The 107,802-nt window shown below is 54.9% G+C and carries 126 protein-coding genes, 1 tRNA gene and 1 pseudogene (1 of these 128 only partly in view); 54 read left to right on the top strand and 74 right to left on the bottom strand.

Going from position 1 to position 107,802, the window contains the following annotated elements; all coding sequences use genetic code 11:
• From E3E42_RS09040 to E3E42_RS08985, 13 genes are all read right to left on the bottom strand, one after another.
• Positions 1 to 297: the 5' portion of a hypothetical protein gene (locus tag E3E42_RS09040; protein ID WP_167904233.1), read on the bottom strand. The gene continues 171 nt to the left of window position 1, outside the view; 297 of the gene's 468 nt are visible here — the first part of the coding sequence; the start codon lies at positions 295 to 297; its stop codon lies off the left edge, out of view.
• Positions 281 to 652 carry a hypothetical protein gene (locus E3E42_RS09035; RefSeq protein WP_167904231.1) on the bottom strand — a complete coding sequence of 124 codons (372 nt, stop codon included), beginning with the start codon at positions 650 to 652 and terminating at the stop codon, positions 281 to 283. The genes E3E42_RS09040 and E3E42_RS09035 overlap by 17 nt, the downstream gene beginning before the upstream one ends.
• Positions 653 to 734: 82 nt before the next feature.
• Positions 735 to 1,043, bottom strand: coding sequence for a hypothetical protein (locus E3E42_RS11870; protein ID WP_206206082.1), 309 nt, complete (start codon positions 1,041 to 1,043; stop codon positions 735 to 737).
• Between the two features lie 35 nt (positions 1,044 to 1,078).
• The gene (locus E3E42_RS09030) at positions 1,079 to 1,555 is read right to left on the bottom strand and encodes a hypothetical protein (RefSeq protein ID WP_167904229.1); all 477 of its coding nucleotides are present in this window, start codon (positions 1,553 to 1,555) and stop codon (positions 1,079 to 1,081) included.
• 7 nt (positions 1,556 to 1,562) lie between these two features.
• Entirely contained in the window at positions 1,563 to 1,802 is a 240-nt protein-coding gene (locus E3E42_RS09025) for a hypothetical protein (RefSeq protein WP_167904227.1), read from the bottom strand.
• Positions 1,803 to 1,805: 3 nt separating this feature from the next.
• On the bottom strand, positions 1,806 to 2,450 hold the full coding sequence (locus E3E42_RS09020) for a hypothetical protein (RefSeq protein ID WP_167904225.1): 645 nt from the start codon (positions 2,448 to 2,450) through the stop codon (positions 1,806 to 1,808).
• 246 nt (positions 2,451 to 2,696) lie between these two features.
• Complete coding sequence (locus E3E42_RS09015) at positions 2,697 to 3,107, bottom strand: hypothetical protein (protein WP_167904223.1); 411 nt, start codon at positions 3,105 to 3,107, stop codon at positions 2,697 to 2,699.
• 166 nt (positions 3,108 to 3,273) lie between these two features.
• On the bottom strand, positions 3,274 to 3,741 hold the full coding sequence (locus E3E42_RS09010) for a hypothetical protein (RefSeq protein ID WP_167904221.1): 468 nt from the start codon (positions 3,739 to 3,741) through the stop codon (positions 3,274 to 3,276).
• Between the two features lie 21 nt (positions 3,742 to 3,762).
• Entirely contained in the window at positions 3,763 to 4,140 is a 378-nt protein-coding gene (locus E3E42_RS09005; RefSeq protein WP_167904219.1) for a hypothetical protein, read from the bottom strand.
• 5 nt (positions 4,141 to 4,145) lie between these two features.
• Positions 4,146 to 4,586, bottom strand: coding sequence for a hypothetical protein (locus E3E42_RS09000; protein WP_240913677.1), 441 nt, complete (start codon positions 4,584 to 4,586; stop codon positions 4,146 to 4,148).
• 187 nt (positions 4,587 to 4,773) lie between these two features.
• Positions 4,774 to 6,216 (bottom strand): NAD(P)H-hydrate dehydratase, encoded by a 1,443-nt coding sequence (locus tag E3E42_RS08995; protein ID WP_167904375.1) that lies wholly within the window; start codon positions 6,214 to 6,216, stop codon positions 4,774 to 4,776.
• Positions 6,217 to 6,256: 40 nt separating this feature from the next.
• Positions 6,257 to 6,802, bottom strand: coding sequence for a [protein ADP-ribosylglutamate] hydrolase (locus E3E42_RS08990; protein ID WP_167904374.1), 546 nt, complete (start codon positions 6,800 to 6,802; stop codon positions 6,257 to 6,259).
• Between the two features lie 54 nt (positions 6,803 to 6,856).
• Positions 6,857 to 7,813 carry a DUF835 domain-containing protein gene (locus E3E42_RS08985; protein ID WP_167904217.1) on the bottom strand — a complete coding sequence of 319 codons (957 nt, stop codon included), beginning with the start codon at positions 7,811 to 7,813 and terminating at the stop codon, positions 6,857 to 6,859.
• Between the two features lie 470 nt (positions 7,814 to 8,283).
• Here E3E42_RS08985 and E3E42_RS08980 point away from each other — a divergent pair, with 470 nt between their 5' ends.
• The gene (locus E3E42_RS08980) at positions 8,284 to 9,096 is read left to right on the top strand and encodes a hypothetical protein (RefSeq protein WP_167904215.1); all 813 of its coding nucleotides are present in this window, start codon (positions 8,284 to 8,286) and stop codon (positions 9,094 to 9,096) included.
• A 1-nt stretch (position 9,097) separates the two neighbouring features.
• On the opposite strand, the gene E3E42_RS08975 is transcribed toward E3E42_RS08980, so the two are convergent.
• The 6 genes from E3E42_RS08975 to E3E42_RS08950 all read right to left on the bottom strand — a co-directional run bounded on the left by E3E42_RS08975 (position 9,098) and on the right by E3E42_RS08950 (position 13,862).
• The gene (locus tag E3E42_RS08975) at positions 9,098 to 10,372 is read right to left on the bottom strand and encodes an amidohydrolase family protein (RefSeq protein ID WP_167904213.1); all 1,275 of its coding nucleotides are present in this window, start codon (positions 10,370 to 10,372) and stop codon (positions 9,098 to 9,100) included.
• A 70-nt stretch (positions 10,373 to 10,442) separates the two neighbouring features.
• Complete coding sequence (locus tag E3E42_RS08970) at positions 10,443 to 10,904, bottom strand: thermonuclease family protein (protein ID WP_240913676.1); 462 nt, start codon at positions 10,902 to 10,904, stop codon at positions 10,443 to 10,445.
• Between the two features lie 162 nt (positions 10,905 to 11,066).
• Positions 11,067 to 11,579 (bottom strand): hypothetical protein, encoded by a 513-nt coding sequence (locus tag E3E42_RS08965; RefSeq protein WP_167904211.1) that lies wholly within the window; start codon positions 11,577 to 11,579, stop codon positions 11,067 to 11,069.
• 42 nt (positions 11,580 to 11,621) lie between these two features.
• On the bottom strand, positions 11,622 to 12,137 hold the full coding sequence (locus E3E42_RS08960) for a hypothetical protein (RefSeq protein WP_167904209.1): 516 nt from the start codon (positions 12,135 to 12,137) through the stop codon (positions 11,622 to 11,624).
• Between the two features lie 10 nt (positions 12,138 to 12,147).
• Positions 12,148 to 12,921: a hypothetical protein gene (locus E3E42_RS08955; RefSeq protein WP_167904207.1), complete on the bottom strand. Its 774-nt coding sequence runs from the start codon at positions 12,919 to 12,921 to the stop codon at positions 12,148 to 12,150.
• 167 nt (positions 12,922 to 13,088) lie between these two features.
• Positions 13,089 to 13,862 carry an S-methyl-5'-thioadenosine phosphorylase gene (locus E3E42_RS08950; RefSeq protein ID WP_167904372.1) on the bottom strand — a complete coding sequence of 258 codons (774 nt, stop codon included), beginning with the start codon at positions 13,860 to 13,862 and terminating at the stop codon, positions 13,089 to 13,091.
• Between the two features lie 160 nt (positions 13,863 to 14,022).
• Between E3E42_RS08950 and E3E42_RS08945 the strand changes: the two genes are divergently transcribed.
• From E3E42_RS08945 to E3E42_RS08935, 3 genes are read left to right on the top strand one after another with little or no spacing between them, the layout of a single operon-like run.
• Positions 14,023 to 14,241: a hypothetical protein gene (locus tag E3E42_RS08945; RefSeq protein WP_167904206.1), complete on the top strand. Its 219-nt coding sequence runs from the start codon at positions 14,023 to 14,025 to the stop codon at positions 14,239 to 14,241.
• A gap of 51 nt (positions 14,242 to 14,292) precedes the next feature.
• On the top strand, positions 14,293 to 15,021 hold the full coding sequence (locus E3E42_RS08940; RefSeq protein WP_167904205.1) for a proteasome assembly chaperone family protein: 729 nt from the start codon (positions 14,293 to 14,295) through the stop codon (positions 15,019 to 15,021).
• 9 nt (positions 15,022 to 15,030) lie between these two features.
• Positions 15,031 to 15,411: a DUF473 domain-containing protein gene (locus tag E3E42_RS08935; RefSeq protein ID WP_167904204.1), complete on the top strand. Its 381-nt coding sequence runs from the start codon at positions 15,031 to 15,033 to the stop codon at positions 15,409 to 15,411.
• On the opposite strand, the gene nucS is transcribed toward E3E42_RS08935, so the two are convergent.
• From nucS to E3E42_RS08920, 3 genes are all read right to left on the bottom strand, one after another.
• Positions 15,408 to 16,160, bottom strand: a complete 753-nt coding sequence (gene nucS, locus E3E42_RS08930; RefSeq protein WP_167904203.1) for an endonuclease NucS — start codon at positions 16,158 to 16,160, stop codon at positions 15,408 to 15,410. The genes E3E42_RS08935 and nucS overlap by 4 nt on opposite strands.
• Positions 16,161 to 16,196: 36 nt before the next feature.
• Complete coding sequence (gene radA / locus E3E42_RS08925) at positions 16,197 to 18,707, bottom strand: DNA repair and recombination protein RadA (RefSeq protein ID WP_167904202.1); 2,511 nt, start codon at positions 18,705 to 18,707, stop codon at positions 16,197 to 16,199.
• A gap of 187 nt (positions 18,708 to 18,894) precedes the next feature.
• Positions 18,895 to 19,911: a TrkA family potassium uptake protein gene (locus E3E42_RS08920; RefSeq protein ID WP_167904201.1), complete on the bottom strand. Its 1,017-nt coding sequence runs from the start codon at positions 19,909 to 19,911 to the stop codon at positions 18,895 to 18,897.
• On the opposite strand from E3E42_RS08920, the gene E3E42_RS08915 reads away from it, so the two are divergent.
• From E3E42_RS08915 to E3E42_RS08905, 3 genes are all read left to right on the top strand, one after another.
• The gene (locus tag E3E42_RS08915) at positions 19,910 to 20,230 is read left to right on the top strand and encodes a hypothetical protein (RefSeq protein WP_167904200.1); all 321 of its coding nucleotides are present in this window, start codon (positions 19,910 to 19,912) and stop codon (positions 20,228 to 20,230) included. The genes E3E42_RS08920 and E3E42_RS08915 overlap by 2 nt on opposite strands.
• 389 nt (positions 20,231 to 20,619) lie before the next feature.
• Positions 20,620 to 21,243 (top strand): DNA-binding protein, encoded by a 624-nt coding sequence (locus E3E42_RS08910; protein ID WP_167904371.1) that lies wholly within the window; start codon positions 20,620 to 20,622, stop codon positions 21,241 to 21,243.
• 205 nt (positions 21,244 to 21,448) lie between these two features.
• A complete protein-coding gene (locus E3E42_RS08905) occupies positions 21,449 to 22,060 on the top strand; it encodes a DNA-binding protein (RefSeq protein WP_167904199.1) in 612 nt (203 codons plus the stop codon).
• Positions 22,061 to 22,097: 37 nt separating this feature from the next.
• Here the strand turns inward: E3E42_RS08905 and E3E42_RS12090 are convergent, their stop codons facing one another.
• Positions 22,098 to 22,220 carry a hypothetical protein gene (locus E3E42_RS12090; protein WP_255453645.1) on the bottom strand — a complete coding sequence of 41 codons (123 nt, stop codon included), beginning with the start codon at positions 22,218 to 22,220 and terminating at the stop codon, positions 22,098 to 22,100.
• 120 nt (positions 22,221 to 22,340) lie between these two features.
• On the opposite strand from E3E42_RS12090, the gene E3E42_RS08900 reads away from it, so the two are divergent.
• The 5 genes from E3E42_RS08900 to E3E42_RS08880 all read left to right on the top strand — a co-directional run bounded on the left by E3E42_RS08900 (position 22,341) and on the right by E3E42_RS08880 (position 31,616).
• The gene (locus E3E42_RS08900) at positions 22,341 to 23,588 is read left to right on the top strand and encodes an ORC1-type DNA replication protein (RefSeq protein ID WP_167904198.1); all 1,248 of its coding nucleotides are present in this window, start codon (positions 22,341 to 22,343) and stop codon (positions 23,586 to 23,588) included.
• Positions 23,588 to 25,735 carry a DNA-directed DNA polymerase II small subunit gene (locus E3E42_RS08895; protein WP_167904196.1) on the top strand — a complete coding sequence of 716 codons (2,148 nt, stop codon included), beginning with the start codon at positions 23,588 to 23,590 and terminating at the stop codon, positions 25,733 to 25,735. Before E3E42_RS08900 ends, E3E42_RS08895 begins: the two co-directional genes overlap by 1 nt.
• Positions 25,736 to 25,738: 3 nt before the next feature.
• Positions 25,739 to 26,827, top strand: a complete 1,089-nt coding sequence (locus E3E42_RS08890; RefSeq protein WP_167904194.1) for a hypothetical protein — start codon at positions 25,739 to 25,741, stop codon at positions 26,825 to 26,827.
• Positions 26,828 to 26,989: 162 nt separating this feature from the next.
• Positions 26,990 to 30,880 (top strand): DNA-directed DNA polymerase II large subunit, encoded by a 3,891-nt coding sequence (locus tag E3E42_RS08885; RefSeq protein ID WP_167904192.1) that lies wholly within the window; start codon positions 26,990 to 26,992, stop codon positions 30,878 to 30,880.
• Between the two features lie 49 nt (positions 30,881 to 30,929).
• Entirely contained in the window at positions 30,930 to 31,616 is a 687-nt protein-coding gene (locus tag E3E42_RS08880; protein ID WP_167904370.1) for a hypothetical protein, read from the top strand.
• A 302-nt stretch (positions 31,617 to 31,918) separates the two neighbouring features.
• Here the strand turns inward: E3E42_RS08880 and E3E42_RS08875 are convergent.
• From E3E42_RS08875 to coaD, 3 genes and pseudogenes are all read right to left on the bottom strand, one after another.
• Positions 31,919 to 31,994 (bottom strand) — tRNA-Gln (locus E3E42_RS08875).
• 72 nt (positions 31,995 to 32,066) lie between these two features.
• On the bottom strand, positions 32,067 to 32,747 hold the full coding sequence (gene tpiA, locus E3E42_RS08870) for a triose-phosphate isomerase (RefSeq protein ID WP_167904190.1): 681 nt from the start codon (positions 32,745 to 32,747) through the stop codon (positions 32,067 to 32,069).
• Positions 32,748 to 32,817: 70 nt separating this feature from the next.
• Positions 32,818 to 33,282, bottom strand: a pseudogene (gene coaD / locus E3E42_RS08865) (phosphopantetheine adenylyltransferase); the annotation flags it as partial.
• Positions 33,283 to 33,351: 69 nt separating this feature from the next.
• Here coaD and E3E42_RS08860 point away from each other — a divergent pair.
• From E3E42_RS08860 to E3E42_RS08850, 3 genes are all read left to right on the top strand, one after another.
• The gene (locus tag E3E42_RS08860) at positions 33,352 to 34,668 is read left to right on the top strand and encodes an acetate--CoA ligase family protein (protein WP_167904186.1); all 1,317 of its coding nucleotides are present in this window, start codon (positions 33,352 to 33,354) and stop codon (positions 34,666 to 34,668) included.
• Between the two features lie 115 nt (positions 34,669 to 34,783).
• Entirely contained in the window at positions 34,784 to 35,761 is a 978-nt protein-coding gene (locus tag E3E42_RS08855; protein WP_167904184.1) for a bifunctional N(6)-L-threonylcarbamoyladenine synthase/serine/threonine protein kinase, read from the top strand.
• Complete coding sequence (locus E3E42_RS08850) at positions 35,752 to 36,549, top strand: DUF835 domain-containing protein (RefSeq protein ID WP_167904182.1); 798 nt, start codon at positions 35,752 to 35,754, stop codon at positions 36,547 to 36,549. Before E3E42_RS08855 ends, E3E42_RS08850 begins: the two co-directional genes overlap by 10 nt.
• 54 nt (positions 36,550 to 36,603) lie before the next feature.
• On the opposite strand, the gene E3E42_RS08845 is transcribed toward E3E42_RS08850, so the two are convergent.
• The 8 genes from E3E42_RS08845 to E3E42_RS08810 are packed head-to-tail and all read right to left on the bottom strand — an operon-like array spanning position 36,604 to position 46,889.
• Entirely contained in the window at positions 36,604 to 37,440 is an 837-nt protein-coding gene (locus E3E42_RS08845; RefSeq protein WP_167904180.1) for an NAD(+) kinase, read from the bottom strand.
• Positions 37,437 to 38,522 carry a lysylphosphatidylglycerol synthase transmembrane domain-containing protein gene (locus E3E42_RS08840; protein WP_167904178.1) on the bottom strand — a complete coding sequence of 362 codons (1,086 nt, stop codon included), beginning with the start codon at positions 38,520 to 38,522 and terminating at the stop codon, positions 37,437 to 37,439. Before E3E42_RS08840 ends, E3E42_RS08845 begins: the two co-directional genes overlap by 4 nt.
• A 39-nt stretch (positions 38,523 to 38,561) precedes the next feature.
• Positions 38,562 to 39,587: a lysylphosphatidylglycerol synthase transmembrane domain-containing protein gene (locus tag E3E42_RS08835; RefSeq protein WP_167904176.1), complete on the bottom strand. Its 1,026-nt coding sequence runs from the start codon at positions 39,585 to 39,587 to the stop codon at positions 38,562 to 38,564.
• Positions 39,588 to 39,589: 2 nt separating this feature from the next.
• Positions 39,590 to 40,741, bottom strand: coding sequence for an RsmB/NOP family class I SAM-dependent RNA methyltransferase (locus E3E42_RS08830; protein ID WP_167904174.1), 1,152 nt, complete (start codon positions 40,739 to 40,741; stop codon positions 39,590 to 39,592).
• Between the two features lie 9 nt (positions 40,742 to 40,750).
• Entirely contained in the window at positions 40,751 to 41,269 is a 519-nt protein-coding gene (locus E3E42_RS08825) for a DUF3201 domain-containing protein (protein ID WP_167904369.1), read from the bottom strand.
• Positions 41,270 to 41,312: 43 nt separating this feature from the next.
• Positions 41,313 to 42,218, bottom strand: coding sequence for an LEA type 2 family protein (locus E3E42_RS08820; RefSeq protein WP_167904172.1), 906 nt, complete (start codon positions 42,216 to 42,218; stop codon positions 41,313 to 41,315).
• 49 nt (positions 42,219 to 42,267) lie between these two features.
• On the bottom strand, positions 42,268 to 44,625 hold the full coding sequence (locus E3E42_RS08815) for a COG1361 S-layer family protein (protein WP_167904170.1): 2,358 nt from the start codon (positions 44,623 to 44,625) through the stop codon (positions 42,268 to 42,270).
• Positions 44,622 to 46,889, bottom strand: a complete 2,268-nt coding sequence (locus tag E3E42_RS08810) for a hydrophobe/amphiphile efflux-3 (HAE3) family transporter (RefSeq protein WP_206206080.1) — start codon at positions 46,887 to 46,889, stop codon at positions 44,622 to 44,624. The genes E3E42_RS08815 and E3E42_RS08810 overlap by 4 nt, the downstream gene beginning before the upstream one ends.
• Positions 46,890 to 46,988: 99 nt before the next feature.
• On the opposite strand from E3E42_RS08810, the gene E3E42_RS08805 reads away from it, so the two are divergent.
• From E3E42_RS08805 to E3E42_RS08790, 4 genes are read left to right on the top strand one after another with little or no spacing between them, the layout of a single operon-like run.
• Positions 46,989 to 47,510 carry a GbsR/MarR family transcriptional regulator gene (locus E3E42_RS08805; RefSeq protein WP_167904368.1) on the top strand — a complete coding sequence of 174 codons (522 nt, stop codon included), beginning with the start codon at positions 46,989 to 46,991 and terminating at the stop codon, positions 47,508 to 47,510.
• Positions 47,511 to 47,549: 39 nt separating this feature from the next.
• A complete protein-coding gene (locus tag E3E42_RS08800; protein ID WP_167904168.1) occupies positions 47,550 to 48,065 on the top strand; it encodes a CDP-2,3-bis-(O-geranylgeranyl)-sn-glycerol synthase in 516 nt (171 codons plus the stop codon).
• 56 nt (positions 48,066 to 48,121) lie between these two features.
• Positions 48,122 to 48,388 carry a ubiquitin-like small modifier protein 1 gene (locus E3E42_RS08795; protein WP_058939049.1) on the top strand — a complete coding sequence of 89 codons (267 nt, stop codon included), beginning with the start codon at positions 48,122 to 48,124 and terminating at the stop codon, positions 48,386 to 48,388.
• Position 48,389: 1 nt separating this feature from the next.
• Positions 48,390 to 49,088: a ThiF family adenylyltransferase gene (locus E3E42_RS08790; protein ID WP_167904166.1), complete on the top strand. Its 699-nt coding sequence runs from the start codon at positions 48,390 to 48,392 to the stop codon at positions 49,086 to 49,088.
• On the opposite strand, the gene E3E42_RS08785 is transcribed toward E3E42_RS08790, so the two are convergent.
• Positions 49,081 to 49,944 carry a hypothetical protein gene (locus E3E42_RS08785; protein ID WP_167904366.1) on the bottom strand — a complete coding sequence of 288 codons (864 nt, stop codon included), beginning with the start codon at positions 49,942 to 49,944 and terminating at the stop codon, positions 49,081 to 49,083. The two genes, E3E42_RS08790 and E3E42_RS08785, sit on opposite strands and share 8 nt — an antisense overlap.
• 94 nt (positions 49,945 to 50,038) lie before the next feature.
• Between E3E42_RS08785 and E3E42_RS08780 the strand changes: the two genes are divergently transcribed.
• Together E3E42_RS08780 and E3E42_RS08775 are read left to right on the top strand one after the other, a co-directional pair.
• Positions 50,039 to 50,473 (top strand): molybdenum cofactor biosynthesis protein MoaE, encoded by a 435-nt coding sequence (locus tag E3E42_RS08780; protein ID WP_167904164.1) that lies wholly within the window; start codon positions 50,039 to 50,041, stop codon positions 50,471 to 50,473.
• Between the two features lie 97 nt (positions 50,474 to 50,570).
• Complete coding sequence (locus E3E42_RS08775; RefSeq protein WP_167904162.1) at positions 50,571 to 51,503, top strand: SPASM domain-containing protein; 933 nt, start codon at positions 50,571 to 50,573, stop codon at positions 51,501 to 51,503.
• 2 nt (positions 51,504 to 51,505) lie between these two features.
• On the opposite strand, the gene E3E42_RS08770 is transcribed toward E3E42_RS08775, so the two are convergent.
• Complete coding sequence (locus E3E42_RS08770) at positions 51,506 to 52,423, bottom strand: Lrp/AsnC family transcriptional regulator (RefSeq protein WP_167904160.1); 918 nt, start codon at positions 52,421 to 52,423, stop codon at positions 51,506 to 51,508.
• Positions 52,424 to 52,493: 70 nt separating this feature from the next.
• On the opposite strand from E3E42_RS08770, the gene E3E42_RS08765 reads away from it, so the two are divergent.
• The 4 genes from E3E42_RS08765 to E3E42_RS08750 all read left to right on the top strand — a co-directional run bounded on the left by E3E42_RS08765 (position 52,494) and on the right by E3E42_RS08750 (position 55,167).
• Positions 52,494 to 52,982, top strand: a complete 489-nt coding sequence (locus E3E42_RS08765; RefSeq protein ID WP_167904365.1) for an adenosine-specific kinase — start codon at positions 52,494 to 52,496, stop codon at positions 52,980 to 52,982.
• A 51-nt stretch (positions 52,983 to 53,033) separates the two neighbouring features.
• A complete protein-coding gene (locus E3E42_RS08760; RefSeq protein ID WP_167904158.1) occupies positions 53,034 to 53,588 on the top strand; it encodes an XTP/dITP diphosphatase in 555 nt (184 codons plus the stop codon).
• Between the two features lie 55 nt (positions 53,589 to 53,643).
• Positions 53,644 to 54,096 (top strand): Lrp/AsnC family transcriptional regulator, encoded by a 453-nt coding sequence (locus E3E42_RS08755; RefSeq protein WP_058939041.1) that lies wholly within the window; start codon positions 53,644 to 53,646, stop codon positions 54,094 to 54,096.
• A gap of 264 nt (positions 54,097 to 54,360) precedes the next feature.
• Positions 54,361 to 55,167, top strand: a complete 807-nt coding sequence (locus E3E42_RS08750; RefSeq protein WP_370519640.1) for a hypothetical protein — start codon at positions 54,361 to 54,363, stop codon at positions 55,165 to 55,167.
• Between the two features lie 155 nt (positions 55,168 to 55,322).
• Here E3E42_RS08750 and E3E42_RS08745 read toward each other — a convergent pair whose 3' ends face one another.
• The 3 genes from E3E42_RS08745 to eno all read right to left on the bottom strand — a co-directional run bounded on the left by E3E42_RS08745 (position 55,323) and on the right by eno (position 58,409).
• Positions 55,323 to 56,150, bottom strand: coding sequence for a radical SAM protein (locus E3E42_RS08745; RefSeq protein ID WP_167904155.1), 828 nt, complete (start codon positions 56,148 to 56,150; stop codon positions 55,323 to 55,325).
• A gap of 278 nt (positions 56,151 to 56,428) precedes the next feature.
• Positions 56,429 to 57,088 carry a hypothetical protein gene (locus E3E42_RS08740; RefSeq protein WP_167904153.1) on the bottom strand — a complete coding sequence of 220 codons (660 nt, stop codon included), beginning with the start codon at positions 57,086 to 57,088 and terminating at the stop codon, positions 56,429 to 56,431.
• A 28-nt stretch (positions 57,089 to 57,116) separates the two neighbouring features.
• Positions 57,117 to 58,409, bottom strand: a complete 1,293-nt coding sequence (gene eno / locus E3E42_RS08735; protein WP_167904364.1) for a phosphopyruvate hydratase — start codon at positions 58,407 to 58,409, stop codon at positions 57,117 to 57,119.
• A 166-nt stretch (positions 58,410 to 58,575) separates the two neighbouring features.
• On the opposite strand from eno, the gene E3E42_RS08730 reads away from it, so the two are divergent.
• From E3E42_RS08730 to E3E42_RS08705, 6 genes are all read left to right on the top strand, one after another.
• Positions 58,576 to 59,844, top strand: a complete 1,269-nt coding sequence (locus E3E42_RS08730; RefSeq protein WP_240913684.1) for a radical SAM/SPASM domain-containing protein — start codon at positions 58,576 to 58,578, stop codon at positions 59,842 to 59,844.
• A 373-nt stretch (positions 59,845 to 60,217) separates the two neighbouring features.
• Positions 60,218 to 61,435 carry an MFS transporter gene (locus E3E42_RS08725; RefSeq protein ID WP_167904149.1) on the top strand — a complete coding sequence of 406 codons (1,218 nt, stop codon included), beginning with the start codon at positions 60,218 to 60,220 and terminating at the stop codon, positions 61,433 to 61,435.
• A 163-nt stretch (positions 61,436 to 61,598) separates the two neighbouring features.
• Positions 61,599 to 62,816 carry a CGP-CTERM-anchored Cys-rich protein gene (locus E3E42_RS08720; RefSeq protein WP_167904363.1) on the top strand — a complete coding sequence of 406 codons (1,218 nt, stop codon included), beginning with the start codon at positions 61,599 to 61,601 and terminating at the stop codon, positions 62,814 to 62,816.
• A 31-nt stretch (positions 62,817 to 62,847) separates the two neighbouring features.
• Positions 62,848 to 63,171 carry a hypothetical protein gene (locus E3E42_RS08715; RefSeq protein ID WP_240913675.1) on the top strand — a complete coding sequence of 108 codons (324 nt, stop codon included), beginning with the start codon at positions 62,848 to 62,850 and terminating at the stop codon, positions 63,169 to 63,171.
• A 170-nt stretch (positions 63,172 to 63,341) separates the two neighbouring features.
• Entirely contained in the window at positions 63,342 to 64,016 is a 675-nt protein-coding gene (gene deoC / locus E3E42_RS08710) for a deoxyribose-phosphate aldolase (RefSeq protein ID WP_167904361.1), read from the top strand.
• Positions 64,013 to 64,297, top strand: coding sequence for a family 4B encapsulin nanocompartment shell protein (locus E3E42_RS08705; RefSeq protein ID WP_167904147.1), 285 nt, complete (start codon positions 64,013 to 64,015; stop codon positions 64,295 to 64,297). Before deoC ends, E3E42_RS08705 begins: the two co-directional genes overlap by 4 nt.
• Here E3E42_RS08705 and E3E42_RS08700 read toward each other — a convergent pair.
• The 6 genes from E3E42_RS08700 to E3E42_RS08675 all read right to left on the bottom strand — a co-directional run bounded on the left by E3E42_RS08700 (position 64,294) and on the right by E3E42_RS08675 (position 70,175).
• Complete coding sequence (locus tag E3E42_RS08700; RefSeq protein ID WP_148883791.1) at positions 64,294 to 64,893, bottom strand: ECF transporter S component; 600 nt, start codon at positions 64,891 to 64,893, stop codon at positions 64,294 to 64,296. The genes E3E42_RS08705 and E3E42_RS08700 overlap by 4 nt on opposite strands.
• 90 nt (positions 64,894 to 64,983) lie before the next feature.
• On the bottom strand, positions 64,984 to 66,321 hold the full coding sequence (locus E3E42_RS08695; protein WP_167904360.1) for an ornithine aminotransferase: 1,338 nt from the start codon (positions 66,319 to 66,321) through the stop codon (positions 64,984 to 64,986).
• 159 nt (positions 66,322 to 66,480) lie between these two features.
• Entirely contained in the window at positions 66,481 to 67,473 is a 993-nt protein-coding gene (gene trxB, locus E3E42_RS08690) for a thioredoxin-disulfide reductase (RefSeq protein ID WP_167904359.1), read from the bottom strand.
• Between the two features lie 65 nt (positions 67,474 to 67,538).
• Positions 67,539 to 68,384 (bottom strand): hypothetical protein, encoded by an 846-nt coding sequence (locus tag E3E42_RS08685; RefSeq protein ID WP_167904145.1) that lies wholly within the window; start codon positions 68,382 to 68,384, stop codon positions 67,539 to 67,541.
• A gap of 45 nt (positions 68,385 to 68,429) precedes the next feature.
• Positions 68,430 to 68,963, bottom strand: coding sequence for a metal-dependent hydrolase (locus E3E42_RS08680; RefSeq protein ID WP_167904143.1), 534 nt, complete (start codon positions 68,961 to 68,963; stop codon positions 68,430 to 68,432).
• 6 nt (positions 68,964 to 68,969) lie between these two features.
• Positions 68,970 to 70,175: an AAA family ATPase gene (locus E3E42_RS08675; protein WP_167904141.1), complete on the bottom strand. Its 1,206-nt coding sequence runs from the start codon at positions 70,173 to 70,175 to the stop codon at positions 68,970 to 68,972.
• A gap of 61 nt (positions 70,176 to 70,236) precedes the next feature.
• Between E3E42_RS08675 and E3E42_RS08670 the strand changes: the two genes are divergently transcribed.
• From E3E42_RS08670 to E3E42_RS08650, 5 genes are all read left to right on the top strand, one after another.
• The gene (locus tag E3E42_RS08670; RefSeq protein WP_167904139.1) at positions 70,237 to 70,722 is read left to right on the top strand and encodes a THUMP domain-containing protein; all 486 of its coding nucleotides are present in this window, start codon (positions 70,237 to 70,239) and stop codon (positions 70,720 to 70,722) included.
• Between the two features lie 33 nt (positions 70,723 to 70,755).
• Positions 70,756 to 71,463, top strand: a complete 708-nt coding sequence (locus tag E3E42_RS08665) for a SagB/ThcOx family dehydrogenase (protein WP_167904137.1) — start codon at positions 70,756 to 70,758, stop codon at positions 71,461 to 71,463.
• Complete coding sequence (locus E3E42_RS08660; RefSeq protein WP_088865456.1) at positions 71,456 to 71,635, top strand: hypothetical protein; 180 nt, start codon at positions 71,456 to 71,458, stop codon at positions 71,633 to 71,635. Before E3E42_RS08665 ends, E3E42_RS08660 begins: the two co-directional genes overlap by 8 nt.
• A 47-nt stretch (positions 71,636 to 71,682) precedes the next feature.
• Positions 71,683 to 72,171, top strand: a complete 489-nt coding sequence (locus E3E42_RS08655) for a ferritin family protein (protein WP_167904135.1) — start codon at positions 71,683 to 71,685, stop codon at positions 72,169 to 72,171.
• 140 nt (positions 72,172 to 72,311) lie between these two features.
• Positions 72,312 to 72,824 (top strand): ferritin family protein, encoded by a 513-nt coding sequence (locus E3E42_RS08650; protein ID WP_167904133.1) that lies wholly within the window; start codon positions 72,312 to 72,314, stop codon positions 72,822 to 72,824.
• Between the two features lies 1 nt (position 72,825).
• Here E3E42_RS08650 and E3E42_RS08645 read toward each other — a convergent pair whose 3' ends face one another.
• From E3E42_RS08645 to E3E42_RS08510, 28 genes are all read right to left on the bottom strand, one after another.
• Entirely contained in the window at positions 72,826 to 73,320 is a 495-nt protein-coding gene (locus E3E42_RS08645; RefSeq protein ID WP_167904131.1) for a 4Fe-4S dicluster domain-containing protein, read from the bottom strand.
• A gap of 3 nt (positions 73,321 to 73,323) precedes the next feature.
• Entirely contained in the window at positions 73,324 to 74,289 is a 966-nt protein-coding gene (locus tag E3E42_RS08640) for a respiratory chain complex I subunit 1 family protein (RefSeq protein WP_167904129.1), read from the bottom strand.
• Between the two features lie 235 nt (positions 74,290 to 74,524).
• The gene (locus E3E42_RS08635) at positions 74,525 to 75,763 is read right to left on the bottom strand and encodes a nickel-dependent hydrogenase large subunit (protein ID WP_167904127.1); all 1,239 of its coding nucleotides are present in this window, start codon (positions 75,761 to 75,763) and stop codon (positions 74,525 to 74,527) included.
• Complete coding sequence (locus tag E3E42_RS08630; RefSeq protein ID WP_167904125.1) at positions 75,763 to 76,317, bottom strand: NADH-quinone oxidoreductase subunit C; 555 nt, start codon at positions 76,315 to 76,317, stop codon at positions 75,763 to 75,765. Before E3E42_RS08630 ends, E3E42_RS08635 begins: the two co-directional genes overlap by 1 nt.
• On the bottom strand, positions 76,314 to 76,760 hold the full coding sequence (locus E3E42_RS08625; RefSeq protein WP_167904122.1) for an NADH-quinone oxidoreductase subunit B family protein: 447 nt from the start codon (positions 76,758 to 76,760) through the stop codon (positions 76,314 to 76,316). Before E3E42_RS08625 ends, E3E42_RS08630 begins: the two co-directional genes overlap by 4 nt.
• A complete protein-coding gene (locus E3E42_RS08620) occupies positions 76,761 to 77,114 on the bottom strand; it encodes a hydrogenase (RefSeq protein ID WP_167904120.1) in 354 nt (117 codons plus the stop codon).
• Positions 77,111 to 78,664, bottom strand: a complete 1,554-nt coding sequence (locus tag E3E42_RS08615) for a proton-conducting transporter membrane subunit (protein ID WP_167904118.1) — start codon at positions 78,662 to 78,664, stop codon at positions 77,111 to 77,113. Before E3E42_RS08615 ends, E3E42_RS08620 begins: the two co-directional genes overlap by 4 nt.
• Positions 78,661 to 79,026, bottom strand: a complete 366-nt coding sequence (locus tag E3E42_RS08610; protein WP_014013077.1) for a sodium:proton antiporter — start codon at positions 79,024 to 79,026, stop codon at positions 78,661 to 78,663. Before E3E42_RS08610 ends, E3E42_RS08615 begins: the two co-directional genes overlap by 4 nt.
• Complete coding sequence (locus E3E42_RS08605; RefSeq protein ID WP_167904117.1) at positions 79,019 to 79,486, bottom strand: MnhB domain-containing protein; 468 nt, start codon at positions 79,484 to 79,486, stop codon at positions 79,019 to 79,021. The genes E3E42_RS08610 and E3E42_RS08605 overlap by 8 nt, the downstream gene beginning before the upstream one ends.
• Positions 79,483 to 79,755, bottom strand: a complete 273-nt coding sequence (gene mbhE / locus E3E42_RS08600) for a hydrogen gas-evolving membrane-bound hydrogenase subunit E (protein WP_058939012.1) — start codon at positions 79,753 to 79,755, stop codon at positions 79,483 to 79,485. Before mbhE (E3E42_RS08600) ends, E3E42_RS08605 begins: the two co-directional genes overlap by 4 nt.
• The gene (locus E3E42_RS08595) at positions 79,752 to 80,015 is read right to left on the bottom strand and encodes a hydrogenase subunit MbhD domain-containing protein (RefSeq protein WP_014013080.1); all 264 of its coding nucleotides are present in this window, start codon (positions 80,013 to 80,015) and stop codon (positions 79,752 to 79,754) included. The genes mbhE (E3E42_RS08600) and E3E42_RS08595 overlap by 4 nt, the downstream gene beginning before the upstream one ends.
• Positions 80,012 to 80,365, bottom strand: a complete 354-nt coding sequence (gene mnhG, locus E3E42_RS08590) for a monovalent cation/H(+) antiporter subunit G (protein ID WP_167904115.1) — start codon at positions 80,363 to 80,365, stop codon at positions 80,012 to 80,014. The genes E3E42_RS08595 and mnhG (E3E42_RS08590) overlap by 4 nt, the downstream gene beginning before the upstream one ends.
• Positions 80,362 to 80,664 (bottom strand): cation:proton antiporter, encoded by a 303-nt coding sequence (locus tag E3E42_RS08585; protein ID WP_167904113.1) that lies wholly within the window; start codon positions 80,662 to 80,664, stop codon positions 80,362 to 80,364. Before E3E42_RS08585 ends, mnhG (E3E42_RS08590) begins: the two co-directional genes overlap by 4 nt.
• Complete coding sequence (locus E3E42_RS08580) at positions 80,661 to 81,164, bottom strand: Na+/H+ antiporter subunit E (RefSeq protein WP_167904111.1); 504 nt, start codon at positions 81,162 to 81,164, stop codon at positions 80,661 to 80,663. Before E3E42_RS08580 ends, E3E42_RS08585 begins: the two co-directional genes overlap by 4 nt.
• Positions 81,165 to 81,421: 257 nt before the next feature.
• Positions 81,422 to 81,856, bottom strand: a complete 435-nt coding sequence (locus E3E42_RS08575; RefSeq protein ID WP_014013084.1) for a 4Fe-4S binding protein — start codon at positions 81,854 to 81,856, stop codon at positions 81,422 to 81,424.
• On the bottom strand, positions 81,853 to 82,842 hold the full coding sequence (locus E3E42_RS08570) for a respiratory chain complex I subunit 1 family protein (protein WP_167904101.1): 990 nt from the start codon (positions 82,840 to 82,842) through the stop codon (positions 81,853 to 81,855). The genes E3E42_RS08575 and E3E42_RS08570 overlap by 4 nt, the downstream gene beginning before the upstream one ends.
• Positions 82,839 to 84,134, bottom strand: coding sequence for a nickel-dependent hydrogenase large subunit (locus E3E42_RS08565; protein ID WP_058939005.1), 1,296 nt, complete (start codon positions 84,132 to 84,134; stop codon positions 82,839 to 82,841). The genes E3E42_RS08570 and E3E42_RS08565 overlap by 4 nt, the downstream gene beginning before the upstream one ends.
• The gene (locus E3E42_RS08560) at positions 84,131 to 84,658 is read right to left on the bottom strand and encodes an NADH-quinone oxidoreductase subunit C (protein ID WP_148883084.1); all 528 of its coding nucleotides are present in this window, start codon (positions 84,656 to 84,658) and stop codon (positions 84,131 to 84,133) included. The genes E3E42_RS08565 and E3E42_RS08560 overlap by 4 nt, the downstream gene beginning before the upstream one ends.
• Positions 84,655 to 85,170: an NADH-quinone oxidoreductase subunit B family protein gene (locus E3E42_RS08555; protein ID WP_167904100.1), complete on the bottom strand. Its 516-nt coding sequence runs from the start codon at positions 85,168 to 85,170 to the stop codon at positions 84,655 to 84,657. Before E3E42_RS08555 ends, E3E42_RS08560 begins: the two co-directional genes overlap by 4 nt.
• A 13-nt stretch (positions 85,171 to 85,183) precedes the next feature.
• A complete protein-coding gene (locus tag E3E42_RS08550) occupies positions 85,184 to 85,531 on the bottom strand; it encodes a hydrogenase (RefSeq protein ID WP_167904098.1) in 348 nt (115 codons plus the stop codon).
• Between the two features lies 1 nt (position 85,532).
• Entirely contained in the window at positions 85,533 to 87,074 is a 1,542-nt protein-coding gene (locus tag E3E42_RS08545) for a proton-conducting transporter membrane subunit (RefSeq protein WP_167904096.1), read from the bottom strand.
• Positions 87,071 to 87,430 carry an NADH-quinone oxidoreductase subunit K gene (locus E3E42_RS08540; protein WP_014013091.1) on the bottom strand — a complete coding sequence of 120 codons (360 nt, stop codon included), beginning with the start codon at positions 87,428 to 87,430 and terminating at the stop codon, positions 87,071 to 87,073. Before E3E42_RS08540 ends, E3E42_RS08545 begins: the two co-directional genes overlap by 4 nt.
• Positions 87,427 to 87,873 carry a Na(+)/H(+) antiporter subunit B gene (locus E3E42_RS08535; RefSeq protein ID WP_167904358.1) on the bottom strand — a complete coding sequence of 149 codons (447 nt, stop codon included), beginning with the start codon at positions 87,871 to 87,873 and terminating at the stop codon, positions 87,427 to 87,429. Before E3E42_RS08535 ends, E3E42_RS08540 begins: the two co-directional genes overlap by 4 nt.
• Complete coding sequence (gene mbhE / locus E3E42_RS08530) at positions 87,863 to 88,165, bottom strand: hydrogen gas-evolving membrane-bound hydrogenase subunit E (protein ID WP_014013093.1); 303 nt, start codon at positions 88,163 to 88,165, stop codon at positions 87,863 to 87,865. The genes E3E42_RS08535 and mbhE (E3E42_RS08530) overlap by 11 nt, the downstream gene beginning before the upstream one ends.
• A complete protein-coding gene (locus tag E3E42_RS08525) occupies positions 88,162 to 88,428 on the bottom strand; it encodes a DUF4040 domain-containing protein (RefSeq protein WP_058938999.1) in 267 nt (88 codons plus the stop codon). The genes mbhE (E3E42_RS08530) and E3E42_RS08525 overlap by 4 nt, the downstream gene beginning before the upstream one ends.
• A complete protein-coding gene (gene mnhG, locus E3E42_RS08520) occupies positions 88,425 to 88,796 on the bottom strand; it encodes a monovalent cation/H(+) antiporter subunit G (RefSeq protein WP_167904095.1) in 372 nt (123 codons plus the stop codon). The genes E3E42_RS08525 and mnhG (E3E42_RS08520) overlap by 4 nt, the downstream gene beginning before the upstream one ends.
• Positions 88,793 to 89,056, bottom strand: a complete 264-nt coding sequence (locus E3E42_RS08515) for a cation:proton antiporter (RefSeq protein WP_048056655.1) — start codon at positions 89,054 to 89,056, stop codon at positions 88,793 to 88,795. The genes mnhG (E3E42_RS08520) and E3E42_RS08515 overlap by 4 nt, the downstream gene beginning before the upstream one ends.
• The gene (locus E3E42_RS08510) at positions 89,053 to 89,553 is read right to left on the bottom strand and encodes a monovalent cation/H+ antiporter subunit E (RefSeq protein WP_167904086.1); all 501 of its coding nucleotides are present in this window, start codon (positions 89,551 to 89,553) and stop codon (positions 89,053 to 89,055) included. Before E3E42_RS08510 ends, E3E42_RS08515 begins: the two co-directional genes overlap by 4 nt.
• 384 nt (positions 89,554 to 89,937) lie before the next feature.
• Between E3E42_RS08510 and E3E42_RS08505 the strand changes: the two genes are divergently transcribed.
• The 7 genes from E3E42_RS08505 (at position 89,938) to E3E42_RS08475 (ending at position 94,838) form a co-directional block, all read left to right on the top strand.
• Positions 89,938 to 90,150, top strand: a complete 213-nt coding sequence (locus tag E3E42_RS08505; protein WP_014013099.1) for a TRAM domain-containing protein — start codon at positions 89,938 to 89,940, stop codon at positions 90,148 to 90,150.
• A 268-nt stretch (positions 90,151 to 90,418) separates the two neighbouring features.
• On the top strand, positions 90,419 to 91,702 hold the full coding sequence (locus tag E3E42_RS08500) for a 1-deoxy-D-xylulose-5-phosphate synthase (RefSeq protein ID WP_167904085.1): 1,284 nt from the start codon (positions 90,419 to 90,421) through the stop codon (positions 91,700 to 91,702).
• A 43-nt stretch (positions 91,703 to 91,745) separates the two neighbouring features.
• A complete protein-coding gene (locus E3E42_RS08495; RefSeq protein WP_167904084.1) occupies positions 91,746 to 91,907 on the top strand; it encodes a hypothetical protein in 162 nt (53 codons plus the stop codon).
• Between the two features lie 190 nt (positions 91,908 to 92,097).
• Entirely contained in the window at positions 92,098 to 93,375 is a 1,278-nt protein-coding gene (locus E3E42_RS08490; RefSeq protein WP_167904083.1) for a tRNA (N(6)-L-threonylcarbamoyladenosine(37)-C(2))-methylthiotransferase, read from the top strand.
• A gap of 172 nt (positions 93,376 to 93,547) precedes the next feature.
• Positions 93,548 to 93,970, top strand: a complete 423-nt coding sequence (locus tag E3E42_RS08485) for a hypothetical protein (RefSeq protein ID WP_167904082.1) — start codon at positions 93,548 to 93,550, stop codon at positions 93,968 to 93,970.
• A gap of 32 nt (positions 93,971 to 94,002) precedes the next feature.
• Positions 94,003 to 94,254 (top strand): hypothetical protein, encoded by a 252-nt coding sequence (locus tag E3E42_RS08480; RefSeq protein ID WP_167904081.1) that lies wholly within the window; start codon positions 94,003 to 94,005, stop codon positions 94,252 to 94,254.
• A gap of 11 nt (positions 94,255 to 94,265) precedes the next feature.
• Complete coding sequence (locus E3E42_RS08475; protein WP_148883077.1) at positions 94,266 to 94,838, top strand: signal peptidase I; 573 nt, start codon at positions 94,266 to 94,268, stop codon at positions 94,836 to 94,838.
• Here the strand turns inward: E3E42_RS08475 and E3E42_RS08470 are convergent.
• Positions 94,835 to 95,191 carry a cupin domain-containing protein gene (locus E3E42_RS08470; protein WP_167904080.1) on the bottom strand — a complete coding sequence of 119 codons (357 nt, stop codon included), beginning with the start codon at positions 95,189 to 95,191 and terminating at the stop codon, positions 94,835 to 94,837. The two genes, E3E42_RS08475 and E3E42_RS08470, sit on opposite strands and share 4 nt — an antisense overlap.
• A gap of 108 nt (positions 95,192 to 95,299) precedes the next feature.
• On the opposite strand from E3E42_RS08470, the gene E3E42_RS08465 reads away from it, so the two are divergent.
• From E3E42_RS08465 to E3E42_RS08415, 11 genes are all read left to right on the top strand, one after another.
• Complete coding sequence (locus E3E42_RS08465) at positions 95,300 to 96,919, top strand: metallophosphoesterase (RefSeq protein ID WP_167904357.1); 1,620 nt, start codon at positions 95,300 to 95,302, stop codon at positions 96,917 to 96,919.
• A 148-nt stretch (positions 96,920 to 97,067) separates the two neighbouring features.
• The gene (locus E3E42_RS08460; RefSeq protein ID WP_206206088.1) at positions 97,068 to 98,237 is read left to right on the top strand and encodes an inorganic phosphate transporter; all 1,170 of its coding nucleotides are present in this window, start codon (positions 97,068 to 97,070) and stop codon (positions 98,235 to 98,237) included.
• A gap of 4 nt (positions 98,238 to 98,241) precedes the next feature.
• Positions 98,242 to 98,916 (top strand): TIGR00153 family protein, encoded by a 675-nt coding sequence (locus E3E42_RS08455; RefSeq protein WP_148883074.1) that lies wholly within the window; start codon positions 98,242 to 98,244, stop codon positions 98,914 to 98,916.
• Between the two features lie 44 nt (positions 98,917 to 98,960).
• Positions 98,961 to 99,758 carry an ABC transporter permease gene (locus E3E42_RS08450; protein WP_167904356.1) on the top strand — a complete coding sequence of 266 codons (798 nt, stop codon included), beginning with the start codon at positions 98,961 to 98,963 and terminating at the stop codon, positions 99,756 to 99,758.
• Between the two features lie 9 nt (positions 99,759 to 99,767).
• Positions 99,768 to 100,745 (top strand): ABC transporter ATP-binding protein, encoded by a 978-nt coding sequence (locus E3E42_RS08445; protein ID WP_167904078.1) that lies wholly within the window; start codon positions 99,768 to 99,770, stop codon positions 100,743 to 100,745.
• A 196-nt stretch (positions 100,746 to 100,941) separates the two neighbouring features.
• A complete protein-coding gene (locus E3E42_RS08440) occupies positions 100,942 to 101,979 on the top strand; it encodes a hypothetical protein (RefSeq protein ID WP_167904077.1) in 1,038 nt (345 codons plus the stop codon).
• A 3-nt stretch (positions 101,980 to 101,982) separates the two neighbouring features.
• Positions 101,983 to 103,164, top strand: coding sequence for an ABC transporter permease (locus E3E42_RS08435; protein ID WP_167904076.1), 1,182 nt, complete (start codon positions 101,983 to 101,985; stop codon positions 103,162 to 103,164).
• Between the two features lie 384 nt (positions 103,165 to 103,548).
• The gene (locus E3E42_RS08430; protein WP_167904074.1) at positions 103,549 to 104,784 is read left to right on the top strand and encodes a hypothetical protein; all 1,236 of its coding nucleotides are present in this window, start codon (positions 103,549 to 103,551) and stop codon (positions 104,782 to 104,784) included.
• The gene (locus tag E3E42_RS08425; RefSeq protein WP_167904072.1) at positions 104,781 to 106,331 is read left to right on the top strand and encodes an ABC transporter permease subunit; all 1,551 of its coding nucleotides are present in this window, start codon (positions 104,781 to 104,783) and stop codon (positions 106,329 to 106,331) included. Before E3E42_RS08430 ends, E3E42_RS08425 begins: the two co-directional genes overlap by 4 nt.
• A gap of 4 nt (positions 106,332 to 106,335) precedes the next feature.
• A complete protein-coding gene (locus tag E3E42_RS08420; RefSeq protein ID WP_167904070.1) occupies positions 106,336 to 107,256 on the top strand; it encodes an ABC transporter permease in 921 nt (306 codons plus the stop codon).
• Positions 107,257 to 107,261: 5 nt separating this feature from the next.
• On the top strand, positions 107,262 to 107,802 hold a 541-nt coding region (locus E3E42_RS08415), incomplete at its 3' end, for an ABC transporter ATP-binding protein (protein WP_167904355.1).

Here is a 107,802-nt window from a genome sequence, read left to right as displayed (position 1 = left end):
GTAGAAAAGCCTTAGTATTGATCCGGTCATGCCAGCCACTACGAGTGGTGTGGTTGATTTCAAGTAGACTTCCAAGCTTGGCAGAGCCTTCAAAATTAGTCTAAGTATCCCCAAAAGGAGTGCAGACTGAATCACAAACCTCAACCCTGCCACCAGCACAGCCACCCATATTCGTGAAAGCTCACCATTCAGAACAACAATCATCCAGTAAAACCCCACAATCTGATAAGAGTACACAACAATACCACACAAGAACAATGATACAAACCAAAGGAGCAATTTATTGGCTGTCTTCATTGGTACCCCTCCGGGTTTCTTTGTATTTTTGAAAACCCCACTTCAGTATCCCAATCACAGACGCCCCAAATAACAATGCCGGAATCCACAATCTTATGCCAATCAATATGGTGGTTAATCCCCCTGAAGAAGTCCACCAAGCCAAAAATGTATCACCCAGTAGAAAATATCCGAAAAGTGCTCCAAATACTCCTCCAAGCAAAAAGGCCACGCTTGTGCTCAAAGCTGAATAATATGAGTATTTGCTTTTATTGACATATACCACTATTCCAATCAGCAGGGCAGTCCACGGGGTTATAGCGGCCAATAGCCCCTTTAAAAAATATAAAAAGAGACGGTTCTTATTCGTCTTCACTTTCACACCTCCTCAAATATGAGTGCATCTATGTTCGCTCCTGAAAGAAGAAGTGCAATTGCGGAGCTAAGTGCATTCTTCATCAAGTTCCCTCCGAAGATTTTTTGTAATCCATAGATGTTCTCACCGCATTAACCAAGAATGCAACAAACAATGATACCGGAACCCACCACATACTATGCCATTGTTCAAAGTAGGAATTACGCCAAATGAAAAACCATAATCCCGCACCAAATAATTCCCCTACCAAGAAAGATATATTTCCACGAAATGTAGAGAACACATTGTATTTCAAATCTAAAAGTTTTACGAGGAATACTCCCACTAATGCCGTTAGCAACGTTGTTGAGACTAGAACACCGCATAAAAAAGAAAGAAAAAGTGCAATCATTTTTAAACCTCCTTACCCCCAATAAGTTCCACCCATTATGGAACTGGTGGTAACAAGTAGAACACAGCTATCGCGGTGCAGATAGCACTGAAAAACACCGGCACAGGTCTCTTTATATTGTGCAGCAACAACTTGGCGAGTAGGAGATAGGAAAACAGCCACCCTCCAAACATCACGACCTCTCTTAAAACAAAGATGTTTTTTACAAAGTACACTACTGCATTAATAATCCCCGAAATTGCAAGAGGATAAAATGCGATAACGTACTTTGTCAAAGAATCAAGTTTCGTTCTGTTTAATATATACAGAGAAATTAAAACCAAGAACATTGAAATTGAATACAAAATAGCAAATCTCAAAAATGCCCCAATAATAGCAGCACCTATAAGCACGATGCTACTTCCAACATCCTGAGAGTTAATTGCAGTTAATGTGACTATAACCAGAAGGTTCTTTAAAGACAATCCCGCTCCAATAAAGATTAAGTCAAGAACAAATTTACTCTTACTCATATCCTCCTCACCCCAGGTTCGTACTGAAATACCAGCCTATGCTTCCTAAAAGTATTATGAGTGAAATGTCAGCTATAATGTCATTTAAAACCGGTTTTTTGTTCTCCCATTTTAAAGAGAGCCAGTATATGAACAGGGGGATGACAAGATCAAATGCTACGAATCTCCCAAAAGTTATTCCCAATAGAAAATTAAACAAAAAGGAAAAAACAGCGAGGGTAACTCCCGCAAGGGTTACTTTCACCATTGTTTAGACCTCCTCATATATTAACGCATCAAGAGAAGCACCAGATGCTAGGGTCAAAATGATTCCTACTGCTTGAGAAAGCAGTGCTGTGGTTCCTGTGGCTACAAAGCCCCCAATAATACCCCCAGCACTTGCGAGGCTCATTATATAACTCTGAAGTACAGAAGTACTCATATGTCCTATGACCAATATACCATGCTTTCCGTATCCTGAGTTAAATGTTATTCCCATTCTTATGTTCGCTGTAAACCTGCTATTAGTTTCAACAGTTATGACCTTGTAGTTTCCCTTGTTTTCAACATTAATTAAGTGTGCTCCACTTAACGCAGTTGTCCATACTTTCAAGTTAGATGGAGTGTAAAAAGCAACTGCGTATTTAGTTAGGGGTACAAGACGGTATATTTTCACATGTATTCCACCAAGTTCATTGTGGCGTACCTTGTAATACCGAACCTTTGTAAATACTGATGTTGGGGGAAGCGATATGGTTTTCTCTTCCACAATTGCATCAAATCCATAAAGAGTTGTTTTTATATAAGCACCAACACCTATTGCATCATCTGGCCGTATAGGCTCCTTCTGAACTGGCATTGCCAAAGCACTCCCGGCTGTCACTCCAACCATCAGCAGTCCAATGAGGACTGCCATCAAAGGCCGCCACTTCAAGCGGTTCACTTCCTCAAGTTTTCAATCCGATATAGAATCCAAGTCCTTAAAAGTTTTTCTATTAAAGTAGTAAACTACAAACCAGGAGAAAAAAAGATTTTAACAGCCAAAACACAACCTCATTTGACGAAAACAAGTTGAGTAAAAGAGATCCACACAAAACCCCAAAGGCGTTGAACGGACCATATCAATACAGAGTGCAGTCAGATTTGACAGAAGAAATTAAGATTACAAGAATTCTGTCTTTTTCGGAGCAGCTTCCCAAGAAAAAGTCCAGATGACCAGATAGTACCACAGTATAAAGAACAGCGTTACTACCAGATAGCTCCTCGTCAGGGAGACAAAGGGGAACAGGAGCATGCCCAACACTGTCAGAATCCAGCCGTAGCGGTAGGGGGAAGTTCTACCACCAGTGCCCTTCCTCATCAAGGTCGCAACAATCACCGCAAGAAGTCCAATTAAAATTGTCTTGGGTGACAGCATTATACTGAAAAATTCCCCCGGATCCACGACCATTCCCTTTGAGATCGCCCACATTGTTGTCATATACAGCCAAAAAAGGAGAACAAAGCATGAAACAGCCTCTTTTCCTATCCTTCCAATGCCTTCCTCGTGAGGCAGGAATTTAATCCAGTCCACCTGCTGACCCCCCTACACTTGTAGGGCATATTCCGTTCCAGCACGGGGGAAGGTTTCCGCTTGGATACAAAGTCAGGGTTTTGGTTTTTGTCTTTTTCCACGACCCTTCAAATGGTATGGATATAGTCATTAACCGAGGTTCTGCCATGTGCATCACCAGACAGCACTAAATGGGGGGAGGCAAAAGGAAAAATGTTACGAAACCCACCAATAGACTGGAAATTCGAATCAAATAAACTCTTCCAGGTGAAGACCTTGAGACGATGATTCCCATGTAATAGTAAGACACAACGAGAGAAATTACAAGAAGGCTTTGTTCAAGAATAACTCTGACTGGAAGAAATTCCGGAATAAACACATTAAAAAGCCTTAAAGCGAATGCAATCACCCCATAAAACGCAGCAGGTCTGAAATATTTTACAGAATCTTCCGTTACAGTTATATTTGACCGCAGGATCATTTTCAAAAGACCCAATGGGACAATCAAAAACGCCATACCCCTAATCGTATAACCAACACTTGAAATCAAAAATAACAGCAGTGCTCCAGCCCACCCGGATCCAAAGCCCCACACTGTAAAGGACAATATTTGGGGCAGACAAAACATCCAAGAATAAAAGGAAATCCTCAGCAAGGTTCTACCTAGTTGGGACATTTAATCACTCTCCACGATTTTATCAAGCCTGTAGAGAACCGGTAACACCATGAACAGGCAAAACCATCCAAGGATTGGTTTTATCCGTCCACCAATCAAAGCCGGGAAGTACGCGAGGATAATACCAATGACCAAAAGCCCCACAAGCTTTGTAATGCTTCTGTCTGAGTTTTTTCTTTCATGGAAGCCCATTCTGGTCTTAAACCTTTCATATACAAGAGACAGAATTAATATCACTGAAACAACGACGAGGGGAATCACCACAGCGTAAATAATTCCTTCCCCGATCTCCCAGGTATCCCATTTACCCAAGGTGGCTTCAATCAGTCCGACAATAGCAATAAAAGAGTAAATATAGAAAAACCTCAAAAGTTTCATAAATCTCACCCCACGTACACAAAGGCTATGTCCGCGTTGACCCCAGTTTCAATTATCGAGACTACAAGACCTGCAAAGTTAGACTTCAACGCCAAGTTCTTTAGGGCACTTAGAGTGAACTTTGTACCGAGAGACTCGACGAGCTTTTTAATGCCATAAAAACTCGCCGCAAGCTTTGTAGTGTCTCCGAACGATGACATGGAAGTTCCCAAAGTACCAACTATCGTCCACCCCCGCTTTGTGAATTTCGCAGGGATTCTGACTCCGACCTTCCAAGTCAACCAGCCTTTCTTCTTGAAGTGGAACGTGTTCTTCTTGTCCCCAATCCACGGGCCAAGATACTCCACCTTTTTGTACTCATTGGAGAGTATCTTTTTTCCCTCCAAATCGGTTGCCTCTTTCAGATTTACATCAGCGCTTTCAGGGAACAAAGGCCGCAACTTCAAGCACTTCACCTTCCCAAGTCTTCAACAGGTATAAAATCCAAGTCCTTAAAAGTTTTTCTATTAAAGTAGTAAATTACAAACCAAGAGAAAAAAAAGATTTTAACAGTCAAAACACAATCCAATTTGACGAAAACAAGTTGAGTAAAAGAGATCCACACAAAACCCCAAAGGCGTTGAAAAACCAAACTCAGAACTCCACCACCCACCTGATCGCGTGCGGGACTTTTTCCGCAACCTCCAGTGCGGTGAAGTTCTCGCCGAGCCCTTCCTTCACCATGTCCCCGGCGAGGCCGTTGATGAAGGCTCCAGCGGAAGCCGCCCTTAAAGGTTCGTTGCCGAGGGCGAGCAGAGCGCCGACGAGGCCCGCCAAGACGTCCCCGGTCCCGCCGGTGGTCATGCCCCTGTTGCCAGTCCGGTTGTACTTCCATGCCGTTCCATCGCTGATGACGTCGTAGGCACCTTTGAGCAGGATAACGCCGCCAACCTCGCCGGCCTTCACCCTCACGAGCTCCGCCTTTTCCTGGAAGGAACCTTCGGGCTTCACGCCAAAGAGAACCCCGAACTCGCCCGCGTGGGGCGTCAGAACGAAGGTTTTACCTCCAAGAACGCTCAAGTCCCCGGCTATGGCCTTCAGGCCGTCCGCATCAATCACCATCGGCTTTTCGCAGCGCCTAACGAACCTCCTCACGAACTCCTTCGTCTCCTCCGCGAGACCGATTCCCGGGCCGATGACGACGGCGTCGGCCTTTTCGGCTATGCCCAGGAGTTCTTCAACGTGCCCCGGCGAGAAGTTCTTCCCTTCGACCAGCCTGAGGATCAGGTCGGGGTCGGTTATGCGCCTCGCCGGATACTCGGGCATAGCCAGGTAAACCAGGTCCACGAGATAAGATGCCGCCCTTGCCGCAAGGTAGGGCGCGCCGTAGTAGTCTCCGCTCCCGCCTATGATGAGTAGCTTTCCGTTCTGACCCTTGTGCTCGCCCCGCTTTTTCAGCGCGAACTTCACATCACCGGGGCCGACGATGTGGTAGAGCTCCTTCGGATAGCCTATCTTAACCACAACGCGCTCGAAGCCCTCATATTCCTCCTTGTCCCACTGGAAGGTCACCGCGAAGTCCGCTTTAATCCTGATCTCGCCCGGATAGCCGCTCGGGAGGTCAACGCTGACTATCTTGGCCCTTCCGGCGTACTCGTTTATCTTCTCGATGGCCGAGCGGATCGGCTCGCGCGGCTCGCCCCTCGTGCCGGCTCCGAGGAGAGCGTCAACGATGACGTCAAAACCGCTCAGGTCGAGGGACCTTATGTAGGTGGAATCCTTGAGAACCCGGATTTTCACGAAGTCCAGGCCCTTGAGTATCTCCCAGTTGTGCCTTGCCTCCTCGCTCCTTATCTTGGCCTCGTCCCCAACCAGGAAGAGGGTAACGTCGTTGTCGAAGCTGAGATGCCGGGCAGCAACGAAGCCATCGCCGCCGTTGTTGCCGGTTCCGGAGAAAACGGCTATCTTGAGCCCTTTACCAAACCTCTCCTCAATCACCCTTGCAACCCCTGCGCCGGCGTTCTCCATAAGCTGGTGAGGAGTTATGCCAAGCCACTTAGCGTTGATATCCCAGATGTAGACATCTTCGATGCGCATGAGTATCACCGGCATGGGTTGATGAAAGTTGATAAAAACTTCACCCCGGGGCCTTCAAGGCCCGCCTGTAGGTCTCTTCAGAATAAAGCACCAGGCAAACCCTCCTAACGTTCTTCGCTTCCTTCGAGAACTCCTCTACGGTCTCCCTGAACGTCCTCACGACCTCCTCCAGCGGGCAGCCGTAGATGCCAGCGCTTACGGCCGGGAAGGCTATGGTTTTGACACCGAGCTCGTCGGCCTTTTTCAGCGCGCCGAGTATTGCCTTTCTAAGCTTTTCCTTCCTCTCACCGTCCCAGACTCCGCCGCAGTAGGGACCAACGGTATGGATGACGTACCTGATTCCGTATTGCTCCAGCCTCAACGCAGGTGTTACAACGACCTCGCCGTGTTCTATTGAGCTTTTTCCGAGCTGCTCCCTCATCGCCTCCTTGCTTATCCTGATGTACTCGCGGGCGTCTCCAGCGGCGGCCCTGGCTATCGCGTAGGCGACACCACCGCCGTGCTCAAGGTATTTGTTGGCGGCGTTGACTATGACTTCGGCTGGAAAACGGGTTATGTCCCCGCGGACGATCTCAAAGGAGACCATTGGGCCCACCGTTTCATCTAATCCCTTAAGGACTTAAGAGCTTTGCCGGGCTGGCTAATCGAGGAGCTTGCGGAGTATCTTCCTCTCCCGCTCATCCAGAAAGGAATCGTCCCCCACTATAACGATGGTTGCATTGTGGAGCAAAGCGTAGTCCCTCATCGTTGCCAGGAATTTGATAACCGCGGGGAATCCATTCTCAAGGATTAGATACTCAAGGCCGTCGATAACGATGACCGGGCGCTTTCCGTGCTCGTTGGCCCTTTTCATGAATTTAACAGCGATGTCGAGTATCTTGGGAAGGTTGGTGGGCGAAATTCCCCCATCAGAAACCTTGGTTATCCAGAACCAGTTAGGGAACTCTCTATTCTGCCTTGAAAATACCAGAGCACCCTCAAAGATATCCTCTGAAACGGACCCGAGCATGACCACCCCTGGCTTCAGCTCGGTCTTTACATCCATCACCTCAAACTCGCCGATGAATGAACTATCGAGGAAGGTCTTTATTGAAACGTAGGAGAGGACAAAGGCCAAGAGCGCCTCAACCAGGCCAACGTAGGAATTGGAAAAGTAGTAACCCCTGAGGAATGAAGTGGCGGCAAAGAGAATTTCAAGGAGTCCCATTAGCCTCAAATCGCCGTTCCCAGTAAGGATTAAGTAAATCCCCGAGAACATTACACTCGCCGAGAGAACGGCGAAGGAAGCTATAGAATGTTCAGGAAACAGGAAGATCAACCCCGCTATAGGGATAACGGAGAAGTACCTAAGCTCCCGAGAATATCTAAGAGGGCACAGGAGCTCATCCGAGGCCCTTATGTTCCCAAGCCAAATAAGGAATGCGAAGAAGGCGAGGCCAACCGCGTATACTGATTCCCCTGGGACGAAGAAATGTATCGAAAGGCTGAACCACGCCAGTGCGTAGTAAACGAGCGCCTTCCGTCCCGTAAGGTGATAATTATAGAATAGTAAAACGTACGATACAAGGAACGCCGCGCCAAAAATCAGCTCGATCATCCCAGCTCACCGGCTATAGTTTCTATTCACGTGCCTCCAGCTCGAAGTCAGTATTTTTCCTCAAGCATTAAAATCTTTCCGTTGTGACTCTTGCCATTCAGCAACCCCCCGAAGGGGACATACTCTGATCCTCCAGCCACCTTTGGAGCGGAAACAACACGTCGGCAATTACTTTACAAAAATGTTAGTTTCTGACCTCCATCCCATACCGAAGGGCAAGTTTTCAAGGAAAAAGATAACCACGCGCAAACTCGAACGCGGTTTTTGAAAGGACTCAGGACAACACCATCCCCTCAAAGGCGAAAGAACACATGATACATCTCCAAGTGGAACTATTTTTCAATAATCTTTTCAATGCAGTATTAATCAGAAAGATATTTAAGGGTTTCGACTTTAAGGGGTCATTGGGAAGTTTGCCGCATCCTCCAGAAGAATGAGAATTTCAAAAGGGAAGATGTAAGTGATGCCCCATGAAAGCGTTTGAAGCCCTGGCGGAAGCCATTACATCCATTTCCGAGGACAAAAAGCTATGGAGGTACCCCGTTGCGGCGTCGGGGATAGCCGGTGCGCTCATGGCCATCTCCGGACTCGATTCAAATGTGGAGCTGGTAACATACAGTCCCGATTTCAGCATCGGCATCGCGGTTCTGCTCGTCCTTATAGCCCTGCTCATCAGACTCACAGTCCTCTACTACCCCACCAGGGCATTCTACCATCACAAAAAGGGCATACCCTTCGAGGAGCCAGCCCTCATAAAGGAGTCCGTGACAGGAGGGATAATGGTCCTCCTGGTGGGCATCGTTTATGGAATCGTCATCCTCATAGCCGGCGGCCTCATGCTCTTCCCCGCGATACTGGCGTACTACGCCCTCTCCGGAACAACGAAGTACGTGATAGCGGGACTGCTTGGACTGCCTCCTGCGATCTTCCTGATGGGGATAATCACCATGATGCTTCCGGCGTACATATGGACCAAGGATTTCGGGGAAGGGCTGGGAATAATCGGAACCACACTGGACAACGCCAGGGAGGTTTTCGTCTTCGGGGCCCTGATGGGGGCCGTTATCATTGGCATCGGGGCCGCGGCCGGGGGACTTGTTTTCATGACCTCCCTCGTTGCCAGAGGCTTCACTGGAGCGCTGGTGGCGGGCCTGCTTGATGGCCTCATAACTGGCCTCGCGAGCGTTCTCTCAGCCATCGCTGGGGCGGCGATGTACAGAGCGCTCAGGACATGGAGAGAAAAGAAGGTAAACCTCGACCCGGACTGGCTGGCGAGTCTCTGAGCTAAGCCAGCTTTTCTATCGTTTTTTCGGCCTCATCAATTATCTTCTCCTCATCCAGCGTGAGGACCTCGCGGTCGAGCATGAGGATTTTTCCATCGACTATCGTGGTCTCGACGTCGTTGCCGCTGGCCGAGTAAACGAGGTGGCTGATTACATTGTTGATAGGCCTCAGGTGGGGCCGGTTGAAGTGCACAATGACTATATCAGCCAGATAGCCCTCTTTTATTACCCCCGCGTTGAGGCGTAGCGCCTTTGCACCGTTGAGGGTTGCCATACTGAATACCGTCTTTGCATCGGCAACCGTCGGATCGAGGTTGTGGACCTTGTGGAGTAAAGCCGCCAGCTTCATCTCGTCGAGCATGTCGAGGTTGTTGTTGCTCGCACTCCCATCGGTGCCGAGGCCGACGTTTACGCCCGCGTTGAGGAGCCTCTGGAGGGGCATAACACCGCTCGCGAGCTTCATGTTGCTGGCTGGGTTATGGGCGACGGTGACGCCGTGCCTCGCGAGAATCTGAATGTCCCTGCTGTCGAGCCAGACGCCGTGTGCTATTATCACGTCGTTTCCGAGGAAGCCGGCATCATCGAGAAGAACAACGGGGCTCTTGCCGTATCTCTCCTGAATTTTTCCCAGCTCCGCCATCGTCTCGCTGACGTGAATCGTTATCAGCTTCCCGTGCTCGTTTGCCAGCTTCCTTACTTCCTTCAGCAGAGCAATCGAGCAGGTGTAGGGAGCGTGGGGGCCAAAGACGAAGTGAACGCGCTCCGAGTTGAGCTTCTCGATGAACTCCATCGTGCGGAGGGCCTCTTTTATCTCCTTCTCGGTCTTCTCGGGGTCGCCGAGGTCTATCATACCATAGGAGAGGTAGCCCCTCAGGCCAGACTCAAGAACCGCCTCGGCAACGGCGTCCATTTGAAAATACATGTCAAGAAAAGTCGTCGTTCCTGTCTTAATCATCTCAAGGGCACCGAGGTAGGCACCGGCCTTGATGTGCTCGCGAGTTAGCTTTGCCTCCCTCGGCCAGATGTGCTTCTCAAGCCACTCCATCAGCGGCAGATCGTCGGCCAGACCGCGGAAGAGGCCCATCGGCGAGTGAGTGTGAAGGTTCACGAAGCCGGGAGAAACGACTTTTCCCTTGGCGTCGATGACCGTGTCAGCGGCCTCGTTTATTTCCTTAGCAACCTTGACAATGCGATTTCCCTCGATGAGGACATCAGCCTTTACCACTTCAAAGTTCTCGCCGTAGATAACGTGACCGTTCTTGATGAGAATGCTCATATCCACCACCCCATTTTAAAGGGTTGTGTTTCCGGTGGAAGTTAAAAAGGTGTCGGAGAAGAGAAAAGCCTCAGATGGGAACCCAGAGGCTCCAGGAGTATGGGTCGAACTCGTTGTAGTGGTCCCAGATGCTCGCGTAGCCGCTCTCGACGAGCCACTCATTGACGTTCAGGGCGTAGCCGTAGTACCAGAAGGGGAGGTAAACCACCGCGACCACGCGGCCGTAGCGGTCGGTTCCATAGATGTCATCGACGTCGAGGTAGACGTAGCGGCCGTACGTATCGAGGAGCCACTCCAAAGCTGCCTTCGATTCCTTGCCTTCATCGGTGTATATCTCGGGCGCGTTTATGTCGGCGAAGCGGACCTTGAAGGTTTCCCCGGCTTTGTAGCCGTAGTAGGAGTGGAACCACACGGTGTCGCCATCGACCACCTTGGTAACGTAGCCGTAGGCCTGGAACTCGTAGGCGCTGGCAAAACTTAATGCTGAAACCATTAAGAGCACTATTGTTATTAAAAATACTTCCCTATCCATTAAAGGTCACCACAGACCATTAAAAAAACCAGTATAAAATCTTTACTCCCCAACTTTTCAGGAAACATAGAAAGATATCTCAGTAGAGTCCAAACGCTCTTCACCAGAAACAAACACAGTTTCATAAAAGAGAAACGGGCATGATCCAAAAATAAACGTACGCTATTTTACCACCTCAATCGTCTTGTACTCCACCACAATCGTCAGTCCGGCTTGTTTTATTGTGATTATCTCCGGCAGTTTTCCGTTGAGTTCAACCTCGTAGGTTGGCATCCCTTCAGTCTTCGGCTTGAGAAGCAAGATGTCTCCTTGCCGCTTGACGTTGAAGGAGTCAAGATTGTTCAGTATTGCAACGAAGGGGTCGAGAGCGTTGACGTCATCAAGTGTGGCGTTTAAGAAAAACGTCCCGTTCGCCGTTATGACTTTCTGAGTGTTGTTTTCAATAACAACCTTCTGAACCGGTGACCCGTTTATATAATCAGCTCGGGCGATTTTGTCAGGCTTTATAAAGGTTACATAACTCTCAAAGGTTTGATTGCCAATTTTAACCACCTCATGGGCCGTGAAAGAGTCAATAGAGTGCCAGTAGGAGAGAACATCTTCTGTTGAGTGGTAGGTAGATATGCAACCACTCGCCAAAACCATCAGAATGACAGACAACCATGCCTTTCTCATACCCCATTCCCCCACGTTTCCAAATGTACAAGGGTGTAATAACTAATTCTTAATCCCCCTGTATCCCGTTATCTCCTCTCGGCACAGGAGCAACATGAACACTCCTAACACAAATGAAATAAAAGGAAACCCGTAAAATATCAAACCGGAGAGGATTACAGAGGTTACAAGACATACAAGACTCATTCTGAGAACCCCCAGCACCCACACTAAGAAAACCGTGAGACCGGAGAGGAGGTAAAGGGGACCCCTTGGAACGAGGCGGCCGTGAAGAAGATACAAGTTCAGAAATAGGGTTGAAATGATAACAACAATCCAGTCAAGCCTGCGCTTAGGTTCCTCCGGGAGAAACATTACGAACATTAAGAACAACGCAACAATAACTACTCCAATCACATAAATGAAAGAGTCCTCCCTAACCGCTGCATAAAGCAGTCCCAAAAGAGAGGACAGGAGTATTAACTGGTCACGTCTGTGAGTATTCTTAATTTTCCACGTTGCCAATACAGGGATTATGAAAAAGAAAACGGCATAAACCAAGAGCTCTCCCAAATCCATGTCGTCCCCCTCACTCTATTACGATTATCCCGAGTTCAAGTAGTTTACGACACAACTGCTCAACCCCCCGTTCACAGATATTTTGCTCAATTTTGAGCAGATCCTTAATCGCCCAGCATAGAATCACGCAGACGCCCTTGCCAACAAATCCCGGTGCAAAAATACACGAAGCAAGGCATCCGGGCAGGCCTTCTTCACATAGATGGGACGCAACCCACTTACACGCCTTCATAAACGTATCATGAGGAATACGTAGCTTGTAACCTGCAGGAGTAATGTCTCCTGTTTTTAGTACTCTAACAGTCCTCTTAACGACAGTGCCATTCTCCAAAGAGAGGATAGTGACACTCTTTCCAGTATTTATACCCACTGCAAGACTCTCCCCAGAGGGTTCCTTAATCAGAACCAGTTCACCCTCATTACTCCCAGCAAGGGAGATTTCCACGACCTCAATCGTAACATTGTCGTGCCAAATCAGAAAAACTCGGGCATTGTGATACTTTGGTATTAGCGTAGTGTTGTTCAGCTGTGTTAGTAATCGTACTGAGTCCTTCGAATTAAATACTTCAAGTGCCTTAAAGTAAGCTACCGGACCCTTCAGTTCCTGCACCCGAAGATCCCTCGGCAGGCTCACGTTCCCTGAACAACAAGGACAGTTTAGAGTGGTGGGAACATTCGGAGTTGACTTTGGCGCAACATCAGACGCCGCCATAGCGGAGCTGATGGTCAAGCCCAGCACGAGGAAGACGACCACCACGGCAAGGAACCGCCTCACGAGTATCACCAGCATTAATGAAGACAAAATCATATTTAAATCTTACGCTTTACCATTGCATCATTGTTTTTTTTCAAGGGGTCATAAAAAAGATTACTTGAAGAGTATTTGGCTGACCACAGAGCAGACTATATAAGGAGAAAAGAAAGACAATTCAAAAGAGTAATTCCAAAAACTCAAACAAACATGCTCTTCAGCACGTCGGCGCAGCCGCACTTCCTCTCCTCGGGAATCCTAGGAATGGCCTTCTTAAGCAACTCCTGAACCTTGTAGTTGTTCTCGGCCATAACGCGGAGGACTTCCTGCGCATCAACCGGCTTGTCGGCCCAGACGTCGTAGTCGGTGACGGTCGCTATGTTGGCGTAGCACATGCCCAGCTCGCGCGCGAGGTTTATCTCCGGGACGAGGGTCATTCCTATTATGTGGGCGTACTGCCTGAACATGAAGCTCTCGGCCCTCGTTGAGAACCTCGGGCCCTCGATGCAGACGTAGGTGCCCTTCTCGTGGACCGGGAAGCCGAGCTCCTTGGCAGTTTCGTAGAAAATCCTCCTCATCTCGGGACAGAAGGGGTCGGCCATGCTCACGTGGGCAACCCTCGGGCCGTTGTAGAAGGTGTAGTCCCTCTTCTTGGTGAAGTCTATGAACTGGTCGGTTATGACGATGTCGCCCGGCCTGTACTCCTCGCGGAGCGAGCCGACGGCGGTAACTCCGATAACCCTCTCGACGCCGAGCTCCTTGAGGGCCCAGATGTTAGCGCGGTAGGGAACCTCGTGGGGCGGGAACTCGTGGTGCTTGCCGTGGCGCGGTATGAAGGCGACCTCGACGCCCTCTACCTCCCCGATTTCCACTGGAGCCGAAGGCCTGCCGTAGGGAGTGTGGACCTTCACCGTTTCCTTCGGCTCGAAGACGCCGTAGACGCCGGAACCTCCTATGATACCAATCTTTACCATAGACATCACCCTGTAAAAATAAAGCCCGAGTTATTTAAGGGTTGCTTTTCCAGTGGAAATGAAACTCGGAGTGAACTACCCCCGCCTTTCGGAAGGGGCCTTCCGCCTGAGAAGATAAAGCTTAAGGCATAGAAAAACAAAGGGACAGCAGGGGTCGGCCATGCTGGACAGCCCCGGAACTAGGTGGCTCCTCTCATGGACTCTTGCAGGAATCATCGGCTGGTTCGTAGGGACTTTCCTCATGTTCCATCTTCTCGGTTCAGGAGTCAAACCCTCAGCTGGCTGGTTTGTGGAGTTTATGACTGGCTGGATACTCGGAGGCTTCATCTGGTACGAGTGGAAGATAAAGGGGGAAATGGAGGGAAGCACCACCCGGTAGGGACGAAAATTTAATAACCTTTGGGAACTAAATCCTTCCTGGGGTGAGAGCATGGGCAACGGGAGTCCGGTCAAGATAGTGCTCCCGGAGATAAAGAATCCGATACTGATAGAGGGCTACCCCGGGATTGGATTGGTCGGCCACATAGCGGGGAACTTTCTGGCCAGAGAGCTCGGAATGGAGATGATAGGCTACGTTGAAAGCCCGTTCATACCACCGATGGCGCTCATCCTCGAAGGAAAGCCCAATCCTCCCCTCCGCTTCTACGGAAAGGACAACATCATCGTGGCGGTTGCGGACATCTATGTCCCCCCAACTCTCGTGAACGAGATAGCGAAGGAGATGGCGAACTATCTGACCGGGATGAAGGTCCAGAAGGTAATATCGATCGGGGGCATAGGCATAGGCCTCTTCAAGGAGAAGATGGACGTCTGGGGGGTCGGAGCCAGGGAGGAGCTGAACAGGGAGCTTGAAAACCTGGGAGTGAAAATCCTCCAGTACGGCTCGATAATGGGGATGAGCGGAAAGCTCCTCTGGGAGGCCAGCAGGGAAGGGCTGGACGCCTACGTTCTCCTCGGAGAGACCTTCGGGGACAGACCCGACCCGAGGGCTGCTGCAAACGTCATAGAGGTTCTGAAGAAGCTGACACCGATAGAGGTCTCAACGGAGCCCCTGCTCAAGGAGGCGGAGATGATAGAGGCCCAGCTGAGGAAGATGCATGAGCAGATGGAGCAGGCAAGGAGAAAGGCAGAGAAGCAGTATGAGAGCATATACCTGTGAGGTGAGAGCATGGAGGCGATAACCCTATCCGGAATCGCGAGACGGGTTCTTGACGAGCTTTTGAGGAGCCCGTACAAAACCCTTGAGATAAGGGGCGCGAGGAATGTTATCGCGCTCGAAAGGGCGCGCGAGCTCGGAAGGGTCTTCCTCACCTACGAGACCTTCCAGGATGTCACTGTAGGCACCGAGGGGCTCCTCGCGGAGATACTCCGCATGGAGAGCATGGAGCAGCGGATTCCCTGGGAGGAGAGCGACGAGAGGGAAGTAACCGTGTGCAGGGCGCAGGTGAGGCTCCTCGGCCTCGGCAGGATAGTTGAAGTGAAAAAGAGGAACACGGTGCTGGTCGTCAGGGTCAGGGAGATGCTGCCGCAGGAGATGGACATGGGCTAAAACAGGGTCTTCTGCCTCCCCCTGCCGAGCTTTTCCCTCTTCGGCGGCTGAACCTTCCGGAACTCAAGGCCCTCCTTTTCAAGGAGTTTTTTGGCACCAGAGGTCAGGGACGGGGCAACGAGGATTCCCCTAACGTCTCCGTGCTCCCTGGTCAAGGCTTCAACGTAGCGCTTCAGCTGGCTCACGGCGTGAAGGTCGGCCTTCCTGCGCTTCAGCTCAAGGACGACGAGGTTACCATCCCTGTCGCGGCCGAGAATGTCAACTATGCCGTGGCCGATCTGTTTCTCCCGGAAAAGGGGCTTGAAGCCGGGTTCAATCAGCTGGGGGTTATTGAATATCATCTCCGCCATCTCGGCCTCACTGCCGGTTAAAGCAAGCTCCTCGTAGTCCTCCGCCCGGAACATTGAAACGAGGTAAACCTCCTCAAGCTCAACCTCAAGTACCTCCTTCGGCTTCCTCCTCACGGAACGGAGAATTACCACCCCATCCCTTTCTTCGACGGTCACGAAGCTCCCCGGCGGCTGCCAGTTCACGGGCTCCCTCTTCCTGCTCTGGTGGATGAGAAAGGCACCGTCGGGCTTGATTATTATCACCCTGTCCCCGGAGCCGAGCTCGCTCTTCGCCCGGCCGTCGTAGTGAACTTTACAGCGGGCGAATATGGTCAGCATTGCCTCGGACGACAGGGCGGAGTCAACTATCCTCAGAAGCTCATCGCGGGAGGGGTTCTGAACGGCATCAACCTTTGACATGGAGTGAGGTAAAAGAAGAAGGGTTAAAAAACTAACTCAGTCCTCGGCGCCCTTGTCGGTTATCCTGAAGATCGCCTCTCCCTCGGGCAGGTGCGGGCTGTCTATGAGCCTGGCGACCCTCTTACCTGCCTTACCCTTCCTCAGGTAGATTCTCAGGGTCGCGCTGTGGGCCAGTATGTGGCCGCCAACCGGCCTTGTAGGGTCGCCGAAGAAGGCATCCGGCTTCGCCTGCACCTGGTTGGTGACGAAGACCGCTATGTCGTAGAGGTCGGCTATCCTGTGCAGGTCGGCGAGGTGCTTGGCCAGCTTCTGCTGCCTTTCCGCAAGCGTTCCCCTGCCGACGTACTCGCTCCTGAAGTGAGCCATGAGTGAATCAACGACCAGCAGCTTCACCGGCCTCTCTGTCTCGGCCTTCTCCTTGATTATCTCCTCGGCCCTCTCGACGAGAAGCATCTGATGGTTGCTGTTGAACGCCCTCGCAACGTAGATGTTCTTGAGCGTCTCGTCAGGGTCGAGGCCCCTGGCCTCGGCTATCTGCCTTATTCTCTCCGGCCTGAAGGTGTTCTCGGTGTCTATCCAAACGACAGAGCCGTTAAGACCGCCCTCCTCCCCAGGGAGCTGAACCATGACAGCCAGAGTGTGGGCGAGCTGGGTGTTGTGGAGAATCAGCCCATCGGGGGCTATGAAGTTGTGGGTCTCCGGCACAACCAGGTCGTAGACCCAGTCATTGTAATCGATCAGCTCGACGGACTCGACCTCGTGGAACTCAAGCTTTTTGACGGTCTCTATGAACTCTATGGCCCCGAGTGCGACCTTCCTGAGCCTGGCTATCTCCTCCAGTAGAGCGCTCACGACGCGCTCCCTAAGCTCCGGGCTCTTCGGCAGTCCGCGGGTGCGGTAGTTTGAAGCCTGCCTTTCGGTGAAGCCGTACCGCGTGAGGTTCGTCCACGGGAAGGGGAGCTCGGGCTTCTCGCCCCTGGAAAGGGCGTCCTCGGCGCGTTCAAGGGCTTCGAGGGCTCCCACAAAGTACTCCCTGATCCCCTCCAGGGTTCCCTCGGTGAACCAGACGTCGCGCTTCCTCGTCAGGATATGGTAGGCCGTCTCGCCGTCCCTCTTGGGCAGGCGGAACTCGGCGTAGAGGGAAGCAAGGTACCGGGCAACCGCCGGTGGATACCTCCCAACGCCACCCGACGGGAGGCTTCCGCCTTTGAGCAGGGACCTCGACATGACCTCCGCAAAGGTTTCCCTGTCCTCGCCGGTTATGAAGAGACGGTAGTAGGTCTCACCGTTCACCGTTTTTGTTGAAACCGATGGCGAGATGCCAAGGCGCTTAAGGAGGAAGGTCAGCCCCTCCATCAGCTCCCTGCTCTTGGTCACGAACTCAACGTGGGACTTGGAGACGTGTCCGTCGCCGTCCAGGTAGCCAGCGAGGAAGCTGACCACGGCGTCCCTGTCGCCGTTCAGCACCTCATCGGGGATGGCTTTGGTTCCGGCCGTTGAGCCGGCCAGGTTTCCAAGCCACTCGGCGGTTTTCTTCCGGAGCAGAATCCTGTAGAGGCCCCTCCTGACTTCAACCGTCGGCTCGTAGCCGTCGTGCTCCTTAATGAACCTCACAATTACATCCTTCAGCTTCTCCGAGGACGTCGTTATGGAAAGGGGATTTGCGGTACCCTCCGCAACGAAGAGGCCGAGGAAATAGGCCCTGTTCACTGGAACTGGATTGGAGTTCGCCGGCACCTCCCTGACCCCAACGACAACATCGCCGGGCGCGAGCTCCCCTGCCCTCACCCACTCAAGGCCGTTCCTGAGGGTGAGAACCGGGTGGACGGCAGTGATCTTCAGAACCCTGCCGCGGGAGAGCGCGATCTGAAGGAGCTTTTTAACCCTCTCCCTGTAAAGGTAGGCCGCCCTGGTGCGCCTGACCTCGCCGGTCCCGGGGTCGAAGGTGTAAACGCTGACCGTTTCCAGTGGAACGGCAAAGCCGGTATCCATCGGAACCTCTCCGCCGAGCCCCCGGTACTTCTCGTACATCTGCTCGATGGTCTCGAAGTGGACGAGGGTGTCGTTCTCGTAGTAAACCCTCGTGTCCTTTGCAAAGCATTTCCCGCTGCCGAACTCTCCGAAGACCTCGGTTATTGCCTGGGTCTCTATGCCTCCCCCGAGGAGCTTGTCAAGGCTCTTGCTTCCAGTGGAAATCTTACCGATGGTACTCCTCCTCTCCATGTACTCGTCGGCACGCATGAACGTACCTATGTTGGCGGCCTCCCTCGCGGCCTGGATTATCTTAAGCGCCGCACCCTCGCTTATCCCGGCAATCTCCTTGAGTTCCATTGGGGAGGCGACGGCTATGGCCTCTATGCTGTCATAACCTGCCTCACGGAGCTTTTCGGCGGTGGCAGGGCCAACACCCGGCAGATCCTCAAGGGTCTTTATCTCTTTCTCCTTCTTTTTCTTGGTTGAGCTTGATGGGGACTCCTCAACGACATCGAGCTCCTCAAACTCTTCGAGCTCTTTTATTTCATCCTCAGCCTTCTTTTTCCTCGGCATCTCACTCACCCGCTACGGCTACCTTTCATAGGGGTAAAAAGCCGAAGGGTTATATACTTTTCTTTCCGATGGAGCGCAAGATAAAAGTGCCGGATATCCGGAGATACCAGGAATTCACGCCCTTGCTGGACCGTTTTAGTAGGGATTGAATACGCAATCCGGCGGTAAGGGTAATGGAGCAACCCGCTCACCTTTTTCCACTGGAAGAGCCGGGCTTTATGACGATCAGTCTGGAGCCTTTGGGAATCTCCTCATCCAGCGCAGGATTGAGAACCGGCTTCCCCCGGTAGTACCCCAATAGGAAGTAGCCATCACTGCGGAGGCGTTTCATGGCCTCCACGTACGGGACGCCCCATAAATCCCTGCGCTCCAGAACGGAGATATCGTAGCCACCGGCGGCGGTGGTCAGGTCGTCTATGACGTCCACCACCTCGGGCTCAAAAACGGAGCTCGCGAGAAGCCTTCCAGCCAGGCTCCTGCTGAGTATCACCCGGTCAGCCCCGGCCTGCCTCAGCAGCTCAAGGCTCTCCCCCCGGAGGGCCTCGACGAAGACCTTCGCTCCGGACATGCGTTTCACCATTAGGGTGGTGAAGACGGACTTCGAGTCGTCCTCAAGGGCGAGGATAACGTAGGACGCCTCCCGCACGTGGGCGCGTTCGAGTGTCTCGGGGTTGGTCGGGTCGCCGATGAGGACCTCCACTTCCTCTGGAAGCTCAACCTTCTTCCGCTCGCTCTCGTCGGGGAATACCACCACTATGGGCCGCATCTCCACCTCTCCACTGGAAATCGCGGCCATGAGCTCATCCACGCAGCTCGGGATGCTGCTCCCGCGACCGATTATCACGTAGTGTCCAGAATACCTAACGCTGTGCATGCCCATCATCCTCCTCAGAGACGATGAAATGAAGTATTCAGCCAGAATCGAAACGAGGGCCGTAAACGTCGAGATTCCTGCAACGGCAGCGACCATAGCCACGGCGCGGCCGGCCTCGGTCTGCGGCGTTATATCGCCGTACCCAATTGTGGCCATCGTTATGACGGCCCAGTAAAAAGCCGTGTAAAAATCCACATCCTCGAAATACACAAACAGGAACGCAAAAATACCAGCCAGCAGGAGTACAAGTGCCGCTATTTGAAGGAGCCGGTTTCTGCTGACCTTAACCTTCATTCTGAGAAGTCTTCGAACGAGAGGTACCGGGATCATGGTTATAAGTTACAGGGGAGGTTTTAAAAAACTATCATCACTGCTCCGAGAAGTCCACGGATGGAGTATTTTTTCCAGTGGAAACAAAGGTCTTTTTCGATGTCCATCTGAAAGACCCCCCAGAGTTTCATTTCCACTGGAACCCAGTTTTGGAGATGGACGGATTTTCACGGCTAGAAAGATGAAAGAAGCGTTTATAAACAATCTTTCGAACATCAAACAAGCGGATTTAAAAACAGGCTCTGAGTTTTGTGGTCTTTTGTTCATTACTATTCAGAGATTTTTGAATTTTATGAACATTGTTCATGAAAATGTATAAATACCAAAAGTTCAAAAGAAAGTGGGAGAGTTTCACCAAAAAGACAAAAAATTGTGGGAGTAGCCAAAACCGGGTTCCAGTGGAAATAAAACTCCCAGGGGGTATTGAAGTGTTTAACTTTTCTAAATTGCAAAACACTTTTGTTTACCATAAATGCCTAAAACAGTCCACCAATGTCCGCATTTTAATGTTCATTTAAGTTCATTCACCTTTCAGTGGAAATGATCGTTTGATTTCATCTGAACATTTACAAACCTAAAATTCCGCTGTACAGTTATGGGCGCTTAACCCCTTTGCTTCCTGTGGAGAACGAAGGCTCGGGTTTGCCTGTGCCGTTTCAAGTGCAAAGTTAATTAACCTACATCGCATAGTATTCTTCGGTGGTTTCCATGGACGACATCGAGGTTCGGGTTCTTGGGTGGCTGAAAGCGGGTGATGATACCGCGGAGGACATAGTGGACCTGCCGTGGTCCGTTAAGGCGATTCAACCCAACACCTACGTGGCTGAACATCCCAGGATGCCTTTCTCCCTCCTGGTGGTCTTTTCAGAGGGGTTCATTCATCTCCTGGTTCCACTGGGGCTGGAGACCTTCTCGATGGCCAATGAAGACCGGTTGAAGGTCTACCACACCCTCCTCCGCCTCAACGACCAGGTGAACATGATGAAGTTCACCCTGTCGGGAATGAACGATGATGTGTACCTCCGCGTTGACCTGGATAAGAAAACACTGGGGAAGGAGGAGTTCAACGACGCCCTCACCGCACTCCTCATTGGGCTTCTCTCCGCTGTCTCTGCGTTGGGTCTTGAGGAGGCATTCGCCCGCGAGATATTCGATCGTATCGTCGGTATGGTTGTGGACAGGGTGGATAAGGGTGCCAGCAGGGAGGAGCTGATGAAGTTTCTAACCGTTAAGGTTGGCATGAGTGTGGAGGACGCGCGGAACCTCCTGGATGAGGTTTTCGCAGCGAAACGCTCCGTGGATGGTCGCGAGAAGGATGTTGGATATTTTTGATGTCCACCGCTTTTGCTTTTTCTCTTGGACCTGCCGATGGCTGCCCTTTTCGTGGATGCCGGGGAGGTATGCCCTGATGAATTCCCTGAGGAGTGTATCCATTTGTGTGCTTTTTGAACATTGTGGGTTCGACATATTTGTTTGGAAGTTCTGGATGGAAACCCTTATTAACACCTTGGGGTTTAATAATATGAGGTGGTTCGTTATGGATGATATTGAAACACAGATTCTTGAGTGGCTCAGGACGGGCAGAGAAGATGCCGCCGACATAGTTGATCTCCCCTGGGATGTCAAGGCGGTTGACGAGTCCGTGTACGTGGCCGAGCATCCGAAAATGCCTTTCACCCTCGTGGTCATGTTCTCAGACGGGTTTGTTCACCTTGTGATCCCGACGAGCCTTGAGACCTACGGCATGAACGATGAGGACAGGCTCTACGTTTACCACACCCTTCTTGAGCTGAACGATAGGATATACATGATGAAGTTCAGCCTTGGGAGGCCCAACGACGTCGTCAACATCCGTGTTGACCTCGACAAGAAGACCCTTGGCAAGGAGGAGTTCAACGACGCCCTCACCGCCCTGGCGATAGGACTTCTGTCCGGCGTGGAGGCCCTGGGTCTTGAGGAGGAATTTGTGGAGAGGGTCTTCGACCGCATACTCTACATGCTCCTGGAGAGGGTGGAGAAGGGTTACACCTACGAGCAGCTCATGGAGTTCCTGACCGTTAAAGTCGGACTCGACGAAGCGGAAGCAAGGGGGCTTCTGGATTCCGTTCTTGAGGTCACCCGGGAAAAATCTGGGCCGGAAGAGGCGTGACGCTGGCTGGTTCTCTTTGATCATCTCTTCTGTTTTCTCATCCTCTTTTTACATCCCCCTGTTCAACAACGCATATAAACCCATGACCTCGAATATCTATGCTTTCCTCTGCATCCAGTGCTTCCTCTGGAATATGTGTCTGATGTTCAAAATCTGGCAAATGACTATGGGAAATAGTCAATACTAAATGTCTTTAATCGCTTAATTGGCAAAATCAATCATTTGGGTTTGCACAATAATCAATAACCGGCCTGGATTTCCATTGGAATGGGTGGTGAGAATGGACGACAATTACATTGATTCAATCTTCGAGAAGTACCTTCACGCCAAGAAGATATTCAAGAATAAAGAGGTTCTCAGACACAGTTATACCCCTAAGGAGCTCCCCCACAGGCGCGAGCAGATTGAGGAGCTGGCTCATATTCTGGTTCCCGTCCTCCGTGGCGAGACGCCTTCGAATGTTTTTGTGTACGGGAAGACGGGAACGGGCAAGACGGTTACCATAAAATTCGTTACCGACGAGCTGAAGAGGATATCCGATAAGTATGAGATTCCGGTGGACGTTATCTATATCAATTGCGAGATAGTGGACACCCAGTACCGCGTTCTGGCGAACATCGTGAACCACTTTAAGAACGAGAGCGGCGTTGAGGTTCCCCTCGTGGGCTGGCCCACAGATGAGGTTTATGCCCGGCTCAAGGAGGTAATCGACGCCCGTGAGCGCTTTGTCATAATAGTCCTGGACGAGATTGACAAGTTAATCAAAAAGAGCGGCGATGACATCCTCTACTCCCTCACGAGGATAAACACCGAGCTGGGCCTTGCGAAGGTGAGCATCATAGGCATCTCAAACGACCTCAAATTCAAGGAGTACCTCGATGCGCGCGTCCTCTCGAGCCTGAGCGAGGAGGAGGTCGTCTTTCCCCCGTACGATGCCAACCAGCTCAGGGATATTCTGATGCAGCGTGCGGGCGACGCATTCAACGAGGGCGTTCTCGACGACGGCGTCGTCCCCCTGTGTGCCGCCCTGGCCGCGAGGGAGCACGGCGACGCGAGAAGGGCCCTTGACCTGCTCCGCGTTGCGGGTGAGATAGCGGAGCGCGAGGGCGCGAGCAAGGTCACGGAGAGGCACGTCTGGAAGGCCCAGGAGAAGATAGAACAGGACACCATGGAGGAGGTCATAAAGACCCTTCCGCTCCACTCGAAGGTTCTGCTCTACGCAATAGTCCTCCTGGACGAGAACGGCGAACTGCCCGCCAACACGGGCGACGTTTACTCGGTTTACATGTCCCTCTGCGACCACATCGACCTCGAACCCCTTACCCAGAGGCGCGTGAGCGACCTGATAAACGAGCTCGACATGCTCGGCATCATCAACGCCAAGGTCGTCAGCAAGGGCCGCTACGGCAGGACGAAGGAGATAAGGCTCAACGTAACACCTTATAAGGTCAAGAACATATACAGACACGATTCCCAGCTTCAGACCATGCTGACGGTGAGCATGTCCCGCCAGAGGAGGCTGCTCTGATGGGTTTGATCGAGGATTTAATGGCCAATCGCTATCTAATCACCCCTTCGGCTTACTACCTTCTCGTGGATAGCTATAAGAAGGACTTCACTCTCGCCGAGCTGATAAAGTTCGCCCGTGCCAGGGGCACGTTTGTCATAGACTCGGCCATTGCGAAGGAGTTCCTCGGCGGGAAGGGGCCTGCTCCACTGGAACCCCCCGCCGGCGAGGGTCCCCCCGAGCTCCAGGAGACTGTCGAAGAAATCCCCCTCGAATCTGGAGAATCTGATGAACTGCCGGAAGGATCTTCCGATTTTGCTGAGAGGGTCCCGGATGGGGTTCATGTTGCTGAACCCGGCGACGTGATGGGCTCTTCTGGAGGGGAACCACCAACCTATATTTCCACTGGAAATCCCGATGAATCTGCGGTGGAAACTGCGTCTTTTGGCGTATCTGAGCCAGAACAATCCGAATATTCCGGGGGAGAGAGTTTAATTTCCACTGGAACTCTGCCTGCCGGCGGTGATGGGGAGGGGCCCGTTGGGGAAAACGTGTCCGCTGGGACCGCCGGGGAGGATGCCCCCCTCGAGACGTTTCCGATGGAGAACGGTGCTGTGTTGCGGTCCGAACCAGCCGCAGGGGGCCAGGCCGTGGTTGCTGGCTCTGCCTTCCCCGAGAACGGAAACGGTTACACTGACGATGAATCCTACTACTCCGACGAGAACGGGAACGGTGTGAAGCCCAAGATAGTTTACGGTGACTACGGGGTGCCGATAGCCTACGTCGGCGAGGAGGTTCCCGAGGAGAAGAGCTACTCGACGTACGCGGATGTTGTTATAGCGCCCAGGGAGGGCTTCCACTATCGTGCGAGGGAGATAGAGGATGACTGGGAGCTCGTCTTCGACGTCAAGAATGTGAAGTTCGAGGTTCCCAAGGTCAAGAGCGCCGCCAGCAAGGAGGGCGAGATAATCGTCAAGGTGTACTCGGACTACTTCAAAAGCCGGCTGAGAAAGATGCGCAGAATCCTCCGCGAGAACCCCGAGCTCGGCAGCGTCATAGACATAGGGAAGCTGGGCTACGTGGGAGGGGACGAGGAGGTAACCATCATCGGTCTCATCAACAGCAAGCGCGAGACGGCTAAGGGATTCATGTTTGAGGTCGAGGACAGCACTGGGATAATCAAGGTCTTCATAAACCGCAACAACGAGGAGAGCAAGAAGTTCTTCCAGATAATGCCCGATTCCGTTATAGCCTTCCGCGGCCGCTACTCGGGGAGGGGCATATTCTTCGCCAACCGGATCTACCTCCCGGACGTTCCGAAGTTCAAGCGCGACAAGCCTCCGCTCGAGGAGAAGGTTTACGCCATCCTCCTCAGCGACATCCACGTGGGAAGCAACAAGTTCTGCGAGAAGGCCTTTGAACGCTTCCTCGAGTGGCTCAACGGTGAGGTGAACAACCGCGCCGAGGAGGAGCTCGTGAGCAGGATAAAGTACATGATAATCGCCGGCGATGTCGTCGATGGAATCGGCATCTACCCCGGCCAGTACAACGAGCTGGAGATTCCGGACATCTTCGATCAGTACGCGGCCCTGGCGAACCTCCTCCGCAACGTGCCCGACCACATAACCATGTTCATCGGCCCGGGCAACCACGATGCCGCCAGAACCGCCCTACCCCAGCCGGGGTTCTACGATGAGTACGCCCGCCCCCTCAAAAAACTCAAGAACGCCGTCATGATAAGCAACCCTGCCGTCGTGAGGCTTCACGGACGCGACTTTCTCATCGCCCACGGGCGCGGCATAGAGGACGTCGTCAGCTTCATCCCGAACAGGAGCCACCACAGGCCGGCCGAGGCCATGCTCGACCTGCTCAAACTCCGCCACCTTGCGCCGACCTTCGGGGAGAAGGTGCCCGTCGCACCGGATTCGGAGGATACCCTCGTTATAGAATCCGTTCCAGACCTCTTCCAGGCCGGTCACGTCCACGTTATGCAGTACAAGATGTACAACGGCGTTTTTCTGATAAACACCGGAACCTGGCAGGCCCAGACGGAGTTCCAGAAGATGGTGAACATCATGCCAACACCCGCCAGGGTGCCCATAATAGACGTCGAAACCGCCCGCCTGAGGGCCGTTGTGGGGTTTGACCAGTACTGTGAGGGGGTTTGAACGATGCAATGGCTTTTTGGCTCTGATGAGGACATTCTTAAGCTTGTTGGTAGGCGAGGTTCATTCCTTAGTCGGATTGGAGTTGCTGTTGGTATTAGAGATTCGGATTATCCAGTTTTCAGAGAGCTCTACTACGAGTTTATGGAGCGATTTAAGTCCCGCTATAGTGTCTATACTCCACGGAGAGTTTTTGCATCGGTAGACGTTCGGGGAATTTTGATGGATGGATCCGAGTTGAAAGAGTACATGCTTTTTTTGAGGGATTTTGTTAATGATGTTGTAAACACCTCGGGTCTCTATGTTAATTTTGTTTTTGCTTCGTTTGGGACGTCGGGGATCTCTCTCCCTGGAAAAGCAAAGCCCGTGAGTGTAAAAACGTTTATTGAAAGTACACTTAAGTCATATTTTGCATATATTCCTGCCTGGACTGTCATTCATCGGGTCGGGATTAAACGCGCTAGAATTTATGTAGACAGTTTCTCAACCTCTCCGGAAACTCCTGCATGGAACGAGTTGTGCAAGAACAACGAGGTTTACGTGGTTCCCAACGGGGATAAAGTTAATTTGCTTATCTCCGCAGCTGATCTATTGTTGGGCTACATTGGAACTATAATAAAACTGAGGAACAAAAAACCTGATATTAGCGAGCTAAAATCGTATCTAAAACCCTTTGGATTTAACGACGATAGATTTAGAATCTATCACGTTGGAAATCGAGACCTGGGCCATATTGTTTATAATGATCCCTCGGTTAAAATAAATCCCCTTCTCTATCGTCCATTTCCGATTGTTTACCTGATTCCTGAACTGTCCTCGGTAGGCCTGTTACATGGGAAGGATGAGAGAAAACTGGTTGAAGCCTCTCCCGTTTATGAGTACATTCTTAGATATGTTGAAGAACGTGAGGGCTCCTTCAAGATCCTTTCCTTTACAGAGGATTTTAAGCACTTGTCAGCTGGTGGTGTTATCGTCTCTCTTGGTGAACACGGCAGGCAGATAGCTGAGTATCTTCGCCTTTTGGGATTCCCTCTTGAACATCTCAACGCTAGAGAACTTGTCTCTCTTTATGGGGGTGATTCCGCCTATGAATAGCTTTCTGGATTTTCGAAAAGTTTTTATTTGGAGCAACATAAAACTGAAATGGAGGTACCGCCAGACTAGGCGGTATCTCCTTGGCCGACTTATGTGGTATGCCGTTTTTTTATTTCGCCCTTCTTTTGATGGTCATTGGGCTGTTTTGTGGGGGTGATTTCTATGGAGCTTTATTCCAATGAAATGAAAGCCTACTTTGAATCCCTCCAGCGCGAGATAGACCGGGCTTACGAGGTGGCGAGAAAGGCCCGTGAACAGGGGAAGGATCCGAGCTTAGATGTAGAGGTCCCCCAGGCGACCGACATGGCCGGCCGTGTTGAGAGCCTCGTCGGTCCGAAGGGCGTGGCCGAGAGGATACGCGTTCTTGTTAAGGAGTACGGTAAAGAACTGGCCGCCCTAAAGGTCGTTGACGAGATTATAGACGGTAAGTTCGGTGACCTTGGGAGCAAGGAGCGCTACGCCGAGCAGGCCGTTAGAACCGCCCTTGCCATCCTCACCGAGGGAATCGTCTCCGCCCCCCTGGAGGGAATAGCCGACGTCAAGGTCAAGAGGAACGAGTGGGGAGACAATTCCGAATACCTGGCCCTTTACTACGCGGGCCCCATCAGGAGCTCCGGAGGAACGGCCCAGGCCCTTAGCGTCCTCGTCGGAGACTACGTCAGGAAGAAGCTCGGCCTCGACCGCTTCAAGCCCAGCGAGAAGCACATAGAGAGGATGGTGGAGGAGATCGACCTCTACCACCGCGCCGTCACGCGCCTGCAGTACCATCCCGAGGCCGATGAGGTAAGGCTGGCTATGAAGAACATTCCCATCGAGATCACCGGTGAAGAAACGGATAAAGTCGAGGTTTCCCACCGCGACGTTCCCGGCGTTGAAACCAACCACCTGCGCGGCGGTGCGATTCTCGTCCTCGCCGAGGGTGTCCTCCAGAAGGCGAAGAAGCTCGTCAAGTACATAGACAAGATGGGCGTTGACGGCTGGGACTGGATAAAGGAGTTCGTTGATGCCAAAGAAAAGGGCAAGAAGGCGGATGATTCCAAATCTTCCGAATCCAAAGCCGAGGATTCCGGCGCCAGGGAGGAAGTTGCCGAAAAAGTTGAGAAAGGCTTCTACTACGAGCTCTACGAGCGCTTTAAGGCCAACATCGCCCCCAACAAGAAGTACACGAAGGAGATAATCGGTGGACGGCCGCTCTTCGCCGAGCCCTCCGAGAACGGCGGCTTCCGTCTGCGCTACGGCCGCTCCCGCGTCAGCGGATTCGCCACCTGGAGCGTCAACCCCGCCACCATGCTCCTCCTCGACGAGTTCATAGCGATTGGAACCCAGATGAAGACGGAAAGGCCCGGCAAGGGCTGTATCGTAACCCCCGCAACGACGGTCGAGGGGCCGATAGTCAAGCTCAAGGACGGGAGCGTTATACGCGTGGACGACTACGAGACCGCCCTCAAGGTCCGCGACAGGCTGGAGGAGATACTCTACGTTGGCGATGCCCTTGTGAACTTCGGAGACTTCGTGGAGAACAACCAGACCCTTCTTCCCGCCAACTACTCGGAGGAATGGTGGATTCAGGAGCTGGTAGGGGCCATAGCCGAGACCTACGAGGTCGAGCTTAAGCCCTTCTCCGACAACCCGCGCGAGGCCATCGAGGAGGCGGCGGAATACATTGAACTCGACCCGGAGTTCTTGGAGAAGCTCCTCAAGGACCCCCTCCGCGTGAGGCCGAGCGTTGAGCAGGCGATACACATCTCCAAGGTTCTTGATATTCCCCTTCACCCGTACTACACCCTCTACTGGAACACGCTGGAGCCGGAGGAGGTTGAGAAGCTCCAGAGGGCCCTTGTGGGTGCTCAAATCGAATGGGGGGAGTTCAGAAAGCTTAAATTTGCTAAGAGAGTGACCCTTGACAACGACCCCAAAATCAAACGCTACCTTGAACTCCTCGGCCTCCCCCACAGGCTTGAGCGGACCGAGGGCAGGAAAAAGGTCATAGTAATCGACTACCCCTGGAGTGCCGCTTTGCTCGTTCCCCTCGGCAACCTCGAGTGGGAGTTCAAAGCCAAGCCTTTCCACACCACCATAGACATCATCAACGAAAACAACAGGATAAAGCTCAGGGACAGGGGAATAAGCTGGATTGGGGCGAGAATGGGGAGGCCGGAGAAAGCCAAGGAGAGGAAGATGAAGCCGCCGGTGCAGGTTCTCTTCCCCATAGGCCTCGCCGGTGGAAGCTCGCGTGACATAAAGAAGGCCGCCGAGGAGGGAAAGGTCACCAGCGTGGAGATAGCCTTCTTCAAGTGCCCTGAATGCGGTCACACAGGGCCTGAGCACATCTGCCCGCGCTGTGGGACACGGAAGGAGCTCCTCTGGCACTGCGCCAAGTGCAACGTTGATTACTCGCAGGGTGAGGCCGAGAACTTTGACTTCCGCTGTCCGAAGTGCGGAACCGAGCTTAAGCCCTACGCGAGGAGGACCATAAAGCCCTCCGAGCTTCTCCGCGCCGCAATGGAGAACGTCAAGGTCTACGGCATCGACAGGCTGAAGGGCGTCCAGGGTATGACCTCCGGCTTTAAGATGGCAGAACCGCTTGAGAAGGGCCTTTTAAGGGCCAAAAACGACGTCTACGTCTTTAAAGATGGTACCATTCGTTTCGACGCCACCGACGCGCCAATAACCCACTTCAAGCCGAGGGAGATAGGCACGAGCGTGGAGAAGCTCCGCGAGCTCGGCTACACCCACGACTTCGAGGGCAAGCCCCTTGAGCGGGACGACCAGATACTCGAGCTTAAAGTCCAGGACGTCATACTGCCCTACGAGGCTGGGAGGTATCTCCTCAAGGTGGCCCGCTTCATAGACGACCTCCTCGAGAAGTTCTACGGTTTGCCGAGGTTCTACAACGCCGAGAAGATGGAGGACCTCGTCGGGCACCTCGTTATAGGTTTAGCCCCACACACCTCGGCCGGAATCATCGGAAGGATAATCGGCTTTTCGGACGTTCTGGTGGGCTACGCTCACCCGTACTATCATGCAGCTAAAAGGCGCAACTGTGACGGGGATGAGGATGCTGTCATGCTCCTCCTCGACGCACTGCTTAACTTCAGCAAGTACTACCTGCCCGAGAAGCGCGGCGGCAAGATGGACGCTCCGCTCGTCGTTACCACACGCCTCGACCCGCGCGAGGTGGACAGTGAGGTTCACAACATGGACGTGGTCCGCTACTATCCCCTTGAATTCTACGGCGCCACCTACGAGATGAAATCGCCCAAGGAGATAAAGTTCATCGAGCGTGTTGAGGACAGGCTCGGCAAACCGGAGATGTACGAGGGGCTGAAGTTCACCCACGACACCGATGACATCGGCCTCGGCCCGAAGATGAGCCTGTACAAACAGCTCGGCGATATGGTCGAGAAGGTGGAGCGCCAGCTCGCCCTCGCTGAGCGCATCCGCGCGGTGGACGAGCACCACGTTGCCGAAACGATAATTAACTCCCACCTCGTCCCGGATTTGAGGGGCAACCTGAGGAGCTTCACCCGTCAGGAGTTCCGCTGCGTCAAGTGCAACACCAAATACAGGAGACCGCCCCTCACCGGCAAGTGCCCGAAGTGCGGCGGTAAGATAGTCCTCACCGTCAGCAAGGGCGCCATAGAGAAGTACCTGCCAACCGCGAAGATGCTCGTCACGAAGTACAACGTGCTCGACTACACGAGGCAGAGGATATGTCTGACCGAGAAGGACATAAAGTCCCTCTTCGAGAACGTCTTCCCGGAGAGGCAGAGGACGCTTATGGGCTTCTCGGCCGACGTGTGCGAGAAGATGATAAAGGCCCGTACCGGAAAGTCCAACGGCAAAAACGGCTACCTCGACGAGCTGAAGGCGAACGGAAAGCTCAAGAAGAAGTCCAATGCCGAGAAAAAGAAGGAATCCAAAAAGGCCTCCAAGCGCTCTGAGAAGAAGATAAAGCCATCGCAGGGGTTCGAGAAGGCGGTCAAGAAGGAAAAGGCCGCCATGAAGAAGAAAAAGAAGGGCATAAGCCTCGACGAGTTCTTCGGCTCCTAGCCTTTCCGTTAATCATATATATCATTACGCCGCTCTTTCTTTGATGGGAATGAACCCAGGGTTCAAATTGCTCCCCAGCGTGGCCTACCTGCGGGTTCAGAGGCAGGTGTTCATAGGCTATTCTATGCCCCTCGCGGGATGGATAGGGGAGTATCTAATCAACCATCGGAAGCTCCCTCGGCCGAACTTCCTTGGAAGGGCGATGGGCAAGCTGGGTTTTCACCTTGCCGGCGAAGAGAGGGACGACCGCTACATCACCCGGTTCTTCACGAAGGGGAGCGTCTCTGTAAGCGCCAGTTGGGACGTTGAAAGGGAAAGCCTTTTCCTCCAGCTCATTCCCCTCCGCTCAAGGCTCTCGCGCGGTCTTACGGTTAGGGCGGAGCACATCGAGTTCTACGACCAGTACGTGGTGAGCATAGAGCCGACCGGCAAGCTCCCGCCGGGTGTTAAGGGCATCGGGATTAAAGCGCTCATCCTTGAGGACTTTTACCCGGTCGAGGTTCCTTACTGGGGGCTTTTGCACGAGGACTGGGAGAGTGAGCTCAACCTGCTCGTCATGAAGGACGAGGTTTACGAGGGGCTCAGCCGCGAGGAGTACCGCTGTCCCGTCTGCTTCTCGCCTCTGAGCGAGGAGAACGGCGTCCTTAAGTGCACCACGTGCGGCTTTACCTACGCTCCGGAGACGGACTTCGAGAGGGTCGTGGAGAGCTTTGGCGTGGAGGAGTTCGCGTTTTAGGAAGCTTTTGGAAAAAGCTTCACCAAAAGCACGTAGCTCACCCTCTAAAAGACCATAATACAAGGATTTTGCACTCAGAAGGCTCGTTTTCTCAAGGAGAACACGTTTAAACAGACCTTTACACGGGGTTTGCTCTCTTTTGAGGCCCTTTGGGCGTCGATTTTAAAGTTAAACCCCTATCAAGGAGCAACTTGAAAAGTTCTCTCACTTGAAACAACCGTTCGGGTAGAAAATCACTCAGACTTTAGCCTTTTAAAAGGAGCTACGAACCTTGGTCAAACTTCGCGCAGGCGAAGTTTGTGTGGTAGCCCCGCCGGGATTCGAACCCGGGTCGCGGGATCCAAAGTCCCGCATGCTTGGCCGCTACACCACGGGGCTGCCCGATAGAAAAGCCGAATCTCCACTTATAAATCTTAAGCCCATTCTGCTCCAGAAAAAGTTGAAAAGGGCTCAGAGTATCAGCGACACCAGATCCCTTATCGCCTTCTCCGGGTCTTTGGCCTTGGTTACACCGCTCGCGAGGAGAACTCCAACGCTTCCGAGCTCAAGGGCCTTTTTGACGTCCTCTCCAGTGGAAATTCCCGCGCCCGTGAGAACCTTGACGTCCGGATTGACCCTTTTAACCAGCTCGACTGTGTTGGTTATGACCTCCGGTTTGGCCTTGCTGACAGGAATGCCGGTTCCTATCAGCTCGGGCGGCTCGACTGCAACGTAGTCCGGCCCGAGTGCCGCCACCGCAGCACTAACGGCTGGATTGTTTGAGCAAACCATCGTCATCAGTCCGGCTTCCTCGGCGCGCCTTATGCTGGCCTCCAGATCCGCCAGAACCATTCTGTTCTCGGAGTGGTTGAGGAGCGTCCCCACCGCTCCGGCCTCCTTCACGGCCTCGGGCAGAACATGGCCGGTGTGGCTTCCGGGCGTTATAGGGTCGATGTGCTGGGCGAAGACGGGAATCTCGACCTCCTGGGCTATTCTGTAGAGGTCTGCCAGCTGTGGCGCAACCACGATGGTTATCCCGGTCTCTTTCCAAACCTTCTCGGCGGCCTTGGCTATCCTCAGGGCTCTCTCGCCCGTGGCTTGGGCGTAGGTCTTGAAGTTAATCGCTATGATTGGCTCCTTCAGCTTCGACATTGGTATCACCGTAGGTGTTATTACCCGGGGGCTTAAACGTCTTTCCCTCGGGAGTTTCGTTTCCACTGGAAACCGGCCTCCCAAACGGGTCTATGAGGCCTGCCCTTATGAGGGAGGAGCTGATTTTGGAGCCGAGGGAACTCCTCACGAGCCCTATGGTTACTATCTCAAGTGGCCTCAGCCTGTTTTCCTCACGCGCCCGGTTGACCACCAGGGCACCCTTGTAGGTCTCCTCGCTGACTACTATTGCCTCGAGGCTTTTCATCTCTCCAGCAAAGCCTATTGCGTTGTTTATCTTAATGATGCGGTAGCCGTAGTAGCCGTTGACCTCGAGGAACTTGATCAAATCCCTGAGACGCAGCTCGTATGGGAGTATTTTTTCCGCGTGGGGCTTGTCCCTGATCATCTCGTCAGATGTCAGCCCTATGTAAACGTACTCCCCCACCTCGAAGGCCTTCCTCAGCAGGGCCTTGTGGCCGAGGTGGAGCCTGTCGAAGGTCCCGCCCACGACGACTTTTCTGTACTTCTTCCTCATGGGGGTACCTTGGGCGACGAACCAATAAGCTTTTTTATTGCCTGTGGAGATTCTTTCGGAGGTGGTGATGTGGATTACTTCTTTTACCCTTCAAGCGTTGCGGTGTTCGGCTCGTTCAAAAAGGGGGCCATAGCCTACGAAATTCTCCGAAACATCGTGGAGGGTGGCTTTGAGGGTGAAATAATCCCGGTCAACCCGAAGGGTGGAACCATTGAGGTCGCCGGGAGGATTCTCCAAATCCGTGAGAGGCTTGACGAGGCCGTTGACACAGCCATAATCGCGATTCCGGCAAAGTTCGTTCCGGAACTCATGGACGAAATCGGCCCCCTCATCAAGGGCGCCGTCGTCATCAGCGCCGGCTTCTCCGAAGTTGGGAACGAGGAGCTTGAGCGTGAGTTGGTTGAAAAAGCGAAAAAACATGGCATCAGACTCATCGGACCCAACTGCGCTGGAATATTCGGCGTCCACGGGCGGTTCTTCGGCTCCTTTGAGGTTCGCGTTAGGCCCGGGGGATTAGCGCTGATCAGCCAGAGCGGTGCCTTTGGAGGGGCGGCTTTAGCTATGGGCAACGACGAGGGAATCGGTTTTTCCGCCTTCGTTTCCTATGGAAACGCATCCGACCTGAACGAGAGCGACTTTCTGGAGTACTTCGCGGACGACGAGAACACGAGGGTCATCGCTCTCTACATCGAGGGCGTTAAAGACGGCAGGCGGTTTTTGAAGGCCCTCCGCTACGCGACGGCCAGAAAGCCTGTCATAATCCTCAAGGCCGGCAAGAGCGCGGGTGGGGCCAGAGCTGCGGCTTCCCACACCGGTTCGCTCGCGGGGAGCTACGAGATTTACAGAGCGGCCTTCAGGCAGGCCGGTGCCATCGAGGTCGAGGAGATGGAGGAGCTCTTCGATGCTGCCAAGGCCTTCGAGATGTACTCCTGGGCTGGAAAGCGAGTCGCGGTAATCACTAACTCAGGTGGCCCGGGTGTTCTCGCAACTGATAAGCTCGAAAGGCTGGGCCTTGAGATGGCTAAGCTGGGCGATGAAACCCTCGACGAACTCCGCTCATTCCTTCCTCCCCAGTGCTCCACGAGGAATCCGATAGACCTGATAGCCGACGCCGACTACGAGAGGTATAGGAGAACCATCGAGGTCGTTTGCAGGGATGAGAACGTGGATTCCCTCCTCGTCATCTGCGTGCCACCCATCTTCCTGCCCAGCGAGGAGATAGCCAGAGCCATCATCGAGGCCGAATGCGACAAGCCGGTCATCGTTAACTTCATGGCGGGAGAGCTCGTCAGGGACGGGGTTGAGCTGCTGGAAGGACGCGGGGTCAAGAACTTCCCGACCCCGGAGAGGGCCGCCAAAGCCCTCGCCTGGCTGGCGAGGGGATAGCGTTTTGACTTTTTTCTTCCACAAGCCTCGCCCTTTAGGGCGGGGAGGAGGTCACTCCAGTACATGTTTCAATTCCGGTAGCCTTTTATACCCTTCAGGTTCATTTGAGAACGCTATGATCGCGCTCGGTATAGAAGGTACCGCTCACACTCTTGGCATAGGCATCGTTACCGGGAGAGAGGTTCTGGCCAACGTATTCCACACTCTCACGACCGAGAAGGGCGGAATACACCCCAAGGAGGCGGCTGAACATCACTCGAAGCTTCTAAAGCCCCTTCTCAGGAGGGCCCTTGACGAGGCTGGAATAGACATGGAGGACGTTGACGTTATAGCGTTCTCCCAGGGGCCGGGGCTGGGGCCGTGTCTCCGCGTTGTTGCCACGGCGGCGAGGGCGCTGGCGATAAAATACCGGAAGCCCATAATCGGCGTCAACCACTGCATCGCCCACGTGGAGATAACCAAGATGTTCGGCGTTAGGGACCCCGTCGGCCTCTACGTCAGCGGCGGGAACACGCAGGTTCTTGCTCTTGAAGGCGGCCGCTACCGCGTCTTCGGCGAGACCCTCGACGTAGGCATAGGCAACGCGATAGATACTTTCGCGAGGGAGCTGGGAATAGGCTTCCCGGGTGGGCCGAAGATTGAGAAACTCGCCCTCAGGGGAGAGAGGTACATAGAGCTCCCCTACGCGGTTAAGGGGATGGATTTGAGCTTCTCGGGGATACTCACGGAGGCCGTTAGGAAGTACAGAACCGGGAAGTACCGCGTGGAGGACTTGGCGTACTCCTTCCAGGAAACGGCCTTTTCGGCGCTCGTCGAGGTGACTGAGAGGGCCGTTGCTCACACCGGCAAGGATGAGGTCGTCCTAGTCGGCGGCGTCGCCGCCAACAACCGCCTCCGCGAGATGCTGAAAGTGATGACGGAGGACAGGGGTATCGACTTCTTCGTTCCGCCCTACGACCTATGCAGGGACAACGGGGCGATGATCGCCTACACCGGATTGAGAATGTACCGCGGGGGGGTGCGCTTCTCGCTGGAGGACACCGTGGTGCATCAGAAGTTCCGCACCGATGAGGTGGAGGTAGTATGGGGCTGATAGTTCCGTGGTACACGTTGGGGATGGACCTCGTCCTTCTGCTCGCGATTGGTTACGTTGTGATCTTTCTGTATCGCCGTATGGGTAAGTATGACTCGGAGCTTAATATTCTGATAAAATATTCCTTTGTGTTTCTTTTGCTTGCTGAGGTCGGGAGGCTCCTTGACGTCATCGATGATTTCTGCTGCGGGGATACTTTTTATACCATTGAATGGGCCCTCTATTTCGTGTCCATACTCGGTGTTATCTACTCGGTGGTGCATTACATTACACTGGTTGAGAGAAGGTACATGCCGTCCATTGCCGTGGAGGTTGGCTCAAAGCCGAAAGTTCGGGTTCGCAGTTCCCCGGGTAAGTCCCCACTGTCGATGAGTGCTTACGTTATCTTCTCCAGATATAGGCTTGCGGATATCATAGAACTTCTCAAAAGTGCCGATTTTCCGATTTTTGCTGTTACCCGCGCCCCTGACCTGTACGAAGGTTTCAATAGGGGCCACGTTGAGACGGTCTGGATAACTCAGGTTTCCGGGGGTATCCCCCCCACGGCCCTCCACCTCCTTCAGGACAGCATACTCCAGTTCGTTCAGCAGAATCCCGGATCCGTCGTCGTTATAGACTCTGTAGAATATCTCCTGCTCTACAACGACTTCAGGACGGTCTTCAAGTTTCTGGTGAACGTCAAGGACTACCTGATGGCGTTCAACGCTACGCTCATGGTGTTCGTGGACGACGCGGTTATTTCGCCCCGCGAAAAATCGTTTTTACTCAAAGAATTCGAACCCCTGTGATGTTTTCCCCGATGGCTGTGTTGAGGGGATTTGGGGAGTTGCCTGCCCGAAGGGTTAAAACCTGTTTTTCAGTCTTGCGGTGTACTTTGGATAGACCTCGTCCGTGAAGCGCACGAACTTTGTCCTCCTGGGTGAGAGCTTTATCGTTATCTCCGTCTCCGGTTTCAGGTAGGTGTAAAACTGGCCGTCTATGGCGAGTATTATCTCCCTCTCGAGGGCGAGGTTCCTCACGTCTATCGTGCTGTAGGATGGGATTATCATCGGCCTGGAGCTCAGCGCTATGGGGGCGAGGGGGGCTATAACGACCACGTCCAGGCGGGGGTCAACGAAGGGACCGCCAGCGCTCATTGAGTAGCCTGTCGAGCCCGTCGGCGTCGAGACTATCAGGCCGTCGGCCCGGATTTCGTCCGCCAGCCCGCCCTCGATGTAGTACCTGAGGTGGATTATCTTTCCCGGGATTCCCGTCAGAATCGCCACCTCGTTGAGGGCGTCTGGAACAGTGTTCTCCCCGTTGAGGTAGGTTCTCAGCTTTATGCGTTCGTCTATATGGTAGTCCCCCTCTATGAGCTTGCTGAGGGCGAAAAAGGCCTCGTGGGGCTCGACCTCCGTGAGGAATCCCAGCGTACCCATGTTTATTCCGAGGATCGGTATCTCCCTCTTTGTCCTGTGTTCGACCCGCAGTATGGTCCCGTCGCCGCCGATAACGATGATGAAGTCCACGTCGAAGTCCTCAAGCGGGCAGACGTCCGTCTCCTCGAATTCCGGCAGGTGTCTGTGGGTGTCGCTGTCCACGCAGACGTCGTACCCGCTGACCTTGAGGAAGTCGTAGACGCGGTAGGCGAGTTTGAGTGCCGCCTTCTTGTCCCGCCTGGCCACTATCCCGAACTTCATGACCCATCCCTTTCCCCCTTATTTTCCTCTTCCCTCTTCTTCAGTGTTTCCCCATCCGGGGCCGGTAGCGGAAGCTCCTCCTCGGGAACCTCTGCCTCATAGCCAGCGGTCACGAAGGAGCCTACAACTGTCGGCCCCCAGTAAGATACCAGCCTCTCCAGGAGAACCCCCGTGACCGCGTACTCCGGGTTTATCCCCAGTGCGATGAACACCGCGGAGTTGACGGCCTCTATTATTCCCGCCCCTCCAGGCACTATTGCGAACATCCCGACGACCATGGACACTACCAGAACGACGGTTATGTCCATCGAGGCTATCGGATAGCGTATTGCAAGAAAGACGAGGTAGTAGCGGAGTATCGTCAGGCCCCAGTAAACGAAGGAGTGGAAGAGCGCCACGGCGGTTGCTATCTTGTCCTGTGAGAGAATCCTGAAGTCTGACTGAAGCCTGGGAATGGTCACCTCCGCAATGTTCCGGAAGGAGTCCCTGCGCTTCTCGGCCCTTCCGGCGGATATCCTGTGATAGAGCCGGTAAATCCACCAGACGGCCCCGGGGGCCCTGGTTTCGCTCATGAGGAGGCCTATCACGAGGGCGGAGAAGGCCATTAGAACAGCGTCGAGCACTATTATAAGGACTGTAAGACCGGTCTCGCCGAGCCGGTAGACGTGGAGGGTCGCGATTACCATCATCACGGCGATGGGGACCAGGTCGAGAATTCTGTCCATCATAACGCTCGCGGTCATCGGCCCGTAGGGGCTCTTCGCCCTCTTGGCGAGGTAGTAGACCCTTATGAACTCCCCCAGCCCCTTGGCACCGGGGCTGATGTTGTTGAAGAACATCCCGACGAATATGGCCGAGAAAACTGCCCTGAACGAGACCTTTATCCCGAGCCCCTTGAGGAGAACCTTCCAGCGGAGCGCCCAGGTGACCAGGGTGAGAACGTAAACGAGGATGGCGAGGAGGAAGTACTTAACGTCCGAATCCCGGAGGATTTCGGCTATTCCCTGGGCTCCGGCCCAATTTATCAGGGCGCCGATTACTATAAGTGCGCCGGCGAAGAATGCGATTTTCTTTTTGTCCATTCCCAACACCGCTAACATTGAACTACTAAGGCATTGGATTTATACCTTTTCCTCCTTCCTCTCTTCGCTCACCTTGATGCCAAAGTGGGTCATTATACCGCCTCCTATCGCCGTTGGCGCCCAGTAGGATATCAGCCTCTCCAGCAACGTTGCGGTCACTGCTATCTCCTTGTTTATGCCCAGAAGAACGTAAACGGCCGAGTTTATGGCCTCTATTATTCCCGCTCCGCCGGGGATTATCATGAACATTCCCACCACTATGCCTATCATCTGGACGACCATGACATCGAGGAGCCTTATCGGGCTGTTTATGCTGATAAAGATGAAGTAGGAGCGGAGCAGGACGAGGAACCAGAAGGCGAAGGAGTAAATCAGGGACAGCGTGAAGGCCACCTTGTGCCTCATCAGGAGTTTGAAGTTTTCCTGGAACTGGGGAACGCTCACCTCGACGGCGTGGACGAACTTCTCTTCGTACTTGGCTGCCTTCTTGGGCATTATCCTGCCGAAGAGGCGGTAGAACCAGTAAAGGATTCCCTTCGTCTTCCTCTCGCTCAGGAGTATCCCAACGGTGGCGAGGGTTATTATGGCGAAGAATACGTTGAGGAGGAGCAGTGTCAGAGTGAGCGAGAAGGAGCCGAGGTTGTAGACGTAGACCGTGGCGAGAAGGAGCATGACGACGACCGGGATGACGTCCATTATTCTATCCATCATCACGGTGGCAAAAACGTGGCCGTAGGGCTGCTTGGTGTGCTTGGAGATGTAGTACATCCTGACGGGCTCGCCGCCGCCCCTGGCGCCGGGGGTTACGTTGTTTATGAAGACGCCCACGAAGAGACCCGCGACTATCGTTCTGAATGGGGCGTTAATTCCGAGGCTCTTTAACAGGACGCGCCAGCGCAGCGCCCACATGATGACTGCCGCGACGTAGGCCAGAACCGCCAGGAGGAAGTAGTTCAGCCTGGCCGTCTTGAGTATCTCGATGACGTCCTCTAGGCCGGCCCACCAGACCAGGAGGATTATTATGAGCAGACCGAGGCCCAGGAGGGAGTACTTCTTCCACTCCATCGCTACACCTTCCTAAATCGGGCTATGAAGAAGCCCTGGGTCAGGTGCCTGTTGGGGTAGAAGCGCTGAACCTCGTCAATTCCCATACCGCTCGAACCTATGAAGGGGCTCTGCTCTTCGAGCTTTAAACCTTTGCTCATGATGTACTTTACGTTGGCCTCGTTCTCCTCGTAGCTGAGCGTGCAGGTCGAGTAGACGAGAACACCGCCCTTCCTGAGGGATTTTATGGCGGCGTTTATGAAGTGCCTCTGGTAGCGTGCGGTGGCCTCGATGTCCTTTGGCGTCCTGCTCTCCCACAGCTTCGGTCTTATTCCCAAAGCGGTGCACGGTGCGTCGAGCAGTATCTTGTCCGCCTCGATTCCCAGCTCCGGGAGCTTCCTTGAGTCCATGTGGATCAGCTTAACGTTCTTTACGCCGAGCCTCTCCAGCTCCTCCTCCATCTTTTTCAACCTGTTGCGCGACTTGTCGATGGCTATTATCTCGCCCCTGTTCTGCATCAGCTGGGCGATGTGGCTCGTCTTACCGCCGGGGGCGGCCGCCATGTCGATTATCAGCTCCTCTTCGCCCGGTTCCAGAACGTGGGCGACCACCATCGAGGGCAGGCTCTGGGCGTAGAAGAGGCCCTCTCTAAAGGACTCAAGCTCGCTGAGGCTCGGAAGCTTGAACTTCGGCAGGGTGACCTCCACCGCCAGGCCCCTGGTTGAAACTATCATCTCCTTGGCGCTCATTCTCGCTATTCCTATCCCGACGAGCAGTCCCCTCGGGTCGCGTATCTCGACCTCGTCACCGGGCTTGATTTTTTTGTCCGCCTGCAGAACCCCTGGCGCGTAGAGCATCGCACCCTGATAGACGCTCTCGCTCGCGAACTTGTTGGCGCGGACGACAGGGAGGCCGGGCTCGTAGTCGTCCGGGAAGTTTGGGCCTTCGCGCTCGAAGTATATCCCCTCCCTGAGGTAGGGACTTCGCTTTGGCTTGAGGCCCTCCTTCCTGAGTATTCCCATGAGCTTCTGCCTGCTCGTCTTCAGGGTGTTCACCCGTATGTAGTACTTCTCCACCGGCGTTCTGAGGGCTGCCATTATATCCTCCGCTTCCTCCCCAAAAAGGCTGCGGTAGTACTCCCTGAGCTCTTCAGGAAATGCTTCCTCCGGTTTCATGGCGACACCTCAGAGGTCGAAGATTTCAAAGCGCTTTCCGAGGTCTATCAGCCTCAGAATCCCCTGCTTCAGTGCCCCGGCGCTCCCGAAGTTCGCCTCGAACTGGAAGAGGTTTTCACTGCTCCCTTCGATTTTCTCCAGTATCTCGGTCGGGGAGGCCCTTCCGTCGCGCCTCCAGTTGTATACGTCGCTGAGGAAATCCCGGGCGCCGTATATGAAGCTCCTTGGGAATATCTCAACGAACAGACCCACGAAGTTCTCGCTTATCCTTTCCTTTGGAACGGCGACGACGAAGTAGTAGCTCTCCGGCGTCGCGCCAGCCTCAATCTGGGGTTTTATCTCAAAGGCCGGGTGCGGGTACTTCATGAGTCTCCACTCACCGTCCAGGAAGAGGTATGCACCGAAGGCCTCCTCAACGTCCTCTACCCTGAAGCCCTCTCTAGGGAGCTCGAGCTTAAGCTCCTCGTTGAGGATGAATATGCTCTCCCACATCTCGTTGAGGAATTCGTGAATCTCTCTCACGTTCATTTTTCCCACCAGAGAGGGAAAAAGAAAGGCCCCTTAAAAACTTTCATCCGAGCATATCCCCGAGCATCCTGTTGAGCTCGCCCATTATGTCTGTTTGGATGGTTTCTTCGTAGCTGGCGAGTTTCACGCTGTAGTGCTGGTCCATAACGTTCAGGTCGAAGAATATATCCGCCCTGACCTTGCTGACCTCACCGCTCTTGATGTGTATCGCCCAGACCTTCGGCAGGGAGTCCTCTTCGATGTAGGTTTCGACGTCGATGGTCGCGTAACCGTTGGCCGGTATGATTGCCCCTTTGATGGTCTTCCCGTAGCCGATTCTAATACCGCTGGCGTAGGCGTCGAAGCTCACGTTGCTCACCGGAACCGGGAACCGGTTGGGATTGTAGAACTTCATATGGGCTATGATAACGGCCTTTCCGTCCCTCTCACCGGCCCAGTCGAAGGTCGTCTCAACCAGCGCCGGGCTCTTGACCAGTCCCCCCGCGAGCTCCCTGCTCTCCGCGGTGAGGTTGAGGTACGCCAGCACGTTCTCGCTTATCTCCTGCCGAATGTCCGCATCGACGGGTATCACCTTCAGGAGCTTCCCGTGGAGGGTTATGAGAACCGTGCCCCGCTGTCCATCATCGAGGTACCTGGCGAGGGAGCGAACGAGGTTGTGGTTGTCGATCGCCATAACCATGCTCACGTCACTGCCGGTTGCGCTGTAGTCGAACCTCTCGACCCGTGCGATGGGTATCCCGGTGAACTCTATGGTCATGTTCTCTATCGAGGCGGGGATGAGGAGGGGCCTGTTGAGCTTTGCGTCTATCCATATCTCGGTTGTTTCCTCGTCCACGTAGCCCCACTGGGCGCTAACGCGGGGGCTGAGGGTGTAGGCCGCGTAGGCGACGTAGCCCACCCAGACGATGAAGATTAACGCCAGTCCGAGGAGGAGGTACTTGAGGTTCATTTCTCCCACCTTTGGATTTCTATATTCAAAGCCCGTTTAAAGCTACCGCTCACTTCCTCCTTCCCCTCATGTACGTGTAGAGCACCACTACAACCACCAGGACCCCGATGGCGATCGCCAGGTTTCTGAGGTTGCTCTCGGTCTTCGTGTTCTCCCCCACGGTCATGACGACGGTTCTCTCGAAGACGTAGACGTTGTCGTCCCCCTGGTTGGGGTCACCGACGGCCCTTATCCGCAGTCCTATGCTGTAGTCCTTGGGTATCGCGTTCTTGTCTATCCTGAGGACTATCACGCCTTCCCCGACCGCCCCCGGGGCGAGATCGCCGATGTAATCCGTCCTCTTGTCCAGGCTGAAGGGCTGATCCGCCTTCACGACGCCCTCGATGAGAACGCTTGTAGCCTTCTCGCCGCCGGTGTTCTTCAGTTTGATGTAGACGTTGACGGCCTCTCCCTGGAGGGGTTCGGGGTCGAAGCGTACCCCGACCACCTCGATGTTCGGCTTCGCGCCGATTATGACCGGAACCCTGAGCGTGACGTTCTTCGTTATACCAAGGTCGTTGGTGTAGGTCACGAGCAGCGGTATCTCGTAGGTTCCCGAACTGGCGTTATTGGCGACGTTTATCTTGAAGGATGACTGTGCGGAGTCACCTTTCCCCAGGCTTCCGAGGCCGAGCATCTGCTCGCTGCTCTCGCTGAGTGAGAAGGGCCACTCCGGCATTGGTTTCACTGTCACTGTCCTTGCAGTCCCGGTCCCGACGTTGTCCACCTGGAAGCTCACCTCGATGTTGTCGGTTCCGGGGATTATCTTGCCCGGGGACGTTGAGACCTTTGAGAGTATCAGTTGCGCCCTTCCGGTTACGTCTATTCCCACCAGCCTTTCGTCGGTTATCTCCTCCTCGTTCGGTTCGGTGAGGTACTTCAGCTCTATCCTGAGCGGGTATATGCCGTTCTCCAGCCTGTCGTTGGCCTTGATTCTGAACTCGAGGGTCGTTTTATCCCCCGGCTGAAGTTCCGCCACGTACTTCACGTTGTCCTCTCCAATGGGCAGGAATGCCTCTATGTTCTGCTTGGCGAGCTGGGCCATTATCTGATTGAGCGCGTCCTGAAGGCTTCCGCTGAGCTGCTCGCTCCCCTGCAGTGGAAGCTGCGAGAGTGCCGAGAGATCAACGTTCTTTATCTCTCCCTGGACGGGCACTTTGTATGAGCTTATCTTCAGGCTGAGGGCCTTAACCGGCTCGGCGCCGGGGTTCTCCAGGGTAAAGCGCACGGTAAAGGTATCTCCGGGGCTTATCTCCATCGGTTCGGTCTCAACCCTGGTTATCTCAACGAACGCACTGCGCTTCTGATATATCCTCAGCGCGACCACGTTGTATGACTGGACCATGCGCATGTTTTCTCCTATCCCGGTGAAGTAGATGATGCCCACGTACACTGGATATATCCCGACGTCCGCGTTGGGGTTTATCTTAATCTTGAAGGTCAGCGTGGTGCTCCCCTTGGGTTCGATGTACTCCACGTACTGGACCGAGCTCCACTTTGGATAGAAGACCTCCTGGGAGAGAACCGTGGAGAGACCGCTGGCGAGGGAGGGGGTGTTGTTGAACGCTATTGGCTCGGGGGATACGAAGACGTTAACGTATCTGGCCTTTGTGGCACCCTCGTTCTTCAGCGTTACCTCCACCGTCGCTGTGTCCCCGGGATGCACGTACTCCGTGATCCTGACGGTCGATACGATGTTTCCGGGGGCCGTGGCTCCCTTCCACTGGGGAGGTCCGTTCACAATCACCCTGGCGACGTTGGGGTAGACCTCAGGAACGCTCAGCGTGACCGTTCTGTTATCCACAGTGAACTCCACGGTATCGCCCTCTTTGATCGGCATCGATTTGGGGTATGTTATCGGTTTGGTAACGTCCTCCTTCGTTATTCCAAGCTCCGGATGTTCGTCTATGGTCTGCATAACCGCCTTTGCTATCTCCTCGGGGGACGCGTGGTTGAGCCACTGGTAGAAGCCGTAGGCATTGGCCAGCAGGCAGGCGTTGAACTCCGCGGTGTCGTTCACGTATCCCGCGCACTCCTCCACGTCATAGCCCCGGGTTTCGGCCAGGGCTACCAGGAACTCCGGATTTGCCAGAAGACGTGCCATCTTTTCGGGATCCGGGACGTATATGGTGACGTACTCTCCTCCGATTAGCTGACCGTCCTTTGTTATTATGAACAGTGCGTATTCATCCCCCGTGGTGTAGTTGACCGTCGTGTCCACCAGGGTTATCACGAGGGGCCCCACTAGGATCGATTCCCCTTTATCCATGTATCCGTCGAAGAGGAGGGCCTCGTACGTTGCAAGGGCAGGCTTTCCTCCCAGCGGGAGAATGAGCATTAAAATGACCATGAGCGCGGCCTTTTTCATTCCCTATCACCTCCGATATTCCGTCCGTAGAAGACCTGCAGCAGCGCGGGCGTGACGAGGTACGTGGCCATCATCGAGGCGAATATTCCAAAGGCAAGGGTTACCCCGAAGTCGTGTATCGTTGGAAGCTCACCCGCGAGGAGCGCCAGAAATCCTCCCGCGGTCGTCAGCGCACCTGCGAGTATGCCAGGCCCGACGCTCCCTACGGCCGTGACTATCGGCCGCGTGCTGCCCTCGTTCATCTCCTCCAGGAAGCGATGGGTGAGGTGCATGCCGTAATCGACGCCCAGGCCGACTATCATGGATATAACCCCCGCGAGGCTCTGGGTGAATGGAATGCCCGCGAGCCCCATGAAGCCCACGGTCCAGAGCGCCCCGAGGAACATGGGGGTTATCATTGCCAGGGCCACCCGGACTCTTCTGAAGAGGAGCATGACGATGAGGACAACGAAGATCGTTCCGTAGGTGGAGATGCGGTTTATCTCAACGCTGGTGAGCTGGTCGAGGACGTAGTTCAGGTACAGGTCGCCGGTCAGGGCCAGCCTCACCCCGGGCGGAAACTCCGTCCCCTGGGCCAGCGCGGTCTCATCCTCGAAATAGCGCATTATCCTCCTGAACTCGTCCATACTCGCACCGCCGAAGTCCCCCGTGAACTTGATCACTGCCATTGAGTAATCCGATGAGACCAGGCCGGATCCCTGGTATGAGGCCAGTGCCTCCTTTATCTTTTCATCGTCGTTTGGAATGTAGCCGTACTGCCTGTAAACGACGTCGGCCAGGCTCTCGGAGCTGAAAACCCCGTTGTAGTAGGAGTCCGCCTTCACCTGATTCTCGAAGCGGTACATGGCCCTCACGATGGCGGGGTTCCTAACGTCGTCCGCCCTCACCAGCACGTACAGCTCGTCCTGGCCCCCAAACTCAGTTCTCACGTCCATGAGTGCCTCTATCTCGGGCATTCCTGGGGGGATGAACTTTTCCAGCCTCACCTCGGTTGTAACCTGCGTCACACCGTAGGCGAAGATCAGGGTGACCAGAAAAACCGCCCCGAGAAACGCGTGGGGCCTTGCCTTTATCGCCTTCCCAAGGGAGTGGAAGACACTTCCTATGAATCCCGAGCTCGAACGCACCTCTGGGGCAACGTAGTGTCCCCCCAGCTTCTTCATAACGTCCTCCTCCAGAATTATGACCGCGGGGGTTATCACAACGGCGTTGAGGGCCGCCAGGCTCAGACCGAGGATGAGTGTGGTTGCGAGGTTGTGGAGCATGGGGAGGGTGGAGAGGTACATGGCCGCGAAGCCCGCTATCGTTGTAAGCGCCGCGCCGAGGAGTGCTTTCCCCGTTTCGGCGACCGCCTCCGCCGCGGCCTCTTCGATGTCCCTGCCGTTGCGCCTCTCCTCGTAGTAGCGGTTCGTGACGTGGATGCCGTAGTCTATTCCCATACCGATGAGCATCGCGCCTATCGTGGTCGTCGCCAGATCCAGGGGAATGCCCGCCAGCCCCATGAATCCAAGCGTCATGGCCACCCCGAAGATGAGGGGAATGAGGGGGATGGCGGCTTTTACCGGGGAGCGGTAGAAGTAGAGCAGGAGCGCGATGACGAGGATGAAGGATATGGCCATGGTCTTGTTGAGATCGCTCTGGAGGAGCTGGAGGATGCGGTAGGTTATGCCTATGTTGCCTGTCTGAATTACCTCAACGTTCTGAGGAAACTTGACGATCTCCATGTCCTTTTGCACTCCCTCGTACACCCTCACCAGCGTCTCAGTCTTTTTCTCCCTGCTTATTGTCACCACTATCATCGTCATGGTGTAGTCCCTGCTGACCAGGGAGTACCTCTGCTCCGGCGGGAGCATGTCGAGGACGAACCTGGCCTCCTCTTCAGTCCGGGGGAGCCTGCCGAGGACCTGCATGTACACGTCGGCTATGCTGATGGTGTCCGTTACGTACTCCCTTTCCCTGAGCCGCTGCTCGAGCTCGTAAACTGCCTCTATAACCCCGGGGTCGCGGATGTCGTAAACGCCGCCCGGTTCGATTGAGTTTATCTTCACCACGATTATCGTGCTGTCGCCGCTCTGGAACTCGTTCTGCAGGGCGTTGTAGTCGTCTATGGCCGGGTTGCCCTCGGGGAGCATTGAGCTGAGGTCGCTCTCAAAGCGAAGCTGGCTCATTCCATAGATGGAGACGACTAGCAGAAACAGTGCTATCAGCGCGAAGGCAACCCTGTACCTGACTATAACCCTCGCCGCCCCCCTGAGCACGTCCATTAGCTTACCTCCAAACTTTCGGAAACTTCCGAAAGTTTTAAATATGTAGAACTTAAAAACCTTTTGTCAGAGGCCACGGATGAAATCGAGGTGCGGACGATGGGTATTGAGGAGGCCAAGAGGATAGTCATGGAGCACTTTGCCGGGGCCGCGAGACGCTTCGGCTTCAACGAGCTTTACGGGTACATATACGGGGTTCTCTTCCTTGCGAGCGAGCCGATGAGCCTGGGTGAGATTGCGGAGACCACCGGCTATTCGCTCTCCCACGTGAGCACCGCCCTCAAGTTTATGGAGCGCATAGGGCTCGTGGTGAGGATAAAGAAGCCCGGCGACAAGAAGGCTTACTACCGCGCCACCAAGCTCCTGAAGGACTGGCGTCAGGCCGCCTACTACATGAAGATAATGGAGGACATACAGCAGACGAGGGCCAACCTCGAGAGGGCTTTGCTGGAACTCGAGGGCGAAGAAGGGGATGAGGCTGAGTCAATACGCGAAAGCATCGCACTTGCAATGGAGGGAAACGCACTCGCCGGCAGGATTCTGAAGTTCCTGATGGAACATGAGGATGAGGAGGTCCTTGAGAGGCTTCTCAACTGCCTCGAATCGGGTGAAAAGCGGTAGCTTTAAAACCGGCGGTCTGTACTCCAGACGGGTGGAATAATGGGGTTCGTTTCATCTCTCCTCTGGGCGTTCTGGTACATACTGCCTGCCTACGTTGCCAACGCCTCCCCCGTGCTCGTTGGAGGAGGGAGGCCCATAGACGGGGGCAGACACTGGAGGGACGGCCGAAGGGTGTTCGGGGATGGAAAGACCTGGCGCGGCCTCATCGGTGGTGCCTCCGCGGGAACCCTCACGGGACTCATTCAGTACTTCATCACTCCTGGCTTCTACGGGGCCCTTAAAACCGCCCTCATGCTCGCTTTTCTGCTCTCGTTCGGTGCCCTTCTCGGTGACCTCGTGGGGAGCTTCTTCAAGAGGCGCGCGAACCTCCCCCGCGGCGCCCCGGCCATAGGCCTCGACCAGCTCGGTTTTCTCATAGCGGCTCTGGCCCTCGCGTATCCGGTTAAAACCCTCGACTCGGGCCAGATAATCTTCCTCCTGGTCGTCTCGCCCTTCGTCCACTGGGGGGCCAACTACTTCGCCTACAGGATGGGCTGGAAGAGCGTGCCGTGGTAGCGGAACCGTCCAGCAATCCTTTTTAACCCTCCACCCAACTTTTTCCGGTGGTGTGAATGAGGGTCACGGTCAGGTATTTTGCCCGCTACCGCTCCCTCGTCGGGAAGGGCGAGGAGGAGCTTGAGGTTCCAGAGGGGATAACGGTTCTCGAACTCATCGAACTGCTGAAGGAGAGACATCCTGTTCTCAGGAACGAGGTCTTCGCGGAGGAGGACGACCTCGCCGACGTCAACGTCTCCCGCAACGGCCGCTACGTCCGCTTCGACGAGGTATTGAGGGACGGCGACATCGTGGCGCTATTCCCCCCCGTGAGCGGTGGCTGATATGCTGAGCGGAAAGGAGATCGAGCGCTACGACAGGCAGATAATGATCTTCGGGCGGGAAGGTCAGGAAAAGCTGAAGGGTTCGAAGGTGGCCGTCGTCGGTGTCGGCGGCCTCGGAAGCCCCGTCGCCTACTACCTCGCCGCCGCGGGGATAGGGAGACTCCTCCTCATAGACGAGCAGGAGCCCGAACTCAGCAACCTCAACAGGCAGATACTCCACTGGGAGGAGGATCTGGGGAAGAACCCGAAACCACTATCCGCCAGGTGGAAGCTGGAGCGCTTCAACTCCGACATTGAAATCGAGACGTTCGTCGGCAGGCTGAGCGAGGAGAACATCGATGGGGTTCTTGAGGGCGTGGATGTGATAGTTGACTGCCTCGACAACTTTGAGACGCGCTTCCTGCTCGACGACTACGCCCAGCGGAATCGCGTGCCTCTTGTTCACGGTGCCGTGGAAGGCACCTTCGGCCAGGTCACGACAGTGGTGCCCGGTGTCACCAAGAGCCTGCGCGAAATCTTTCCGAAGGTGGGGAAAAAGAAGGAGAAGTTTCCCATCCTCGGTGCAACGGCCGGAGTCGTCGGCTCGATTCAGGCGATGGAGGTCGTGAAGCTCCTCACAGGCATCGGTGAGCCCCTGCTGAACAAACTTCTCATAGTTGATCTTGCCTTCAACACCTTCGACGTCGTTGAGCTCAGGTAGATGGCTCCTTCACGCTCCTCTTCTCGTTTATTGAGTCTATCTCGAATGTCTCGCTCCACTTCCCGTCCTGCTTTATCGTCATCTTACCGAGGGTTGGGTCATCAACGTTCGTCTCTGAACTAACGCTGAAGCTCAGTCTGCCCCCGACAAGCCTTCCATCGCTGAACCATAGCTCCAGCAGGCCGTCTTTCACACTTACGGTGGTGTCGGGTGACGCCGCGAAATAAACCATCGCGAGGGGCTTAATCCGGTAGTCCGGGATGCGGTAGGTCAGCTTCGTGACGGCCCCGGTCTCGACCGAATCTGGCTTTTCCTTCAGGTATTCCCTGGCGAGGCCGACGATACTGTACCTCCAGAGGATATCGCTCGCGGTACTGTCTTCCGTCCTCACCCAGCCGGCGATGGTCTGGATGTAGGTGACGTTGCCGACGACGATCCTCGATGTGTTGGTCCTCGCCCCGTCGGGCAGGCTGACTGTTGTCGAGTTTATCCAGGCGCTCCAGGATTCAAAGTCCATGTATCCCCTTTCGAGTATGCGGAGGGTCACGTTGTCCCCCTGGGAGGTGCCGTTCCCTTCGATCGCCACGAACATCTCAAGGCTGGTGTTGCTTGTGTAGGTGAACTGTCTAATCCCGGATACCCCTTGTAGCAGGGCGTTTACATCCGGCCCCGCGGGGGTTTCAGCCACGGTCTGGCTCGGCGTCGTGGTGGTCTGGTGGGCGGTGGTTGTGGTTGGAGCGGTGCTCTCGCTTTCTGCAGTGGTGCTTTGAGTCACGCTTGAGCCGCCCCCTCCGAGACAGCCCGCCATCGCGCCGGCCAGGAGGACTACGATGAGAAGGAGCGCGTACCTCTTCATCTCATCCACCTGGAGAGGCTGCGGCCGGAACCACTTAAACCTTTCCACCGCGCGGTTTTTAATCTCCATGGCCCTATACCCGAGGGGGATATGCATGAAGGTGAGGCTCACGAAGGAACCCTTCGACCTGAATGAGGCACTGGGATACCTGCTCGTTCCCGAGGCAGGTGGCTACGTGTTTTTCCTGGGCAAGGTGCGGAACGAAAACCACGGGAGGCGCGTCAGGAAGCTCGTATACGAGGCCTATCCGGAGATGGCGGAGGCGGAGATGGAGCGGATAAGAAAGGAGGCCCTTGAGAGGTTCCCCATCCTTGACATGCTCATATGGCACCGCTACGGGGAGCTGAAGGTCGGCCAGGATACGATACTCATCATAGCCAGCGGGAGACACAGGAAAGAGGCATTTGAAGCGTGTGAATGGGCCATAGACGAGGTGAAGAAACGCGTGCCCGTGTGGAAGAGGGAGGTGACCGACGAGGGCGAGTTCTGGATAGAGGGGGACAGGACGGTTCCCCTGAAGCGACAGTGAATTTTCCATTTTTTGCAGACTACTCTTAGTGGTATGCAAAATCGGAATAGAAAAAGTATATATACGATTCCCCCTATTCTCCCGGTGGTGATGTTCGGTGGAGAAAGTGGCTTATGATACCGCTCATTCCTTTGGTATAGACCTCTCCCCCAGGGTAACGTCGGTGGCAAAGCCCCCCTGGAGCAACAGGCGCCACAACGGCGGACTCGAGAGGCTCATACTCCAGCTTGGTGCGGGTAGGGGTAGGTTCTCCGAACTGACCGGGATTCCCCGCTCGATTGGGTGCATCGGGAACAACTCTTTTATCCTCCGCCGGGACCCCCTGAGCGTTGAGCGCGTCAGGGAGCTTATCAGGGAGTTTCTGGAGGCCGGTGGAAGCGAGCTCTGGCTGACCAACTACGACAGCATCGGGTACCTCCTTTCAACGGCCGCGTACGCCGTGGAGATAGGTGTTCCTGAGGTCTACGCTGTGGTTCTTCTCGATGACCTGGACGAGATAAAGCCGGTGGAAGGCGTCCGTTTCATCGCTGAGCTCGAGTACTCCCCGGAGAACATCCGGCGGCTTGAGGCTCTGGACTGGCTCCACGGTGCCCTGGTGATAATCAAAGGTTCCGACCTGGACGAGCTCAGGGGCCTCAGGACTACCTTCCCGGGGGAGATTTACATAGACGTTCTTTATCCCGGCTCCGCGAGGAAGCTCGACTTCAACGTCATTGAGCTGAGGCGCATACTCAACCCAGCCACCGAGAGGTACCACGACTGCCTGGCGGGGACCCTTGCTATAACGGCCGACGGCTACGCCCTTCCCTGCCCACTCCTCAGGAATAACGTGGTGGCGGATGCCAGGGAGGTTGGGATTAAGAAGATGCTTCGGAAGAGGCGCCTCAAGGAGTTCTGGAGGATGACAAAAGATAAGATCGAGGCCTGCAGCACGTGCCCGTTCAAATACATCTGCCACGACTGCAGGGCCCTCGAGTATCAGGCCACCGGCGAGATAGACGGCATAGAGTACTGCCAGATAGTCCTCTGACGTCAGAATTCCAGGATGGAGCGGTATCCGCTCCCGTCTTCTTTAACCATTCTTGAATACCTGTCCCGCAGGTTGTTGTCGTTGAGTTCCTTGAAAATGGGGTCGATGTACTCGATGAGGAGCTTCTCCACGTAGCCGCTGAACTCCAGTATCTTGCTTCCCATGTCTTCCTTTGACGAGAAGAACCATTCAAGCAGGTATCCGTAGCCGGGCAGGACTCCGACCGTTATCTCGTACTCCTTGAACCTCTCAAGGATGGTTTCATCGAAGTCCTTCGCCAGCCCTATAACGGCCCTGTCGTGAACGTTCACGTCCACCAGGGGGACGAACCGCCTGATGATCTCTTCGTCCTGGAGCCTGTTTATCATGTACCTGATTGTCGGACGGCTCTTCCCCAGCCTTCGGGCTATCTCTGTTATGGGGGTTCGGGCGTCCCACTTGAGGATGTCCATAAGAACCGCGTAATCGTGGCTTAGGTACCAGTCCCCAAAGTTGTCGTCGCCGCTGTAGGGATACACCCTCACCTCGTAGTACTCGTAATCGTCCGAGTACTTTGAGAGCATCTCCCCAATGAGCTTCCTCTGCCTGTCGGGAATGTGGAACACGATGGAGAAGCCGTTCTTGAATCCGAAGGCCGGGTTTGCGTAGCTTACGAAGGGGTTTTTCATGAGCCGGTACGCGACTTCCATTATCCTGTCCGACGGCACGCTCAGAAACGTTATGAAGCTTCTCAGTCCGATCTTTTTTACGTTGTAAGAAGCGCTCACGGTCAGGTATTTCCCGTAATACTTGTCGTAGAGTCTCTTGAGCCGATAGTAGTCTATCCCCTCACTCTTGGCTATCTTTTTCAGACTCTCCATGGGGTACCTGTCGAGGATTTCAACCAGGAACTCCAGCTCGGACATGACCGGTTCGGTCATTTTACTCACCGTTTCATCGGACGAGAAAAGGTTATATCGGTCGGGATATTAAATCCTTCCGGTGGTGACCATGGTAAAGATAGAGGTCGTTGACATCGAAAAGCCGGAGGGCGTCGAGGCCATAATCGGGCAGGGCAACTTCTCTATATTCACCGTGGATGACCTCGCCAAGACCCTTCTGACGACGGTTCCGGGCATAAAGTTCGGGATTGCCATGAACGAGGCGAAGCCCCAGCTGACGCGCTTCAGCGGCAACGACGAGGAGCTGGAGAAGCTCGCAGCAAAGAACGCCCTCAGGATTGGGGCGGGCCACGTCTTCGTTGTGCTCATGCGCAATGCTTTCCCGATAAACGTCCTCAACGCCGTCAAGAACCATCCCGCAGTGGTTATGGTCTACGGGGCTAGTGAGAACCCACTCCAGGTCATAGTCGCCGAGACGGACCTGGGACGGAGCGTCCTGGGAGTCGTGGACGGCAAGGCCGCCAACAGGATAGAAGACGGGGAGCTCAAGAGGGAGCGCAGGGAGCTCGTGGAGAAGATAGGCTACCGGATCGACTGAAGAACCGGCAACCTTTTTTACCCACCTCCCCTCTTCTCCTCCGGTGATGGTATGAGGCTGGCTTTTATCACTTCTAACCCCGGAAAGGTTGAGGAGGCGAGGAAGTACTTCGAGCCCCTCGGCGTTGAGGTCTACCAGCTCCGGTTTGAATACCCAGAGATACAGGCGGACACCCTCGAGGAGGTTGCCGAGTACGGGGCCCGGTGGCTCGCGGAGAGGCTCGACGGCCCGTTCTTCCTCGACGACTCCGGCCTCTTCATCGACGCCCTGAAGGGTTTCCCTGGTGTGTACTCCGCCTACGTTTACAGGACCCTGGGAATAGACGGCATCCTCCGACTTATGGCGGGCGTTGAGGACAGAAAAGCACACTTCAGGAGCGTGATAGCCTACTGGGACGGTGAGGTTCACCTGTTCACGGGCCGTGTCGATGGGGAGATAACCAGGGAGAAGCGCGGGACCGGCGGCTTCGGCTTTGACCCGATATTCATGCCTCAGGGATTCGACAGAACTTTTGCCGAAATGACAACGGATGAGAAGAACAGTATATCACATCGTGGAAGGGCTTTAAAAGCCTTCTCAGAGTGGCTAAAGGAAAACCTTAAATAAGCCTCATGTTCCAAAGTTAACAGTAATAATTGAATGAATGACGAAGGGGGTTGCGATGGTAAACACTCTTGATGCCACCGATTTGAGGCTGTTGAAGGAACTCAAGGAGAACGCGAGGGAGAACATAGCCTCGCTCAGCAAGAAGCTCGGCATACCCCGAACTACCGTCCACTACCGCATCAAAAAGCTGGTCGAGGACGGTGTCATCGAGAAGTTCACCGTCAAGCCTGACTACAAAAAGCTCGACCTCGGGACCACTGCCTTCATCCTCGCCCGCTACGAGCCTGATTCCGGCCTGAGCCAGCGCGAGGTGGCGGAGAGGATAGCGGCGCTCGAGGGCGTCTACGAGGTCCACATAATAGCCGGTGAGTGGGACCTGCTCATAAAGGTGCGCGCCCCCAGCTCGGAGGCCGTTGGAAGGATAGTCGTGGACAGGCTCAGGGAGATAAAGGGCGTCGGACAGACGGTCACGATGGTGTCCTTCGTTACCGTGAAAGAGGAGCTGTGAAGGCCGGGGCGATGATCGGCGTTCTCCTTTCTGATTTATGATGATGCGAGGAATGGTGAGCCCTGCGTTTTCTTTTAAGAGCCTCCTTAGGAGGAGGTCAGAATGAGGCAGTGGTTGGTGATTGCAGAGGATTACATTTTTCTTTTGAAAGCCTTGCCCTTTATAGTGGGGGAAGTCGGTGGAAGGTGAAGGCGACTGCAGAGGGAGGTGATTTCAATCTTTGCTTTTTCCTTCTTCCCCCAGGATGGAGACAGGGGATTCCCCGTGCTGGTGCTCGGAGATGGGCCGGTTTTCATCAGTGAAGACCCGGTGGCGCTGGATGAATTCATGAGCTCCCTAAAGGCGCTCCAATCGATGGATGTTTTCCCGAAAAAGCTCTGGGACCTGAAGATAAGGGCCGAAGGTGGACGGGTTTGCCTGACCTTTCGGGGTGGTAGGGAAGTACAGGTCACCCGTAAAAAACTCGTCGAGACAATCCGGACTTCCATCCAGAACCTGAAAGCGGTTCTCAACAATAAACCTGTGCGGATGGAGTGGCTCAGGTTCAAGCTAAAGCCGCCTTCACATGAAGTGCTTGAGATGTTCGGTGAACCTGAGGATATCATGGACGAGTACGAAGTTCAAGTTTACGGGAGCACGTACATACTGGAGGCGTTCGTTAATCTCGAGGGGTACGTTAAGGAGCTTAAACTTCTCAAGGCTTTCGTGGCGGACGGCAAACTGCCTGCGGAGGAGTGGCGGGTAAAGCGGAACGTTGATGGCGAAATCAAGAGGCTGTCTTCCAAGGGGGCAAAAAAGCCGGAGGATAGGGGCCTTCTCTGCGAACTGGCGGGCCTTAAAAAGCTCTCAGCAGGAGCGGCTCCTCCCTTCGTTCGCTTTACCCTTTCAACCTACGACCCCTTTGAAGTTCTCTACGCGGCAGACTCTGGAAAGGGCGAATTTTTGCTGGCATTCGTCCTGTATTCCGGTATGGCAGTCAAAGTCCCAAAGAACGTCCTCCTAAGGGCCATTGATGAGGCCATCAAAGATGCAGAAAAGGAACTCGAAAGGGTAAAGCTGCCCGGGAGGTGAGCTCGTGTCCTTTTCCATCTTTTTCTTTGGTTGGGAGAAGGTTCTCAGGGGGAGATTTCCGTTGATGACTTGACGATTGCCCTTAAACACGGGGAGAAGGTTATTCCACTGGGCGAATGCTTCGCCAGAGGCGCAGTTGGAGACGTTATTGATGCTCACATCACACAGCACTCGTAGATTATCTCCACCTCCCTCACCGTTTTTGCCCACTCAATGACTTTCCTCGGCGGGTTCGTCAGCCTGTCGATGCCGGCCAGAACCGCCCCCCTGTCAAAGTCAAGCCTCCACCGTCCCAGGGGCCTCATACAGCCTATGCTCAGCTCCCCGTCAAAGCGCTCGCGTGCGTATTCAACCACCCTCAGGCTCTCCTCGACGCCCGGCTTTGGAACGTTCTCCATCTCCGTTCCCTTCGTCGGGATGAGCACGTCCAGCACGAGGACGTCTATGGGATACTCCACCAGCAGGTCTATCGCCCGGTACTCCCAGCCGATTCTGCCGAAATCCAGCCCGATGGTTATGTGCGGCGTCACCCTGACGCCTGCCCCCGTGAGCAGGTCCAGGATTCTCAGGTAGTCCCCAACGGTCTTGTCTATCCCGTAAACGCGCCTTATGACGTCGTCGTCGCCCACGAAGTCGAGGGAGACCACATCGACGTACCTGACCCACTCCAGATCGCTCTCGTCTATGAACCCGACGTGGGCGTTGAGCTTTAGGTTCGTCCTCCTCTTTATCTCCCTCAGTTCGTCAGCGTACCTATCCAGAGGCACCTTGAGCCTTGAGTCCATTCCGCCGCTCAGCAGGCAGCCGGTGTAGCCTTCCCTCTCGAGACCGAGGCAGTAATTGACCAGCTCTTTTCTCGTCGGCTTCCTCATTCTCTCGAGGTAGTGCTTCCCGCAGTGGGCGCAGTTCAGCGCGCAGTAGTTGCCCGTGAGCGAGATAGAGGGAAACTTAACGCCCGGAATGTAAATTTTGAGCTTTTTCATTTAACTCACCTCAGAAAGGGGGTTGTAGGGGGCGAAGCCCCCTCCGGTGTTTAAAAGAGGAGGAAGGGTCTGGGAAACGTAGTTTCCCGGTTTATGTGGGGCGAAGCCCCACGTTCGGGGGGAGGGGGTTGGCAAGGACGTGGGGGGTGAAACCCCCCGGTCCTGCGAGGGGAATTTGATGCCGGGAATGTAGATTTTGAGTTTTTTTCGTTCTGCCATTTAAATCACCTCAGGGGGGTTGTAGGGGGCTTTGCCCCCTCCGGGGATTGCGGAGGTCCTCACGTTCTCTTTGGCAATCCGCCCTCCCTCTTAAAACCCTGACTGGACGTTTCTGTTTCATCGAAGGTTAGGAGGAACCTGAGATAGAACAGCTTTCCGAGTACCGCGAGAACCGTGAAGGAGCCCAGTATGGGCATGGCCAGAATCGCCAGAAGCCATGTTACCTCCCCGGCGTTTGCGAGGGCCGGCAGAAACGGAACCGCCGCCATGAGGAACAGCACGATTGAGTTAAGCCTCGACATCCAGAGGCTCATCTTCAGTCCCTTGATCTTCCAGAGGACACTGTTCCTTATCCCGACAGCGATGTAGTTTATCCCGGCCCCAACGAGCGCCACCACGGAGGTTATCACGAACTCCTGCGGGCCGAAGGGGAGGATGTTCTTTATGACGGCGGAATAGGTGTAGAAGGCCGAGGCGAGCATGAGAACCCACGAGAGGGCCCTGAGGAGATAGGCCAGGGTGAAGCGCTTCACCGCCCACCGTCCCAGCCTCCTGCTCACAAGCTCTGTCATGCCGATGTAATAGAGGATAGTCGAGGCCCCGAGGCAGGCTATCGAGGCGTTGTAGGACTTCGAAGCCAGGAGCACAGCGGGCAGGAGAAACAGCTCTGCCAGAATCAGTAGCGGCCGGGGTTTTATGAACTTCTCCAGCTCTACCATCTGCTCCACCAAAATTAAGGAAAAGGGGTCAGAGGAACGGGTTGCGGAACTTCCTGCCGGGATAGAGGGCTATTCCCTCGAGCTCTTCCTCTATGCGTATCAGCTGGTTGTACTTGGCGTTCCTGTCGCTCCTGGCTGGAGCACCGGTCTTTATCTGGCCGGCGTTGAGGGCAACCGCGAGGTCCGCTATTGTGCTGTCCTCGGTCTCACCCGAGCGGTGGGAGACGACGACGCCGTAGCCCGCCCTAAAAGCCGTGTATGCGGCATCGATGGCCTCGCTCAGCGTTCCAATCTGGTTCACCTTGAGGAGCAGAGCGTTGGCAGCGCCCATCTCGATGCCCTTCCTTATCCTCTTCGGGTTGGTGACGAAGAGGTCGTCGCCGACTATCTGTATCTTGCCTCCAAGCTCCCTGGTTATCAGGGCAAAGCCCTCCCAGTCCTCCTCGTGGAACGGGTCCTCGATGGAGACTATCGGGTAGCTCGAGACCAGCTCGCGGTAGAGCTCGAGGAGCTCTCCCCTGTCGTACTCCTTGCCGCCGACGACGTACTTGCCCTTGTCCGGGTGGAAGAACTCGCTCGATGCCGCGTCGAGGGCGAAGGCTATCTCGTCGCCCGGCTTGTAGCCTGCCTCTTCGATGGCCTTGATGAGAACCTCGAGCGGCTCGGTGGCTTCCTTCATCGGCGGGGCGAAGCCGCCCTCGTCACCAACGTTGACCGCGTTCTTTCCGTACTTCTCGGCTATGACCTTCTTGAGGACGTGGTAGGTCTCGCTGACCCACATGATGCCCTCCCTGAAGGAACCGGCCCCAACGGGCATTATCATGAACTCCTGGAAGTCGAGCTCGTTGCCGGCGTGAACGCCGCCGTTGATGACGTTGCTCATCGGAACGGGCATGACGTAGGCGTTGGTTCCGCCGATGTACTGGTAGAGCGGAAGGCCGAGGGCGTTGGCAGCTGCTTTAGCAACGGCAAGAGAAACGCCGAGGATCGCGTTGGCGCCGAGGTTGCTCTTGTTCTCCGTTCCGTCGAGCTCGAGCATGAGGCTGTCTATGTCCCTCTGCCAGGTGACGTCCATACCAACTATCTCGGGCGCGATTATCTTGTTCACGTTCTCGACGGCCCTCCTAACGCCCTTGCCGAGGTAGCGCTTCCCGCCGTCGCGGAGCTCAAGGGCCTCGTGGGTGCCGGTTGAGGCACCGCTCGGAACAGCCGCTCTTCCCATGCTTATCGGTGTATAAACCTCGACCTCGGCGGTCGGGTTCCCCCTGCTGTCGAGTATCTCCCTGGCAACGACTCCGGTTATCTCAAAGGGGTTCTCCATCTCAATCACCTCGGGTGATATTCTCCAAGCAGCATATAAAGCTTTTAGTCTCTCTGGGCTTGTTGTGGGGTTTTTGGCTGTTATTATAACTAGGTTGTTGCCATGTTTTGCAGAACAAAAAAGTCGAAATTTTTTTAAATTATTTTATGCATTTAACCTATTGAGGATGGTATTGATGGATATAGGTGATACAAATAGAGATTTAAACTGTATAAAGTCTGAAATAGCTGGTTTTCCAAAGTTTTTCGTGATACACGAGAGCTCGGGATACGTGGTGGAGGTAGAGCCCGAAACCTACTCTGGCCTTCAGAAAATCAAAGAAGGGGAAGGGGACAAACTAACCTCGGAAGAGCGAGCAAAACTTAGGGAACTTCAGAACTATTTGAACCAGCTCCCGCCCCTAAACCTTGAATACAACGAAGATTACGGTTTCCTCCTTGGGGGGAGCATCAACGTTTCCCAGGCCTGTAATTTCTCCTGCGTTTACTGCTACGCAAATAAAGGAACCTATACCCTCGAAAAGCCAAAACTTATGGATAAAGAGACAATCCGAAAGGCCATAGACTTCCTATTTGAAAAATCTCCCTATGGAGTGAGCATAGTCTTCTTTGGAGGGGAACCCCTACTAAACTTCCCTGCAATAAAAGAAGGCGTCCTCTATGCAGAGCAGAAGGCCAGGGAAACAAAGAAACCCGTCTTTTTCAACGTTACAACCAACGGATACCTTCTCACCCCAGAGGTGGTTGAATTCGTACTAAACCACCCCTTCAACGTGATAGTGAGCATGGATGGACCTAAAGAAATCCACGACCATAACAGACCCTTTGCGGACAACTCCCCCACCTACAACGTTGTAGCCAAAAACCTCAAGCACCTCGTTGAAGAAGCTAAAAAAAGAGGAAAGCTCCACAAGATTTCTGTGAGAGCAACTGTTCTCCCGGAACAGCTTAATAGAGTTTATGACATCTACCACCACATCAAGACAGAATTTGGAGTCCTCAACGTCGGGGTTGAATTAGCCACCCTCTCGGACAGCGTAGTAACCAATGGGCACATTGATACTTACCTGGACCAACTCAAGAAAATCGCCGTCGAAGAAGTTGAAACCTTTGGGGAGTTGGGAACCGTTGTTTACGTCAAATTCAAACAGATAATCCAGGATGTTTACAGAGGGAGAGTAAGTAGCTTCCATTGTGGCGCTGGAAAGGGAAGCGTTGCCATTGACGTGAACGGAAACATTTATCCGTGTCATCGGTTCGTCAGCATGAAGAACTTTGAGCTTAGCCACATTGAGAACTTCGAATGGGAGCATCTAAAACGCTTTGAGCTCCAAAAATACAACTTCTTCAACCATGAACCCTGTAAGAGCTGTTGGCTAAAACTCTACTGCCACGACTTTTGCTTCTACGAAAACACAATATACACGGGCAAGTGATTCATACCGCCTGCTCTGAAATGTTACTATTCGAGAGAATCTTTCAAAATAGGCTTATGGCTTTACTCCCGGCTCTGGGATGAATATGAAGAAGAGTTCGAGAAGGTGTTGGAAAAGTCAATCTCAGTCCCCAGCTCTGACCCTGAACGTAATACGGCTCCTGAGCTTGAGAGGATAGAATCAGAACACATCACGGCCACAATTTAAAGGAGGTGACAAATTGAGGGCTTTAGTCAAAACAAAGCCAAAAGTTGCCACCTTGATGGCATGCCCTGCGATAAAGGACATATGGTGTGAAGTCAAGGAGATAACCTGAATTCTTCTAACATTTTTATTTTTGTCTGCGCTGTAATCGGGAGACAGGTGATGGAATATGGATATAGTAAAGCGCTATACCTTACTTTACATCTTCATGAATACAGGCTTCATTGGGAACCTCCTCATCGTCTACTACCTCTCAAAGGGCCTTACATATGCCCAGATAGGCATCGCGACATCGATACTGACTGCGGGATTCTTCCTGTTTGAGGTCCCGACAGGTGTGGTCGCGGACAAGATGAGCAGGAAGCTCAGCGTTCTGGTGGGCTTTGCGATAAATATAACGGCCATGATATTCCTGATATTCCTTAGGGGATTCCCTATGTTACTCATTTATGCCATCGTTGCTTCGTTCGGCGCAACGTTCGTGAGCGGAAGCCTCCAAGCGTGGCTCTTTGACAACCTCAAACACCTTGGAATGGAAAGAGAATACCGGAGCCTAATGCGGGACATTAAAACCCTTACGATTCCACTCTCGGCACTAGCCATAGCGATCGGAGGAATCCTCGCCCAGCTCTACGGCTTCTGGCTTCCCCTTCTTCTTACGTTAATCCTTGAAATAGCTACCCTTATCGTGGCCTACACGATTCCGGAATATGAATTCAAAAAACCAGAGCGCTCATACCTCTCACACACTCTCCATTCATTCAAGGACATCCTCCAGCCCCAGCTCTTCTGGCTGGTGGTTCTCTCGATAACCGTCGTCATGGCCACGAACCAGTTCCGGAAGTTCTTCGAGCCCTACCTCGGTGAGATACTCGCAAAAAGCCTTGGAACGACCTTAATGGGAACCCTTGGACTCCTTGGAATTGTTGAATCCATCGTGAAGATTATCCCAAGGCTCATAGGCGTTCGCTTAAGGGACTCGTGGAGCGTTAAGGCCTACTCCCTTGCCCCGGTTGTCATTCCAGTATTGACGGCATTGTCGGTCGTTTACCAGAATCCGCTCTGGATTATTGCCATTGGGATTTTCGTTACGGTGATTCACACGGCCTTCTCCTTTAACCTTGGGATAGAGATCCAGTACAGGATTCCGAGCGAGAAGAGGGCCACCATACTGTCCGTTTACTCCATGGTCTCGGCACTGGTCATGAGCGTTTTCTACTTCATCTACGGGTTTGCCGTTGATTGGCTTGGGCTTGGGGAGGCGAGACTGGTGTTTGCCATAGCGTTACTGGTTGCTGGAATCTTCCTGAAGGCCGGTGAAATCGTGGGGCCCCTCGGGGAGACCCTACGGCTCAGGCACACGGAGGCTATCCCAAATGAGCGGTAGGCCGTATCCTAAACAATACAATGGCAAATTTGGGAATTGGATGGCCTTTGACTTTTCTTTTCTCAAGCCTCGCCCTTAGCCGGGAGGAGGTCAGTTCAAGCCGGATTGAAGCGATGGGAAGGGGTATATATATTTCCTCTCCTTATTTCCTACGGTGGAGATCATGAAGAGGGTCATGGTGCTGATTGTGTTTTTGATGTTCGCCCTAACACCCCTGGCCGAGGCCTGCATGAGCCCCACCGATGTCTATGCGGTCGAGGTCGTTCTGAACAAGCCCGGGATAATTTACGAGCCGTATCCCGCTTTCAATGCTCTTCACAATGCGATAGTCGAGAACGGTACCTTCTTCTATCGCTCCCACTACGACAAAAGGCTTGCGGTTATACTATGGAACGCCAGCGACGGTCTCCATCTGAGGATAGAGATTCCAGCAGAGTGGAGAGAGGGGGAAATGGCTAAAACAGCCTTCAACGCCTCACTCCTTATAACGACCGAGGCACTTGAAAAGCTGGAGGCTGATGGATGGAAAACAAGGGACAATCTAACTTTCACTAGGGACAACGTCACGATAACTCTGAAGCCGGTGACTGGGGGAGAGTGCACTTCGGATGGGGACTGCGCCACGGGCGGTTGTTCCGGCGAGGTCTGCGCCCCCAAGAAGGAAGCCCGGGAGATAGTAACTCCCTGCGTCTATCGCGAGTGGTACACCTGCCTCGGCCTAACGAGCTGCGGCTGCGTCAACGGCCTCTGCACCTGGAAACCGAACGATGCTTTCGAGTCCTGCCTGAGGGAGCACGGGATCAATCCGTCCAGGGTGATCCGGGCAGGGTACTTTGAGCTTGAGGTTGAGGGGGTGAACAGGTCCGATGACGAGGTGAACGCGGCAGTCAAGGACTTCCTCAGCGCCTTCGGTATCCCCTGCGACGTCCCCCTGACGCTGGTCAAGACCTCCGTAACCCGGCTTTCCCCGTCGCTGGATCCCTCAGAGGTCAACGCCTCCAAAGCCTTAAAAGCCGAGTTCGAGTGGCTGATTGAGACAGGTGCCCTTCGGATGGACGAATCGGACGTTGAGGGCGTGCTCCGGGCTGCAGAGTGGGGAAACGCGGGGCACAACTCCCACATAGGCTGGTACGAAACGGAGAACGGCACCTTTGCATGGATACCCTACGATGAGAGCCTCAACCCCCTCCTCGTCAGGTGCTTCACCCGCGGGCTTCCCGTGTACGAGCTCCCGAACGGAACGGCCTATGTTGACCCAACAGTAACCCAGCCTCCATCTACAGATGCAACCATGCCGACGGAGAGTTCACCAAACGGTGGGATATGCGGTCCTGCCTTAGTCGTTGGGCTGTCGTTGGTTGCCCTCCTCCGGAGGAGATGAACTTTTAAACTCCCTTCCACATTTTTCACCGATGACCATGGCGACCGCTGACTGGAAGAGACGGCTGCGCGAGGATGGTTTCGTCGAGGTTGATGGCTTTCGAATAGAGCTCAGCCTGGACAACACGTTCATGGACATGGACTACATCCCCAGGGTGCTGTTCTACGACCCTCCAACGGGGAGATGGCACGTTCTCAGGAACCCGATTCCGAGGGGAAATAGCCTTGAGGAGAGCTGGGACAGAGCGGTGGAGGTCCTCTGCAGAATCTTGGATGGGAAGGAAACACCGGTGTTCGGCGAGGAGGGGGTTGCGGAGAGGTTTCTCCGTGCGCTTGAGAGGCTGGAGGCCCGATAACATCCCTTTGAAATTTCTTCAAAAACCTGTATTTCTTTCTGTTCTGTGGATATGCGGCTGGAAATTGATGGAATTTCAAAACAAATTCCGCATATTTTCCGGGGACTTACGCATTTTTGGGGAGAAAAGCTCTAAATACATTGGGGTGGAGTAGTTACAGGGTGATGGAAATGGCTGATCGCATCGATATTGCAGGGTATATCGACCATACGAATCTGAAGCCCTATGCTACCGCCGATGACATTAGGAAGCTCTGTGATGAAGCGGTGGAGTACGGTTTCTACGCCGTCTGCGTCAACCCCTACAGGGTTAAGCTGGCAAGGGAGTACCTCCGCGAGAAGGGTGCCGACGTCAAAGTCGCGAGCGTAATAGGCTTCCCGCTCGGAGCCACCCCCACAGAGGTCAAAGTCTTCGAGGCGGAGAGGGCCCTCGACGACGGCGCCGACGAGCTCGACATGGTCATCAACATAGGTGCCCTCAAGGACGGGGACTACGAATACGTGAGGAAAGACATAGCCGAGGTCGTTAGGGTCGCGCATGAGAGGGGCGCGAAGGTCAAGGTCATCATCGAGACCTGCTACCTCACGGAGGAGGAGAAGGTTAAGGCATGCGAGCTGGCGAAGGAAGCTGGAGCGGACTTCGTGAAGACGTCAACTGGCTTTGGAACCGGTGGAGCCACCGTTGAGGACGTCAGGCTGATGAGGAAGGTCGTCGGGTCTGAGATGGGCGTTAAAGCCGCCGGCGGAATCCGGACCTACGAGCAGGCGGTTGCCATGGTGGAGGCCGGCGCGACGAGGATTGGAACGTCGAGCGGAATAAAGATTGTGGAGGGAGCCCCGAAATGAAGGAGATACACGACCTCCTGAACAAGGCCATCCGGGAGCTCCGTGAGGAGGGCCTAGAGCCCGATATCCTGCTGGTTGGGCCCAACTTCATCGAGTACGCCGTTGAGCAGCTGCGCGAGTGCAGGTTCAAGATATACAGGATAGATGAACTGGGCTACGACGCGGTGGTCGCCGACTCCAGCTACCTCGGCCAGGTGAAGCGCGCCTCAAGGAGGATATCGGTCGAGCCCCTGCTCGTCGAGAACGAGATGTGGGAAGAAATAAGGAAACTGGAGGTTTAGAGGAGGTCCTCTATCTCCGGGTATCTCTTCTTTATCGCCTGGGCCAGAAGCGTGCCTACTAGGACGCCGGTGACGGCCTGTACTATGTTGACGGGCACCTCGGTGGCGGCCGCGGGGATACCGTACATGTAGGCCTCGAAGGCAAAGTATCCTGAGACCATTATTATTCCGCCTATCAGGCCCGCTATCACCAGCGTCGAGACGTTGTCGCTTCTTCTGGCGATGTAGCCGATGGCAAGGCCCTCAAGCCCCTTGACGACGAGGGTTATCGGTGCCCATCCGGGATAGCCCGCTATTATGTCGCCGAGGGCCGAGCCGACGCCGCCGGCGAAGACGCCGATAACGGGGCCAAAGGCCATTGCCGAGAACATGACCATGGTGTCGCCGAAGTTGAGGTAGCCGCCGGTCGCGGGGGTGGCTATCGTTATGAACGCCGTGGTGACGCCCACCACCGCGGCCATCACGGCGGAGAGGGCAAGAACGCTCGCGCTCCTGAACTTCTTCCTGTTCATGAATAGGTACGCGACGTAGAGCAGGGTGACTGTGGCGAGGACGTATGGTCCGTACGGTTTGAGAATCTCGGTCAGCTCAGTCATGTTCACCACCGGGGGTATCTCAAGTTATAACTTTAAAAACTTGACTTTTCGGGATTACCACTCAAGTAAACGGATAAGAAAAGGGAGAAATCACTGGAGAGCGGCCTTGAGGCTCTCCTCGAATATCTCCATGGCGACGTCGATTTCCTCCTTCTTGATGGTCAGCGGCGGTATGAACCTTATGCTGTTGTCACCGCATCCGAGGAGGATGAGCCCGCGCTTGACGGCTTCCTTGACGATGGCATCCCTGAGCTTGGGGTTCTTCTCCTTGGTGTCCTTGCTCTTGACGATCTCGACCGCCTGGGCGAGACCGAGACCGCGAGCGTCGCCGATGACCTCGTACTTCTCGAGAAGCTCTTCGAGGCGCTTGTGGAGGTAGTCGCCGACCTCCTGGACGTGCGGGAGGAGCTCCTTGACTATCTCGACGACCTCTATACCGGCCGCTATTGCCACCGGGTTGCCGCCGAAGGTGGAGGCGTGCCTGCCCGGCTTGTCGAACGCTATATCCGCCCTGTGAACGACACCGGCGAGCGGGATTCCGCCGCCTATGGCCTTACCGAACTGGATGGTGTCGGGTGCAACGTCGAAGTGCTCGATGGCCCAGAACTTTCCGGTCCTTCCGACGCCCATCTGAACCTCGTCGTCGGCGAGGAGTATGCCGTAGTTGTCGGCGAGCTTCTTCAGCTCCTTGAAGAAGTTCTTCGGCGGAACGACGTAGCCGCCCTCACCCTGTATCGGCTCGAAGACTATGGCTCCAACCTCGTGGGGCGGGACGTGGCGGAAGACGTACTCCTCGATGAACTCTATGACCCTGTTAACGAGCTCGTCCGGCTCGGCGTAACCGTCTATGTGCCAGGGGTTCCTGTAGGGGTTCGGGTAGGGTATGTGCTCAACGCCCGGCATGGTTGGGAAGAACCTGTCCTGCTGAACCCACTTGCTGGCGGTAAGTGAGAGAACGGCCTGGCTCCTTCCGTGGAAGGCGTGGTAGAAGGCGATGAACCTCTTCCTGCCGGTGCCGTACTTGACGAGCTTCATCATGGCCTCGTTTGCCTCGGCACCGCTGTTCTGGTAGACGACCTTCTTCGGGAAGTCGCCGGGGCTGAGCTCCGCCAGCTTCTGGGCAAGAACGACCGCGTTCTCGTAGAAGAAGTCGTTCAGCGCGAAGTGGGTGAACTTCTCGGCCTGCCTCTTAACGGCCTCCACGACCCTCGGGTGGGCGTGGCCGACGTTCAGCACGCCGACGCCGCTTCCGAAGTCGTAGAAGGTGTTTCCATCGACGTCGTAGACGAGTATGCCGTCACCGTGGTCGATGACTATCGGGAGGGTCTCCGGGTCCTGGGTGGTAACTGCGAGGGCTTCAAAGTTCTTTTCGATAACTTCCTTGCCCTTGGGTCCGGGGAGTTCCTTAACGTTCGGCCTGACCACCATGTGCATCACCGGTGTGAGATAGGGGTTCTCCTATATAAGTCTGTGTTCATCGATGAACATTTTTGACCGAAAAATCTTCGGGAGAATCGGGAAATACCTCGATTCCCAAAACGGAAATCCGAAAAATACCGGGAGAAAAGAACGAGGGGCTGTGGAAAATCACTCCACGACCTTTGAGTTCCACTCGTCGATGAGCTCCTTAGCCGAGTTGGCCGCTATCGCACCCTGACCGACGGCAACGGCGATCTGCTTGAAGACGTTGGTTATGTCCCCCGCCGCGAAGATTCCCTTCATCTTCGTGCGCATGTGCATGTCCACAGGGATGTAGCCGTACTCGTCGGTTATGCCGAGGTGCTTGACGAAATCCGTTTTGGGCTCGTAGCCGATGAAGATGAAGACTCCATCAACTGCCATCTCGGTCTCCTCGCCGGTGACGCGGTTCTTCAGCTTGACCGCCTCGACCTTGCCGTTTCCTTTGATCTCCGTCACGACGGTGTTGAGTATCGCCGGAATGCCGCTCTCCTTGAACCTGTCCTGCAGTATCTTGTCGGCCCTGAACTTGTCGCGCCTGTGAACGAGCGTTACATCGACGCCGATGCTCTTCAGATAGAGCGCCTCCTGAAGTGCCGTGTTGCCCCCGCCGACAACGATGACCTTCTTGCCCTTGAAGAGCGGGCCGTCGCAGGTGGCGCAGTAGGAAACGCCCCTTCCTGTGAATTCCTCCTCGCCAGGGACGTGGAGCTTCCTCGGTGCGGCGCCGACGGTTATTATTATCGTTTTCGCCTTGTACTCCTTGCCGTTCTTTGTCTTCACCGCGAACTTGCACGGGCCCTCATAGTAGGCACACTCCGTCGGGTCTATGCGCGCGACCTCGTCAAAGACGATGTCCACCCCGAGCTTCTTGACCTGCTCGTGCATCCTGTTTGTCAGTTCGGAACCGCTGATCCCCTCGGGGAATCCCGGGTAGTTCTCTATCATATCGGTCAGCGCCATGTTTCCCCCGAGGTCCTTGCTGAGTATCAGCGTCTCAAGGCCGAAGCGCGCCGCGTATATGGCAGCCGTGAATCCTGCCGGTCCGGCGCCTATGATGAGCACGTCCCAGGTCTTGTTCTCGTACTCTCCCCCGCGTGAGAATCCTCCCAGACTGAACATCTCTCCCACCTCCGGACTTTCCTAACGTGGACTATTTAAAAGCATTATTGCCCAGTGGTGGGTATTCATACCACGACGTTAATTTCCGGACTGCCCTCGGGGAACCCTTCCGCGGGTTCGATCAGGAGTTCCGTCCCCGCGTGTTCGTCCTGCTTTAGGGGGATGTCCATCGTGAGCAGAACCTCGTATTTTCCGTGTCCCTCCAGAACCCTCCGCGCTCCGAAGGCCTCCCGGAGCTTCCGCGGATCGCTGACGTTCCTGTCCATCACTAGTATCAGGGGCTTTTCCCAGAACCTTCTCTCAAAATCTTTTTCCCCGCTCCCCTGGACCTCCACGAGCTTCTCCTTCCCCTTCGATTCGGGGTGGATCAGCTCCACCCTGGCTCCCCTGCACTTCGCGACGCTGGTGTAGAGCCTCCCCGAGATCATTCCCCTCCCTGTCTCCAGCCGCAGGTGGGCGTACTCGTCGTTGTGGGACGTTCCCAGGGAGTTCTCCACTGCCTCGATTCTGTACGTGGGCAGCACTGGGGATATCAGGGCGTCCCTGAACCTCCCCTCCGCGATAACGTAAACCGGGAGCTCAACCCGGGTATCGTCGTTTTCACCTATGAAGACGAAGAACCCCTCCGGCTCCAGTTCTATCCTGTCCGAGGTGAACTCCCCTGAGGTTCTAAGTTCTCTCTGCACGGAGTAGTGTCTGTGCTTTGCCCCGATCCATTCGCCCCTTATCCGCAGGGTTCCCCTCAGGAGCCTGGTTTTCTCGGGGAGTACGAGGGTTCTCCCGTCGATCCTCATCGAGGAGGCCAGTTCCGTGCACTTTTTCCTCGCCTTCGCTTCCCTCTCCATGTCCATCAGTATGATGCCCAGCATGATGAATATGAAGACGATAAACAGGGTCCCGCCGCCTTCCATGTAACCACCGGGGCAAATACGAAGTTGGAAAATAAAAGAGTTTCTCTACAGCAGTGATAGCTCCCCGTCGAGGAGAAGGTGAAGGGTGTAGCCGAGGAACGCGCTCATACCGACGAAGAGTCCCTCTCCTGTTGACATCTTGAGGCCGTACTCGACGAGCAGGAAAGCGAGCAGTCCGTAAATTCCTGCGAAGAGTAGTGAGTGGACTATTCCCCTGTGCTTTGGCATGAGCCACGTGAAAAGGTACCACGAGACCAGACCGCCGAGGGCGCCTGCAACCCAGGCGGCAACCGGGTTCAGCCAGCTCGGGTTCAGGTTCATCCAACCCTCCATCCAGATGAAGACTGCGCTTCCAACAGCGACGCTCACTATGGGCTTGGTTCCGCGGTGTATCAGCGCGTCCGGATGGTCCATGTCCGGCAAATCACTTCCAAGGACGTAGAATGCATAGCCGAGAACGAGGGCTATCGTCGTGAGTTCGATGGGTAGCTTGGCGTAAACCCTGAGCAACTCACCCATCAGGACTGCTATTGGGTAGCTGATAATCCCGCTGAGCACGTGGGTGTCGTAATTCGGCATCGTGCATCACTCCTTCTCTCGTTCGGCCTCTCCCTCTTCAAGGAACTTCCTCACGTACTCCGGAACCTTGTAGTTGCCCTTGGGGTCACCCACCAGGAAGCCGAGCCTTATGAGCTCGTTGAGCTGGTCGTAGACCTGTATTCCTGGCCTCTTGACGGCCTTGGCCACCTGAATGTAGCTAACCGGTCCTCCATTGAACTCGAAGACTATCGCCTCCACCAGATCCTTGTACTCCTTCGGAATCCTCGTGAGGTACTCCTCGAGGCTCTTCGGCTCCTCGAGTATGGTGGTCACCACGTAGTCGTCTATGGGGTCGAACTTGTGCTTGGAGGCCTCGCTGAGGACGTAGTGAAGGAGCCTCAGGATCTGCCTCGGGTTTCCCTTTCCGAGCTGGTGTATGAGCTTTATGGCCTCCTCCGTGAAGGGGTAAATCGGGTCATCGGTGTCCCTTATCCTCACCTTGTTGAGCCTCTTCTTCACCAGCTCGTAGGCCTCGTCTATGCTCATCGGGCGGAGCTTGAACTCGTAGTGGAGGCGCATGAAGAACGCCGGGAATATCTTGGTGTACTCCTCGTAGGCCTCGGGAACGCAGGCGAAGGCGACCACACAGCCCTTGGGCATGTTGCTGATGAAGTGTCTGAGCATCTCGAAGAACTGTATCTTCTCCCTCTCGCTCGCGCTCCCCATGTTCTCAAGCTCGTCGAGGAGGAGGGCGCAGTAGGGGTATTTGCCCATCTGCTCGGTCAGAAGCTCGGCTATGTCCCTGCTCTTGTACTCGTCCCTGTCGCTCAGCATCTTCTCGAGCCTGTCTATGAATCCGAGCTTCCTTGAGAGGTTCTCGAGGAATATGTTAGTCCTGCTCTTCGGCGGCTTGAGGGCGTAGAAGATGTCGCGCGTGAGCTTGAGGATGTCGTTGGTGTCCACCTTGACGTATATGGCCTTTCCCTTGTTCTCCTCTATGGCCTTGGCTATGGTTTTGAGCCTCTGGGTCTTGCCCATCCCGAGGGGGCCGACGATGCTCATGGCTATCGAGCTCTTGTTTCCTATGACCTCGGAGATTATCATCTGGAGGCGCATGTCTACCTCCTGATAGACGTGTATGCTCTCGACGTCCGCTATTCCCTCACTCGCGAGCTGCTCAAATGGGTTCCGAGAAAGACCGTAAACCTCGTATGACTGGTAGGGATAAAGCTTAAGGCCACCGGCTTCCATTTTAACTCACCGCATAGTTTAGGAACGTGAAATATAAAAACCTGTCCATCGGTGAGCGGAGATGACGATTCTTCTCGTTACGGCACCGCAGGGACGCGAGGGGGATGTCATACTGGAACTGGAATGGGCGCTGGAAAAGGTCCGGGTTAGGGGAACGGACTGGCGGGGGGTTCTCCTGGCCGAAACGCCCCTGCCGAAGAGGGAAGCCCTGGAATGGTTGAGGAACTTCGAAACTCAGGCGATACAGAGGGTAGTTCCCCTGGACTTAATCGTGCCAGCGAGGAAGGAGGAGATAGAGAAGGCCGTCCTTGAGCTGGCGGGGGGAATAGGGGGTACCTTCGCGGTGCGCGCCAGGGTCCGGGGAAACAGGAGGCTCTCAGGGAGGGAGCTTGAGATTGGCCTCGGTTCGCTCGTGGTCGAGCGCTTCGGTCTAAAAGTCAACCTTGGCGATCCGGACTACACGCTTGTGGTTGAGGTTCTTGGAAAGAAGGCGGGAATCGGGCTGGTCGGGCGGGGCGAGATGCTCCGCTTTGATGTGGTCGGGTGAAGCCTAAAATAGGATGAAGCCGAATTCATAAACATGAACATCAAGCGAGTTTCGTACCTGGTTATCGCCCTGGTCGTGGTTTCCTCCGCCCTCCTTTTCGTTAAGCCCTACGTTACCTGGCGTGAGGGGGGTGAGAGAATCTCCGGTGAGGTTGTAGTTCTTCCCGAACCGAGACTGACCGGAGAGATGAGCGTTGAGGAAGCGATAGCAAGGCGGAGGAGCATTCGCTCGTACAGGAACGAGCCTTTGGCCCTTGAGCAGCTCTCCCAGCTCCTGTGGGCGGCGCAGGGGATAACGGACCCGAGGAAGTACCGCTCGGCCCCGAGTGCGGGAGCAACCTATCCCTTTGAGGTTTACGTCGTGGTCGGGAACGTCGAGGCCCTTGAGCCTGGAATCTATCGCTACGATCCCTTCAACCACACGCTGGTTCTGGTGAGGAAGGGGGACTGGAGGAGGGCCCTCCAGAAGGCCGCGCTGGACCAGCAGTGGGTCGGGAGGGCGGCGGTGGACATCGTCCTGGTGGCATTCTATCGGAGGACAACCTCATACTACGGCGAGCGGGGAGTTAGATACGTCCACATGGAGGCCGGGCACATAGGTCAGAACATCTACCTGCAGGCGACCGCCCTGAAACTGGGAACCGTCGCGGTGGGGGCCTTCTACGACGACCAGGTTGCCGAGATAATAGGAACCGAAGGTGTCCCGCTGTACATATTTCCGGTGGGTGTTCCCGGTGGTTAGCCTGGACCACTACACGCTTGGTTACGCCTCCTTTGCCCTTATGAGCCTGGCCATGCTCAGCGGGGCAATGATATTCCTTTCAAAGCGCAGGGACGTGTGGATAAAGGTCCACATAGTCATCAGTGTGATGGCTTACCTCGTCATGTTCCTCGCAATATGGCTCGTTAGATGAACCTAAAGCTTATTAGGCCCGGCGGCCATTCCTACGGGGGGATTGGAATGTACGATGTTCATGAGGTCGTTGAGGCCCTTTCGAAGCTGAGCTACCGGGACGCCCTGGCGTACTGGATAGAGGGTGAGAAGGAGGAGGCGGAATTTTACCGCAAGCTCGCAAGGCGTGCCCGCGACCTGGGTCTCGGTGAGGAGCTTGTGAAAACCTTTGAAAAGCTGGCGCAGGATTCGCTGAACCACACCGCCGAGCTTGAGACTCAATTCCGGGAGACCTACGGGGACGTTCCGAGGAGCGACCTTCCCCCGCTTGAGGTTCTTCCGGTTCTCGATGAGTTCGAGAGGGCCGACCAGCTGGAGGAGGTTTTGAAGGCGGCGATGGAGAGCGAGCTGATAGCCCACGAATCCTACAGGCTGCTCGCCGAGAAGGTTGACGACGAGAGGCTGAAGGCGCTCTACTCCAAACTGGCCGAGGTTGAGCGCGGACACTACGAGTTGCTCCGGAGAAGGTACGAGGAGTTGGTAAAGGGACGGGGATAAAACTTCGAAATCCGATTCGAAAACGCCCATTCCTTTGATAAATCCTTTGTCAGTCGTCCTTTTCTTCCAGACGACCTTTATAGACGGTTGTGCCAAATACCGTATAAAGCCTTTCGAGTATAGTTTACTGGGTGAGTTGGATGGTCGATCTCGAAGGCTTGTCTTTCCTTGAGGAACTTCCGCTGAGGGAGCTTCTCGCCCACTGGATATCCCTGGAGGGTGACAAGGCCCTGCTCTACGAGAAGCTGGCTGAGAAGGCGAGGGGCATGGAAGTCGAGGGGGCCGTAGGAGACATGTTCAAACTCCTCGGCCAGGAGGCGAGGAGACACGAGAAGAAGCTGAGAACCCTCTACACACAGAAGTTCAGGGCGGAGATTCCAGAAGTCCACGGCCCATCGCTGGAGGAGCTCTCGGATATAAGGGAGCTCGAGAGTGAGAACGACGTTTTTGCCGTTCTTAAATGTGCCCTTGAGCTGGAGGAAGTCGCCGAGAGGGTTTACTCGATTCTGGCCGAGAAGGCCGAGGACGAAACCGTGAGGGCGATATTTTCCTACCTCGGCTCGACTGAGAGGCTCCACGAAAGGGCCGTTGAATCCCTCCTCAGAGACTACGATTACAGAAATGGGATGGGAAAAGAGAGGATGGAGGCTTAGCTCACTGGCCCGCTGACTCCGCTGCCTCCTTCACTTCTTCTTTGGGCGGCTCCCTTGCCTCTGGAGGCTCTTCTATCAGGTTGTCGCTGTACTTGTCGTAGTCCGCTATCAGGAACTCCTCGCTCATCCTAAGTGCCTTGACGGCCTTTTCCTCTCCCGGGAACTTCTTGCCCGGGCAGACGTCAACGCACAGTGCGCAGAACATGCAGCGCGAGACGTAGTGCCGTATCTTCTTGAGCTCCGGAATCCACTCCATGGCGTCAGCGGGACAGACCATTATGCAGAGCCGGCAGCCTATGCACCTCTCCGGGTCGTAGACGAGCTTTCCCCTGAACCCCTCCGGGACGGGAACCGGCGGGTTTATCTGGGCCTCACCCTTCTGCACTTCCTCTATGAGCGCCGTGACGTTAGCGGGAGCATGCTTGACCGGGAAGGGATTTGTGGCGGGCTTTTTGACGAGCTGCTTGAGCAGGACGAACATCATCTTGTTAACCATGCTTCACACCCCCAGCCATACCAGCGCGAGCCCGACGAGGGCGATTATGTTGACGTAGACCCAGAACACCCTGGACGCCTGCTCTATCCTGAACCTTGCGAAGGACGTCCTGACGAGGGTTATCGCCAGCAGGTATATCACCAGCACCTTGAAGAGGAACCACAGGGCCTCGACGACGTAGTAGGGTGTTCCCGTCAGGTTCAGGTTCAGTATGCCCGTCAGCGTGAACGGGAAGAACAGCACCACCTCCAGCGCCGCCATGGCGAAGCCCCTGACCGCGTCCGAGAGGTAGAACAACGCGAGGTTCCTTCCGCTGTACTCTGCGAGCATTCCCTCACATATCTCCGTCTCCGCCTCTGCGATGTCGAAGGGCAGTTTCGCCAGCTCGGCCGGCGTGACGACGAGTAGGGCCACAAAGAGCAGCAGCACGCCCATGGCCGCGAGCGGACCCGCGGCGCCCCACACCGGTGTGCTTGCTATGGTCGTCAGCGAGAAGCTCCTGTAGAGCACGGCGAAGCCGACTATAACCGTCGCCAGCGGCATCTCGTAGCTCATCATGAGCACCATTTCCCTCTGCGCACCCACCGAGGAGAACGGGCTTCCGGAGGCGAAGCCGCCTATGGCCATTGCCAGCGACTGGAGGGTCAGCAGGTAGAGGATGACTACCAGGTCACCGTAGCCTTCGAGGGGCGCCTTGAGCACTCCAAAGGGTATGTACAGCAGGAGCGTCATCGAGGCCGCGAAGGAAACTATCGGCATGGCGTTGAATATCCACGCCACCGCGTTCTCAGGAACAACCGTCTCCTTGAGGAGCAGCTTCCCTACGTCCCAGAAGGGCTGCCTTATCGGCGGGCCTATTCTGGAAGTCAGCCTCGCCGAGAAGCGCCTGTCTATACCCTTGTAGACCAGCCCGAGGAAGACCCCAAGCACCGGGAAGGTGAACGCGTAGATTAGGGTCTCGGGGGTCATTCTCTCACCCCCTCAGCCCTTTCTGACGAAAGCGCCGTTCTCACTGTCGTTCGAACGTCCTTGACGGATGGCGGAACGTTGTTGACTCCGAAACTGGCTTTTTCGCTGGCGGGTGCCCCAATAGTGTCCATTGTCCATTTGCTCGCTCTTAAAGTGCGTCCAGAGGACGCAGGGTGGGTGTGAGCCTCACGAATGGCCGTGGCCCCGATGCACCCCTCATGAACGATGTTGCCGTTCATTCTCTCACCCCCAGCTCTTCCCTGAGCTTCCGTGTTTTTTCAACCGCCTTCAGGTGCAGGGTAGCGGGGTCGATTAACCTGCCGTTCTCGTCCCTCACAACTGCGACCCTGTCGTTGCAGCACATGCACGGGTCTATGTACGCGACGACGATGGGTATGTCCGCCACCTCCGCACCCAGGAGGAGTGGGCCCCACGTGTTGATGTTGTTGTAGCTCGGCGCTATGACCTTCCAGACGAGAGGACCGTCGCGCTTGTTGCCGTACTTGAAGTAGTGGATGACCTCACCGCGCGGAGCCTCGTGCATGCCGATTCCTTCACCTTCGCTCCTCCTGATTTTGGCCAGGAGCGCCACGTAGTTGGGGATGGCCATTATCTTGCCCTCTGGCATCTCCTCGAGGCAGAACTCGATTATGTCGAGGCTCTGCTCTATCTCGTATATCCTGACCAGGGTGATGTCGTACGCGTCCCCCCTGGCCTCACCGACTATGTCTTGGGGAACCACTGCTCTAACCCCGATGTCCGCGTAGGCGTCGTAGGGGTTGTCCTGCCTGACGTCCATCCTCAGCCCTGCCGCCCTGGCGACGGGTCCGACGGCGTTGAGCTTCTTCGCCATATCCTTCGAGAGCTGGGCCACTCCCCTTGTCCTTGCCTTGTACACGGGATCCGAAAGGAAGACGTCCTTCATCTCCTCCGTGAATATCCTGTAGTAGTTTATCATGTCCCTCACGGCTTTTGCCTGGCTTTCCGTTATGTCCCTCCTGACGCCGCCTATCATGAACACGGAGTAGTTTATCCTGTTCCCCGTGAGGAGTTCCAGGATGTCAAGGACCTTCTCCCTGCCCTTCCACGTCCAGAACAGGAGGGAGTCAAAGCCCATCTCGTGCGCAACGACACCGAGCCAGAGTATGTGGCTGTGAATTCTCTCCAGCTCGGCTATTATCGTCCTTATGTACTGGGCCCTCGGCGGGGCCTCTATTCCCAGGGCCTTTTCACTTCCTATGACGAAGGCGTAGGGGTGCGATATCGAGCAGATTCCGCATATCCTCTCCGAGAGGTAGAGGGTCTGTATGGCGTTCCTCTTCATGCCCATGTACTCGATTCCCCTGTGGGCGAAGCCCCTCTTGACGTCCACCTCGACTATCCTCTCTCCCTCGACCTTGGCCTCGACCCTTATCGGCTCCTTCAGGGCGGGATGAATCGGGCCGACCGGGACGTAGTACTGGGTCTTCGCCATCACTCACCCCTCCTTATCTCGTTCACGCTCTTGTGGGTGTGCTTCACCATGTCCTCCACACCGTACTCGTCCTTCCTCCAGGGGTACTTGCCCTCAGGCCAGTCGTCGGGGAGGAAGAGATGCCTCTTGTTCTTCAGCCCCTCGAACTCAACGCCAAGCATCTCCCTGATTTCCCTCTCGTTGGTCTCCGCCCCGGGCATCAGGTCGGTTATCGTGGGCAGGACGAGGTTATCCTTCGGAAGGTTGAAGCGCATGGTGACGCTGAGCTCTCCCCAGGGGACGGCCCAGAACAGGCCGAAGGAGTAAACCATCCTCAGGGAGTCGCCTCCATCGTCCTCTCCGGTTATGAAGTGCAGGTGCGGGTAGTCGAGTTTGAACATGACCTCGACGGCTCTTCTGAAGGCCTTCGGGTCTATCTCTATCCAGAGTTCCCGGTACGTCCTCTTCCTCCTGACTCCCATCGTGTACTCCCTGACCTCGTGGGAGAGCAGGGCCTCCCCGAGCGCCTCCTGGAGTCTCTTGAGGACCTCTTCCGCGCTCATTGGTTCCCTCATTCTTTCTTCCCCTCCAGCTCCTTTTCCAGCTTCTCTATCTTGAGCCAGGCCTTCACAACGCCGTCTATTATCGCCTCGGGCCTCGGGGGGCAGCCGGGAACGTAGACGTCCACCGGGATTATCTCGTCTATCGGGCCGGCTATGTTGTAGGAGTCGTAGAACACTCCCCCTGTGGTTCCGCAGTTGCCTACCACAACGACCGCCTTCGGGTCGGGCATCTGCTCGTATATGCGCCTCAGCTTATCGGCGAAGTCCCTTGGAATCGCCCCCGTCACGAGGAGAACATCCGCGTGCCTCGGGCTTCCGACGAGTTTGATTCCAAAGCGCTCCACGTCGTAGCGAGGCGTCAGCGAGGCTATAATCTCGATATCGCAGGCGTTACAGCTCCCTCCGGAGGCGTGGAAAACCCAGAGGGAGCGTTTAAAGTTGGTCAGCTTCCCCATTCACACACCCCCCACGAGGATGAACAGGATTATGGCGCCGAGTCCCAGATACCAGAGGATGTAGTCCCTGATGTCCCCCGTGTGCATTCTCATGAGCACGTTGTAGTAGCCCTTCAGCGCCTCTATGAAGCCCCAGTAAATGTCTCCTGCCCTTACGCGGATTTCCTCCACGTCCTCGACCTCGTTGCCGCTCAGGTAGGGCTTTACCTGGTCTGTGTTCGGCTTGTAGCTCCTGTTTCCGCGCGAGTAGATGATGTAGCCTATGACCGCGAAGACGATGAGGAACGCCAGCCAGACTATCGGGTTCCAGAATCCCGACGGGGAGTTCAGCGTAAGGCTCTCAAGCCAGCTCATAGTATACCACCCCACGTCTGGTAGTTGCTCAGCTTCAGCAGCGCGTCAGCGGCCGGATAGACGAGTTTGTCCAGCACCACGTTCGGGAACAGACCGAACAGCAGACACAGCGCCGCCAGGATGAGCATCGCCACTACCATGCTCCTTGGAACCTCCTTTACCTCCTCGTACTTCTTCACCGGCGGTCCGAGGAAGGCTGAGGCAAAGACCTTGACGAACGAAGCCAGCGTCAGTACACTCGTGACCATTGCGAATATCGCGAATATCGGGCTCAGCTGGTAGGACGTCTCGTAGATGAGGAATTTGCTCGCGAAGCCGTTGAAGGGCGGGATTCCGGATATGGCTGCTGCGCCTACTATGAAGGCTATCGTGGTGTAGGGCATCCTTCTAGCCAGACCGCCCATCTCGTTGAGGTTTCTCGTTCCGGTCACGTAGAACAGCGCTCCTGCAGTCATGAGGAGGAGGCTCTTGTAGATGATGTGGTTGATGATGTGGAATATACCTCCCGCCATCGCGTCCCTTCCGAAGGCGGCGAGCTTTGCTGGGTCGTTGAGAACCGCCAGGCCAACGCCAACGCCGAGGAGCATGTAGCCGGTCTGCGAAATCGCGTGGTAGCTCATGAGCCTCTTGACGTCCTTCTGGACGAGGGCCATCGTGACGCCTATGAACATGGTGAGCACTCCAAGGACGCACATTATCCAGCCGACGCTGCTCATTCCCGAGCTAACCTTGCCGAAGAGGCTGAAGCTCACCCTGAAGAGGGCGTAGAGGCTCGCGTAGGTCGCCACGAGGAGGGTGGGGTTGATTCCCGACGGGACCTCGGTGTACGCGTCCGGAACCCAGTGGTGGGTCGGCACCGAGCCGCACTTCATCGCGAAGGACGTGAAGAGTATTCCCAGGGCGATTATGTCAACTGTGTTGAACCCTATCTGGGTGCTCAGGTAGGCTATGTTGAGGTTCCCGTACTCGCCGTAGAGCAGGCCTATTGAGAAGAGTACCATCAGCGATGCCACCGCGCTGACTATGAGGTACTTGATTCCGGCCTCGCTTGCCTCGCCGCGGTAGTTCCTGAAGCCCACCAGTGCCGAGCCGGCTATTCCGGCTATCTCCAGGAACACGAAGAGGTTGAACAGGTCTCCCGTCAGGACCATGCCGAGGATTCCGACCTCGAGGAGGAGAAGCAGCGCGTAGTACTTCTCAAGGCCCGTCTCGTTCCTCACGTGGCTGTATGAATACATCGCCCCGATGAAGCTCATGAGCGCTGCCGAGAGCGCCATGAAGGCCCCTATCGCGTCGACCTCGAATATTATCCTTATCGGAACCCTGTATCCGGAGGGCAGGACGAGGTGCGGGTTGTCGGCTCCGAAGACGTACACCATAATTCCCTGGATGAGCACCTGCCTGACCAGGAGGAGCGCCATGCCCAGCGTCACGCCGGTGATCATCATCGCCCAGACTGCCGGGGCACTGCCCTTTTTCTTCAGCAGGGGAGCCACGAACGCCCCGAAGAGGGGCACGGCTATCATGAGAGCGGGTAGGTGCTCGATCATCCTTTCAGCCTCCTGACCTTTGTAACGTCAAGGGTTCCGTAGTGCTCGTAGATGTTGACGGCGAAGGCGAGCATGAGCGCCGAAACTGCGACGCCTATGACGATGCTCGTCAGGGTAAGCGCCTGGGGCGTCGGCAGAACCATGTTGTTGACGGCCTCCTTCGGTGCCATCGTGTATATCGGGGCGTAGGCGCCTTTGACGTAGCCTAGAGCGATTAGGAACAGGTTGACGGCTCCCTCAAGGATTTCAATGCCTATGACGACCTTGATGAGGTTCCTCTTGAATCCTATCGTGTAGAACCCCACCGCCAGCAGGAGCGCCACGACTATGAAGGGGAGGTTGACCAGAATCACGTTATTCATCCTTCCTCACCCCCAGGAGGAGGTAGAACACCAGGATTATGCTGGTTAATCCGGCCAGAACCTTCGTTCCGACGAAGATGTTCATGTAGGGCAGCGTTCCGCCGGTGTTAAGGTAGCCTGGGTTTATTCCGAGCGGCGTCGGCTCTCCGAAGAGCGGGAACCCGCTGTTGGCTATGACGTTCCTGAAGAACGTGTACCCCATGAGGCCGAGGGTGGCCATTCCCAGAAAGCCGAGGGCGCCGATGCTCTCGAAGGTGCTCAGCGGTACCTTGGAGAAGGTTTTCTTGATGTCGTCGTACTTGTTGGCCACAATTAAGAGTGCCAGGCCGCTGGCGAAGACAGCTCCTCCCTGGAAGCCGCCTCCCGGCGTGAGATGCCCGTGGAGGATGATGTATGCCCCGAAGGTCAGTATGAGCGCCGTCAGGTACCTGGTGGTTGTCTTGATGATGAGGGTCGTCATGCTTTCACCTCCCTCCTTCTGAGGGCCATCAGCACGCCCGCAACCGCGGTGAACAGTACAGTGGCCTCTCCAAGGGTATCGAAACCCCTGTAGTCGAAGACTATGCTGGTGACGACGTTGTTTGACGATGCCTCCTCCTGTGCGTGCCCGATGAAGTAGGAGTCCATCTCGGTGTGAACCGGCTCACCGAAGGGCCTGAGGCTCGCCGCGGCCACGAGGAGGAACAGGGTGAAGCCTATGAACGCGAAGAGGCCAAGGGCTCTCCTCATTCTATCACCTCCTCGTCGGTGGTCTTCTTGATCGCCAGCAGGTACATCGCCGTCGTGAGGCACGCTCCAACTCCCGCCTCCGCTATCGCGACGTCGGGTGCCTGCAGTATGTAGAACTCCAGCGAGAGTATCAGACTGAACACCGCCATCGCGATGACGGCTGAGACCAGGTTCTTGAACCTCACCGCCGCTATGGCTGCTATCAGAAGCCCCAGCCCCACCATGGCCTGAAGCACCCAGAAGAGCTCTTCGAAGTTCATAGGCGACCCTCCAGCTCGTCTATAACCGCCCCGTGAGGCCGTATGCCCGACTTCCTCGCGGCCCTGCCGATGGCGTGGGCCCCAACGGGGTTGGTGAGCACCAGGAATATGACCACCAGGGCCGAGTGTATCCCTATGGTTATCCAGGATGGATCCCTCTCCACCCAGAAGTAGCTGTACATCGAGTACGTGACGGCGGCCAGGACTATGAATATCGTGCCGAAGGTCGTGCACTTGGTTGCCGCGTGTATCCTCGTGTAGACGTCGGGGAAGCGGAGGATGCCAACGCTGGCCAGAAGGTTGAAGAACACGCCGATAGCCAGGAATGCCGCTATTAGCCACTCTATCATGCCGCCTCCCCCTCCTCGCACTCGCATGCAACTCCCACCCTCTTCCTGACAAGGTAGCGGGCTATGTAGAGGGTCGCGATGTAGCTCAGAACCGCGTAAACCAGCGCGACGTCTATGAAAACCGCCTGTCTGGTTACCACGCCGTAGATGACCATGGCCCCCGCCGTGGTGGTCGTCATGGAATCCAGGGCGACGGCCCTGTCCGGTATCGTCGGCCCCGCGAGGAGCCTTATGAGCGTCAGCATGGCTGAGAACAGTAGCAGTATCAGCGCCCACATAAATGCTCCATCGACCGTCATTCTCCAATCCTCCTTGCCCATTTTGGAAGATACCCGCACAGCTCCTCTGGGGTGGGTTTCTCCTTTCCGGGCGGCACGTTTATCCAGTGAACGTAGAAGTTGCCTTCCTCGTCTATCTCCAGCGTGAAGGTTCCAGGGGTCAGCGTTATCGAGTTGGCCAGAAGAGTCCTGCTCTCGTCCCTGGTCAGGTCAGGAGATATCCTTACGATTCCGGGCCTTATCCTGCCCGTTATGACGCGGTAGGCCACGTCGATATTGGCTTTGGCCATTGCCAGGAAGAACGGTCCTATGGCGTAAACTATGAGGAGCAGCCATCTCCTCGGGCTGAAGAAGTAGCCCACCTTTTCGTCCATGACTTCCTTTGTGGCGTAGCCTATGATGGCCGCTATTACAATCCCTGCAATCAGCTCCCCGGGGCTCCAGGCGATGACGTTGCCTGAGCCCGCCGTGAGGAGCAGATAGACGATAAGGGACCACAGGAACGGTGCGGCAAACCCCATTTTCCCACCTCAACTTTAGGTTTTAAACCCTGTTCGGGCCTATTTTCCCGAAATCTCGATTATAAATTGGCTAAATTTTTATAAATGGGTTTCTAAAACAAATGGTTAACAACCAGAAATTTGACAAATATAAATTGGACGGCTCTTGACGTACGTCCATAAAACTGTACGTTGTAGTATATTAGGGGGGACAAACGTTCGGAAAAGTTCATTACAGAACTGAAATCGTCGGTGGGAAAAACAAGGAAAGAAGGGGGCTACTTCTTCTGGGACTCGGCCCCTTTCTTTGCCGCCTCCTTGGCCTTCTTCTGCTCCTCCAGCTTCTTTTTGAGCTCCTCTATCTCATCCTCCTTGAACCAGCGGAGGTTGTCGTTGTACTTGTCGTCCGTCGCCAGGAGGAACTCATCGCTCATCTCCAGGGCCTTTACGGGGCAGACGTCCACGCACTGCTGGCAGAAGACGCACCTTCCGAGCCAGAAGGTGACCTTCCTGACCTCGGGAACGTACTCTATGACCCCTGCAGGGCAGACCATGACGCAGAGCCTGCAGCCGACGCACTTGTCGGGATAGTAGACGAGCTTGCCCCTGAAGCCCTCTGGAGTCGGAACCGGATCGCTCGCAGGGAAGGGGTTGGTTGCCGGCTTCTTGAACAGGTTGCTCAGCACGGCTGAGAGCGTCGGTGGGACCCTCATGCCACCACCCCCAGGGTGTCTATTGCCAGCAGCAGCGCCCCGACTATTGCGGCCGGAAGCATCCTGGTCCAGAACAGGGTCACCGCCTGGTTTATCCTGAGCCTTCCAGTTACCGCCCTGAAAAGGCTCATGCTCACGAAGAGCACGGCGAAGACCTTGAGGGTGTGGAAGAGCAGGTCTATGACTACCGCCGGAAGCCCCGTGAGCCCGAGGTAGCCGGATATGCCCCACGGGAAGAATATCGCCACGACGAGGCTCGCGCTCACGAAGGCCTTTATCGCGTTGGCCAGCTCAAAGAGGGCCAGGTGCCTTCCGCTGTACTCGGCCATCGTTCCCTCGGCGAGCTCGGTCTCGGCCTCGGGGATGTCGAAGTAGCCGACCTCAATCTCGCTGGCGAGCCAGGCCATGAAGACGAGCAGGAGCACCACTGCCCCTATTATGCTCATCGGCGTCCCGAGCTCCCAGACGTTGTGCTCGTAGAAGGTGCCCATGCTGAAGGGCTTTGTAACGCCGAGGTCGCTGAGGCGCCAGAGTATGGTGAAGAGGGCCAGCATCATCGGCCCCTCCCTGGAGACGAGGATTATCATCTCCCTCTGGGCGCCTATCTGGGCGTAGGGGGAGCCCGAGCTAACGGCACCAACGACCCTGAGGAAGCCGATTAGGGTCAGCAGGTAGATGAAGAGTATCACGTCACCCTTGGTTCCAAAGAGCGGCTCGAAGCCGAGCGGGGTGTAGGCGAGCAGGGCGATGGAGGTGGCGAGAGCCAGCACGGGGGCCAGTTCGAAGAACCTGTTGGCGTCCCTCGGGATTATGGACTCCTTGCTGACCAGCTTCAGGAAGTCGTAGAACGGCTGGAGCAGTGGGGGGCCCATCCTGCGCTGCATCCTTGCAACCAGTTTCCTGTCTATGCCTCCCCAGAGCAGTGAGGCGAAGGATACGTAAGCGTAAATTCCCAGGAATCCGAGCGTTGCGTAGAGGACGTTCATAGGACACCACCCCTCGGGCAGCCTACTCCAACAACTTCGGGCTTCGCCCTAACGTTCGGGTTCAGCTCCCTGGTTTTCTCTATCGAGAGCCTGAGGAGGTCCCTCTCGGTGAGGACCTTCTTCCTTCCTGTGTTAGCATCCACCACCGCGACCCTGTCCGTACAGCTCAGGCAGGGGTCTATTGAGGCTATTGCAACCGGAACGTCCGCCACCTGCTCGCCCACCAACGCTCTGGCTATCGCGAACAGGTTCGGGAATGTGGGCTCGCGCATCTTCCACTTCGCCGGGACGTCCTTGCCCTTCTGGGCCATGACGTAGTGGATGAGTTCACCGCGCGGGGCCTCGTACCTGCCTATTCCCTCCCCCTCGGCTTTCTTGAGCTGGAACAGGAGGGTGTTGTCCTTTGGAACCGCCTTTATCTTGCCCTCCGGCATCTGGTCTATGGCCCTCTCTATGAGCTCCATGCTCTGCCAGAGCTCGCCGACCCTGACCACCATCCTGTCGAAAACGTCCCCCTTGACAACTCCGGTGAACTCCTTGGGCGTTATCGGCTTCACGCCGAGGTCCGGGTAAACGCTGAGCTTCTCGTTGTAGCGGACGTCTTTCTTCACGCCGCTTCCCCTGGCAGTCGGTCCCTGGGCGCTGTACTCGATGGCTATCCTCTTGGGAATAACGCCAGCGTCCCTCAGCCTGGCCTCGACCGTCGGATCGTAGAGGAATATCTCCTCTATCTTGGGCATGACCTCGTTCCTGTAGTTCTCTATCATGTCGAGTATGGCCCTGATGTGCTTCTCCTCCAGGTCCCTCCTCACGCCGCCGATGGTGTTGATGGAGTAGTTGACCCTGTTGCCGCCGATGGCCTCCAGGATGTCCATGACGCGCTCGCGGGCGAGCCAGCTGAGGTGGAGGGTGGTGTCGTAGCCTATGGTGTGCCCAACGACTCCGAGGTTGAGCAGGTGGGAGTGGATTCTCTCGAGCTCGCCGATTATCACACGGATGTACTCGGCCCTCTCGGGCACCTCTATGCCGGCCATCTCCTCAACGGCTCTGGAATAGGTGTGGTTGTGGGAGAAGGAACAGATTCCGCATATCCTCTCGGCGAGGTAGAGTATCTGGATGTAGTTTCTCCTCATGGCTATCCATTCGAGGCCCCTGAGGTTGTAGCCGAGCTTGACGTCGACGTTGATTATCCTCTCTCCGTCGAGCGTGATGATGAACTTCTCGGGCTCCTCCAGTGCGGGGTGAATGGGTCCGATGGGTATCTTAACCCAGTACTCAAGCTTTCCGTTCATTTCGAGCCCTCCTTCTTAATTTTATAGGGGTGTCCTGCGTTCTTGACCATCTCGGGCTTGATTCCGGTCTCGTCGAGCCTCAGCGGGTAGATTCCCTCCGGGAAGTCGTCGGGCAGGAAGAGTCTTCTCGGGTCGGGGATTCCCTCGAAGAACAGCCCGAGGAACTCCTGGTTCTCCCTCTCGTAGGGCAGCGCGCTCGGGAAGACGTCCGTGACTGTGGGCAGCTTGGGGTCATCCTTGGGGACGCTCGTGCCTATGACGAGCGACAGGCTCTCCCCCTCCTCCCAGAACATCTCCATGTGGTACTTGGCGAGCAGTCTGTCGCCGGCGTCCATTCCGATTATGATGGAGAACTGGGCCTTCGGGTCGAGCTCCTTGATGAACTTCATGGCGTCGTGGAACTTCTCCCTGTCTATCTCGACCCAGACGCGCCTCTTCGGGTGGGGCATCTTGTTCTCGCTCACCCTTATCTCGGCCTCGGGGAACCTCTCGCCAAAGGCTTTAACGAACTCGTCAACGTTCATCTCTTACCCCCCTCAATTCTCTCTATCAGCTTCTGCAGACCGAGCACGACTCCGTAGAGTATCGCCTCGGGCCTCGGCGGGCAGCCGGGTACGAAGACGTCCACCGGTATGTGCTTGTCCAGCGGCGCGTTGGTGAAGGGGCTCTCGAAGAACACGCTTCCGCCGGTGGGGCAGGCTCCGACGGCTATGACAACTTTCGGGTCCGGAGTCTGCTCGTAGACCAGCTTGACCCTCTCAAGGCTCTGGTCGGTCACCGGCCCGGTTACGAGCAGTATGTCGGCGTGTCTCGGCGTTCCGACGAGCTTCACACCGAAGCGCTCGGCGTCGTACCTCGGCGTCAGTGCGGCTATTATCTCGATGTCGCAGCCGTTGCAGCTGCCGCTGTTCACGTGGAACACCCAGGGTGAGCGCCCTATGTACCTGCAGAGCTTTGATATCTCCCTCTCAAGCCTCTCGCGCTCCGAGGAGTTTGAGCTGACATTGGTCTCTGCCCCTGTAACCTTAATCGCCATTCATCTCACCTCCTCATCCCCACACTATCAGCGCTCCCACAATTATCGCGGTCGTGACGAGCAGGTAGCTGATGTAGTCGCTCAGCAGTCCGGTGTGCTCCCTGCGGAAGATGAGGAACATCCTGTGAATTCCTCTTATGAGGCCCCACATGACGTGTCTTCCGGTGACGTAGCCCTGGAAGTGCTCGAACTGCGGAACGATCTCGTCCTGGTCCTCACCGCTGAGGAATATCTTCGTTCCATCGCCGGTTCTCCTCGTCCCCGTGCTGGAGCGCTCGGCCCACTTGTAGAGCACGTACGAGATGAGCAGGCCTATGGCAAAGACGTAAACGAAGTAGAGTGCATCCCAGTAGCCAAACATTTCACGCACCCCCCAGCACCGCCGATACGTAAGCCCCTATGTTCTCCAGAGTCTTTGCCGCCGGAAGCATGACCTTGTCGCTGATGGCCCATGGGAAGAGTCCCATGACGATTATTGCCACCACCAGTATGAGCATCGGCACGAGCATGGCCTTTCCTGGCTCCTCCGCGTTCATGACCCTCTCGCTCGGCCTTCCGAAGAACGTGAAGAGCACCCTGATGTATGCGGCGGTACAGAAGGCTGTGCCTATGACGGCTATTGCCGCGAGGAACGGGTTGAAGAGCGCCGAGCTCTCGTAGATGAGCCACTTGCTCGCGAAGCCGTTGAGCGGCGGAAGGCCGATTATCGCGGCCGCACCGACCAGGAATGCGAAGCTCGTGACCGGCATCTTCCTGGCTATTCCGCTCAGCTCGTTGAGGTTCTTGGTTCCGAGCCCGTGTATGACCGCTCCCGCGACGAGGAACAGGAGGGCCTTCATTATCGCGTGGTTCACGGTGTGGTATATCGCACCCGCCAGAGCGACCTGGCCGACGTCGCTTCCATACGCGGCAAGGCCAATTCCGATTCCCAGGAGGATGTAGCCGATCTGGCCGACGCTGGAGAAGGCGAAGAGCCTCTTCATGTCGGTCTGTATCACCGCCATCGCGTTTCCGACTATGAGGGTCACGCAGGCGAAGAATATGATTATCCAGCCGACCGTTCTAGTGCTGATTCCGGCGCTGAAGACGCTGAAGGCGAGCCTCGCCAGGGCGTAGGTACCGCCTATCTTGATGACGAGACCCGAGAGCATGGCGCTGATCGAGCTCGGAGCGGCCGGGTGTGCGTCTGCGAGCCACATGTGCACCGGAACGGCACCGCTCTTGAAGAGCAGTCCGCCCGCGAGGAGGCCGAGGGCCACCTTGGCGGTGAAGGTTGGGTTCTCAGCTATCATCTTGGCCAGGTAGGCCATCGTCAGCGTTCCGTACTGGCCGTAGAGGAGCACTATGCCGAGGAGGATGAATGAGCTGGCGAGGGAGCCGACGAACATGTACTTTATGCCCGCCTCGATGCCCTCCCAGGTGTCGTTCCTGAAGGCGACGAGGGCGTAGCTCGCTATGCTCATTATCTCCAGGAAGACGTAGAAGTTGAACAGGTCGCCGGTTATGGCTATGCCGAGCATGCCGACCTCGAGGACGAGGACTAGGGCATAGTACTTCTCAAGCCCCGTATCGTGCCTCATGTACTCGCTGGAGTAGAGCACGGCCACGAAGGCTATGAAGGTCACCATCAGGGCGAAGAGCGCGCTGAGGAGGTCCACCTCCCAGACTATCCTTATCGGGAATGGAACGCCGTTTCCAATGGGGCTCTTCGCTCCGAGGGTGTAGACGAGTATCTCGCCGCTCTTCCAGACTTCTTTGAACAGTCCGGCCGCGACGCCGAGGGTGATGCCGGTTATGAGTATCGCCCACAGCTCCCTGGCCTTCCTTCCCGCGAGGCCCACTATGGGCAGTGCGAATGCTCCAAGGAGCGGGACTATGATGAGGTATGGGATCAGCCCGTTCATCCTCTCAACCTCCTGAGCTTGTTAACGTCGAGGCTTCCGTAGTGCCTGTAGGCGTTTATCGTGAGGGCCATCGCCAGCGAGAGAACGCAGACCCCGATGACTATGCTGGTGAGCGTGAGCGCCTGCGGAATCGGGGCGACCATGGCGCTCTTTACGGTCTCGTAGCCCGTGTAGATTGGCGCGGTTGGTATCTGGCCTGCCTCTATGCGGTATCCGAAGCTTATGAGGAGCAGGTGTATGCCGGCATCTATGATGTTGAGGGCCAGTATGAGCTTGATGAGGTTCCTCTTGTAGAGGAGGGCGTAGATTCCCATGGCTATTAGCAGGAACGCCGTGATGAACTGGAACGGTATCATTCGTTCCACCTCCTGAATGCCGCTATGGCAACCATCGCGCTGACCAGTCCCGCGAAGACCTTCAGTCCCACGGCGAGGTTCATTATCGGCAGGTAACCCGCTGAGAGCAGCGTTCCCGGCTGGCCGTTGAAGACCGGCCCGTTGTGCCACAGCGTGTTGTAGAAGAACGCAACTCCCAGGCCGAGCATCGCCGCTCCGAGGAATACCAGGCCGCCGAGGCCCTCGAGGGCCGAGTAGAGGTGGTGGTTGTAGCGCCTCTTCATCTCGCCCAGCCCGAAGGCTATGAGGAACAGTATCCCGGCTCCCGCTATGGTCGCTCCACCCTGGAAGCCGCCTCCCGGCGTAAGGTGACCGTGTGAGACCACGTAGGCACCGAAGATTCCTATGAGCGGAATGGTGGCCCTCGCGGTGGTCTTAACGATTAGTCCCATGTCACTCTTCATCCTCATCCCTCCTCCAGGGCCTGAGAAGTGCAACCGCTCCGGCTATAGCAGTGAAGAGAACCGTCGCCTCTCCGAGGGTATCGTAGCCACGGTAGTCGAAGACTATGTCGGTGACTATGTTGGTTCCACCCACCTCCTGCACGCCGTGGTCTATGTAGTACTGGTCGGTGTAGCGGTAGGCCTTCCAGTCCTCACCGCCGAGGCCGAACTTTATTCCGGTTGAAGGGCTCGCAACGACGAGCAGCACTCCGAGGAGGAACAGCAGTGCGAGAGCTCCGAAAGTCCTCTTCATGGTCCCTCACGCTCCCATCTCTCCGTTTTGGCGATTCCATACACGACTATGGCCGTAACGACGCCGGCTCCGACCGCGGCCTCGGCTATCGCCACGTCCGGCGCGTGGAGCATGTAGAACTCAAGGCTGAGGAGCAGGCTCATGGCCGCCGAAGCGATGGCCGCACTGAGCAGGTCCCGCATGGTTATCGTGATGTAGGCCGCTACCAGCACGCCGAGGAGTATTCCGAACTGTATGACCATGTCCATCGAAAGAGCGTTCATTCGGCACCACCCCTGAGCTTGTCCTCGTACGCGTCAATGACGGCTTTGGCTGGCTTATAGCCGCTCAGATGGGCTGCCTTGGCTATCGCGTGCGCTCCGGTCGGGTTCGTGAGGAGGAGCGCCACGAGCGCAACGATGCTGTGCAGCGCCATCTGGAGGTACTTGGGGTCGCCGGTGAGGTGGAGCTGGTAGGCAGCGTGTACCACCACCGCCAGAACCGCGAATATCGTCCCGAAGGTGGTGCACTTGGTCGCTCCGTGGAGCCTTGTGTAGACGTCCGGGAACCTGTGGAGCGAGAAGCTGCCCAGCAGGTTGAAGACTATGTTTATCGTGAGGAATGCGTAGATGACGTAGGTGACCGCACTCATTCCAATCCCCCCTGGAGGTATTTGGCTATGGCCAGGGTTCCCACGTAGCTCAGAAGGGCGTAAACGATGGCGATATCGATGTATATCGTCCTGTCGTAGGCCGCTCCGAGGAGGACCATTCCGGCAACGATTAACGTGTTGAGGGTATCAACTCCCACGACTCTATCCGGCACGCTCGGTCCGAAGAACACCCTGAGCAGAGCCAGGAATGCTCCAATCATGACTATGACCGCGGCATAGAAGAACTCCGGTGCTATCATCTTCCCAGCCTCCTCGCCCATTTTTCAAATGAACCCGCTATGACCTCGGAGCTCTCCGGCTCCTTCTCGGTCACGTTTATCCAGTGGACGTAGAGGGCCTTCTCCTCTGGGCAGGCGTCCACGGTGAGCGTTCCGGGGGTGAGGGTTATTGAGTTGCTGAGGATGGTGTACTGGGCGTCGTTCTCCAGATCGACAGGAACGCGAACGATTCCGGGCTTTATCCTGCCGGTTATGACGCGGTAGGCAACGTCGAGGTTGGCCTTGGCCATACCCCAGAAGAGCGGGCCGATGGAGTAAACCACAAAGCCAGCCCACTTCGCCGGGTTGAGGAACCTCGCGGCCTTCTCACCTATGATGTCCTTCGTCGTGAAGGCGATTATCCCCGAGAACACCGCTCCCGCGACGAGCTCTTCGGGGCTCCACAGCATACCCTTGCTGCCCGCTGTCAGCACAAGCCAGAGCACGAATGACCAAATGAATACAGGAATGAAACCCATTGTGCGTCCCCCCACTTTTGGTTTACAACCTTATCTCGGCTTCATTTTCCCGGATTTCCGCTTAACATAGAAAAAATTCTCTTAAAAGGGTTTTTTGAAGCTTAGAATTGAAAACAAAGGTACCTAACCCTTTGTTGTTAACCAAAGGTTAATTACCTGCCTGCTGACATCGGCGCCGAAACCCTCCACGGTTAAGGATTGGAAGCGCGGGATTTCTGGAAAATAATGCATCAGTGTCCTCATGTGGCTCGAAACAGCATTTTGGTGACTTTAAGGGCCTAAAAATCACCCAAAGCTTTATATACCCTCAGGGTGAGTTCTCAATGGGACTCTTCTCGGAGTCTTTCGAGGGAGCCCTGAAAGTTGAAAGAGTTGGTGTTGGATATGTATGGAGATGGATTTGGCGGTGGCTACGAAGCCCCTGTTAAGGTTGGAGAAAGGTATAGAGTTAGGATTGAGAGCCTTGGAAAGGGTGGCGATGGTATCGCCAAGATAAAGGGCTTCGTTATCTTCGTCCCGAACACCCAGGTCGGCGACGAGGTTGAGATCGTCATTAACTCGGTCAAGAGGAAGTTCGCCTTTGGCGAAGTCATCTGATCCTTTTTTCCTCTTATTCTTAATCTGACCGGTTTTCTAAGGTTCAAAACATAAGCTTGAGCCCCTTGTTCTGAAACTGAGCGCATTTCATCCTACTATTATAAATGAAAATATTGGATTGAAATGCAAATCGTAGAAAATTTTATAAAAGTCAATGAGTAACATTACAATGAAAAACTCGCATAGGAGGAACCCCACAATGTGGAGGAAACTTCTGGGTTTCAGGAGTCCACTATGCCAACAGCGCGAGGATTGAAGGGGGATAACCATGAAAACGAAGGTCCTTTTCCTTCTTTTTCTGGTGGTTTTCGGGTTCTTGGCTTACTCAAAGTATATTCAACACGAGAGGGCAATAAGGGCGGAGGTAGAGCTCAACAACACCCTCAACTTGGTTCAAACGGACCTTGAGACTTTTAAACTGGGCTACAATTCCACCCATTGGGCTTATCTGAATCAAAAGGTGGGTGACGAAGACGTTGAACGTGCCATTGAGCGAGTCCTGGAGCTTAGGGAGATGCTTCTCAAGCTGAATGTCTCGGATGACGAAATAGGAGACATCGATGCCTGCCTTAACAGGACCTATTCGTATCAACGCAGGGCTCAGTTTTACGCCGCCCTCACAGAGGGCAGGAGCTGTGCAGTGCTTGCCGCTGACCACTTGGGCTCAACCCTTGCACTCGTAAACCGCACGGAGTTCCTTAAGTACGTCCGTGGGCAGTTTCGGAGTGTGGAAGATTTACAGAACAAAACGGCTGAAAAGTGGAAACAAACGTTGGGGAGCGGGATTAACTTCACGGACTATTTTATAACCGGCTTTGTGGTTGAGGACAACATAATCAAGGCGGAAATCTCTCTGAACCAGTCCCGTGACTTCCTGGAAAAGCTTGATAGGATACCAAACCCAACAACGTCTCAGGAGATTGAAAACGTGAGCATACTTGGAAGCTGGGTGACGAGTTATCTGGAATTCGCCAGGGGCTTTTTGATGGACTCAACGGTGCTTATCAATCATGTAACCCCCGGTACCTTCAATCCCAGTGGGCAAAGAACTAACGTGCACGCGCTCGTGGATAATCTCTCAAGGGTTGATGTTCCGTGTGAATTCGAGGAAACGATGCTCAAGGTGGCGTGTGACTGGAAGGAGTACCATAAAAAGCGGGGTCTCCCGGGAGTCGAGAACGGCTACTATTCAGCGGCTACTTACCACCTGCTGTACGCAATCGCAATAGACGGGCATCTTGACGAATTTGAGGCCCTCAATTCGACTTTTGCTGCCCTGAGAACCCCAACGGAGAAAGTCAGGATGGTTCTTCGTCTGAGGCATGAGGCTCTGGAGTCCATTAACGATTGTTCCCAGGATCCGTTAACGTCCCTCTACATCCAGGACGCCGTGGGATGGTACTTCAAGCACGGGGATGCGGCCTTGGAGATGATGGTCAGACTGCGCACAGATGACCCAACGGCTCAGCCCCTCTACAACTATGAGATGGCGAAGATCATCGCTAAAAACATGTGTCCATACGTTGTGATGCTCTCTCAAACAACGGAGTGATGAATTTTTATCATTTTTCCCCTAGAAACTTTTGGGTGCTAACATGGACGAGGACTCCATAATGATTGGGGTTGCAGTTGTGATCCTGGTTCTTCTCTCACCCGTCATGCTCTACTGGACGGTGGCCCTCTTTGACACCATCGGGGTTGGCCGGTATCTTCCGGACGTTGCCTTCATGGCCCTCTCCTCACTCGTCCTGTTTTGATCGTCTGCTTCTTTTCCTTCTGGTTATGCGGCACTACAACAGGGCCCGCGACTGGATAAAGGAAAAACTAACGTTCATGGCTGTTTTTCTTTTCGTGATGCTCTCTTCATGCTCCTCAGTATTATGTGTGCGGTTTAATCCCCATTTTTGAACCGCACCCTTTTTAAACCCCTTCCCAGAGCGCCCACCGATGGTTAGGGTTCACGTCGAGACCTACGGGTGCACGAGGAACAGGGCAGATGCCGAGATGATGGAGGGCCTTCTGGTTAGCGCGGGCTATGAGCTGGTCGAGACCCCTGAAACTGCCGACTACGTTGTGGTCAACACCTGCGCGGTCAAAGACCCCACCGAGAAGCACATGCGCGAGCGCATAGAGGAGCTCCTTGACTCCGGTAAGGGGGTAATCGTCACCGGCTGCCTCCCTCACGTCAACCCGGATGCCATAGATTCACGCGTCTCCGGAATACTCGGCGTTAAGAGCATAGATAGGATAGCCGAGGCGATAAGCGTCGCCGAGAGCGGCGGAAAGCTGGTGAGCGTCGAGGGCTGGCGCGAGAGGAGCATAGACAAGCTCGAGCTCCCGCGCCTCTGGAAGAGTGGCGTCGCCTTCGTCGTCCCGATAAGTGAGGGCTGTCTCAACGCCTGCACCTACTGTGCCACGCGCTTCGCCAGGGGAGTTCTGAAGAGCTACAAACCGGAGCTCGTCGTCAGGTGGGTCAAGGAGGCCCTCGCCAGGGGATACAAGGAGATACAGCTGTCGAGCGAGGACACCGGTTGCTACGGCTTCGACATCGGGACGAACTTGGCCAAGCTACTCGACGAGATAACGGCCATCGAGGGCGATTTCAGGGTCAGGGTCGGCATGATGAACCCCAACCACGTCCTCAAGTTCCTCGACGAGCTCGTTGATGCCTACACCGATGAGAAGGTCTACCGCTTCCTTCACCTGCCCGTCCAGAGCGGCGACGATGAGGTTCTGAGGCGGATGGGCAGAACGTACACTGCGGAACAGTTCGAGGAGATAGTTCGGACATTTCGTAAGAAGGTTCGTGATTTGAACCTCAATACGGACATTATAGTGGGCTTTCCCGGGGAGACTGATGAGGCTTTCGAGAACACCGTTGAGCTAATCAAGCGCGTCCGGCCGGACAAGATAAACGTTTCCCGCTACTCGCCGAGACCTGGCACGATCGCGGCGAAATGGAAGCAGCTTCCGGGATGGCGGGTCAAGGAACGCTCAAGGGCCCTTCACAGGCTTAGGCTCCAGATAGCCCACGAAATAAACAGGGCGTATCTTGGCAGGACGGTGGAGGTTCTCGTCCATGGGGCCGGGGAGAAGGGCGGCGTTGAGGCCAGGACTTTCAATTACAAGGAGGTAATCCTTGATTCTGGTGAGCCCGGCGAATTCCTGCAGGTTCGGGTTGAGTGGGCCGGCTCAACTTACCTGAAGGGCACTCCCCTCCGCTGAGGTGTCTTTCTTGTGGAGTATTCAACGGTCGTTGGGAGATACCTAACCGGACACTGGTTTTGTTGTAGAACTTACAACATCAAAGGGTGAACCAATCCGGTTGGATTTAGAAAACTATTTATACTATCGTTCAATCATAAAGTATAGCTCTCCATCTTGGGGGTGAATCAGAATGAGGAGGAGTAATAAGAAGAGGTTAATTCCACTGACACTCGCCCTTGTGCTGGCCATGGTTGGTGCGGCTCTGGCTGTTCCGACTATAAATGTGCACTTTCAGGAGCTTGACGCCGGAAATGGTGGCATGCCGCAGACTGTTCACCATGCCTACGTCGACTGGACCCTCAGCAATGATGCCCAGTACGTCACATCTGCAACCATAACCCTCACCGACGACCAGGGCACCAAGGTTGGTACTGGGAGTGACACTGTTTACCTCATAATTGATGGCCAAAAGTACCTCGCCACGTACAGTGGGAGTACTGGGGTGTATACTGTGGACTTCACCAATAACGGCCTGAATAATGGGATACCCCTCGACAATAACAATCTAAATACAGTTACCGTCGTGTTCCAGGGCCAGACAGTCTCCCCGTGAAATCTGAATTGATCCCTGCCTTTTCTTATTCTTTGCTGGTCTCGCCCTCAAACGGCACCGGCAGGGTGGGGAAGGTCTCCAGTGGAACTGTTATGGGCCGCCGTGTCGTTGAAACCAGCAACCGCTTCAGGGACAGGGAAATTTCCATCGGCTTCGGCCAGGCCAACGCAGACATTTTCGGCACCGTCAATCTTTTAGCCTACGTCGGCTGGGTTTATATAGTGAGGCACGCCGATTACAGTGCCGAAGTCGCCGGGATGGGTGCCGAATGCGGCTTTAATTAGGCGGTGGTTTAATGGTGAAGCGTCGTATCGACGTCCTTTCAATCATCTCGTACCTCCTCCTGTTCTTCGTGGTCCTAGTCATGGCTCTCCACTTCGTCTTTGGCTTCCAGTACGTCGTTATCCTGACCGACTCGATGGAGCCTCACATCAATCCCAACGACCTCGTCATAACAATGCCATCTTCGCCAGATGGGCTCCACGTTGGGGACGTTATCCTCTACCGCGTGACCCTCGGCAACTCGACCTACATGATAACCCACCGCATCGTTGGCATGAAGGCCGATCCGGAAATGCGGATGTACTATATCACCAAAGGGGACAACCGGAACTACACAGACCCCTGGCGGGTCTATTACTCCCAGGTGGTTGGCAGGGTTGTTCTGGTGATTCCAAGAGTCGGTGTGGTCTGGTACTACACTCCGCTGATAGTTTTCGGGATTTTTCTGTTCATAATCGCCTCTCTTGCATACGACCTGGCGTGGCTCCTGCTCGAGGAGGAACCCCTACGTTCAAAATCCAGAAAGGCAGACCTCGTCGCTCTGAGAAGGAAGAAAATAAAGGCCTACTATCACAGACGCCGCTAGGCCCACTCATCCTCAGGAATGGCCTCCTTCTTGGCGGGGATTATGCAGAGAAACTCCAGCGTTTCTCCGGTCGCCCTGTAGCCGTGGGTCTCGTTGGGCGGAACGTAGAGGAAGTCTCCCTCCCTGACATGGAACTCTTCCTTTCCGTTCGTTATGATTCCCTCTCCCCTCACGATGAATATCTCGTGCTCCCAGTCGTGGTGGTGGAGGGGTATCTCCGCACCCTTCTTGAGGACGAAGTAGCGCATCGCATAGTTCTTCGCTCCGAGCTTCGGGGAGACGAGCCATCTGATGGTCACTCCCTCAAAACCGGTGTCCTTCTCGGGGACCTCGGTGTAGTGTCCGACGAACATGGTATCACCGAAATACTTTCGGCCTCGGGCTATTTAAATCTGCCGAGTTCGTGATGCCAATCAAAAGTGCTTTAAGCTCCCGTTCCAATTTTCCGGAAGGTGAACGCAATGAAGAAAGCCGTTTTTGGAATTCTCCTGGTTTTCATCGTGCTGGTGTCGGGATGCATAAGCCAGAGCACTCCAACGGAGACTTCCACCACAGCTACCTCGCCCTCCGGTGGAATAGACTTCGGGAGCTACGAGAAGGGACAGGTTCTGGCCCAGTGGAGCAGCCTTGCCGACGCTTCCAAGGTTTACGTCAGCGAGGGCTACGAGGATCTCGCGAAGCACTACTTCCCGAACGCGCAGATACTCCCCGCGAGCCAGTACGAGGGTGGGGTTGCAGTGCTGTCCCCGGCGGATGCTAGAGAGATCCTCAGGGGAAAACCGATACTAATAACGGTCAACGACTACTTTGGTTACATAGTCTACAAGTTCGGCGTCAAGTTCGTTGGAAAAGACAAGGGCGTTTTTGCGGCCTTCAATAAGGACGGAAAGGCGTATTTCGTCTTCACAGGCACCAGCAAGGCTGGCGCTGGCGCGGCCATTGAGTACGCTATGAACCTCAGGAACGGGGCATCCCTTAGAACGGACGATGTTCTGAGGAGCGGCGAGTTTGAGGGGATTCTCCTCAAGGTCATAGGGGACAACAACTGGAACGGAATTCCAGACGACGGTGAACACTGGTACCTTGGCTCTTTCAGGAGCAGGGAGCCGTTCATATACTACTGGCGGGTCGTTGACGGCGAGAACGTCACCGTAAAGGGAGGCTTTATCAGGCTCGTCAACGGCTCCACGGTTTACATCCGTGCCCTCGGCTTCAACGTCAGCGTGGAGGTTAAAGACGGAACAGGGGCTGCACTTACCTACGTTATCGAGAACACCAACCCCTCGGTGCTGAACCTGCCCGAGGGAGTCGAGACCGGCGATACGTGGGTCAGATTCACGACTTCGGAGTCTTCCTTCAGCATCGTTCCAAAAGACATCGGAGACTACACGGTTTTTGCCTTCGGTGACCACAGGCCGGACGGCGGCACGGAGGTTCCGAAGGCTTTCCTGCAGCTGAGGGACAGGATGAACGAGAATAACGCCGTTTTCGTGATGGACGGTGGAGACCTGGTCTATTCGGGCAAGGTTGACGAGTGGGCGGCCCTGCTGAAGGAGTGGAAGTGGAACAAGCCGATTTTCATAGCGGTCGGAAACCACGAGTATCGCGGGGAGGGCATAAACGTCTACCACCAGCTCTTCGGTCCAACGGACTATTCCTTCGTCCTCGGGGATTACTACTACATCTTCATGAACAATGTCGAAAACGACTACGGGCTGAGCGACGAGCAGTGGAGCTGGCTTCAGAACGAGCTTGAGAGGGCTAAGGCCATGGGCAAGAGGCCCGTGATGGTGATGCACGCTCCACCTAAGGATCCAAGGCCGAACGGCGACCACGGCATGAACCCCACCGACGGGAAGAAGTTGCTGGAACTGATGGGGGAGTACAACGCCTTTGGAATCTTCAGCCACATCCACATGTTCTGGAACGGAACCATCGAGGGAGTCCACTACATAGTAACCGGCGCGGGAGGCGCTCCTCTCTACGCAAAGCCGGACGAGGGGGGCTTTTATCACTACGTCAAGCTTGGAATGATGGCCGATGGCAACATAAGTGTCGAACCTATCAAGGTTGAGTCCTAACTTTTCTCTTTATTCTATTTAGACCTATATAGTTCATGGTAGCTAGCTATATTCTACTGCGACAAGGTATTTATATGCCGCCCTCGAGTCCCTCCCGGTGGTGAGTGTGGACGTATGGTTGCTGATAACCGTGGTGCTGGGATTTTCGATGGCCTGGGCGATAGGTGCCAACGACGCCGCAAACTCCATGAGCACTGCCGTCGGCGCCAAGGCGATAACCCCGAAGCAGGCGGTTATAATAGCTGGCCTCCTTGAGTTCACAGGTGCGTACTTCTTCGGAAAGAGCGTCACGGAGACGATAAGGAAGGGCATCCTAGACCCGACGATGATAACCGACCCGATGGTCCTCGTGTATGGCTCCGTTGCGGCCCTTCTCGCGGCCACGATATGGCTAATAGTGGCCACCAAGTTCGGCCTACCGGTCTCGACTACCCATTCCATCATAGGCGGCATAGCGGGCTACGGAATAGTCTACGCCGGCACCGCGATAGTGAACTGGGGCAAGATGGGTCAGGTCGTTCTCAGCTGGATTCTCTCACCGATAATCGGCGCCATAATGGCCTACTTCATCTTCAAAGCCTTCACGAAGAGCATCTTCGAGAGAAAGGACCCCGTCAGGAGCGCCAGGATATGGTCCCCGTTCTGGATTGGGCTGGCGTTCGTCGTCATTGGAACCATGTTCTACATCAAGGTTCTCCACGGGAAGGACCTCAAGACGGGAGTTCTCATGTACGGCGTCCCGCTGGGCATAATCGTGTTCGTGGTAACGTACCTCCTGATAAAGCTCCGCTTCCCGAGCAGCGACCCCTTCATAGGCGTCGAGGCGATATTCCGGAAGGCGCAGGTCGTAACCTCCGGCTACGTGGCTTTGGCCCACGGCGCCAACGACGTTGCCAACGCTATAGGGCCGGTCGCGGCCGTCTACGCGGTAGCCACGATGGGTCTCGGCGGCATGCAGGTTCCCGTCCCTAAGTGGATACTTGCGATGGGCGGTCTCGGAATAGCGGTTGGTGTCGCCACCTACGGTTACAGGGTCATGGAAACGGTCGGCAAGAAGATAACCGAGCTCACCAACACCCGCGGCTTCACCATTGACTTCTCTGCAGCGACCGTTGTCCTCGCCGCCAGCTGGCTCGGACTGCCAATCTCGACGACCCACACGGTGGTCGGCGCGGTCATAGGAATAGGCCTTGCGAGGGGAGTAAAGGCAATAAACAAAGACATCGTTAGGGATATAATAATCTCCTGGTTTGTTACCGTTCCGGTCGCGGGTCTGATAAGCGCGGCCATATTCAAGCTCCTGATGATCGTGGGGTGATATCATGCAGGTGTGGACTAAGCTCTTCGCGAAGAGCCCATTCAAGCCCCTCATAAAGCACGCTGATGTCGTGCTCAACACCGTCGAAACGCTCGAGAAGGCGCTTCAGGCATGGTACGCGTGCGACTACGAGGGTATGAGGGAGTTTGCCATCGAGGTTGACCGCCTTGAGGACGTTGCCGACAGGATAAAGGAGGAGATAAGGGACTCCCTCAGCTCGAAGCTCATGATGGCCGTCGCGAGGGAGGACGTCATAATCTACCTCCACATGCAGGACAAGGTGGCGGATGCCGCTGAAGACACTGCGAAGTGGCTGCTCGTCAAGAAGCCCGACTGCGTCCCGACGGAGGCCAAGGACATAATTCTCGAGATGGGTATGGAGAGCATCAAGGCGGCAAAACTCGTCCACGAGGCCATAGTCCAGATGGACCGCGTTATAGAGAGCGGTTTCACCGAGGGCGAGATAGAGCGGGAGTACGAGATAATCAGGCAGATAGAGAGCGTTGAGAACAAGATAGACGGCCTCGATACGAAGCTCATGCAGCTCGTCTTCGAGAACGCCGACTCGATGAGCTGGGGCGACGGCTTCTACATCCTCAACATCGCCAGAACGCTCAGCAACATCTCTGACAAGGCCAAAGACGCCGCCGAGAGGATAAGGCTCATGATGAACAAGTGAGCCGATATTCTTTTAAACCTCCCTTCTAACTTTTTTCGGTGGGAATGAAGGACGGCCTTAGAATAGTCCGCGAGTTCTTCAACATTCAGAGGGAGGTCTTTTTCAGCTACCGCTGGGACGTGGTCAGCTATCTGATAGGCCTTCTAATCCAGGTTGCGGTGATGGGGATATTCGCCAGCCTGGTGACGATAGACGCCAACATCGAGCAGTACGGAACCGACTCTTTCCTCCAGTTCTTTCTGATAGGCTTCATCGTGCACAACATAATATTCCTTCCGCGGGGCAGCCTTTCCAAGCTCCTGATTGGGCGGAGCTTCCCGATGCTCTACGCCTCTCCCGCCGGAATGGTGGCGATCTTCGTGGGAATAAACGCCTGGAACGTCGTCTGGAGCCTCATGATAATGGGCCTGATAACCGTGATCTTCGTTCTCTTCTACGGCCTGGTCATACACATCAACCTCGGTGCCCTGCTCGTTATCCTCGCGGGCTTCACCCTCACCTTCGCCCTTGAACTTTTTTCAGCAGGCTTTCGGGCGGCGACCAAGGCCAGGCAGGACCCGATAAACTGGTTCCTCAACCTTACCTCCCAGCTCGTGAGCGGTCTCTACTTCCCTCCTGAGGCCCTCCCCTGGTGGCTCCAGCCCATTTCCAGGATACACCCCGAGAGGTACATTCTTGAGATGGCCAGGCTGACGATGGGCGGGGGCTATTCAGTGTCCCAGATCTGGCCCAGCTTCGTGAATCTTGCCCTGACCACTACTATCATGCTCCTCATCGGAATCGCGACCTTTCGGTGGGGCGTTGGGAAGGCGATGCAGCTGGGCACCCTCGGGCACGTGTGAGGTGGTCAGATGATAGAAGCCGAGCATCTCACCAAGTACTATCCTCCCCCTTTCAGGGGCTTCTTCGATCTGGGTAGCCTCCGCGATTTTCTCGGAAAGCCCAGGGAAGAGATTCCAGCCCTCATAGACCTGAGCTTCCGGGTGAGGGAGGGGGAGATATTCGGCCTCCTCGGCCCCAACGGCGCGGGAAAGACAACCCTCTGCAAAATCGCCAACGGCCTCCTCGAGCCGAGTTCCGGAAAACTGCTCATCGACGGCCACGACAGCTTTAGGGAGCACGGCAAAGTTGCTGGTGAGATGTTCACGGTTTTCACCGGCGAGAGGGACATGTGGGGCATATTCCAGTGGCGTCTGAGCGTTCAACGAAACCTCCAGTTCATCGCGAGGCTGTGGAAGGTCCCCGAGGGTGAGATAGGGGAGCGCATAGAGTACGCGCTCAAGCTACTGAACCTGTGGGAGAAGAGGGACGAGTGGTACCAGAAGCTCTCGGCCGGAATGAAGCAGAAGGTTTACATAGCCTCCGCCCTGGTGGTGAGGCCCAAGTACCTGATACTCGACGAGCCGACGGTTTTCCTCGACGTGATAACCAAGAGCGAGATACATGACGCAATAATGGCCCTCGTCCGTGACTTTGGGACAACGGTTATCCTCACCACCCACGACCTTTCGGAGGCGGAGAAGCTGAGCGACAGGGTTCTGCTCTTCAACAAGAGGCCTATCCTGGAAGGAAAGCCCGAGGAGATAAGCAGGAAGCTCGAGGTGGACTTTGACAGGAAGGTTCTCCTCGTGGTTGAGGGCTCCGCTCCGTGCCCTGGAGGCTACCTCGTCAGGTGCATCAGGAAGGGTAATTTCACCCACGTCACTGCCTACCTCAAGTCCACTGAGGTCAATGAGTTCCTCTCCAGGTTCCCCTCAGGCAAAGTGCTGAGCGTGAGGGTTGAGAACCTGTCCCTGGAGGACGTGTTCATGATTCTGTTTGGCGGTTAGATTTAATCATCGGTGTTCAGTTCATAACCCGGTTTTATTTGATTCTATCGAAAATTTTATGAACTACAATGGTACTCAATGTTCGGTGGTGTGATGGGCATTAACGGCACTGCTCTGAAGCTGAGTTGTACGATTTTGCGCGCGTTTACTGCTGTGGTGATGGCTGGACTTACCACGCTCCCAACACTGGAATTCGGTGGAGATGGAGGAGTGTGAATTGCACAACTCGTTGGGGCTGTTCAGGGTTGCGGTGAGATTTACATTGGTGCTTGTGCTAGTCGCTTTTCTAGTGGGAACCGGTGTTAAAGCGGGACTTGAACAGCAGGCAAGGAACGAGCTTCTTGATTATCCCGATTACCTTGAACTCTATGAAAACGCCACCCGGCTAGGCATGGAGCCGGGTGATTACTACTTGAAGTATATAGCGCCCAAAAAGCACCCCGAACTTGTAACCCCGACGGTTGTCGTGGGATTCGATGCACTGATATCCTCGTTGGCTCCTCCAAAAGATGAAATGTGGAGAAAAATTGAACATAGACATTTTGCTATATCAAGGAGGGAAGCCTTTCTGCGTACGTTCATTTTTCTTCTTGTCTCGGAGATTGTTTTAGTCCTTCTCTCGGTGGTGGTTGCTTTTTGGGCATTGAGAAGCCAGAGGGTAGCAGGCATTTTGAGTATCTTCTCCAGGGTAATTTCGGGTATCTCTGTTTGGTGGTTGGGGGTTGTTTTCATACTTCTTGTCATATACTCAGCACTTCCCGATGATATTCTTATCTCTCCCGGCCCCGGTGCGGGAATTTTGACTGTTCTAAAGGCCATGATACTTCCAGTCCTTACAGTTGTCCTTATGTCTTTTTGGCGTCTTGCTGTGGAGTTCTATATGTTGCTAAGGCGGGAAATCCTCAGTCCCTACGTCAGCTACAAACGGGCTGTGGGACTTCCTGAAAACCGGATTTTGTTGTCTGTCTTTAAAGCAATCTCGGTACCCGCCCTCTCCGTATGGTTTTCCCACTTAATTGAGGTTGAGGGTATGGTCATTGTTGTTGATTACCTCTTCCGATTAGGGGGACTGGGTCAGATGATAGCTTCGAGCTTTTCGGGCGCCATGGCTGAAACTTTCTATTTTATTCCAAGTCTCTTTGCCTTTCCTCTTCTGGTGTTTATAGTGCTGAACCTCATCATTTCGGTATCTATCGAGTTCATTAAACCTAAACTTGACCCGAGGGTGGGGTAAGATATGAGGGCAAACAGAAGGGGAGTTCTTATGATTGCGGTCTTTATTGCGTTCTTAGTGGGTGCACATTGCTCAGTCTCTTCATCAGATATGGAGCATTGGGACGACCGGCTCTACTGGAAGGATTACCCAAAAAACGCCCTTCCTGTTTGGCATCCGAGTGCAGATATGGGGGCGCTCAGATTAGGTGGGCAGGGAGAATTTGTGGTGTCTGTGGAAGCACTACCCACTAACTTGGTGCTTTCAAAAGCTACGCTTGTTATAACCCGTCCCGATGGTCGCTCAATCAGACTCTCGGGAAATGGAAGTGTTAATTCCAACACAACCTTGGCTGCTGAGGTCAGGGCCTTTGCCAGAGAGCTGGGACTCGACGAGACGGCACTTATCCTTTACCAACCAACCCAGCTCCTCTTTCTTTCTGAAAACGGGACTTTTCTAAAGGGGGATTACATTTTTCGGATGGAGGTGGGGAGGGCCATACTATTCGGCAACGCGTACGGTCTGCTCGGCACTGATGGATACGGCAGGGATCTTTGGGTTGGTTTTGTAAAGTCCACGTGGGGTACTCTTGTACTAACGGTCTTTACTGTGTCGTTCGTGATTCTCATTGGGCTACCATTTGGTGTAATCTCCGGCTATCACAGGAACGTTTTGGGTGATGCGGTGACGGTTATAGTGGATGCTTTTAACTCAATTCCAGCAATTCCCCTTGTACTGGTCATAATCTATGCCGTTTCCCGTGTTGGTGCGTACACAAAACTTGTGGTCCCGGACTGGCTCACCGGGATTATTGTATCTATGTTCTTTTTCAGCCAGTACTCCAACTCTATACGGGGCATAGTGGAAAATGAAAAGGTAAAGGAATACATAGCAGCTAGTAAAAGCATAGGCGCTTCGGACATTTATGTGATATTCAGGCATATCCTCCCTATTGTGCTTAGTTACACAGTTCCCTATGTCACCATGCTCTTCCCAAGGGTTATGGCTTTTATCTCGGTACTGGGATTGTTCAACATAATTCCAGGTAATAATTGGGGATCCTATATCGCAGAGGCCCTCAAGCAAGGTGCGTTGATGGGGCGTTACTGGTGGTGGGTGATGGCTCCAGTGGCGGTTATTGCTTTCTTAGCAGTTGCGGTTTCGAATCTATTTGAGTACGTTGAAACTTCTGGAGTTCAACTATGATTGCTCTTTAGCGGGGGTTACCAAAATGAAGGTTAAGCTCGCCATAATCTCCCTCTTCCCAGCCTTGGCAGTCGAGATAGACGTCTCCAGATTTACCGCCCACTACCAGTATTCCAGTTGAACAATGGATGACCGGGGAAGGGGATGTCGGCAATGTTTCGACGGCTGAACAAAGGATCCTACGATGTTCAACCTGAATGCTGGCTTAGCGATTCGTGCATAGAAGACAATGGAGGCTGCAGGCTCTGGGACGACTGTGGATATGACGGCGGAGGTTGCATCTTAATCGATACCTGCGGAGAACTGGATCTGTGTGACTTGGATCCGTTTTAGTTGGTACATTACTTTTTTAAATTTTTTCACCACATTCACCTGGGGATAACTATGTTCACCTTCAAGTTGGAAATGAACCGGCTCAAAGGGAAACCCGCGCTCGTCTTCCTCACGGCTTTAGTCCTTAGTCCTTTCCTTGGAGATGTTCTTCCTGTTGTCCCCTACTTTCTCATCGGCTTTCTGTTCTCCGCCCTTTTCCCCAGGAGCATCTCCAACAACCTCGAACTGCTCCTATCAAAACCCCTGAAGAGGAGTTCCATCTACCTTGACTTCTTTCTCTCCCACCTTGTCTTGGCTACTCTCCTCGTGCTACCCTTTACCTTTTTGGAGGAGGTCTCCGCCCTCTACGCTCTCTTTGCCCTCCCCTTTCTTCCAATGGGCTACATTACGGCCCTGCTCACGAGGGATCCGAGGAAAACGGCCGTAGTTGGTGTCCTAATGTTCCTCCTGCTCACCTTTGTCCCCCCTGGCTTTATCCAGCTGAAGGCTCAGGACACCGCTCAGCAGGTTCTTGGAGTCCACAGCCTGGAGGATTATGGTGCAAAACGAACCGAGTACTCAGCCCTCGTCTCGCAGATTGAGAGGCGTTACGCGAGCTACGCCTTCTTCTCACCCGGTGCACAGCTCGAGCTCTTCGCCAGGGACGTCTCTATCGGTGCCATCGGCGACGCTCTGTTGAGGGTGGCACTGGTGCTCTCGTTTTTCACGGTTTTAACTTTGGTCTCTCTGGCCCTGTTCATTCGCCTTGAACCAGGCGCTATTTTGAGACCTTCTCCCCCTTCACTTTATCTCGGGTTTTTGCCGTGGTGGCTCAGAAAGGAGCTTGCCAACCTCTGGGCGATGCGGACTTTTCCCGCTCTGCTTGCCCTAGCAGTCCTCCCCCTCGACCCTCCACTCAGGGGATTCTTTCTCCTCTTTCTTCTCCCCCTCACGGCAATCGATATACTATCCGAAAACCCCACGTTAGTTCTCAGCAAACCCGTGGGAAGGGACTATGTCATTCTGAGATTTCTCATAGCCGTTTCGCTCTCCCTGTTCCTCGTCCCCTTCGTGGGTTACTCCTTTTCGGTGGCCTTCTTCCTCTCCGCGCTGGTGTTCCTGCTGGCCCTCTTCACGCGGAAAGGGGCCATGATTTTTCTGCCGGTTCTCGCACTTCTCCTTGCCCCTGCGATCGGGGAGGCCTCTTTTGCTCTCACGGCGGTTTTTGTTCTGCTCTCTGCCCCGGTTCTTCTTCTGGCGAGGCTCAGGCTTTCCAAGATGGACTTTTCGGGGTGGTATTCACGATGAGTGGCCACGGTCTTTCCAGGCTCCAGCACCTTTTCGCTGCCTTAGCCGCCATCGTGTCCATCATAGCTGTCGAGATAGACGTTTCCAGATTTACCGCCCACTACCCGAATATTCCGACAGAGGAGCTTGCCCGCCTTGTCACCGCCGATCTGCTCACCAAGTGGCTCCCCAACTTTCTCAAGTTCCTCTTCATGCCCCTCCTGCTGATCTTACTTCTCTCGCGCTTCGGTTCGGATTTCGAGCGGGGCAACGTTGTGCTAATGTTATCGAAACCCCTCACGAGGAGGCGCTACTTTCTCGGCTGGATCTCGGAGGGGTTGAAGCTCGTTCTAATCTCCACCCTTGGAATTGCACTCTCTGGAGCGCTCGCAATGCTGGCTCACGGCTTCGCGGTTAGGGATTACCTCGTCGGCTCGCTCGCCCTTTCGCTCTCGCTGGTCGGCGTTGTTGGAATCGTCCTTTTCCTCCTTCCCTTCTCGACCTCCCGCGATTCCGGAGTCTTCCTCGGGCTGGGGGCCTTTGTCATGCTCCTACTCCTCGGAAAATCTGACTACTCTTTCGTTCCAACCGCTTACCTTGAGAGGGCCGTTTCCATTGGAGGGGGCGTCTCCGTATCCTACAGAGTGATTGCCGAGCTTTTCGCCCTCTCCATTGCTCTATCGCTCGCCGGAATGGAGCTGTTCCGGAGGAGAGAGCTTAGAAGCCCCGGGCCATTGTCGGTTCCGGGAGTTTCCTTCTCTCCCAGCGGGCTTTACGGTGTTTTCCTCGGGTTAAGCCTTCAGAGCAGGCGCTTCATGGCCTTTGTTGCCTTCACGGCTTTGATGGCACTCCTGAGCAAAGGGACTCTCGATAAGTACTACCTGAACTACGGTAGTCCGGGCCTTCTCAACGCCCTAATTTCAACTCTGAACGGCTCCCTCCTACCCCTTGTGGTTCTCCCGCTGGGGGCGCTTTCGATAAGCTCGACCATTGATAACGGCACCGTAAGGGTTCTTCTAAGCAAGCCCCTGAGGAGAAAGGACTTCTTCCTTGGAACGCTCCTGAGCGATGCCCTCGCAGTATCCCTTGGTGTGGCTCTTTACGTTGCCTTGGTTATAGCCTACGCCCTTCATCTTGGCGCCCCGTCAAGTAAAACCCTCGAACTCGGCCTGGTCTTTGGTTCTCTGCTTTTCCTCTCGCTCCTTCAGTATTTGGCGCTCGGTTATCTGCTGTCAGCTTTCATGAGGGGCAGAAAAGCCCTCATTTTTTCCGTTCTCCTGGCGTTCCTCGTGGGCTTTGTTGCTCCCCTCCTTGTCATCACGGCCTCTCTGGCGGGGGCCGGGAACGGCAGCCCCATCGAAGTGCTCTCAAGGAACGCCCTGCTTGTTCCAAGCCCTTCCGCGCAGTACATGGTCCTTAATATGGCCGTCTCCCCAAAGCGTAGCCTTCCGCCGGGGCCGGTCAGTGAGGTTCTGGATTACAAGGCCAATATGGCCATGCTTATCCTTCCAACTCTCGCCTACCTCACCGTCTCCTGGGTGAAGTTCAGAAAAGCAGATCTGAGGTGATAGCATGTGGGGATTTGAGCTGGAGCTGAAGAAGAGCCTGCGGACGAGGAAGTTCTGGCTGATACTGGTTTTGATTTTGCTGATCTACGCCATGGCCTTTAGAGAGGTCAAGGACAACCTCGAAGGGGCCACAAATCCGGAAGAGGTGCTCGTCACGAGCGTCATAGGCTACGTCGTCGTCAGTGCGTTCCTCTTCATCGGTGTCTATGCCCTCATGGCCGGCGCCACCGCTTTGAACTCGGATCTTGAGAACGGAACGGTCCGGGTTGCCCTCAGCAAGCCCATTGGCAGGATCTCATACCTGCTCGGCAAGTTCCTCGGCCAGGCGCTCAGCATAGTCGTGGCGATAATCTTCGCCACCCTCCTGTCCTTCGCGATAACGAAGTACTACGGGCTCGCACTGAGCTCTTCCCTGCTGGCGGACATAACCCTATCGAACGGTCTTGTTCTCCTCGCGATGCTTCAGCTCCTGGCCCTTGGTCTCCTGATTTCCACGTTCGTGCGCTCCACCAACACCGCCCTGGGGCTGGCTCTGGTTCTGTTCTTCGTTACCGGCCTCGTCATGCCCCAGATCGTGGACGGCTTCGCCGAGGACAAGGCCCAGGAGGAGTTCGGAATTCAGAAATGGGGGGACTTCAGCAAGCTTTCGCCGGAGGAGAAAAAGGCCTATCGCGAGCGCCTGGACGAGCTTTACAGGGAGTACCACCTCAGATACCTCTTTTACGTCCCCCAGGTGCTCATGCTCGACATTCTCAAAGGAATTGAGAGAACCACCTTCAACGACGACGGCACCTATACCGTTGAATATCTTGGGGTTAAGCGGGCCATAGCCGACAACCGGGCCCAGGCGGGCATCATAGCCGGGCTTATTCCTGTTTACCTCGGACTGGCCATCTTCAGGTTCAGAAAGATGGATTTGAGGTGATGGCGATGATGAGGATTGAGAATCTAGTTAAGGTTTATAAGGACGTTCGCGCCCTCGATGGGCTTAACCTTGAGGTGAAGCCGGGTCAAGTTTACGGCTTCCTCGGCCCAAACGGTGCCGGGAAGAGTACGACAATCCTCAGCACCCTCGGTCTAATCTTTCCTCAGGAAGGACGCATAGAACTTTTCGGCGAGGAGGTCTTCAGGGACGGAAGGTTTGACGAGAACCAGCTCGTTGAGGCCAAGAAACGCGTAGGCTATATGCCGGAGCACGCCACGCTCTGGGATTTTCTGACTCCCGAGCAGACGCTGGACATCATCGCCGACGCTTTCAAAATACCAAAAACCGAGAAGGGGAAGCGCATCAATGAACTCCTCGAACTTGTTGGTTTGAAGGAAGCAAGGAACCGGAAGGTCGGCAAGTTCTCGAAGGGTATGCGTCAGCGTCTGCTCCTCGCCCAGGCGCTCATCAACGACCCTGAGCTTCTTATCCTCGATGAACCCATGACCGGCCTCGACCCGACGGGGATAGCGGAGTTCAAGGAGA

Origin of the sequence: Thermococcus sp. JdF3 (assembly GCF_012027495.1) — an archaeon.
Lineage (GTDB): Archaea > Methanobacteriota_B > Thermococci > Thermococcales > Thermococcaceae > Thermococcus.
Note: the sequence above shows the minus strand (reverse complement) of the source record. Positions and strands in the feature narration are given on the sequence as shown.

Excerpts from the sequence above, each read along its gene's own strand:
- E3E42_RS08430 (WP_167904074.1), top strand. The coding sequence starts at position 103,549 with ATGTTCACCTTCAAGTTGGAAATGAACCGGCTCAAAGGGAAACCCGCG.
- E3E42_RS08565 (WP_058939005.1), bottom strand. The coding sequence starts at position 84,134 with ATGAACGGAAAGCTTGAGTACTGGGTTAAGATACCCATCGGACCCATT.
- E3E42_RS08640 (WP_167904129.1), bottom strand. The coding sequence starts at position 74,289 with ATGACCCCCGAGACCCTAATCTACGCGTTCACCTTCCCGGTGCTTGGG.
- E3E42_RS08910 (WP_167904371.1), top strand. The coding sequence starts at position 20,620 with ATGGACGACATCGAGGTTCGGGTTCTTGGGTGGCTGAAAGCGGGTGAT.
- E3E42_RS08880 (WP_167904370.1), top strand. The coding sequence starts at position 30,930 with ATGAACCCAGGGTTCAAATTGCTCCCCAGCGTGGCCTACCTGCGGGTT.
- E3E42_RS08500 (WP_167904085.1), top strand. The coding sequence starts at position 90,419 with ATGAAAACGAAGGTCCTTTTCCTTCTTTTTCTGGTGGTTTTCGGGTTC.
- E3E42_RS08450 (WP_167904356.1), top strand. The coding sequence starts at position 98,961 with ATGAAGGACGGCCTTAGAATAGTCCGCGAGTTCTTCAACATTCAGAGG.
- E3E42_RS08595 (WP_014013080.1), bottom strand. The coding sequence starts at position 80,015 with ATGAACTTCGAAGAGCTCTTCTGGGTGCTTCAGGCCATGGTGGGGCTG.
- E3E42_RS08475 (WP_148883077.1), top strand. The coding sequence starts at position 94,266 with ATGGTGAAGCGTCGTATCGACGTCCTTTCAATCATCTCGTACCTCCTC.
- E3E42_RS08770 (WP_167904160.1), bottom strand. The coding sequence starts at position 52,423 with ATGACCGAACCGGTCATGTCCGAGCTGGAGTTCCTGGTTGAAATCCTC.
- E3E42_RS08890 (WP_167904194.1), top strand. The coding sequence starts at position 25,739 with ATGCAATGGCTTTTTGGCTCTGATGAGGACATTCTTAAGCTTGTTGGT.
- E3E42_RS08855 (WP_167904184.1), top strand. The coding sequence starts at position 34,784 with ATGATCGCGCTCGGTATAGAAGGTACCGCTCACACTCTTGGCATAGGC.
- E3E42_RS08535 (WP_167904358.1), bottom strand. The coding sequence starts at position 87,873 with ATGAAGAGTGACATGGGACTAATCGTTAAGACCACCGCGAGGGCCACC.
- E3E42_RS08780 (WP_167904164.1), top strand. The coding sequence starts at position 50,039 with ATGAAGGTGAGGCTCACGAAGGAACCCTTCGACCTGAATGAGGCACTG.
- E3E42_RS08915 (WP_167904200.1), top strand. The coding sequence starts at position 19,910 with ATGGTTATAAGTTACAGGGGAGGTTTTAAAAAACTATCATCACTGCTC.
- deoC (WP_167904361.1), top strand. The coding sequence starts at position 63,342 with ATGGCTGATCGCATCGATATTGCAGGGTATATCGACCATACGAATCTG.
- E3E42_RS08470 (WP_167904080.1), bottom strand. The coding sequence starts at position 95,191 with ATGTTCGTCGGACACTACACCGAGGTCCCCGAGAAGGACACCGGTTTT.
- E3E42_RS08985 (WP_167904217.1), bottom strand. The coding sequence starts at position 7,813 with ATGATCGAGCTGATTTTTGGCGCGGCGTTCCTTGTATCGTACGTTTTA.
- E3E42_RS08575 (WP_014013084.1), bottom strand. The coding sequence starts at position 81,856 with ATGAGGGTCCCACCGACGCTCTCAGCCGTGCTGAGCAACCTGTTCAAG.
- E3E42_RS08580 (WP_167904111.1), bottom strand. The coding sequence starts at position 81,164 with ATGGGGTTTGCCGCACCGTTCCTGTGGTCCCTTATCGTCTATCTGCTC.
- E3E42_RS08675 (WP_167904141.1), bottom strand. The coding sequence starts at position 70,175 with ATGGAAGCCGGTGGCCTTAAGCTTTATCCCTACCAGTCATACGAGGTT.
- E3E42_RS11870 (WP_206206082.1), bottom strand. The coding sequence starts at position 1,043 with ATGATTGCACTTTTTCTTTCTTTTTTATGCGGTGTTCTAGTCTCAACA.
- E3E42_RS08810 (WP_206206080.1), bottom strand. The coding sequence starts at position 46,889 with ATGGACGTGCTCAGGGGGGCGGCGAGGGTTATAGTCAGGTACAGGGTT.
- E3E42_RS08425 (WP_167904072.1), top strand. The coding sequence starts at position 104,781 with ATGAGTGGCCACGGTCTTTCCAGGCTCCAGCACCTTTTCGCTGCCTTA.
- E3E42_RS08720 (WP_167904363.1), top strand. The coding sequence starts at position 61,599 with ATGAAGAGGGTCATGGTGCTGATTGTGTTTTTGATGTTCGCCCTAACA.
- E3E42_RS08650 (WP_167904133.1), top strand. The coding sequence starts at position 72,312 with ATGGTCGATCTCGAAGGCTTGTCTTTCCTTGAGGAACTTCCGCTGAGG.
- E3E42_RS08940 (WP_167904205.1), top strand. The coding sequence starts at position 14,293 with ATGGGCAACGGGAGTCCGGTCAAGATAGTGCTCCCGGAGATAAAGAAT.
- E3E42_RS08465 (WP_167904357.1), top strand. The coding sequence starts at position 95,300 with ATGAAGAAAGCCGTTTTTGGAATTCTCCTGGTTTTCATCGTGCTGGTG.
- E3E42_RS08665 (WP_167904137.1), top strand. The coding sequence starts at position 70,756 with ATGAACATCAAGCGAGTTTCGTACCTGGTTATCGCCCTGGTCGTGGTT.
- E3E42_RS08745 (WP_167904155.1), bottom strand. The coding sequence starts at position 56,150 with ATGAAAAAGCTCAAAATTTACATTCCGGGCGTTAAGTTTCCCTCTATC.
- E3E42_RS08800 (WP_167904168.1), top strand. The coding sequence starts at position 47,550 with ATGGGGTTCGTTTCATCTCTCCTCTGGGCGTTCTGGTACATACTGCCT.
- E3E42_RS08980 (WP_167904215.1), top strand. The coding sequence starts at position 8,284 with ATGAAAGCGTTTGAAGCCCTGGCGGAAGCCATTACATCCATTTCCGAG.
- mbhE (WP_058939012.1), bottom strand. The coding sequence starts at position 79,755 with ATGAGGAGAGCCCTTGGCCTCTTCGCGTTCATAGGCTTCACCCTGTTC.
- E3E42_RS08670 (WP_167904139.1), top strand. The coding sequence starts at position 70,237 with ATGACGATTCTTCTCGTTACGGCACCGCAGGGACGCGAGGGGGATGTC.
- E3E42_RS08715 (WP_240913675.1), top strand. The coding sequence starts at position 62,848 with ATGACCATGGCGACCGCTGACTGGAAGAGACGGCTGCGCGAGGATGGT.
- eno (WP_167904364.1), bottom strand. The coding sequence starts at position 58,409 with ATGGAGAACCCCTTTGAGATAACCGGAGTCGTTGCCAGGGAGATACTC.
- E3E42_RS08570 (WP_167904101.1), bottom strand. The coding sequence starts at position 82,842 with ATGAACGTCCTCTACGCAACGCTCGGATTCCTGGGAATTTACGCTTAC.
- E3E42_RS08765 (WP_167904365.1), top strand. The coding sequence starts at position 52,494 with ATGGTAAAGATAGAGGTCGTTGACATCGAAAAGCCGGAGGGCGTCGAG.
- E3E42_RS08805 (WP_167904368.1), top strand. The coding sequence starts at position 46,989 with ATGGGTATTGAGGAGGCCAAGAGGATAGTCATGGAGCACTTTGCCGGG.
- E3E42_RS08635 (WP_167904127.1), bottom strand. The coding sequence starts at position 75,763 with ATGGCGAAGACCCAGTACTACGTCCCGGTCGGCCCGATTCATCCCGCC.
- E3E42_RS08555 (WP_167904100.1), bottom strand. The coding sequence starts at position 85,170 with ATGGCGATTAAGGTTACAGGGGCAGAGACCAATGTCAGCTCAAACTCC.
- mbhE (WP_014013093.1), bottom strand. The coding sequence starts at position 88,165 with ATGAAGAGGACTTTCGGAGCTCTCGCACTGCTGTTCCTCCTCGGAGTG.
- tpiA (WP_167904190.1), bottom strand. The coding sequence starts at position 32,747 with ATGTCGAAGCTGAAGGAGCCAATCATAGCGATTAACTTCAAGACCTAC.
- E3E42_RS08490 (WP_167904083.1), top strand. The coding sequence starts at position 92,098 with ATGGTTAGGGTTCACGTCGAGACCTACGGGTGCACGAGGAACAGGGCA.
- E3E42_RS08515 (WP_048056655.1), bottom strand. The coding sequence starts at position 89,056 with ATGATAGCACCGGAGTTCTTCTATGCCGCGGTCATAGTCATGATTGGA.
- E3E42_RS08445 (WP_167904078.1), top strand. The coding sequence starts at position 99,768 with ATGATAGAAGCCGAGCATCTCACCAAGTACTATCCTCCCCCTTTCAGG.
- E3E42_RS08540 (WP_014013091.1), bottom strand. The coding sequence starts at position 87,430 with ATGATACCGTTCCAGTTCATCACGGCGTTCCTGCTAATAGCCATGGGA.
- E3E42_RS08615 (WP_167904118.1), bottom strand. The coding sequence starts at position 78,664 with ATGATCGAGCACCTACCCGCTCTCATGATAGCCGTGCCCCTCTTCGGG.
- E3E42_RS08795 (WP_058939049.1), top strand. The coding sequence starts at position 48,122 with ATGAGGGTCACGGTCAGGTATTTTGCCCGCTACCGCTCCCTCGTCGGG.
- E3E42_RS08900 (WP_167904198.1), top strand. The coding sequence starts at position 22,341 with ATGGACGACAATTACATTGATTCAATCTTCGAGAAGTACCTTCACGCC.
- trxB (WP_167904359.1), bottom strand. The coding sequence starts at position 67,473 with ATGTTCAGTCTGGGAGGATTCTCACGCGGGGGAGAGTACGAGAACAAG.
- E3E42_RS08655 (WP_167904135.1), top strand. The coding sequence starts at position 71,683 with ATGTACGATGTTCATGAGGTCGTTGAGGCCCTTTCGAAGCTGAGCTAC.
- E3E42_RS08645 (WP_167904131.1), bottom strand. The coding sequence starts at position 73,320 with ATGGTTAACAAGATGATGTTCGTCCTGCTCAAGCAGCTCGTCAAAAAG.
- E3E42_RS09030 (WP_167904229.1), bottom strand. The coding sequence starts at position 1,555 with ATGAGTAAGAGTAAATTTGTTCTTGACTTAATCTTTATTGGAGCGGGA.
- E3E42_RS08945 (WP_167904206.1), top strand. The coding sequence starts at position 14,023 with ATGCTGGACAGCCCCGGAACTAGGTGGCTCCTCTCATGGACTCTTGCA.
- E3E42_RS08815 (WP_167904170.1), bottom strand. The coding sequence starts at position 44,625 with ATGAAAAAGGCCGCGCTCATGGTCATTTTAATGCTCATTCTCCCGCTG.
- E3E42_RS08960 (WP_167904209.1), bottom strand. The coding sequence starts at position 12,137 with ATGGATTTGGGAGAGCTCTTGGTTTATGCCGTTTTCTTTTTCATAATC.
- E3E42_RS08460 (WP_206206088.1), top strand. The coding sequence starts at position 97,068 with ATGGCCTGGGCGATAGGTGCCAACGACGCCGCAAACTCCATGAGCACT.
- E3E42_RS08705 (WP_167904147.1), top strand. The coding sequence starts at position 64,013 with ATGAAGGAGATACACGACCTCCTGAACAAGGCCATCCGGGAGCTCCGT.
- E3E42_RS08970 (WP_240913676.1), bottom strand. The coding sequence starts at position 10,904 with ATGGATAGGGAAGTATTTTTAATAACAATAGTGCTCTTAATGGTTTCA.
- E3E42_RS08990 (WP_167904374.1), bottom strand. The coding sequence starts at position 6,802 with ATGGTCTCCTTTGAGATCGTCCGCGGGGACATAACCCGTTTTCCAGCC.
- E3E42_RS08835 (WP_167904176.1), bottom strand. The coding sequence starts at position 39,587 with ATGGAGTGGAAGAAGTACTCCCTCCTGGGCCTCGGTCTGCTCATAATA.
- E3E42_RS08885 (WP_167904192.1), top strand. The coding sequence starts at position 26,990 with ATGGAGCTTTATTCCAATGAAATGAAAGCCTACTTTGAATCCCTCCAG.
- E3E42_RS08895 (WP_167904196.1), top strand. The coding sequence starts at position 23,588 with ATGGGTTTGATCGAGGATTTAATGGCCAATCGCTATCTAATCACCCCT.
- E3E42_RS08730 (WP_240913684.1), top strand. The coding sequence starts at position 58,576 with ATGGTATTGATGGATATAGGTGATACAAATAGAGATTTAAACTGTATA.
- E3E42_RS08495 (WP_167904084.1), top strand. The coding sequence starts at position 91,746 with ATGGACGAGGACTCCATAATGATTGGGGTTGCAGTTGTGATCCTGGTT.
- E3E42_RS08725 (WP_167904149.1), top strand. The coding sequence starts at position 60,218 with ATGGATATAGTAAAGCGCTATACCTTACTTTACATCTTCATGAATACA.
- E3E42_RS09025 (WP_167904227.1), bottom strand. The coding sequence starts at position 1,802 with ATGGTGAAAGTAACCCTTGCGGGAGTTACCCTCGCTGTTTTTTCCTTT.
- E3E42_RS08905 (WP_167904199.1), top strand. The coding sequence starts at position 21,449 with ATGGATGATATTGAAACACAGATTCTTGAGTGGCTCAGGACGGGCAGA.
- E3E42_RS08550 (WP_167904098.1), bottom strand. The coding sequence starts at position 85,531 with ATGTTTGGCTACTGGGATGCACTCTACTTCGTTTACGTCTTTGCCATA.
- E3E42_RS08525 (WP_058938999.1), bottom strand. The coding sequence starts at position 88,428 with ATGAACGCTCTTTCGATGGACATGGTCATACAGTTCGGAATACTCCTC.
- E3E42_RS08695 (WP_167904360.1), bottom strand. The coding sequence starts at position 66,321 with ATGGTGGTCAGGCCGAACGTTAAGGAACTCCCCGGACCCAAGGGCAAG.
- E3E42_RS08545 (WP_167904096.1), bottom strand. The coding sequence starts at position 87,074 with ATGAACGGGCTGATCCCATACCTCATCATAGTCCCGCTCCTTGGAGCA.
- E3E42_RS08630 (WP_167904125.1), bottom strand. The coding sequence starts at position 76,317 with ATGAGGGAACCAATGAGCGCGGAAGAGGTCCTCAAGAGACTCCAGGAG.
- E3E42_RS08505 (WP_014013099.1), top strand. The coding sequence starts at position 89,938 with ATGTATGGAGATGGATTTGGCGGTGGCTACGAAGCCCCTGTTAAGGTT.
- E3E42_RS08755 (WP_058939041.1), top strand. The coding sequence starts at position 53,644 with ATGGTAAACACTCTTGATGCCACCGATTTGAGGCTGTTGAAGGAACTC.
- E3E42_RS08625 (WP_167904122.1), bottom strand. The coding sequence starts at position 76,760 with ATGGGGAAGCTGACCAACTTTAAACGCTCCCTCTGGGTTTTCCACGCC.
- nucS (WP_167904203.1), bottom strand. The coding sequence starts at position 16,160 with ATGTCAAAGGTTGATGCCGTTCAGAACCCCTCCCGCGATGAGCTTCTG.
- mnhG (WP_167904095.1), bottom strand. The coding sequence starts at position 88,796 with ATGAGTGCGGTCACCTACGTCATCTACGCATTCCTCACGATAAACATA.
- E3E42_RS08740 (WP_167904153.1), bottom strand. The coding sequence starts at position 57,088 with ATGGTAGAGCTGGAGAAGTTCATAAAACCCCGGCCGCTACTGATTCTG.
- E3E42_RS08950 (WP_167904372.1), bottom strand. The coding sequence starts at position 13,862 with ATGGTAAAGATTGGTATCATAGGAGGTTCCGGCGTCTACGGCGTCTTC.
- E3E42_RS08485 (WP_167904082.1), top strand. The coding sequence starts at position 93,548 with ATGAGGAGGAGTAATAAGAAGAGGTTAATTCCACTGACACTCGCCCTT.
- E3E42_RS08620 (WP_167904120.1), bottom strand. The coding sequence starts at position 77,114 with ATGAGCTGGCTTGAGAGCCTTACGCTGAACTCCCCGTCGGGATTCTGG.
- E3E42_RS08560 (WP_148883084.1), bottom strand. The coding sequence starts at position 84,658 with ATGAACGTTGACGAGTTCGTTAAAGCCTTTGGCGAGAGGTTCCCCGAG.
- E3E42_RS08700 (WP_148883791.1), bottom strand. The coding sequence starts at position 64,893 with ATGACTGAGCTGACCGAGATTCTCAAACCGTACGGACCATACGTCCTC.
- E3E42_RS08830 (WP_167904174.1), bottom strand. The coding sequence starts at position 40,741 with ATGAAACCGGAGGAAGCATTTCCTGAAGAGCTCAGGGAGTACTACCGC.
- E3E42_RS08455 (WP_148883074.1), top strand. The coding sequence starts at position 98,242 with ATGCAGGTGTGGACTAAGCTCTTCGCGAAGAGCCCATTCAAGCCCCTC.
- mnhG (WP_167904115.1), bottom strand. The coding sequence starts at position 80,365 with ATGATAGAGTGGCTAATAGCGGCATTCCTGGCTATCGGCGTGTTCTTC.
- E3E42_RS08965 (WP_167904211.1), bottom strand. The coding sequence starts at position 11,579 with ATGAGAAAGGCATGGTTGTCTGTCATTCTGATGGTTTTGGCGAGTGGT.
- E3E42_RS08585 (WP_167904113.1), bottom strand. The coding sequence starts at position 80,664 with ATGACGGTCGATGGAGCATTTATGTGGGCGCTGATACTGCTACTGTTC.
- E3E42_RS08820 (WP_167904172.1), bottom strand. The coding sequence starts at position 42,218 with ATGAACCTCAAGTACCTCCTCCTCGGACTGGCGTTAATCTTCATCGTC.
- E3E42_RS08825 (WP_167904369.1), bottom strand. The coding sequence starts at position 41,269 with ATGAACGTGAGAGAGATTCACGAATTCCTCAACGAGATGTGGGAGAGC.
- E3E42_RS08785 (WP_167904366.1), bottom strand. The coding sequence starts at position 49,944 with ATGAAGAGGTACGCGCTCCTTCTCATCGTAGTCCTCCTGGCCGGCGCG.
- E3E42_RS09005 (WP_167904219.1), bottom strand. The coding sequence starts at position 4,140 with ATGAAACTTTTGAGGTTTTTCTATATTTACTCTTTTATTGCTATTGTC.
- E3E42_RS08510 (WP_167904086.1), bottom strand. The coding sequence starts at position 89,553 with ATGGGTTTCATTCCTGTATTCATTTGGTCATTCGTGCTCTGGCTTGTG.
- radA (WP_167904202.1), bottom strand. The coding sequence starts at position 18,707 with ATGCCGAGGAAAAAGAAGGCTGAGGATGAAATAAAAGAGCTCGAAGAG.
- E3E42_RS08610 (WP_014013077.1), bottom strand. The coding sequence starts at position 79,026 with ATGAATAACGTGATTCTGGTCAACCTCCCCTTCATAGTCGTGGCGCTC.
- E3E42_RS08975 (WP_167904213.1), bottom strand. The coding sequence starts at position 10,372 with ATGAGCATTCTCATCAAGAACGGTCACGTTATCTACGGCGAGAACTTT.
- E3E42_RS08680 (WP_167904143.1), bottom strand. The coding sequence starts at position 68,963 with ATGCCGAATTACGACACCCACGTGCTCAGCGGGATTATCAGCTACCCA.
- E3E42_RS08435 (WP_167904076.1), top strand. The coding sequence starts at position 101,983 with ATGAGGGCAAACAGAAGGGGAGTTCTTATGATTGCGGTCTTTATTGCG.
- E3E42_RS08840 (WP_167904178.1), bottom strand. The coding sequence starts at position 38,522 with ATGGACAAAAAGAAAATCGCATTCTTCGCCGGCGCACTTATAGTAATC.
- E3E42_RS08605 (WP_167904117.1), bottom strand. The coding sequence starts at position 79,486 with ATGACGACCCTCATCATCAAGACAACCACCAGGTACCTGACGGCGCTC.
- E3E42_RS08850 (WP_167904182.1), top strand. The coding sequence starts at position 35,752 with ATGGGGCTGATAGTTCCGTGGTACACGTTGGGGATGGACCTCGTCCTT.
- E3E42_RS08920 (WP_167904201.1), bottom strand. The coding sequence starts at position 19,911 with ATGATCCCGGTACCTCTCGTTCGAAGACTTCTCAGAATGAAGGTTAAG.
- E3E42_RS08995 (WP_167904375.1), bottom strand. The coding sequence starts at position 6,216 with ATGCGCATCGAAGATGTCTACATCTGGGATATCAACGCTAAGTGGCTT.
- E3E42_RS08685 (WP_167904145.1), bottom strand. The coding sequence starts at position 68,384 with ATGGAAGGCGGCGGGACCCTGTTTATCGTCTTCATATTCATCATGCTG.
- E3E42_RS08790 (WP_167904166.1), top strand. The coding sequence starts at position 48,390 with ATGCTGAGCGGAAAGGAGATCGAGCGCTACGACAGGCAGATAATGATC.
- E3E42_RS08845 (WP_167904180.1), bottom strand. The coding sequence starts at position 37,440 with ATGAAGTTCGGGATAGTGGCCAGGCGGGACAAGAAGGCGGCACTCAAA.
- E3E42_RS09020 (WP_167904225.1), bottom strand. The coding sequence starts at position 2,450 with ATGGCAGTCCTCATTGGACTGCTGATGGTTGGAGTGACAGCCGGGAGT.
- E3E42_RS08935 (WP_167904204.1), top strand. The coding sequence starts at position 15,031 with ATGGAGGCGATAACCCTATCCGGAATCGCGAGACGGGTTCTTGACGAG.
- E3E42_RS08420 (WP_167904070.1), top strand. The coding sequence starts at position 106,336 with ATGTGGGGATTTGAGCTGGAGCTGAAGAAGAGCCTGCGGACGAGGAAG.
- E3E42_RS08760 (WP_167904158.1), top strand. The coding sequence starts at position 53,034 with ATGAGGCTGGCTTTTATCACTTCTAACCCCGGAAAGGTTGAGGAGGCG.